Origin of the sequence: Bacillus cereus group sp. MYBK95-2 (assembly GCF_051915225.1) — a bacterium.
In the GTDB taxonomy this organism is placed as follows: Bacteria; Bacillota; Bacilli; order Bacillales; family Bacillaceae_G; genus Bacillus_A; species Bacillus_A cereus.
Genome location: NZ_JBQAEH010000001.1, coordinates 1 through 115,343, shown reverse-complemented (window position 1 = coordinate 115,343; position 115,343 = coordinate 1). Strand labels below are relative to the sequence as shown.

Sequence of the window (115,343 nt, the reverse complement as noted above, 5' to 3'; positions counted from 1 at the left end):
AATTGAAGATGAAAAGGTATTGCTAGTAAAGCAAAAAGTGGCTAATCGAAATTGGTCTTTACCTGGAGGAAGAGCAGAGAATGGCGAAACGTTAGAGGAAGCAATGATTCGAGAAATGAGAGAAGAGACAGGGTTAGAAGTTAACATTCAGAAGCTACTCTATGTTTGTGATAAACCAGATGCTCGCCCGTCTTTATTACATATAACGTTTTTGCTTAAAAGGATTGAAGGTGAAATTATGCTACCTTCTAACGAGTTTGATCATAATCCAATTCATGATGTGCAAATGGTGCCGATTAAAGATTTAAGTCATTATGGTTTTTCGGAAACTTTTATCAATCTTATAAGTGAAGGTTTTGTAAATGCAGGGAGTTATCAAGGTTTGAAACAAAATATAGGTCTGTAAATATAGGGGAAGGATAGCCGTTCGCTATCCTTCATAACATGTTTTAAACTGCTGACTGTAAAGAAGAAACAAGCTGATTTAAAAATTCATCTCCGCTCATAATTGCTTTCCCGCCACCGCGAGCACTCTTCTTATTTCCGCCACCTTTTCCTTCGAGTGTAGGAAGAGCGTCTTTTAAAAGAGCATTCATATCGAGTGATACTGATTTTCCGCAAGCGAGAATACATTGTAGTTTGTCATCATTTTCGATGACGAAATACGTAATTGCATGCTCTTGTTGTTCTGTAATAATAGCGGAAAGCTTTGCGATTTCTTGCATAGAACGATTTGTAAATACTTTAGAAATAAGTATGCCGGCATGTATTTCCGTAGGGTGTTGAAGTAGTTCATTTGCCTCTGCAAATAATAATTTTTCATTCATTGTTTGTATTGCTTTTTCGTTTTCTTTTTGAGAAGTAAGCAGTTGCGCCACTTTTGTTGGAATATCAGTTTCGCTACTGTTTAATTGTTTGGAGACATTCTTCATAATTTGTTGTTGCTGCCCTATTAATTTAAGTGTGCGCCAGCCAGCGATAAACGTTAGTCGTATGCCACCTTTATTGCGTTCCCAGCTAAGAACTTGAATAGGACCTACTTCACCAGTACGTTTCGGGTGTGTTCCGCCACAGCCGTTATAATCAAAGTTTTCGATCATAACAACGCGTATATTTTGTGTCATAGTCGGTTCTTTACGAAGGGGCAACGTTTTCGCTTCTTCTAAGTTCATCCACTGGATGCGGATTGGATGGTTTTCAAAAACAATTTTGTTTGCAATTTGTATTGCTTTTTCAACCGTTTCTGCATGAAGATTTTCTGTTTCTAAATCAATTGTTACTGTTTCTTTACCAAGATGGAATCCAATTGTAGGCATGTTAAAATGGTCCCAAAAGGCAGCAGATAAAATGTGCTGAGCCGCATGTTGCTGCATATGATCAAAACGGCGCTCCCAATTGATTTTACCTTCTACGTCTTCTGTATGTAATTGTTCTGCAATGTAATGACGAATTTCTCCGTTTATCTCTTCTACATTGATTACATTGATATCATTTAATGTACCAGTATCATATGGTTGTCCGCCACCTGTCGGATAAAATGCTGTTTCATTCAAAACAACGTATAAGTTACCGTCTTTATCATAATCTTGCTTTATAATTTTAGTAGTAAAGTCTTGCTTATAAGCGTCAGTGTAATATAATTTGTGCTCCAATTTTCTTTCTCCTCTCGCATTAACTAGTTTCATTGTAAAGCAATTGAAATTAGTTTCCTAATATTTCAGAAGAAAGAAACTATTTTTAGAATTTTCTTGCTATAATAAGAAAAAGAAAATGCGGGGGTGGAATGAATATGTTATATGAAAACGGCGTAGATAAACTGCTTAGTTTAAGTAGAAATATTTCCGAATTATATCGAGAATTAAACGAAATGACCCGGATTTTAACGGATTGTAATCGAGAAAGTGTGAAGTTTGATCGATTATATGTAAAAGAGTTACTTTGGAAGAAAGAAGATGTAATAGAGAAATATGACCAGCTACTTGTACAACTTTGTATTAACGAATGCTTTGATCTAAAAAGTGTCATTACAGGGGAATATAAGTATACATATGAAGAAGTAGAAAACATAGTTTTACAATTTAATGAAAAGTATAATGTCGCAATCTTAATTAAAGATGTGTGTAAAGAATTACAGTTCACATATGGAATTGATATGGACATAACGAGAACAACTCGGGTATCAACAGCTCAAGTATAGAAAAAGGAAAAGAAAGCAGATCCTTTGCTTTCTTTTTTTGTGAAAATAGAGAGAGTAGGTTTAACGATGAAGGGGAAGTTACAGCATATTCATCCGCTTGGAATGAGTATTATTTTAGGGACATTGTTTACTAGGTTTGCAACTTCAATGAGTATCCCTTTTTTAGCGATTTATTTAACGACTGTTAAAGGTGTATCAGCTGGAATGACTGGTGCTATTATCGGAACGAGTGCACTTGTTGGTGTTTTTGCTAGTTTTATCGGAGGGAATTTATCAGATCGATTTGGCCGGAAAACGATTATGCTCTGGTCCATGATCGTTTGGATTTTTGTGTTTATAGGTTTTTCACTTGCGGATCATGTTTTAAGTTTCTTTTTATTAAACGCTTTAAATGGATTATGTAGGTCGTTTTTTGAGCCAACATCAAGAGCATTATTATCAGATTTAACAAAGCCTGAGTATCGGTTACTCGTCTATAACTTACGATACGGTGCAATAAATGTTGGAGTTGCTATTGGACCAATTGTTGGATTACAGATTGGAAGTGCAAAATCAACAATTCCTTTTTTAGTAGCAGCTGGGGTATATATTCTATATACAGCTATATTAGCGTTCCAATTTAAGAAGTATCCAATGGAAAAAAAGAAAGTGAGTACAGAAAAACCTGTTACAATGTTAAATGCAATGCGTATATTGCGAAAAGATATAGTATTTTTAGTTGCTTTAGTCGGTATTATTTTGAGTAATTGCGGTTTTTCACATTTAACGACGACAGTATCTCAATATTTTGCAAATGCACATATATTTGAGGATGGAGTGAAGCTATTCTCATATATGCTCGCTTTAAATGCAATTGTTGTAGTGATTATCCAATACCCTGTTATTCAAATGTGCAAAAAATACACACCATTAGCATCCATTATGGTTGGAACTTTATTTGTGAGCGGAGGATTGTTTGGATTTGGAGTAGTAGAATCTATGCTAGGTGCTGCCGTCTGTACAATTATTTTTACAATTGGAGAAGTCTTAATGTTTTCAATGACGGATGTATTTATTGATGATATTGCTGTTGCGCATCTAAAAGGAACATACTTCGGTGCGATGGGTTTTTCGGGAATTGGAGCAGTAATAGGTCCGTGGTTTGGAGGAGTACTTCTCGATTACTACGGGTACCAAAATGGGTTTGCAATATTTTCAGCACTAGCTATATTTTCAACTGTGGCATTTCCTGTGCTTTTAGTTACAAAAGGTTTATCGAAAAAAAGATATGATAGAAATTCTAATATAGAAATGCATGCGAAATAACATAAGCCCCAGTAACCAACTGGGGCTTAGTGTGTATTATATTAACTCTTAATTTGAAAAAAGAACTTTCTTTTCATGCTTATCAGCAACTTCATTTTTGGAAATATGAATGGCTAAATATCCATTTTCTAAGCAGGCTAGCATCTTCTTATAAATAATATTATCGGGTAAAGGAATGATCCGCTGTAAAGAAATATTATTATGAAGTATGCAAATGGTTAGGCCTGTCTTCATCTTTTTAATGACTACATTTTGTTCAGTTACATTTGGTACATCTGTTTCCAAAATGTATTCTTGTTCCGTTTCGCAAAGGTCAATATGAATTTGATTTGGGAAACTAAAGTTACTACAAGAGTCAGAACAAAATTGATCCATCCATTCTTCGAAACCATCAACATGAAAAAGACAATCCTTCTTTTTCTTGCCCATGTAAGACACCCTCCGTGAAATCTCAATTCATACTATGTTATGCATGAATGAAGTAGGGGTGAAGAATAAATGGAAAAATATAAACATTGTATGTGGAAAAGATAGCTAGTGTGCACTTTTTGTTTTACATATCATGATGCGCATGATGTTTTTGGCGTGAATGGTTACGGTTTTTTACTTTATGAGATCCGCTTAATGGTTCAGGTTGTCCTTTTTTTTCTTTCGCTTCACGATTGTTTTTTCCCATTGTATGTGACACCTCCTCTTCCTCTTTAGAATGAGAGAAGTTTGCAAATTTATACGAGAATGTTTTTAGAAAAAAAGGTAAAGATAAATGGGACTAACTATTATGGAAAGGGGATTATATAATGCCATATCATAAAGATAAACAACAAGCGTTTCAAGCAGCTCAGCAAGGTGTTACACAAGCAGAAAATGCATTTAACAACATTGTAAAAAATGATCCAAACTACGGTCATGATTTAAAAGAATTACGCCAAGAGGTTCAGGAAGCGTATGAACAAATTCAAAATGCACTAGAAGTAGCTTCAGAAACACAACGCCCACAACTTGAGCAATACGAAAATAACCTTCAAAATATTATGCAGCATGTAGATCAATTAGAAAAGTAAATGAGGTTGTTGTGTATTCGACAACCTCATTACTTTAACGAATATTATGCTAAAACAGAAAATTTTTCTACTCGTTTTTTCTTTATTATGCGCAGTACATATATTTCAAGTTGAAAAAGTGGAAGCGAAAATGTTGCTCAGAAAAGAGCTAGAACCAACTGGCTATGTAACATGGGAAGTACCTAATAATGAAAAGATTATTGCTATTACATTTGATGATGGACCGGATCCAACTTATACACCACAAATTTTAAATTTATTACGTCAATATAAAGCAGAAGCGACATTTTTTATGATTGGATTTCGGGTTCAGCGTAATCCATATTTAGTGAAACAAGTGTTAAAAGAGGGACATGAAATTGGAAATCATACGATGAATCATTTGTATGCGAGTAATTCATCAGATGAAAAATTAGAAAATGATATTTTAGATGGAAAGAAATTTTTCGAAAAATGGGTGAAAGAACCTTTGCTATTCCGTCCACCGGGTGGATATATTAACGATGCTGTATTTAAAACAGCGAAAGAAGCTGGTTATCAAACTGTTCTATGGTCGTGGCATCAAGATCCACGTGATTGGGCAAATCCAGGGGTTGAATCCATTGTAAATCATGTAGTGAAAAATGCAAAAAGTGGTGATATTGTATTGTTACATGATGGTGGAAATAATCGTAGTCAAACAGTAGCAGCGCTAGCAAAAATTTTACCTGAACTGAAAAAGCAGGGCTATCGATTTGTAACGGTTTCGGAATTGTTACGTTATAAACATTAGAAAAAATCCCAAAAGGTGAATGCTCCTTTTGGGATTTTTCGTTACTGGTTCTTTTTGCGTTTCTTATTATTTTGTCGTTCTGCAGCAGTTAAGTTTTCATTTGCAAACTCTTCGTTATAACCAGCACCTTGTCCTTGTGCAGATGCCGCATTCATTCCTGAAATAGTATGATTTGCTTTTCTTTTACCCATTTTATTTCACCTCTATAACTTTTTTTGTAAGTTGCATGATGAGCAGTTCATAGTATGTATGAACTGTAAAGAAAGCGCTAATAGAGCACTTTACTTTATGGTAATAGTATTCATAAGGAACATGAACACTATTCAAATTTAGAAACATAAAGAAAACTTATGATAATCTATAAGTTTCTTATTATTTACTTATTTAGAAAGTTGTAATAAGATATTATCGTAAGGTATTGAAAAGTTTGTCTACATTTTATATTCAGACAACTTAGTCACGTTTAACAGGGGGGAAACATAATGGTCAAACATAATCCATTTCAATCACGCGCAACTTTTGAAGTAGATGGAAAAACGTATCATTATTATGATTTGAAAGCGCTTGAAAACGCAGGGGTTGGCAACGTATCTCAATTACCATATTCCGTGAAAGTTTTACTTGAATCAGTACTTCGTCAAGTAGACGGACGTGTAATCACAGAAGAGCATGTTACAAATTTAGCGAAATGGGGAACGAAAGATGTGCAAGATATCGATGTTCCATTTAAACCATCTCGTGTAATTTTACAAGATTTCACTGGTGTTCCAGCTGTTGTTGATTTGGCTTCGCTTCGTAAAGCAATGGCAGACATGGGTGGGGATCCTGATAAAATTAATCCGGAAATTACTGTAGACCTTGTAATCGATCACTCTGTACAGGTTGATAGAGCGGGTACGGCAGACGCGCTTGCATTCAACATGGACTTAGAGTTTAAACGTAATGAAGAACGTTATAAATTTTTAAGCTGGGCACAGAAATCATTTGATAACTACCGCGCAGTTCCACCAGCTACAGGTATTGTACACCAAGTAAACCTTGAATATTTAGCACCAGTTGTTCACGCGGTGAAAAATGCTGAAGGTGACTTAGTTGCATACCCAGATTCATTAGTTGGAACAGACTCACATACAACAATGATTAACGGTATCGGCGTTCTTGGTTGGGGCGTTGGTGGTATTGAAGCAGAAGCAGGAATGCTTGGACAGCCTTCATACTTCCCAGTACCTGAAGTAATCGGTGTAAAATTAACTGGTACACTTCCAAGTGGTACTACAGCAACTGACGTTGCATTAAAAGTAACACAAGTATTACGTCAAAAAGGTGTAGTTGGTAAATTCGTTGAGTTCTTCGGTAATGGACTAAAGAGCATGCCTTTAGCTGACCGTGCAACAATTTCAAATATGGCACCAGAATACGGCGCAACTTGTGGATTCTTCCCAATCGATGATATTTCATTAGAATACTTACGTTTAACAGGTAGAGATGAAGAACAAATTCGCGTTGTTGAAGAATACTGTAAAGCGAACGGTTTATTCTATACAGCAGACAGTAAAGATCCAATCTATACTGATCTTGTTGAAATTGATTTAAATACAATTGAATCTAACCTTTCTGGACCGAAACGCCCACAAGATTTAATTCCACTTTCAGATATGAAAGATGCGTTCCACAAAGCTGTTGTAGCACCAGTTGGAACACAAGGACTTGGATTTAATGAGCAAGAGTTCGATAAAGAAGTGAAGGTTACATTAGAAGATAAAGAAGTAACGATGAAAACAGGTGCAATTGCAATCGCAGCAATTACAAGCTGTACAAATACATCAAACCCATACGTATTAATTGGAGCAGGTCTAGTTGCGAAGAAAGCAATTGAAAAAGGACTTGTAGTACCTGAGTATGTAAAAACATCATTAGCACCAGGATCTAAAGTTGTTACAGAGTACTTAGATAAGTCTGGTTTAACAACATATTTAGATCAATTAGGTTTCCAAACAGTTGGTTACGGCTGTACGACTTGTATCGGTAACTCTGGTCCATTAGCGCCAGAATTAGAAGAAGCAATCGCAGCAAACGACTTACTAGTAACATCTGTTTTATCTGGTAACCGTAACTTTGAAGGTCGTATTCATCCACTTGTAAAAGCAAACTACTTAGCATCACCACCACTTGTTGTGGCATATGCACTTGCAGGTACTGTTGATATTGACCTGAAAAATGATGAAATCGGTAAAGATGCAAATGGCAATGCTGTTTACTTCAACGATATTTGGCCATCAGCTAAAGAAATTGAAGATGTAGTTCAAAGCGTTGTTACATCTGAACTGTTCAAGAAAGAATATGCACAAGTATTTAACAGCAATGAGCGCTGGAATGAAATCCAAACTTCAAACGAAGCTTTATATACTTGGGATAATGATTCAACATATATTCAAAACCCACCATTCTTTGAAGGTTTATCTAAAGAGCCAGGTGAAGTTGAAACATTATCAGGCCTACGCGTAGTTGGTAAATTTGGTGACTCTGTAACGACAGACCACATTTCACCAGCAGGTTCAATCGGTAAGCATACACCAGCTGGACGCTACTTATTAGAAAACGGCGTACAACCAGTTGACTTTAACTCTTACGGTTCTCGTCGTGGTAACCATGAAGTTATGATGCGTGGTACATTCGCGAACATCCGTATTAAAAACCAAATCGCACCAGGAACAGAAGGCGGATATACAACATATTGGCCAACTGGTGAAGTAACATCTATCTATGATGCTGCTATGAAATATAAGGAAGATGGAACAGGTCTTCTAGTTGTTGCTGGTAAAGATTACGGTATGGGAAGTTCTCGTGACTGGGCTGCGAAAGGTACTAACTTATTAGGTATTAAAGCAGTAATCGCAGAAAGCTTCGAACGTATTCACCGCAGTAACTTAGTGTTAATGGGTGTACTACCACTTCAATTTAAAGATGGCGAAAGTGCTGAAACGTTAGGTCTTGTTGGTAACGAGTCATTTGAAATTCAAATCGACAAAACAGTTAGACCGCGCGATCTTGTAAAAGTAGTTGCAACTGATTTAGATGGCAACGAAAAACAATTTGAAGTAGTAGCTCGTTTCGATAGTGAAGTTGAAATTGATTACTACCGTCACGGTGGTATTCTGCAAATGGTTCTTCGTGAGAAAATTGAAGAGTCAAAAGTGTCAAACTAAATAATTGAAATGAACGAGAAGGAAGCTAACAACTGTTAGCTTCCTTATTTTATGGAAAGGGATGAAACCATTTGGTTTCATCCCTTTCTTTTTACTGTGAAAAAATGGAGGAAACGTCATGAAAGAATATAAAAGAATTTTGTTACCGTTACAGAAAGAAAAAATATTAGTAATAGCAGCTGTATGTAGTGGGCTTTTTGCAGCGATTTTAAATTTATCTCGGCCACTATTCATGGGACTAATTGTAGATAATTTGATTCAACGGGAGTTGAAGGGAGCATATTTTTACATTACTTTGTTTACAGTTTGCCGCTTGTTGATGTGGGTGAACAACCTCTCATTTGATTATATAAGCTCAAAAGCGAGTCAGCGAATATTACGAGAGAAGCGTATAGATGTATTGCGCCATTTTTTCCTATTACCGTTTGAAGAGAGTGAGAAAATTAAACAAGGAGAGTTAGAGACGCTAGTTGTATCTGATATTCCGAATTGGATTAGGTTATATAGTTCTATATTAATAGAATATATACATGCCATTGCGCAATTTATAGGTGCGTTCATAGCACTACAACATATAGATATACAGTTCATATTGTGGATAACTCCGTTTTTATTTTTAAGTGCAACGGTTCCGATGTTGTTTGGGGAAAAGGTAAGAAATATCGCAAGCATTGCTCAAAAAAATCAGTCAAGTGTCGTAGAGATGGTGTCACAGTTTGTAAAAGGAGTACAAGATTTACGTAGTTTGCAAAAAGAAAAATGGGCCATTCGCTTATTTAAAGGAGTAACGGCACAATCGTATAAAACAGAAGTAAAGAAGACGATGATGCAACATTGCATTGGAGTAGTTGGAACAGTGATTGAAACAGGAGCATATATCGTTGTTCTCATTGTAGGTGCAAAAAAAATAATGAAAGGGGAAATGGAAGTTGGTTCACTTGTTGCAGTGTTAGCTACAATTGAAATGCTCTTTTTTCCAGTCCGTTATGTGGGCGATTTATTAATGATGACACAAGTTGCAGTCGCTTCGGCAAATAGAGTTTTTTCCTTTTTAGATAAAAGAGTGGCAGATAGTAATGTAGAAAGAGCGATGGGGATGATAATAACAAATGTTTCATTTCAGGAGAGTGAAGAAGAGAAATGTAGAATTAATAATATTGATTTGCAAATTAATCCTGGTGAACTCATTATGATTGTAGGAGAAAGTGGTGCAGGAAAAACAACGTTTTTAAAATTAATGACAGGCTTGTATACACCATCTAACGGTAGCATTGTTTATTATGGTAATGAGGCTCGATTGACTACAGTGTGGCAAGAACCTCAATTCTTTCGGACGACAGTAAAAGAGAATATGTATTTCGGGGAAGTGGGCTTAGAAAACGAGTTAGAAAAAAGTGCTGAACTTGTAAATGTAACGCCGATTATTAGTGAATTGCCTGAAGGGATTCAAACTGTACTACATAAAAGCGGTGAAGAGTTTTCGGGAGGGGAAAGAAAACGTCTTGTATTATTGCGAGCAATTGGTTCAAATCCGAATTTTATTATTTTAGATGAACCGACTGCGGGATTAGATCCAAGCAATCAAGAATTTGTTTGGAATATGATAGAAGGACTAGGAAGCGATGTAACGAGAATTGTGGCGACACATGATGTCGAGAGGGCGATGATAGCGGATTGGGTTGTTGTCATGAATAATGGAATTGTTGTGGAATGTAGGGATCCTAGAGAGTTATTAACATATAAATCATTTTTCAAAAAGATGTTAATAAAAAGATAAGAGCGACATAATGCTCTTATCTTTATTCATTCTTATTAAGTTGATACGTATAAGATTCAGTATCGTTAGTACTAAACTCTTTCATTAGAGTCAGTTGGTTTGTATCTGGATTATATTTGAAAATTTTGACCGTATGTTCGCTACTTAGAGATGGATTATATTCTTGAATGGCAAATGTATTTTCAGCAACCTGTGTCATATTACTGGTCGAAACATTTTCTATAGAATCGTGATTTGTAGAAATTTCAACGACTTGTTTGCCGTTAAAAAATAAAAGAACAATCACTAAAACAACTAAATATATTCGTATATATCGAAGTTCTTTGTAAATTGGATGTTCTCCCAAAACAGTCATCCTTTCTATAATTATTCTGTAGTAGTGATGGTGGTCGTCGTGAAGAAAGTAAGAACACCGAGGCCTGCTAACAGGATAAATGAAATTAAAGCGATATAGAGACAAATACGACCAACTTGTTTTTTCTCAGGGTCTTTACTGAATAGTGAGATGATCCATGTGATAATACCGATTGGGGAAAATATAAAACTAAGAATATATAGAAGTACTTTTTCAAATAAATTCATAGGAGCTCCTTTCATTGTGAAACATTACATATATTTCTAATTATATGATAAAAAGGTAAATATTTCATCTCGGTTATGAAAATTCTGATTATTTCGACTCTGAATATTTCCAAGCTTGTCCGTATAAGCTAAAATAAGGTATATAGTATTTTGATGAATGTGTTAAAAGAAGATAATACGTTAGGGTGATATAAAATGTGGCGGAAGCTTACGATTATTGTAGTGTTACTTTGTTTAGCGGGATATGCAGCTTATGAACAGTTTGGTAATAAAGAGCAGGCGGTAAAAGTGAAGCAAGAAAAAAGTGAAGCTGCGATGAAAGAGATTATCGCAAGGAATGGTATTGAAATAGGGAAGAGTGCGCCAGACTTCGAATTAACGAAGTTAGATGGAACGAATGTAAAGCTATCAGATTTAAAAGGAAAGAAAGTGATTTTAAACTTTTGGGCAACGTGGTGTGGACCTTGCCAACAAGAAATGCCGGATATGGAGGCTTTCTATAAAGAACATAAAGAAAACGTAGAAATTTTAGCAATCAACTATACGCCTTCAGAAAAAGGTGGGGGGGCAGAAAAGGTAAGCAATTTTGCTAAAGAAAAAGGAATTACTTTTCCTATTTTATTGGACAAGAACATTGATGTGACAACAGCGTATAAAGTAATTACGATTCCAACTTCGTATTTTATAGATACAAAAGGTGTCATTCAAGATAAGTTTATTGGGCCGATGACGCAAAAAGAGATGGAGAAAAGGGTTGCTAAATTAAAATAATGGTGAAAAGGTAGAGGTGGAGAGTTCCCATTTCTGCCTTTTCTTTTTCAAGTAGTAATAACTTCATGATATGATGTAAGAAATATAATCGTTTAGAGATAAAGGAGTGTATGGAGTGGGGAATGTATCCTTACCGTTAGATTATGTTGTAATTGATTTTGAAACAACAGGATTTAACCCTTATAATGATAAAATTATTCAAGTTGCAGCGGTGAAATATCGTAATCATGAACTCGTAGATCAATTTGTTTCATACGTGAATCCAGAGCGGCCAATTCCGGACCGAATAACGAGTTTAACAGGTATTACCAATTATCGCGTTTCAGATGCACCGACGATTGAAGAAGTGTTACCTTTATTTTTAGCATTTTTACATACAAATGTTATTGTGGCTCATAATGCTTCTTTTGATATGCGCTTTTTGAAAAGTAATGTAAATATGCTTGGGTTGCCTGAACCTAAAAATAAAGTAATTGATACTGTATTTTTAGCGAAGAAATACATGAAGCATGCGCCTAATCATAAACTTGAAACGTTAAAACGAATGCTTGGAATTCGTTTAAGCTCTCATAATGCATTTGACGATTGCATTACGTGTGCTGCTGTTTATCAAAAGTGTGCAGCTATTGAAGAAGAAGGGAAACGAAAAGTAAATAAGGCTATGCTTGATGAAACTGCGGTATATGAAGCGGTGAAAGAAATACTTGCATGTAATAAACGTAATGTAGAATGGCTACGTTGTATGAACGTAGGAAGTTATTTAGATATAAAAGCTTTTTATCCAGTTATGAGATTAAAGGTAAAAGGACGAAAGAAATATGTATTAACAGAGATATTAGAAGAAGATGTGAAAGAAATATGTACAAGTTTAAAATGTGAACCGGCGTTAAAAAGTGAAGTTGGTAATACGAGAATTATGCTTAATAGCTTAGAGGATGTTATGAAATTAGAAAGTTATATTTTAGAGCAGTATGATTTTGTATTACAGGCGCTTCATGATTATAAAGAAAATGAAATGAATGCAGATGAAAAGTTGAAAGAGTATTTAAATATTATGGTATAAAAAACTCCGTGTGCAATATATTGTACACGGAGTTTTTTTAGGAGTACTAAAACATAAAATTTTCTTGCAAATCTGATTAAAGAGTTTTTTGTTTGCTCATACTATGTAATAAGAAAGCGAAGGAGAGAGGGTGAACAACATGAGAAGAAGTCGCCGTAAATCGTTTGAAGAACTTGTAAATGAAAATAAACAACAATTATTAAGCGATCGTGATGCAATTGATCGCATTGAAGAGCGCATTGAAAAACGTTATGAAATGAAACTTTTTAAGCAAGCTGAATAATTCTTAACACTAGTACGATACTAGTGTTAAGGAGGCGATAGTAATGGGTAATCCGAAAAAAAATTCAAAAGACTTTGCACCAAATCATATTGGAACACAATCGAAAAAAGCTGGTGGAAATAAAGGAAAGCAAATGCAAGATCAAACAGGTAAACAACCGATTGTTGATAATGGTTAAAGAAAAGGAGAATATTACATTCTCCTTTTTTATGTATAAATTTGAGGAAAGATAGGTAATTTAAGATGGTGTGTATATACAATATTAGGAGGGAAGTACATGCCAAATCCAGATAATCGAAGTGACAACGCTGAAAAGTTACAAGAAATGGTGCAAAATACAGTTGATAACTTTAATGAAGCAAAAGAAACAGCGGAACTTTCTAATGAAAAAGATCGTGCTGCTATTGAAGCAAAAAATCAAAGACGTTTAGAAAGTATTGACTCATTAAAAAGTGAAATCAAAGATGAATCTTAACAAAATGTACAAAAAGGGCTGACTTTTGTCAGCCCTTTTTCGTAATCGTAAAATTTTCAACGAGTAAACGCCAATTTTGTGGGAATGGTAAACCGATTTTCCAGTAACTAATACCACCTATACCTTGTTCTTTCATTAAATTGAATTTACTTTGAACAGACCGTGAATCTTCAAACCAAACTTCGTGTTGCACGCCGTTTTCATCAAAATAATTAAAATGAGGAGCTTGGGCTGTGAAATCATAACGAATAGGGACATTATATTTACGAGCTAGTGCAACAGCTGCGACAGAGCTAATTGCTTTTGCGGGTGGATTTCCTTGTTTAAATGGAAGCTTCCAATCAAACCCGTATAAATTTTGCCCCATCATAATTTTTTGGGGAGGCATTTGAGATTTTGCATATTGAAGTACTTCTTTCACCGGACCGATAGGAGAAACTGCCATCGGTGGCCCGCCCTGCCATCCCCAGTCATATGTCATAATGACGACGAAATCAACAATTTGCCCTTGCGCTTTATAATCGTGAGCTTCGAAAAATTTTCCCTTTTGATTTGAACTTGTTTTCGGTACGAGAGTTGTGCTCAATGTGTACCCGCTAGGTAAGCGTGTTTTTACATTTCGTAAAAAACGATTATACGCTTCGCGGTCTTCAGGTGCTACACTCTCGAAATCGAAATGAATGTCTCGCATGCCATATTTCTCAGCTGTTTGCAAAATGTTTGTAATAAATTTGTTTTGAATCGTTGCGTCGCGTAAAATAACCGATGTTAGATCGGCACTGAAATTACCATTTTCAATATTTGTAATAACGAGCATAGGGATTGTTTTACCCTGCGTTGCAATATTAGCGATTTTAGCTGTTTCAGTAGGTTCTTTTAATGTGCCATCTCTTTTTGCCTCAAAACTAAAATAAGCTAAGTATGTTAAAAATGGATTGATGGCACGTGTAGCATTAACTAAACTCTCTTTAATCGGTATAGTGGAAGGTTGTAAATAAGCGATGGATTCTACAGCTCGTTTTGTACCTTTTGGTACGTATAATTGTTGTCCGACATGGAGAATAGATTTTAAAGATAAATTATTAACTTTAGCTAAACTAGCGAGGGGGACATTATATGTTTGAGAAATTCGATATAGGCTGTCACCAGGCTGTACATAATAATTATTCCCTTTCGTATTAACGATAAGTGCCTGACCAACCACGAGCGTTTCAGCTGGATTTAATCCATTGTCTTTTACTATTTCGTCAGGTGTTGATCCATATTTTGATGCCAAGCTATATACGCTATCACCACTACGAACAGTTACAATTTGAATCATATGCTGGCTCCTTTCAGTAAAAGATTCACTGTTTTTATTTTATTTTTGATGTTACTGTATTATGATTAAATGTATGCAAGGTAGCAGAAGTGAAAGAAGGCGAATATACATATGTTTGTAGCAGAACATGAAGTTGAAATCCGTTATGCGGAAACAGATCAAATGGGTGTTGTTTACCATTCAAACTACTTAGTGTGGCTTGAGTTAGGTCGCACGAAACTTATACAAGATTTAGGTTTTTCATATGTTGAAATGGAGAAAGAAGGAATTATTTCTCCTGTGTTAGATTTACAAATTTCATACCGTAAAGCGATGCGTTACGGAGAAAAAGCAATCGTAAAAACATGGGTAGATACTGTGAGCCCACTTCGCGTTGTATATGGATATGAAATATATAATGGTGATGGTGAACTTTGTATTACTGCAAGTACAACGAATATTTGTGCGAAAAAAGAAGGGTTCCGCCCTGTATCATTTAAAAAGTTATATCCTGAGTGGTATGCGAAATATGAGGAAATTAAGAAAAAATAAAAAAGCGTGGCAGAAGCCACGTTTTTTATTTTTCATAATTAAATTGTGGGAAGTCGTCACCTTCGTTAAGTGTAACAGATAAATTATGTCCATCGAAGAACCATTCATCATCGCCTTCAATAAAGAAGTTAATACCTTCTTCTTGAATTTGAACAGCAGGATGTGCAGGATCATCTTTACGAATACCTAAAGAAAGTCCTTTTTGCACAGTACTGCAACCACCGTATTGTACGAAAAAGCGTAGTGTTTCATTTGATTGTAAGTTTAATTCATTTTTATACCATTGTGCTGCTTCTTTTGTTACGGAAAGATTCATGTATAGTTCCTCCAAATTATGTTGCTTTTTCTTTAGTATAAAAAATAACGCAAAAAGACGCTATTAATATGCTTCACGTTTTCTTTTTGCGTTATGTGGGTTACGATCTTATTTTTGCTTTTTTGAAAAGTTTGCTTTTGGTTCAGTTTTATTTATAATTCGTCCGATATTTGCACGGTGTTTATAAATAACCATACCTGCTAATAAACACATCGCAATAATGAAGATTTTATCCCCGCTAACAATGGATGCAATAACAGCAACAACTGCTGTTACCATAGAAGAAAGTGATACGTATCTTGTTGTAAATAAAAGGGTGAAAAATACAACAGCCAATATTGCAAAAACAACTGGTGAATAGCATAATAGCACCCCAGCAGAAGTTGCAACTGCTTTACCACCGCGGAATTTCGCGAAGATTGGATAGACATGTCCAAGAACAGCCGCTAACCCGAACCATAGTGGATGAATATCTAATCCGAAAATCATTGGTAGACTTGTTGCTAATGTCCCTTTTAAAATGTCAGCAATTGTAACGGTAAAACCTGCTTTTTTCCCTAATGTGCGGAATGTGTTTGTTCCGCCTAGATTACCGCTCCCGTGCTCACGAATATCGATTCCGTAGCCGATTTTTCCAACAACTAGTGCAAATGGAATCGAGCCAAGTAAGTAGGCAACGATAAATAAAAGATATGTAGTAACCATAAGTTCAGTCTCCTTTATTCAAATGTGTTGATAAAGGGTAAAAAGAGTTTTTCCCGTATATTGTACCATACATTTGTAAAGAGCACATTTCTTTTTTGTAAATGAAAAATTCATTATTTCGTGAAAAAAATTTCACAGTAATGTTACATTTCTCACAGAAACAGTAAGACTATATGTAGTAACATTTTAATCAAAAGATAACAACATATTGGTGGAGGGTTATAAATGTTACAAAATAATACACGTGGAGAAGAAGAATTAATGAAAGTGTTTGAGACAATAGTCCACGGCAATGAACAAGATTTGATGCAAGAAAATGCAAATGTAGACGGCCGCTCTCCAATGGGCGTAATGGGAACGTTCGCATCTGAGAGTGCAAAATATTATGCTGTTGAGAATTTATTGTCAGATCAAGTGAAAAAAGCGATAAATGAAAATATATTATATCCACATGATTTAGATTTTTATGCAACAGGAACGACGACTTGTTCACAAATTCCGTTAGCGCAAATGCTTGCTAATGGTTTTCATACTGGACATGGACATATGAGACAACCGCAAGACATTAAAAGTGCATTGGCTCTTTCGTCTATTATTTTTCAAGCGAATCAAAATATGCAGCATGGTGGTCAATCGTTTGCACTCTTTGATATTGATTTAGCACCTTATGTACGAAAAACAATTGAGAGACATAAAAAACGATTACAATCATATCCGCTTACGAAAGAACAAATAGAAGAATTTTCATGGAAAGAAACGGAAAATGATACGTATCAAGCGTGTGAGGCTTTCGTTCATAATTCGAATAGTATGCATAGTAGGGGCGGAGGACAAGTACCGTTTATTTCTATTAATTATGGAACAGATACATCAAAAGAAGGAAGAATGTTAATTAAACAACTTTTAAAAGCGACACAAGCTGGACTTGGTAAAGGAGAGACACCGATTTTTCCGATTCAAATTTTCAAGATGAAAAAAGGTGTGAATTTTGAAGAAAGTGATCCGAACTACGATTTATTTGAATTAGCATTAGAGACAACCGCAGAGCGATTATTCCCTAACTTTTCATTTTTAGATGCTCCGTTTAATGCAGTGCATTATGATGGAAGACCAGAAAGTGAAGTATGTTACATGGGATGTCGTACCCGTGTTATGTCTAATATACATGGAGAAGAAACAGCGATTGGTAGAGGGAATTTATCATTTACGTCTATTAATTTAGTGAAATTAGCGTTAATTAGTGGTTCAAAAGAAGCGTTTTTTGAAGCGCTAAACTATTATTTAGATTTAGGAATTAAGCAGTTATTAGAAAGATTTGCGTATCAATGTACGAAGCGAGCAAGAGATTTTCAGTTTTTATATTCACAAGGTGTATGGCGTGGTGGAGAAACGTTGCATCCTGAAGACTCCGTAGCCTCAATTTTAAAACAAGGGACGTTAAGTATTGGTTTTATCGGTCTTGCGGAATGTTTAGTAGCTTTAACAGGAAAGCATCATGGGGAAGATGAAGAATCATGGAAACTTGGGTATGAAATTATTTCCTTTATGAGAGATAGAATGGATAAAGCGACAGAAGAACATCAACTGAATTTCTCAGTAATTGCAACTCCAGCAGAAGGATTATCAGGGAAGTTTGTGAAAAAAGATAGAAAAGAATTTGGCGTGATTAGCGGTATAACGAACCATAATTACTATACGAATTCATTCCATATTCCAGTTTATTATAACATTCAAGCGATAAATAAAATTCGTTTAGAAGGTCCGTTCCATGCTCTATGTAACGGGGGACATATTACTTATATTGAACTAGACGGAGCAGCAATGCATAACAAAAAGGCATTAAAACAAATTGTACAAGCCATGGCAGAACATGGCGTTGGATACGGTTCAATTAATCATCCTGTTGACCGTTGTAAGTGCTGTAGTTATCACGGGGTTATTGGGAATGAATGTCCAAGTTGCGGGAATGAAGATGAGGCTAATATAGAAAGAATTCGCCGTATAACAGGCTATCTTGTAGGAGATATGTCAAAGTGGAATAGTGCGAAACGTAGTGAAGAGATAGATCGGGTGAAACATAAATGAAAGTGATGAATATTATTCATGATAGTGTAGTAGATGGAGAAGGATTGCGGACAGTCGTGTTTTTTGCGGGCTGTCCGCATCGTTGCGTTGGTTGCCACAATCCGAAATCGTGGAATATTTGCAACGGAACGGAAATGACAGTAGAAGAAATTGTGAAAGAGATTGCAAGTAATCCATTAACTGATGTAACATTTTCAGGTGGAGATCCATTTTTTCAAGCTGCTGAAGTGAAAAAGGTAGCAAAAATCGTGAAAGATTTGAAAAAAAACCTATGGATGTATACAGGTTATACGTTAGAAGAGATACAGAGTTCTCAAAATAATGATATGATAGAGTTGTTACATTATGGGGATGTTTTAGTCGATGGAAGGTTTGAAATTGAGGAAAAAGATTTAACACTTCCATTTCGCGGAAGCTCCAATCAACGTATTATTCGATTGAAAGAGTAAAAAGGCGGGATAGATTATATGAACAAAACGGTATTGCTTGTTGAAGATGAAAGAAGATTACGTGAAATTGTTAGTGATTATTTTCGTAATGAAGGCTTTGAAGTAATCGAAGCAGAAGATGGAAAAAAAGCGTTAGAGTTATTTGCAGAGCATGAAATTGATTTAATTATGTTAGATATTATGTTACCGGAAATAGATGGATGGTCTGTTTGTAGAAGAATTAGAAAAGAATCAGCAGTACCAATTATTATGTTGACAGCGCGTTCGGATGAGGATGATACATTGCTAGGTTTCGAATTAGGTGCAGACGAGTATGTAACGAAACCATTTAGCCCGAAAGTATTAGTAGCTCGTGCAAAGACGTTATTGAAACGTGCGGATGGTGCGGTAGGAGTAGCGGAAGAAAATGCTATGTCTTTAGCTGGAATAGAAGTGAATCGTCTATCTAGAACTGTTTTAGTAGATGGAGAAGAAATTATATTGACACATAAAGAATTTGAACTTCTTGTGTATTTAATGGAGAACAAAGGAATTGTGTTATCACGTCAACATTTATTAGACCAGTTATGGGGATATGACTATTACGGTGATGACCGAACGGTTGATACCCATATTAAAAAACTTCGAAATAAGCTAGGAGATAAAGCGAAGCATATCGGTACTGTTATTCGAGTTGGTTATAAATTTGAAGAATAATCTAGAACGATTTGTGTAATTTAGCCTAGGGAAATGGTAATTTTATACTCTCTTTTGAAGGTAAAATGTACAAAAAATACTTTTTTTGTCTACAATGTTAGATAAGTGTATTTTTTTAATTGGATTTCACGATGAGTTCACAAGAAGGACACAAAACGTGACTATACTGAAAATACGAATTCACCAGAGAGGGGAAATAAAACATGGGATATTACGACGGACCAAATTTAAATGAAGAGCATAGTGAAACGAGAGAAGTGAGAAAATCAGGTAGTAAAAAAGGCTATTTCTTCACAGGTTTAGTGGGAGCTGTAGTCGGAGCGGTTTCGATTAGTTTTGCAGCACCATATATGCCATGGGCTCAAAATAATGGAGCGCCAGTATCATCATTTAGTTCGGATTCAAAAGTAGAAGGTACTGTAGTTCCTGTTGTAAATAAAGCGAAAAATGAAACTGATTTACCTGGTATGATTGAAGGGGCGAAAGATGTTGTTGTAGGTGTTATTAATATGCAACAAAGTGTTGATCCATTTGCAATGCAACCGACAGGTCAAGAACAACAAGCCGGTTCAGGATCAGGTGTTATTTATAAAAAAGCAGGAAATAAAGCATATATTGTAACAAACAACCACGTAGTAGATGGAGCAAATAAACTTGCTGTGAAGCTGAGCGACGGAAAGCAAGTTGATGCGAAATTAGTTGGTAAGGACCCTTGGTTAGACTTAGCGGTTGTTGAAATTGATGGATCTAATGTAAATAAAGTTGCCACTTTAGGTGATTCAAGTAAACTTCGTGCGGGTGAAAAAGCCATTGCAATCGGTAATCCACTTGGATTTGATGGAAGTGTAACGGAAGGTATAATCAGTAGTAAAGAACGCGAAATTCCGGTTGATATTGATGGGGATAAACGACCAGATTGGCAAGCACAAGTTATTCAAACGGATGCAGCGATTAATCCAGGTAATAGTGGTGGTGCATTATTTAACCAAAATGGTGAAATAATTGGGATTAATTCAAGTAAAATTGCACAACAAGAAGTTGAAGGAATTGGATTTGCTATTCCAATTAACATCGCAAAACCAGTTATTGAATCTCTTGAAAAAGATGGAGTAGTAAAACGTCCAGCTCTTGGAGTAGGTGTTGTTTCACTAGAAGATGTGCAAGCTTATGCAGTCAATCAATTGAAAGTACCGAAAGAAGTAACAAACGGCGTTGTATTAGGTAAAATTTACCCAATATCACCAGCTGAAAAAGCTGGTTTAGAGCAATATGATATTGTAGTAGCATTAGATAATCAAAAAGTAGAGAATGCTCTTCAATTCCGTAAATATTTATATGAAAAGAAAAAAGTAGGCGAGAAAGTAGAAGTTACATTCTACCGTAACGGTCAAAAAATGACGAAATCGGCTACTTTAGCAGATAATTCAGCTACAAAGAATCAATAATCGAAATAAAAGAAAGTCTCTTTCATATTGAAAGAGACTTTCTTTATCGGCTATACTAAAGGAATAGGAGGGATTAATTATGACAATTGAAAACCCAACTCGTACGGAAATTGGTGAAGTGTTAAAGAAAAGCAAAACAATTGCGGTTGTTGGATTATCAGATAAGCCAGAACGTACATCGTATATGGTTTCAAAAGCAATGCAAGATGCTGGATACCGCATTATTCCAGTTAATCCAACAGTAGATGAGGTGCTCGGAGAAAAGGCAGTTTCTTCACTAAAGGATATTAAGGAACACGTTGACATTGTAAATGTATTTCGTCGCTCAGAGTTTTTAATGGATGTTGCAAAAGAATTTGTAGAGATTGATGCAGATGTTTTTTGGGCACAATTAGGAGTACAAGATGAGGATACATATAAACTTTTAAAAGAAAAAGACTATACTGTAATAATGGATCGTTGTATTAAAGTAGAACATGCGATGACAAAATAGTATAGATTTAAAGGTAGAAAGATTGATTCAGCCCTCATTATAGATAAGTAGGGCCGATGAACGAGGTGTTCATCATGAGATTTTTTAAAGGCTGTTTTTGGGGATTGTTATTTGTAATCCCATTTTGGATCTTGATCATTTGGATCATAATAAAGGTTTGGAATGTGTAATCTTGGAATACATATCCATTTCTCGTTGACAAACGATTATTTTTCTGAAATAGTAGCCTAGAGGAATCCTTGTGAGAAAACAAGGATTTTTCTATTGAAAATGGTATATAAAAGAGATAAGATAACTTGCCAAAACGATAGTCGAGGCGTTATTCTATAATAGAAACATATGTTCTGATTTTGGATTAGGAAAGGGGCAAGGAGTTTGGCGAAGCATCAGTTCCAATATAATGAAGATGCGATTCAAGTGTTAGAAGGACTTGAAGCCGTTCGAAAACGCCCGGGTATGTATATCGGGAGCACGGACAGCCGTGGATTGCATCATTTAGTATATGAAATAGTAGATAACTCCGTTGACGAAGCGTTAGCGGGATTTGGCGACGAAATTTCAGTCGTAATACATAAAGATAATAGTATTAGCGTTATAGATAAAGGGCGAGGAATGCCTACGGGAATGCATAAACTTGGGAAACCTACACCTGAAGTTATTTTAACTGTACTTCATGCCGGTGGTAAGTTTGGTCAAGGTGGTTACAAAACGAGTGGTGGTTTACACGGTGTTGGGGCATCGGTTGTAAACGCCTTATCAGAATGGTTAGTCGTAACGATTAAGCGTGACGGAAATATTTACGAACAACGCTTTGAAAATGGCGGTGTTCCTGTAACGACGCTTGAGAAAATCGGGAAGACGAAAGAGTCTGGTACTACGATGCATTTCAAACCAGATACAACGATTTTCAGCACAACAAATTATAATTATGAAACATTATGTGAGAGATTACGTGAATCTGCATTCTTATTAAAAGGAATGAAAATCTCGATAAAAGATGAACGAAATGATTTAGAGGATGTATTTCATTATGAAACGGGAATTGAAGCTTTTGTTTCCTATTTAAACGAAGAAAAAGATTCCATTCATCCAGTTGTATATTTCACTGGTGAACAAAATGGAATTGAAGCAGAACTAGCATTTCAATTTAACGATGGCTACTCAGAAAACATTTTATCGTTTGTAAATAACGTACGTACAAAAGATGGTGGAACACACGAAGCTGGATTTAAAACAGCGATGACGCGTGTGTTTAACGAGTATGCTCGTAAAGTAGCACTATTAAAAGAAAAAGATAAAAACTTAGAAGGCACAGATATTCGTGAAGGTGTAGCGGCTATCGTTTCGGTACGTGTACCAGAAGAAGTGCTTCAGTTTGAAGGGCAAACGAAAGGGAAACTAGGTACAAGTGAAGCGCGTTCTTCAATTGATGCCATTGTATCTGAGCATTTAGCATACTTTTTAGAAGAAAACCCTGATGTAGCTACACTTCTTGTGAGAAAAGCAATTAAAGCAGCACAAGCCCGTGAAGCAGCCCGTAAAGCAAGAGAAGAAGCGCGTAGTGGTAAGAAAAAGAAAAAATCAGAAGGTACGTTAAGCGGGAAATTAACACCTGCACAATCACGTAACCCGCAAAAAAATGAACTGTACCTAGTAGAGGGTGACTCTGCCGGTGGTTCTGCGAAACAAGGACGAGACCGACGTTTCCAGGCCGTATTACCGTTACGTGGTAAAGTAATTAATACAGAAAAAGCAAAGCTTGCTGATATCTTTAAAAATGAAGAGATTAATACAATCATTTATGCGATTGGCGGCGGTGTAGGAAATGAATTTGATGTTGAAGATATTAACTACGATAAAGTTGTAATTATGACCGATGCCGATACGGATGGGGCTCATATTCAAGTATTGTTATTAACGTTCTTCTACAGATATATGAAGCCACTTATCGAAGCTGGTAAAGTATTTATCGCACTTCCTCCTTTATACAAAGTAAGTAAAGGAAAAGGTAAGAGTGAGGTAATTGAATACGCTTGGTCAGATGAGGAATTAGACGGTGTAACTAAAAAAGTTGGAAAAGGCTATATGTTACAACGTTATAAAGGACTTGGTGAAATGAATGCGGATCAATTATGGGAAACAACAATGAATCCTGAAACGCGTACATTAATTCGCGTGAAAATTGATGATGCAGCTAGGGCAGAGCGCCGCGTTACAACGTTAATGGGCGATAAAGTAGAACCGCGCCGTAAATGGATTGAACGTAATGTACAGTTTGGTATGCAAGAAGAAGGAAATATTTTAGAAAATGAAATGATTATGGAGACGGAGGTGGAATAACATGCAAGCAGAGAAGTTTCATGACCTCCCGCTTGAAGACGTGTTAGGTGATCGCTTTGCACGTTATAGTAAATATATTATTCAAGATCGTGCACTTCCAGATGCGCGTGACGGCTTAAAGCCAGTACAAAGACGTATTTTATATTCTATGTATGTAGAAGGTAATGTACATGATAAAGCGTTCCGTAAGTCAGCTAAAACAGTCGGTAACGTTATTGGTAATTATCATCCACATGGTGATTCCTCTGTATATGAGGCGATGGTACGTTTAAGCCAAACTTGGAAAGTACGTAATGTTTTAGTTGAAATGCATGGTAATAACGGTAGTGTTGACGGGGATCCAGCAGCAGCAATGCGTTATACGGAAGCTCGTTTATCACCAATTGCATCTGAGTTATTACGTGATCTTGATAAAGAAACAGTAGAATTCGTATCAAACTTTGATGATACGAGTGAAGAACCAGTTGTATTACCAGCAGCGTTCCCGAATTTATTAGTGAACGGATCTACAGGGATTTCCGCTGGTTATGCAACAGAAATTCCTCCGCATCATCTTGGAGAAGTTATTGATGCTACAATGATGCGTATTGATAAGCCAAATAGTACTGTTGATGATTTATTAACAGTTATGAAAGGACCAGATTTCCCAACAGGCGGTATTATTCAGGGGATTGATGGTATTAAAAAGGCGTATGAAACAGGTAAAGGTAAAATTATTATTCGCGGAAAAGCAGAAGTTGAAACAGTGCGTGGTGGGAAACAACAAATTGTAATCACTGAAATTCCTTACGAAGTGAATAAGGCAAACCTTGTAAAGAAAATGGATGAATTACGTCTAGATAAAAAGTTAGATGGTATTGCTGAAGTGCGTGATGAGACAGATCGTACTGGTTTACGAATTGTTGTTGAATTAAAGAAAGAAGCAAACGCCGAAGGTATTTTAAATTATTTATATAAAAATACAGATTTGCAAATTCCATATAACTTTAATATGGTAGCGATCAATAATCGTCGTCCAACACTTATGACATTACCGAAAATTTTAGATGCTTATATTGGACATCAAAAAGAGGTTATTACGAGACGTTCGCAATATGAATTAAGAAAAGCAGAAAATCGTCAACATATTGTAGAAGGTTTAAAGAAAGCATTATCGATTTTAGACCAAGTAATTGAGACAATTCGAGCTTCAAAAGATAAACGTAACGCGAAAGATAATTTAAGTGCAAAATTTGGCTTTACAGAAGCACAGGCAGAAGCAATTGTTTCCTTGCAATTATATCGCTTAACGAATACAGACATTACGGCGTTACAAGAAGAAGCAGATGAGCTTAATAAGAAAATTATTGAGCTACAGGCAATTTTACAAAGTGAAAAAAGATTGCTTCAAGTAATTAAAACTGATTTAAAGAGAGTTAAGAAAACGTATAGTGATGATCGACGCGCTATTATTGAAGATCAAATCGAGGAAATTAAAATCGATGTAGAAGTGATGATCCCACAAGAAGATGTCATCGTTACTGTAACGAAAGAAGGATATGTGAAACGTACTGGATGGCGCTCACATAATGCCTCAAACGGCAAAGACTTCGGTATGAAAGAGGGTGACATCTTACTTGAACGATTCGATACGAATACGACAGAGACAGTCCTCTTATTTACGAATAAAGGAAACTATATATATCTGCCAGTATACGAAATGCCAGATATTCGTTGGAAAGATTTAGGTCAGCACGTTGCTAATATCGTTTCACTCGACCGGGATGAAACAATCATTTGGGCAACGGTTGTACCGAACTTTGAGGAAGAAAAACGATTTATCGTATTTGTAACAAGAAATGGTATGATAAAGAAAACAGAATTAAATCAATATAAAGTTCAGCGTTATTCAAGAGCATTCGTTGCTGTAAACTTGAAAAAAGATGATGAAGTTGTCGATATATTTGCGACAGATGGAACGAGTGATATCGTTCTTGCTACACACGGTGCATATGCACTTATTTTCCATGAAGAGGAAGTAAGTCCAGTCGGTGTAAGAGCTGCTGGAGTGAAAGCAATTAATTTAAAAGAAGATGACTATGTCGCTTCTGGTAAACCGTTAAATGGTGACAAAGATCAACTTATTCTCGTAACACAGCGCGGTGCTGTAAAACGCCTAAAAGCATCAGAAATTGAGAAATCAACGAGGGCGAAGCGAGGTCTTGTTATTTTCAAAGAATTAAAACGTAATCCGTACCGCATTGTCGGTATTGAAATCGTTCGGGACGATGAATTAGTTTACATGAAGACAGAGAAAAACATTGTAGAAGAAATTGATCCGAAAGCGTATCGAAATAAAGACCGGTATAGTAATGGTAGCCTTGTGCTAGATGTTAATGATACTGGTGAAGTAGTAGAAACGTGGACGAAGAAAAGACCAGAATAAAGAGGGCATCTTGCTATGAATAGTAGCAAGATGCTTTTTTCTAGGCAATTTATTATGTAAATAATAATAATCTTGTTATAATAACTGAATGAAATCGTTCTCATAAAGTTCAACTAATCGGGCTTTAACAAGCAGTTGATTCCTCACCTAATTCCTTAGCTTTCACTGAATTTTGGGTTAGGAATCTTACTGCTCGTTAAAGCGGCACAAATGGAGGGGCAACATGAAAAAAATAGGTGTAGGGATTGTAGGATTTGGTTTTTCTAGTACGACATTTCATATCCCACTATTACAAACAATAGAAGAATATGATATTCGTGCTGTATTATCCTCAAAAGAAGAGGTAGTAAAAGACACATTACCAAACGCTAATGTTGTTAGTACAATTGATGAATTGGTGAAGCGAGCTGATGTTGACTTAGTTGTTATTACATCACCTAATACAACTCATTTTCCATATGTAAAAGAAGCAATTTTAAAAGGTAAGCATGTTGTTGTAGAAAAACCATTTGTTGTCTCAATTGAAGAAGGGGAAGAGCTTATTTCATTAGCAGAGCAGCATAATGTAATGTTAAGCGTATATCATAATCGTCGTTTTGATAATGATTTCTTAACAATTAAGAAATTGTTAGGAGAAAACAGAGTAGGGAATGTATACGCATATGAATCGAATTTTGATCGTTTCCGTCCACATGTACGTGATCGATGGAGAGAAAAAAATCTACCAGGCTCCGGTATATTATACGATTTAGGATCGCATTTAATTGACCAAGCGTTATCAATATTCGGGAAACCAGATGCGATAAGTGCAGATGTAATAAAACAACGACCAGGTGCAGAGGTGGATGATTATTTCCACATAGTACTTCATTACGGAGTTAAACGTGTCATTTTACGTAGTAGCAGTTATGTGAAAAAAGCTGGACCACATTTTATAGTGCATGGAGAGAAAGGTTCTATCGTGAAGTACGGTATGGATTCGCAGGAAGAGCAATTAAAAAATGGAATGAAGCCAGGTGATAACGGTTATGGAGTAGACGATGAAGAGAATTTTGCTACTTTAGAAACAGAAGAAAGCTTAGAGCGTATTCCAACAGAAGTCGGTTGTTATGACAATTATTATAAAGGTGTACGAGATAGTATATTAAATGGTGAGGAACTACCTGTAACAGCAAAAGAAGGTTTAGATGTTATTAAAATGATTCAATTAGCGATTGAAAGTAGTGAAAAGGGTAGAGTCATTTCTATAAAATAAAAAGACACGAAATTCGTGTCTTTTTTATTAGGAATATGTGAATATGATTAATTAATTAGTTTAGTCGTTTATCATACATTAATTGGATTTGTATGCCATAAGGATCTTCAATAATACCATATGCTTCACTAAATATATTTTTTTCTAGCGGAGAGATTATTTTCACATGCTTATCGGAAATTAAATTATTATAAAACCGTTGTATTTCTTCTAAATTAGCGCTTTGAATGCAAAGTGACATGTTATTTCCAACGTTATAACGTTCATTATGCTTCATTGTATCTTCTGCTATCATTAGCTTTGTATTCCCAATTTGTAAAACAGAGTGAGCAATATGATCTTTATTTTCACTTGTAATTTTAAAAGAACTATCTCTTTTCGCCAGTTCTTCATACGTAACAATCATTAATTTTTTGGCTTCTAAATTACGTGTATAAAAGTTAATCGCCTCCTTTGCTTGCCCGTTCATTGAAAGAAAAATAGCTATCTCTAATGTCATAAATATATAACTCCTTTATTAGTTGATAATTATAATATAGATTAAAAAGGTTTCAATACATGATACCTTTTTGGGAGGGAAATATGAAAAAAACTGAACGAATAAATGACATGCTTATTTTCTTAAATAATAAAAGATATTTTAATTTAAAAGATTTAATGGCTAGATATGCTATTTCTAAAAGTACTGCGTTGCGAGATATTCAATCATTGGAAGAAATAGGTGTACCCATATATTCTGAATTAGGTAGAAATGGAAGTTATAAAATTATAGAAAATAGTGTGTTATCGCCAATTTATTTTAGTGTGGATGAAATGTATGCGTTATACTTTTCAATTCTTACGCTAAATGGATACAAGACAAAACCATTTAATGTAGAAAGTATTGCGCTTGAAAATAAATTTAAACATGTATTACCTGATAATGTGAGTAAAAATATTTCAATTATGGAACGAACGCTTTCCTTTGAAGTAACAAATCATAGTAATTTTAGTCCGTTCTTAAAAGAAATTTTACAGGGAATTTTTGCTGAGCAAGTTTATCATTTAACATATTTAAAAAAAGGTGAGGAGCAAGCATTGGTTGCCCAATTTATTCGAGTAGAATCTAAATTTGGCCAGTGGTATGCTAAAATCTTTAATTTTGAGACAAATCATGTTCAAATAATTAGATGTGATAAAATTCTTTCTATTGTGGAAACGAGCAATATTAATCCAAAAAATCTTGAAGAATTATTAAGTTATCTTACTACCTTTCACAGAAAGTCTGATGCAATTGATTTTAGCGTCATTGTTAATCAAAAAGGAAAAGACATTTTTGATAAAGAGAATTACCCTTCCATGAGGTTGCAAAAGGAAAATGAAAATTACATTATAACAGGCTATTTTAACAAGCAAGAATCTGATTTTATTTCAAATTATTTTCTGAATTTCGGTGAAACGATTATTTCGATTCAACCTGTTATGCTAAAAGAGTTAATCTATAATAAGGTGTTATCTATAAAGCAGCATTTAACTTCTTTAAGATAAAGTTAGTTTTAGCTATTTATTTGATATGAAAAAGCCCTTGAGATTTAAATATCCAAAGGGCTTTTTGTTGATTGTATTTGTTTTTTAGAAACAATTATTTTTCTGGGACGGACAGTCCATAAAAGAACATCGTAACGATATCTTTTATATGTTTTTCCCGATCTCCTTCAAGAAGTTGTGCTCCAAATTCATCACCTAATTTTGTAAACATTTGAATGTAAAGTAACATCATTTCTTTAGTAAGGTGTGGATTAATTTCGTTTTTGCGCTGAGCTCGTTCTAATATTTCTAAATACCAGGGTAGGATTTTTTCATTTTGATAACTATAAATAAACTTACGGAGTTCTTCGTCCCTTTGCATCATTTGTAGTAACATATCAGGTTGAAATAATCCGCCAGTATTCATTTTTCTTACAATCATTTTTTGCATCATATCATGAAAAGGTAATTTTTCTTCTGCAAGCTCTTTATAATATTGAAATTCAGATATGATAAATTCTTGTATAAGCTCCCTAAATAACGCATCTTTACTTCCGAAATGATTATAAATTGTAACTTGAGAAACGTTTGCTTCTTTTGCGATATGTTCTATTTTCACTTCATTAAATCCACGTTCTGAAAATAATACGAATGCTGCTTCTTTAATGGCACGCTTTTTCTTTTCTTTTACTCTTTCAAAGCCGTTCAATGCAATCACCTCACTTAAAATATACAAGAAAAAATAATGGAAAACAATAATTTTGAAATATGGACTAATAAATATTTCAAAAAATTGTTGCGAATATGGAAGATGAGGAGTACAATAATTTTGAAATATCACATATTCAATATTTCAAAAAATGAGGTGGAATTATGATTTCAGTTCAAGATGTCACAAAACAGTTTTCGAATGGAAAAGGTTTGTTTCATATTACATTTGATGTAAAAGAGGGAGAAGTATTTGGTTATTTAGGACCGAATGGTGCCGGAAAATCAACGACGATTCGTAATTTAATGGGATTTATAAAACCGACAGCTGGTAAAGCGACAATTTTTGGATTAGATTGTTGGAATGAAGCAGCGAAAATTCAAAGGGAAGTTGGTTACTTGCCAGGTGAAATTTCTTTTATTGAAGGAATGAATGGATTAGAGTTTTTAAAATTAATGCAGGGAATGCGTGGATTAAAGGATACGAAAAGACGAGATGAACTGATAGAGCGTCTGCAATTTGATGTGAAAACACCGATTCGCAAAATGTCTAAAGGAATGAAGCAAAAAGTAGGGATAGTCGCTGCATTTATGCACGATCCAGAGGTGTTAATTTTAGATGAACCAACATCTGGACTTGATCCACTTATGCAACAAGTGTTTATAGATTTAATATTAGAGGAAAAGCAAAGAGGAAAAACAATCCTAATGTCATCACATATTTTTACTGAAATTGAGAGAACTTGTGACAGAGTAGCTATTATTAAAGATGGTCGACTCGTAACGGTTGAAAATATTCACGATTTACAAAGTATGAGAAGACAGGTGATAGATGTAACAGTATCATCACAAGAAGAGATTGAGTCCCTTACAAAGTGTAATTTGCAATTTGAAGCGGTAAAAGGTAGAGAGGCATCTATCATTGTACAAGGAAACTATCAAACTGTTTTACAAACACTTTCAAACTATAATGTAACGGCACTTCAAACGAGAGCGATGGATTTAGAACATTTATTTATGCATTATTACGATAAGAAAGAAGGGGTAACGCATGAATAAGCAATTATTTTTAGCTAGTTTGAAAGAAACACAAAAAAGTATTTTGAGTTATGCGTCTGGTGCAGCTTTATATCTGTGGTTATTAATTTGGATATTCCCGTCAATGGTATCAGCGAAAGGGCTAAATGAATTAATAGCTGCCATGCCTGATAGTGTGAAAAAAATCGTTGGTATGGAAAGCCCGATTCAAAACGTAATGGATTTTCTAGCGGGCGAATACTATAGTCTATTGTTTATTATCATTTTAACAATTTTTTGCGTAACAGTTGCGACACATTTAATTGCTCGTCATGTAGATAAAGGAGCAATGGCATACTTGCTAGCAACACCTGTATCTAGAGTGCAAATTGCGATTACACAAGCTGCTGTTCTCATATTGGGACTTCTAATTATTGTATCTGTTACGTATGTAGCTGGGTTAGTAGGTGCAGAATGGTTTTTACAAGATAACAACTTAAATAAAGAATTATTTTTGAAGATAAATGTAGTCGGAGGGCTCATATTTTTAGTCGTTAGTGCGTATTCATTTTTCTTTTCTTGTATATGTAATGACGAAAGAAAAGCACTAAGTTATTCAGCGAGTTTAACTATCTTATTTTTCGTATTGGATATGGTGGGGAAGTTAAGTGATAAGTTAGAATGGATGAAAAACCTATCATTATTTACGCTGTTTCGTCCGAAAGAAATTGCTGAAGGATCATATAATATATGGCCGATAAGTATAGGTTTAACTACTGTAGCGCTTTGTATTTTTATCGTAGCGATTGTAGTATTTAGGAAGAGGGATTTACCGTTATAGAGTAGAAAGTCCACTGAGAAAGTGGGCTTTTTTTATTTGTAAATTTAAACTAGTATGTTTATCACATAACACTTATAAAGGATATTTATCTTTTTAATTACATAAATATTCAAAAAAGTGAACCTTTTTCTAGGTTCATACGTCTAATACATGTAAAGTTAAATTGGAAGTGATGAAGTGAGGATGAAACAGGAGGAGCAATTGTGAAAGTAATCCCTTTATATAAAATGATTGTAAAAGAAGAAACGGATGTTTCTTTAGCGAAAAAAGGTGATCATGAAGCCTTTATAGCGCTTATACATACAGAAAAAGCGAAGATGTATCGAATAGCAAAGGCGATGTTACGTGATGAGACAAATATAGAGGATGCGATACAGACAACAATTTTAAAAGCCTATGAAAATATAAAAAAATTAAAAAAAGAAGAATTTTTTCAAACTTGGTTAATTCGAATACTAATAAATGAGTGTAACAATATTATTAGAGCGTATAAAAATGTAATTGTGACAGAAGAGAATGATTACAATATGAGTGCTTGTGATCAGTATGAAGATATAGATTTGTGTAATGCGATTCAATCGTTACATGAAGAATTAAGAGCTGTTACGGTGCTTTATTACTATGAAGACATGCATCAAGAGAGTATAGCAAAGCTGTTAGAAATACCGAAAGGAACAGTGAAATCAAGATTATCACGTGCGAGGGAACAACTACAAAAACGATTAAAGATGGAATAGGGGGTGTAAAGGATGGATAATGAAAAATTATTTGATGAGAAATTAAAAAAGAGAATAAAAGATGAAAATGTTATAGTACCTCCAGAGTTAAATGAAAAGATTAATAGCACGCTACATAATCTTAAGGTAAAAAAGAAGAGTTACAAAATTCATATGATGATAATTAGTGCAGCGGTTTGTATACTTTCAGTGGTATCTATGTCTGAGTTTTCTATACAAAGTTTTGCGCAAAATGGTGGAGTATTTGAATATGTAAAGAAAAAAGCGTTTTCTGATTATGAAAATGAAGAAGAAATAAAATCGAATGTACATTATCCAGATAAAGAAAAGATTCATCAAAAAATGCTAGATTCTATTGATTATTTTAAAAATATTTCAGGACAATTTGAGGAATATTCTAGCTTATCAAGAATTGCTACAACATATAAGTATGCGATTGATACGGAGAAACAAAGAGGTATCTCTTCGAAAGAAGATAAACTAGCCAAAAAACGAACAATTATATATAACGAGGGGAAGAAAAAAGAATTTGATGATGAGAAGTATACCTATAAAGAGAAAAAATGGAACCCGAAAGAAAGAAACAATGAACTATTAAAATTAAATCCTACGGAAAGGTTAGTGAGAAAATCAGATGAGAAAAAGAGATATGATGATGAATATGTAGGGCTAGCTAAATATAGTATTCAATCAGAATTCGCAGATTTATTAATTCGATATAAAGATTGGAATTATAAAGAAACGAAATATCTTGGATTAGATTGTTACAAAATTGAAGGAGTTATAAACATAGAGATGCCTGTTAGCACCTCTGAAGATTTAAGAGGGAAATTCGAAATGGTTGTGGAGAAAAATACAGGGATTATGTTGAAATTTCTTAGTTTTCAAGAAGGCTTGATTCAATATTCAGTTACGACTGAATGGATACAAATAGATAAGGGATTGAAAGAAAGTATATTTCAAAAGGATAGTGCTAAATATGAAAAAATGAAAAACATATTGGATGAATAGAAACAGGAGGAGAGTAAATGGGTAATCATTCATCTTTAAGAGAAGAGAAAAATAAGCAAAAATATAAAAAGAAAACGATAATAAGTTTACTACTGGCGGTATTACTATTTGGTGGAATTGGCTATGGAGCCTATGTATATATGAAAACTTCTAGTCTTGTACAAAAATCTAATTTGAATTTAGCACGAGGTGAAAAATCCAATTTACGTGAGAAATCTGTAAAGCCAATTGCAAATCATGTTTCACTTTTAATTATGGGAATTGATGAAAATCAAGAACGACAAAAGGAATATAATGGTGCATTTCATACAGATGCATTATTGTTAGCGACTTTTAATAAAGACGATAAAACAGTGAAATTAACGAGCATACCGCGTGATACATATACATATGTTCCAGTTGAAAAGAAAAAAGATAAAATAACCCATGCATATGGAAGTGGTTTCGTTAAAAATGGTAAAGATGGAGGACCGCAAGCTTCTGTGGAAGCAGTAGAAAAATTGTTACAGGTGCCTGTTGATTATTTTGTGAAATTTAATTTTGGTTCCTTTACTAAAATTGTTGATGGGTTAGATGGTATTGAAGTGGATGTCCCAGTTGAATTTACGGAGCAAAATAGTAAAGATGAACCTGATGCGATTCATTTGAAAAAAGGATTACAAAAATTAAATGGGGAAGAAGCACTTGCACTAGCAAGAACGCGCCATATTGATAGTGATGCAATGAGAGGACAGCGCCAACAACTTGTTATTGAAGCGATTTTAAGTAAATTAAAAAGTGTAGGATCGATTACGAAGCTAGAAAAAATAGTTGAGGCGGTTGATGGTGATTTTAAAACAAATTTAGTAATGGATGATATTTTATCTTTTTATAAATACGGTTTAAACGGTTCAGTTGAAAAAATACAATTAGCTGGTGATGATTTATTCTTACCTAATGGCCCAAACGGGCAACGTGTATATTATTATAATCCTAATAAAAAAGATCTACAGAGTTTGAGTAATACTCTTAGAACACATCTAGGATTAAGTGAAAAACAGATTGAGGAGAATTAAAGCAGATGTAATGTCTGCTTTTTTATTATGTTAAATAGTATGTCTTTTATTTATAAATATTATATACTATTTTCAAGTTTAAGATAATAGTGTAACATAAATTTATAGTTTAAGTTAAATAACAGGGGGGCTATTACATAGAATATATCATTAGCAATTATTGAAATAGTATGGGAGAAATGAAAATACAGGGGAGTATCAAAAATGAGAATTGTAAAGAATTTAACATTCCAAGTTATTGTGGCTATTATTTGTGGTATTGCAGTAGGGGCAATTTGGCCGAGTGTTGGACAACAAATGAAGCCAATTGGTGAAACATTCATCAATATGATTAAAATGGTTATTGCACCGATTATCTTTTTAACAATTGTGCTCGGTATTGCAAGTATGGGAAGTATGAAAAAGGTAGGCCGCGTTGGTGGGAAGGCACTATTATATTTTGAAATTGTTACAACAGCGGCTTTAATTATTGGTATCATCGTAGCGAATGTTGTACGTCCAGGAGATGGATTAGATCCCTCAAAACTAAAAGGCGGAGATGTTTCACAATATGTACAAAGTGGGCAAGAAATGAAATGGATGGATTTCTTTTTACATATCGTGCCGTCTAACATGTTTGAAGCATTTGCCAAAGGTGATATTTTACAAGTTCTGTTCTTCTCCATTTTATTCGGAGCAGGGTTAACGATGTTAGGAAAAAATGGACAACCGGTTATTGACTTTTTTGAAAGATTATCGAAAGTATTTTTTAACATTTTATCAATTGTAATGAAATTAGCACCAGTTGGAGCATTCGGTGGGATGGCATTTACAATTGGGAAGTATGGTTTAAGCACGCTCATACCACTTGGTAAATTAATGATTTGTGTATATGCGACAATGGCATTATTTGTTTTTATTGTTTTAAATTTTATTTGTAAATTGTATAAATTTAGTTTGTGGAAATATTTAGCGTATATTAAAGAAGAATTACTTATTGTTCTCGGGACATCATCTTCAGAATCAGTACTGCCGCGGATGATGACAAAGATGGAAGACTTCGGGTGTTCGAAGCCGGTAGTAGGTTTAGTCATTCCAACAGGTTACTCTTTTAACTTAGATGGAACAACGATTTATTTATCAATGGCAACTATATTTTTAGCGCAAGTTTTTCACGTCGATCTTTCACTAGGTCAACAATTAACTATAATAGCTATTTTGTTAGTTACATCTAAAGGAGCAGCAGCAGTAACCGGCGGGGGATTCATTGTACTAGCATCTACCCTATCTGCAATGAATGTTATCCCATTAGAAGGTTTAGCGTTATTACTTGGTGTAGATCGTTTCATGTCAGAAGCACGTGCTATCGTTAATTTAATTGGTAACGGTATTGCAACTGTAGTTGTTGCGAAAAGTGAAAATGAATTTGATGATGAGAAGTATACGAGAGTAGTAGAGGAAATGAAAAGAGAGAAAATGGTCGGGTAAAAAGTCAGCTTTGCTGACTTTTTTATTTTTGTAGAAAAGATGTTTTTAGATATATGCATTATTTATTAGCAATAATTAACAAGTATTCAAGTGGTAAATGAGATGAAAGTGATTAAAACAACGAATGTGTATGAATGCGAAATAAGGTTTGAACAAAATATGGAATTTTTATGAATATTACTGTAAAAAAATAATTTTTTAAAAATTTTCAATAATAATACTTTACAAAAATTAAAAAATTAGTAGAATAAGAATTAGTAAGAATCGTCTGATAAATATATAGAGAAAAACAGAATTATCAGAAAATTCTTTAATAGCTATCGTTAAGAATTAGGGAGGGTACAAAATGAAAAAGAAACAAATGAAAAAACTAACAGCAGTTGTAGCACCGGTTTTAGCAATGAGCATGGCGTTAACAGCATGTTCTACATCAGGTGGAGATAAGAAGACAAGCACAAATTCTAGCTCTAGTGGAGATAGTAAGTCAGGGGAAAAATTAGCAGCAAAACAAGTGTTAAATCGTACAGAAACAAATGAGATCCCAACAATGGATACTTCAAAAAATACAGATACATTAGGTTCTCAAATTTTAGGGAACACAATGGAAGGGTTATATCGATTAGATAAAGATAATAAACCAATCCCAGCTGCAGCAGAATCTAGTACGAAAAGTGAAGATGGTAAAAAATATACATTTAAACTACGTAAAGATGCAAAATGGTCAAATGGTGATCCTGTAACAGCAAAAGACTTTGCTTATGCATGGCAACGATTATTAGATCCAAAAACAACTGCAGAATATGCGTTTATCGCATTCCCAATTAAAAATGCAGAGGCGATTAATAAAGGTGAAAAACCAGTAACTGAACTAGGAGTTAAGGCGGTAGATGACTATACATTAGAAGTTGAATTAGAACAAGCGGTACCATACTTCTTAAACTTAGTAGCGTTCCCATCGTACTATCCATTAAATGAGAAGTTCGTAAAAGAAAAAGGTGATAAATACGGTTTAGAGTCTGATACAACAGTATATAACGGACCATTCGTTCTTACTGATTGGAAGCATGAGCAAGGCTGGAAACTAAAGAAAAATGATCAATATTGGGATAAAAAGACTGTAAAATTAGATGAAATCAACTATAGTGTAGTAAAAGAGATAAATACAAGGGTTAACTTATTTGATACAGGTGCAATTGATTTCGCACTTCTATCAGGTGAATTCGTTGACAAATATAGAAATAACAAAGAGGAGTTTGGCACATACTCACAAGTAAGTACATTCTTCTTACGTATGAATCAAAAACGTGGTGGACAAGATACACCATTAAAGAGTCAGAAATTACGTGAAGCAATCGCGCTTTCTATCGATAAGAAAAACTTAGCAAACGTTATTTTAAATGACGGATCTAAACCAGCAGACTTCTTAGTACCGAAAGGGTTAGCGACTGGACCAGACGGAAAAGACTTCCAAGAAACATTTAAAAATGGTATCAAACCAGATGCGAAAAAAGCTGCTGCAGCCTGGGAAGAAGCGAAAAAAGAACTCGGTAAAGACCAAGTTACAATTGAGTTATTAAACTATGATACTGGTAATGCGAAAAAAGTAGGGGAATATGTAAAAGACCAAATTGAGAAAAATTTAAAAGGTGTAACAGTTAATATTAAACTTCAGCCATTCAAACAAAAACTAAAACTAGAAACAGAGCAAGATTATGATTTATCATATGCTGGTTGGGGACCTGACTATGCTGACCCAATGACATTCTTAGATATGTTCCAGTCTAATCATTCTCATAACCAAATGAGCTTCGCTGATTCTAAGTATGATGATATGATTAAAAAAGCTGGCACTGAATTAATGGGTGACGCGAAGAAACGTTGGGAAGAGCTAGGAAAAGCTGAGAAATTACTTCTTGAGAAAGATGTAGCACTTGTACCTTTATACCAACGTGGTGATGCATATGTTCTAAAACAAAATATTAAAGGTATTGTAAAACATAATATCAGTCCGGAATATAGCTTTAAATGGGCATATGTAACTGAAAAATAATAGAGTTAAAAAAGCATTTCAAAGTAGCTAAGCTACTTTGAAATGCTTTTTTGTGAGCTTAAAATACTAATTTTTAGTATGGTTAAATAGAGGAGAATAAGGTGTATAGTATGTACATATAGTAGATGGGGGATAAATCCTACTAAAATAAAAAAGTAAGAATATTTAAAGTTAAACTATTTACAAATGTGAAAAAAAGAGTAGAATAACATTAGTTGTAATTTTCAGAAAAATTAATCTTTAGTAAGGGGTCTCTCAAGGGTTGGTAATGTACATATAATTAGGGAGGGTACAAAAATGAAGAGAAAAAAGATGAAAAAGTTAACGGCTGTTGTGGTACCAGTTTTAGCGATGAGTGTTGCATTGACAGCATGTTCTGGGTCAGGTGGGGAAAAGAAAACGACTACTACATCAAATAATGGGGAAGAAAAAAAATCTGATATTAAATATGCAGCGAAACAAGTATTAAATCGTACGGAAAACCAAGAAATTCCGACGATGGATACTTCTAAATCTACTGATACATTAGGTGCGCAAATTTTAGGGAACACGATGGAAGGCCTATATCGCCTTGATAAAGATAATAAGCCAATTCCTGCTGCGGCAGAGTCTAGTACGAAAAGTGAAGATGGTAAAAAGTATACGTTTAAACTGCGAAAAGATGCAAAATGGTCAAATGGTGATCCTGTAACAGCGAAAGATTTCGTTTTCGCATGGCAGCGCTTACTTGATAAGAATACTGCGGCAGAATATGCATTTATTGCTTACTATATTAAAAATGCAGAAGCGATTAATAAAGGGGAAAAACCTGTAACTGAATTAGGAGCGAAGGTGGTAGATGATTACACGCTAGAAGTAGAATTAGAAAAACCGGTACCGTATTTCTTAAATTTATTAGCATTCCCATCATACTATCCATTAAATGAAAAATTCGTAAAAGAAAAAGGTGATAAGTACGGTTTAGAAGCAGATACAACTGTGTATAACGGTCCATTCGTTATGTCTTCATGGAAACATGAACAAGGTTGGCAGCTGAAGAAAAATGATAAGTACTGGGATAAAAAGACTGTGAAATTAGAAGAAATTAACTATAGTGTAGTAAAAGAGGTTGCAACGAAAGTAAACTTATATGATACAGGATCAATTGATTTTACATTACTATCAGGAGAGTTTGTAGATAAATATAAATCGAACAAAGAAGAATATGGTGAGTATGCGGAATCAAGTACATTCTTCTTACGTTTAAATCAAAAACGTAACGGACAAGATACACCTTTAAAGAGCAAAAAACTACGTGAAGCAATTGCATTATCAGTTGATAAAAAAGGATTGGCAAATGTAATTTTAAATAATGGATCAAAAGCAACAGATCAATTGGTTCCAAAAGGACTTGCGACAGGGCCAGATGGTAAAGATTATCAAGATACATTTAAAAATGGTCTGAAATATAATCCGAAAAAAGGAGCAGCAGCTTGGGAAGAAGCAAAAAAAGAACTTGGAAAAGATCAAGTTACAATTGAATTGCTAAGTTATGATGATGGAACTGCGAAAAAGATTGCTGACTATGTAAAAGATCAAATTGAGAAAAATTTAAAAGGTGTAACGATTAATACGAAAATTCAGCCATTCAAACAAAAATTAAAATTAGAAACTGCGCAAGATTATGAAATTTCTTATGCAGGTTGGAGTCCAGACTATGCGGATCCAATGACATTTATTGATATGTTTGAATCGAAGAGCCCGTACAACCAAATGAGTTATTCAAATCCAAAATACGATGAAATGGTAGGAAAAGCAGGTAATGAATTAATGAGTGATGCGAAAAAACGTTGGGAAACGTTAGGGAAAGCTGAAAAATTATTCCTTGAAGAAGATGCAGGGTTAGTTCCTTTATATCAAACAGGAAGATCGTACGTAATGAAACCGAATGTAAAAGGAATTGTGAAACATAACATCAGTCCAGAATATAGCTTTAAGTGGGCGTATGTAACTGAGGATGGCGGAAAAAAATAAAGTGAAAGCATTTCAAAAGTGGCTGAGCTGCTTTTGAGATGCTTTTTAGTATGTATAAGGGAATAAATCTCGTTAGCCTATTGAGAATCGGATAGGTAATTAGGAAGGTTCTATCTGAGGAAATTAGAGAGGTCAGTAAGTGGTAAGAAAGATGAATGATAGTAAGAGACCTCATGCTAATAAGAAAAATATAGAATGTAGTAATAGAGTGGAATAAGAGAAGGGATGTTTACATATAGTAGACGGGGGATAATTCATATAGTAGTTAAAACAACAAGATACTATAATAAAAAATAAATATTTAGAAAATTTACAAAAATACTTTACAAAATTTTAAAAAACAGTAGAATATTAATTAATAAGAATTTTCTGATAACGAAAGTTAGTAGAGAATTTCTAAATGTTAATATCGTACATATAATTGGGGAGGGTACAAAAAAATGAAGAGAAAAAAGATGAAAAAATTGACAGCGGTCGTAGCACCAGTTTTAGTAATGAGTATGGCATTAACAGCTTGCTCTGGATCAGGAGATAAAGAGAAGGCAAGCACAACACCAAAAAGCGGTGAAAAAGAAGGCGGAAAGTTAGCGGCGAAGCAAGTGCTTAATTTAACAGAGTCTCAAGAGATTCCATCTATGGACTCTGCTAAAGCGACAGACCAAGTATCGTTTCTAGCTTTAAACAACGTAATGGAAGGTTTATATCGACTTGATAAAGATAATAAGGCAGCTCCAGGGGTTGCTGAATCATATAAAAAGAGTGATGATGGTAAAAAGTATACATTTACATTAAATAAAAATGCAAAATGGTCAAATGGAGACCCTGTAACAGCGAAGGATTTCGTGTTTGCTTGGAAACGTGCGGTAGATAAAAATACAGCAGCGGAATATGCATACATTATGTTTGATTTAAAGAACGCAAAAGCAATTAATGATGGGAAAGCACCACTTGATACGTTAGGTGTAAAAGCTGTAGATGATTACACATTAGAGGTAGAATTAGAAAATCCAGTTCCTTACTTTGTAGAATTAACTTCATTCGGAACATTCTATCCGTTAAATGAAAAATTCGTAAAAGAAAAAGGTGAAAAATTTGGTTTAGAAGCAGATACAACGTTATACAACGGACCATTTACATTAACAGACTGGAAACATGAAGAAGGATGGAAATTAAAGAAAAATGCACAATATTGGGATAATAAAACAGTTAAGTTAGATGAAATCAACTTTAACGTAGTAAAAGATAGCGGTACACGTGTAAACTTATATGAAAGTGGACAAATCGATCGTGCGGGACTTACATCTGAAATGGTTGACAAATATAAATCAAATCCAGACTTCTATACACAAAAAACACCATCAACGTTCTTCTTACGTTTAAACCAAAAACGTGGTGGGCAAGATACAGTATTAAAAAACAAAGATTTACGTTTAGCGATTGCAAAGGCATATGATAAAAAAGGCTTAACGAACGTTATTTTAAATGACGGATCTACACCGGCAGATTACTTAGTACCAAAAGAATTTGCGAAGAGTCCAGATGGAAAAGACTTCCGTAAAGATAACGGAGATATTTTAAAAACAGATGTGAAAAAAGCAAAAGAGCATTGGGAAAAAGCGAAAAAAGAACTTGGAAAAGAGCAAGTAACGATTGAGCTATTAAACTACGATAGCGATAATGCGAAAAAAGTAGGGGAGTTCTTAAAAGGAGAACTTGAGAAAAACTTACCAGGGTTAACAGTGAACTTGAAAAATCAACCGTTTAAACAAAAGTTAAAATTAGAATCAGATTTAGATTATGATTTATCTTACGCTGGTTGGGGCCCTGATTACTTAGATCCAATGACATTCATTGATATGTTCGTTACAAATGGTCCTCATAACCAAACTGGATATTCAAATCCAAAATATGATGAAATTGTAGAAAAAGGTAAAGGCGAGCTATTAACGAAAACGAAAGAACGTTGGGATAGCTTACTAAAAGCTGAGAAAATGTTACTTGATGATGCTGTAATTGCACCATTATATCAACGTGGTGATGCTATCGTTCAAAGACAGAAAGTAAAAGGTATTGTTCACCATCCAGTTGGTGGAGACTACAGCTATAAATGGGCATATATTACAGAGGATAAGTAAGATGAGGGGCGTACAATACGCCCTTTTTTCTATGCACTTTTCTTCCTTGCTCGAATATATAAAATAAAAAAGGGAGAATCCCATGAAGCGAAACACATACATCGATTTCCTAGCTTATTACGGAATAGGAAGCGCTCATCCTGGTGGCTTTACGTTAACAAAACAATTGTTAGCACAACTGCCTTTTAAATATGGAGCGAATGTCCTTGAGATAGGTTGCGGTACGGGGAAAACAGCGGCATATATGACAAGGGAATTTGGTTATAAAGTAACAACGGTTGAAAAGAATGAAATTATGATTCAAAAGGCAAAAGATAGATGGTTGTTTGAAGGGTTAGATATACAATTAATTGAAGGAAATGTGGAGCATTTACCGTGTTTGAATAACTCATTTGAGTTCGTACTTGGAGAATCAATCATCGCTTTTACAGACAAAGAAAGGGTTATCTCGGAATGTTATCGTGTATTACAGCAGGACGGTAAGCTTGTTGTCATTGAAATGATTATTGATAGGCACATTGATAAGGGTGAGGAAGAAAAAATCGCCCAATTATATGGTATGAAAGAATTATTAACGGAGAATGAGTGGGTAGAATTATTTCAGAAAGCAAATTTTAAAAGAATTACAATTGCTGGCGGTGGCACGATTGCAGAAACGATCTCTGGCTATGTAGAAGAGCCAGAATGGAATGTATCCTCACATATTCCGAATGAGTTATATGAGGCGTGGGTACAGCATGAAAATATACGGCTTATGTACCAACACATTTTAGGGCATCGTATTTTTATATGTGAAAAATAAAGAAAAAGAGTTGGCTAAAGGTAGCCAACTCTTTACTATGTTAAATGAAAAATAATGCAGCTAATGTAATTCCGAAGATGAAACCAAATCCGAGTTCAACACCCCAGCCACAACCGCCGCCTCCCCAGCCACCGCAACCACAACTACCACAACTACTACAACCACGACCACCACATCCGCAGCTGCTGAATCCACCACCGCATCCGAATCCACAACTATCACACCTGCTAAGGCCTCCACAAAGGTCACAACCACCGTTTGCATAAGCGTCATAGTAGCCGAATCCTGAATCAAAAGATGAGCGCTGTTGCACCGGTTCAATCCATACAGAGCTTTGTGTCACATCGATTATTTTCCCTAAATGTATACGGCCATCACGGTCTTCAATCCGAACAATTTTTCCGAAGTAACGTCGGCATGTATCATAACATTTTTGTCTATGCATGTTCTTTCCTCCTTCCGCATTACAGTAATACGATATGTAAGGGGGACAAGTGCGGCTTGTACGAATGCCCTATCTATCATAATTGTTATAGGAAAGGGGAAATATAAGAAGAGGATATATAAGGAGGAAAAGGCATGAAATCTACAGATCAGTTTCAGACATACGAAGTACCGTGGGAAGAATTTATTGAAGCGTTGCGAGAGGAAATGAAGAAGCAAGTAGGGGCAGATATTATTGATACAGTAGTTTGCAATTTAGAAGATGGTTTTGAAGTGTATACATATGTGCAGGGGGATTTAGATTTTGAATATAAGGAAGCGCTTGAGAGAAAATACGGAAGTGATGCGAAGACACCTAATGTGTTAACGATAATGTTATTAGCTAGTATTTATAATACAAGTGAAGAGAATATACGCTTGCATGCGGATCATAAAGAGAATCCGATTGTTGAAGTGTATGTAAAGCAAGGAAACACGCTGTGAAAGGCGTGTTTTTTAATTGTATGATAAAATGTTAGAAAATTAAGAAAGAAGGTGATGAATTGGGAATTAAACATCTTAATTTAACAGTTGCAGATGTAGTAGCTGCAAGAGAGTTTTTAGAAAAGTATTTTGGCTTAACTTGTAGTGGAACAAGGGGGAATGCCTTTGCAGTTATGCGTGATAATGATGGATTTATACTAACGTTAATGAAAGGAAAAGAAGTTCAGTATCCAAAAACATTTCATGTAGGATTTCCACAAGAAAGTGAAGAACAAGTAGATAAGATAAATCAAAGATTGAAGGAAGATGGATTTTTGGTCGAGCCTCCTAAGCATGCCCATGCGTATACGTTTTACGTTGAAGCACCTGGTGGATTTACAATAGAAGTGATGTGTTAAGTTAAAAATCAAACTTTTTGTCATGTGTTTTTAAAATAAAAAGTAGGAAAAGTCTGTTTTAAGCGTGGAGCTTAAACAGGCTTTTTTACTTATATAATTGGATAGAGAATGCTAGAAGGAATATTACCAAGTGTATGATCTGTTTACATAATAAAGTTATGGTGGGTTAGTTGTCCTAAAATACAAGTCATATATCTTGTTTCCTCTCATAAATTTAAACATAGGAATTTGTCTACAAAGGTGGCGAAGCCTCATCATGAAAATTCGAATTTGTGCCACATTCATGTTGTTTCTATTTATATGGTTACATCCTTTTTGGACTTTTGCAAAAGGAGAGGAGGCAAAGGAAAGGGTCGTTTCACTTGTATATGATGATTCGGGCAGCATGAGAAATAACGATCGCTGGAAATATGCCAATTATGCTTTGCAAAGTTTAGTTGCGCTATTAGATGAAAAAGATAAATTTTCTTACGTTCCAATGAGCAAGCCGAATGATCCATTAAACATTTCGTTAGCGAAGGATAAGAGACAAATGGAAATTGAGGGAATTGGAGCGTGGAAAACGTATTTAAATACTCCGTTTAGCGCAGTAGAAACGGCGATGCAATCTATAAAAAAGGAAGCAGATATAGATGGGAAGCGTGAATTTTGGCTTATTGTCTTAACTGACGGGGCATTTAATGACTTAGAGAAAGATAAGGTTGGCGGAAAAGAACAAATTACACAAAAGTTAGCACAGTTTAAGAAGGATATGGATGCAAAAAAGATATCGCTACATCCAATTTTAATTACGATGGAAGAGGATTTAGGGCAACAAGAAAAAGCACAACTAAATACGTTTAAAGAAATATGGAAGAAAGAGCTCAACGGGGTTACGATGCCATCTAGTGGAGAGGATGGAATTGTAAAAAGCGTCAATCAAGTGGCAGCATTAGTTGCAAATCGTGATCCGTTCTCTTCCGTTGAATCGATTGTAAAAACGAAAGTAGTAGGGAAGAAAGTAGAGATTACAACACCATTTCCGTTAAAACGTATGACACTTGTACGACAATCGCCTTCTTTACCCGATTATCAGGTCACACAAATTTCTAAACCATTACAATTACAATCTTCTTTTTCCATACATGCACCAGGTGAAGCGAAATTGTTCGGAAATATAGTTCATATCAGTACGGAAAATGAAGAAGTTATTAAACCAGGAACGTATACGATAGAAGTGGACCGAGATATTGAGAAAGAAGGATTACAAGTACTAGTCGAACCGGCACTTAATTATACTGTTTCTACTTATGACAAAGAGGATAAGGATAGAAAAAATGTTGAGGAAATGTATGAAGATGTGACAGCTGTTATTGAAGCAAAACCTACTGAGTTGCCAGTTCAGTCTTCTTACTTTCAGGCAGAAGTAGAAATAGACGGGAAGCAATATGCGATGAAGTGGGACGATAAAAGACATGTATTTTATTACGAAACGAAGCTTACTAAAGGATTAGTACGCGGGAAAGTTCATATGAACATAAAGGGGTTTTACAGACAGACGAAAGAATTTAAAATCGAAACAACGAAAAAGCCTAAATTATCACTTCAAACTGTCACGAAAGATTATGAAGAAAAAGTAACAAATTTAGAGAATAGTAAACCATTTATTATACAACCACAGTTAGATGATAAGCCGATGACAGAAGAGGCTGTAAAAAAACTATTAAAATCTACTGGTGTCACATCTAAACAATCAATCAACTATGAAATAAAACAGCATGGTAATCAAATTTACATTTATCCTCGACCGCATTACTCCGACACATTCAATTTTACAGATACCGGCACCGTAGAAGCTACCATCGTAGTGCAGGATTCAAAATTACCAAAAGTAAAGAAAGATATAACACTCCATATTCAAAATGCGCCGTTTTATGAAAAGTATGCGCTTATTTTTAAGTTTGTTATTCCTATCACTTTATTACTGTTAATAGTAGGAATAATCGTTTTAGGATGGATTGTCCGTCCAAGATTTCACCGGAAAGCATTATTGTATTACGAATGGGATCAAGAGGTAGCGAAAGATTGGTTATATCAATCTGAGCCAGAGTTACTCAAAAATAAATGGTGGAAACATTATTTTGGTATTCCGTATAGAGCAGAAAGAAAGACTGTGCAATCCGTTACGTTTATAGCAAAGAAAGGATCGAAATCGATATTTGTAGCGAAAGAGTCACAAGTAGTAGGAATGATTATTGATGGGATGTTTATAACAGAGGATGAGGTTGGAATGGAACATAAGACACTATATCCAAATGAACTTTTAGTAATTGATAGAGGATATGGTAAGGAGATTTACAAATACGAGTGTGAATAGTAGGTAGGGATAAGAAGGGGATGGAGTATTGATCCTCTTTCCCTTTTTTCCAACAAGCAAGAATAGGAAGGTGGTTCACATGACATTACAAGTTCCAACAATATTAATTGGTTTAGGTGGAATCGGTAGTACTGTGACGCATCAAATATATGAAAAACTGCCTGAAGAGCGCCGGAAAAAGGTAGCAATGCACGTATTTGATACAGATGTGAATACATTAAGTAAATTCGATCATATTCGAAAGTTTAAGACACAAACAAGTTCTAGTAAAACGCCTAGGGAGTATATTGCGGGAGATCCAACGATCCCAGAGTGGTTTCCGATGGATCCGACTATACTTGATAAACCATTAACAGAAGGAGCAGGACAGTTACGCGTCATTTCACGTTTAGCGTTACGTGCTGCGATGAAAGAAGATAAATTGACGTCTTTTTGGCAAGAAATCGAGAAAATCTTTCCGGTTACAAGTGATCAAACGGAATATGGTGTGCGTGTCATTATAGTAACATCACTAGCAGGCGGAACAGGTTCAGGGATGTTTCTGCAAATTGCTTTATATTTACGTGAAATGCTTCGGAAGAAATTGCAGCATCATAACATTTTAATACGCGGTGCGTTTTTAATGCCGGATGTTTTAGTAAAGACGAGAACGGTTAGCGCGAAAGAATTTGAAACGGTGCAAGCAAATGGCTATGCATCGTTAAAAGAATTACATGCTATTACGCTCGGGTCTACTGGAGAATTATCAAAACGCGGCGGTGTAACAATTGAATTAGAGTATCGCCCTGATCAAGTAGATGAAGACGGAAGAACGAATCATACAATTAAACAACATCATTTACCGTACAATTATTGTTTCTTATACGATTACGAAAACCTACATGGACACCATTTACACAATTTATCAGACTATATGGAACAGATGGCAAATACAATTTATTTACAGTTATTTAGCCCGATGTCCACAAGTCATTTTGCACAGGAAGACAATCAAATTCAGCAATTAGCAGAATCAAGCGGAAAAGGACGATATTGCGGGGCAGGAACGGCAAAACTCATTTATCCATATGAACATGTGTTAAAATATTGTGCTTTAAAATGGGCCGTGCAAGGTTTAGATGAATCGTGGCTTCATTTAGATCAACTGTTTCAAGAGAAGAAGCAAAGATACGATCAAGATGTAAAACGTGGGATGCAACGTGAAAAGCCGGAGAGAGGTAAAAGTTATTTAGAGGACTTGGAGCATCTTGCTACCCGTCCAGAGCAAGCTCATATTTTCTATAGACAAATGTACAATGAAACACGTGAAGGAGCAGAGGGTGGTAAGCTCGGAGTTGCGAAATCAAAACTGTTTTTAGAAGCTGTAGAAAGTTATGTACAACGAACGGTGCAAAAAGATGAGGAATTAAATCGTCTGCAACATGAGTGTAAAATTTCAGCTACGAAACTGAAAATGATGGAACAGATGAAGGGTGAAGTGGCAAGAGTGGATCATGCGGTGCGTTTATATGCGTATGCGATTCCGAGCCGGGTACATGAACATGTAACGACACTTTTATATGACATGATTGAATCAGACCGCTTTTCACCAAGTGGTTCTGAAGGGCAGTCCTATCAATTAAATACATGGTTTTTAAAGAAAACAGATCCCGTTCACCCAGTAGCAGCGCGTTTTATGTTATATGAAATTCGAAAGCAGTTAGTAGAAAAAATGAATCGACTACATGAAAATAATGAACAAAAGCGTAATGTAATTCAAAATTACGATAAAAAATTTAATGTGGGTAATATTGATGGAACGGTAACGGCTGTACGCCGAGTAGAAATTGCTCAACAACAAGGCTGGTTCGGAAAAATGATTAATAATCAGCAACGTTTATTCAAAAGAGAATTTGAAGACATCGTAACGCAATATGTACACAAATTAAATGAATATCGAAAAGAAATGCTATTAGAACTTGTATATCAATCGCTATATCAAGCAGTTAATAAAATGATTCAATATTGGGAAAGATTTTTTGATAATTTACATGAAACACGTGAAAATTTACTGTTTGAAATCCAAAAGCGCAGTAAGGAATTTGAAGGGAAAACAAACCCGACGAATGTATATGTATTAGCTGAGGAACAGCTGCAAGAAAAGATATGGCAAGATATGCAGCAACATTTAAATTTAGGTGTACTACCGAAAGATATATCAGCGGAAATTTACATGAGTTTGTACGGGGAATATTGTCGTGATGCGAAAACAGAAGAGATTCAGTCGAAAAAGGTAGAGGATTTCTACCGAGAACATATACTGAGCTATTGTTATGACGAACTGCAAGTACGCTATCGTGATAAATTAGAACTGAATATTATTGAAGCGTTGCGAAAAGAAGCAGATTATAAGAAACGTGATCGCGATGAATACGTTCGTGAAAAAATTGAAGACCTGTTCCATTTAGCGAGTCCATTCGTTCCGAAAGTTGCTCATCATAGGGAATTACAATATTGGGGTATACATCCTTCTTTAAAGAAAGAGTTGCAAGAGGAATTAATTCAAGAAATGTTTAAAGAAAAAGATACAGTACATGAAGCCTTTTCGCCATTTGAAGTGATCTGTTATCGAGCGCATTACGGCTTATCGCTGCAAGACTTTCCTAAATTATCATCAGGACATATTTCAAATGGATTTATGAATGATAAAGGTGACTATTTCCAATCGTATTATCGCCGTGTAAACAAATTAAATAGTAAAAAATCTAGTTTAACGCCGCATTTAGATAAGTATTGGCACTTACCAGCCTTTATGCCAGATTTAAATGCGACTCAAACAAAATTAGATTATGATAAATGTAATCGTGCATTACTATACGCATATATGTATCGCTGGATTAGTTTAGTTGCTGTTGATGGACAGTTTGTGTATCAATATAACGGTGTAGGACGTAGCTTTTTAATTCAGTCAATGGGGAAAAATATTTCAAGCGAAAGTTATAAATTACACAGAGCGTTGCTTCATAATCCGTTTATTTATGAAAACATCTTGTCACGATTTGAAGAAGAGCAAGAAAAGGCGATGATACAAGGTGGACATTTATATACACATCCGTTCGTATTAGGAGCCCAAGATGTAAGATGGCTTAGAAAAGAACATGTCCACAATCTTTTAGATATGATTTTAATGTATGATCGTGAAGCGAAGTATGATCCGACGTTAGAAGAAACATCAGATGAATTATTAAGACTATTCCTTGATGAAATCGAGTTGTATTTCCAGAACTATTACGGTACAGGTGCCGATATGGTGGCAAAGAAAGAGAAAGAAATGTTTATTAAACAATTGTGGGATCGCTCGCATGCGAAAGGATATGTAGATCCAAATAGCGCTCCGTATAAAAAATGGCAAAATTTATTAGGTGTTCAAGATGAAGAAGAAACGTCAAAAACGAATGTATAATGAATGAAAAGGGAATCCTTAAAAGTGGCAATACAACTTTAGAAAAGAGGGATTCTGATGCCGTTTTTAGGAAGTGTATATCAAATATTTGGGTTATATCCGGAACTTTATTATGGGATGATTTCAGCGGAGCTGCAAGAGGAAGCTCAGAAGGAGCATCTTGGAACTAGTAGTGCAGAAGCTGAAGCGGAAGAATAAAAAAAGTGCAGATGAAAATCTGCACTTTTTTGTTAGTATTAAAATGGTAAAATAACCTCAAATGAATTATTATTTTTAAATAATAATTCATTTGAGGTTATTATAATTTTTATTGCATTGTATGTAATGAAAATTGTATGAAAATCAATGTAATAAAATGTGTATGAATATTAAGGTGGAAAACAACAATGTTTTTGAGAAAATAATTATGTATAAAAATAACATTTGATACATAATCAACCGATTGTTTTTGATTGATTTATTATTGACAATATAATTAATTGTATGATAAATTCAATCAGCATTCTTAATGGTTTTTTGGTACGATTAATATTTTGAAAATTCAATACGGCATAAAGAGATTGATTTTTCTGTTTTTTTTGAGGTGGGTTACTAAGTCTATAGGGGAAGTGAACTATGTATATTTTTATTTTTAAAATAGAACAGTAATAAAGAATGTAACAAGTAAGAGATAAACTTGAAAAAGAGGTTTCAAAGAATGAGTCTTTTCATAAAGAAAGCAATGGATGAAGAAAAGAAAAAAGTATTGAATCAAACTTTAGGAGCGATTGATCTAACTCTTTTAGGGATTGGAGCAATTATTGGTACAGGTATTTTCGTATTAACTGGTATTGTAGCAGCGAAACATGCTGGTCCGGCGATTGTATTATCTTTTGTATTAGCGGCAATTATATGTGCATGTGTAGCTTTCTGTTATGCTGAATTTGCATCTACAGTTCCAGTTTCGGGAAGTGTATATTCATATACATATATGACACTAGGTGAGATTTTTGCATTTATAGTTGGCTGGTGTGTTATGCTGGAGTATTTATTAGCGACTTCTGCGGTTGCAGCAGGCTGGTCAGCATATTTTCAGTCATTGCTACTAGGTTTTAATATTCACATTCCTACGATTTTTGCTTCGGCACCAGGAATGGGGAAGGGTGGAATCATTGATTTACCAGCAGTTCTTATTATTTTAGTTGTTACATTTTTATTAAGCCGTGGTGCAAAAGAAAGTGCACGAATAAATAATATAATGGTTATTATTAAACTGGCTGTTATTGTAGGGTTTATTGTTGTAGGGACACAATATGTAAGACCAGAGAATTGGCAACCATTTCTACCGTTTGGTTTTCACGGTGTGGTAGGAGGCGCTGCTACTGTATTTTTTGCTTTTTTAGGATTTGATGCAGTTGCAACAGCCGCAGAAGAAGTGAAGCGTCCACAACGTAACGTGCCAATTGGGCTACTTGTTTCCTTGTTCATTTGTACGGTTCTATATGTAGGTGTTTCATTCGTGTTAACTGGAATGGTTCCGTTTACGGAATTAAATGTTGCTGATCCTGTTGCATATGCGTTGCGCACTGTAGGAGAAGATAGAATTGCTGGGTTGTTATCGGTGGGAGCGATAGCAGGGCTAACAACAGTTCTGTTAGTAGCTATGTTTGCATTTGTTCGTGTATCTTACTCGATGAGTCGAGATGGATTGTTACCAAAAAGACTTTCAAGTGTCCATAAACGTTTACAAACTCCATTTTTTAATACATGGGTTACAGGTATACTAGCAGCTTTATTAGCGGGATTAGTGGATTTGAATTTATTAGCTAATTTAGTGAATATGGGAACGATAACAGCATTTGTGTTTGTATCTATAGCTGTCATTGTATTAAGAAAGACACATCCTAATATGAAGAGGCCATTCCGTGCTCCTCTAGTACCTTTTTTACCTATCGTTTCGATATTAAGTTGTATATATTTAGCTTTGAACCTTTCTAAGCTTACTTTAATTAGTTTTGTGGCATGGATTATAATAGGTGTTTTCATATATTTTGTATATGCTAAAAAACATAGTAATGTTAGAAATAGAAATAGAAATAGAAATAGAAATAAAGTATAGTCCATTGAAATAATACTTGTAATGGAAATGAAAACACGCTACTTATTCATATAAGAACAAGTAGCGTGTTTTTTCTATTTAATAATCCCATTTTCTAAAATTTTAATAGTTGGTGCCACTTTCACATTAGCTTTTGAAAAGGCACTCGGCCAATCATCTTCGACTTGTTTCCATTCTTTATATTGAAACGCTCTCGCATAATCACCAAATCCGAATGGATCAAGTTGCTGTTTTTGAATGTTGTGGATTAAATCGTTCAAATCTTTGTTTAGTTGTTTTGTAATAAGAGAAGTTAATTTCTTTCTATCTTTGTCTATATCCATATTGAATGTAAGTTCAGAGACAGCAATTTTCAAATCCATTTTAACATGAAATTTGAAGTGGTTATCGCTATAATCTGTATGGATATCACGATTCATGCTAAGAACATTTATTGTTACGAAATCGCCGCCATCGGTATCTTTTAAATCACTATTACTTTCAACTGAAGTAGAAGGGATTTTCAATGTAAGCGAAACCGGTGTATTCGCTTTCTTTTGTAACAAAAGAAGAAGGGCGCTTTCATAACGATTTAATGACATTTTATAAATTCCGCGAGAAGTTAATAGCGCGGAACCAGTAACGATAACATCCTTTTTACCTTTTTTTATTTCTGAAATAGCAGGTGTTATACCTTTATTAAACGTTTGCCTGTGAAATTCATGGAATGTCGTAAAAACGGTCCGATTGTACAGTTTGTTCGTATTAATTAAATCTGTTAAATACTCGGGAAGGGCAGGCTTATCTTTAAAGTTATTATATATAACTGAAGAAATTGGACCGTCTACTGCAACCATGCGCATGTTTCCAGTGTTTTTAGGATCACGATACCAAACATCAAGGTAAGGCATAGCCCCTTCTTGTTTTAAAAAATTTGTGCTAAATAAAATGAGCTGTAACTTTTCTGTAGATACTAAACCGCCACTTGAGCTATTAAACGTTGCTTTTGCTTCTCGAGGTGTACGTACTTTCGCTTCATGTGTTTCGTACTTTTTTTCTACGTCTTCATTAAAAATAGGATTCACGTGGTACACAATTAATTTTCCTTTTGCTTTTGCGTCAAAGCCGTAAATTAATGAAATCGATTGTTTTTCTAAGTCGAGTCGATCTCCACAGCCTGTTAAAAAGGTTATGAGAAAGTAAAGTATAGTGAAATGAATAAAGCGCCTCATTTAAACTCTTCTCCTTTTCCAATGCTGATAAAGTGTCATGTATAAGAGAAATACGACTGGGAATAGAAAAACGATAAAATAACTAGCAGTTCCCCAAAATTCCCGCAACGCACTTATCTGATAAGAAGAAGGGATATAAAAGAATAAGATGAAAATACACCCGAATAATAAAACATAAATAGGTAATGAACTGCCTTTTTTGTTAAGAAATTGATTAATTCCATCTGAAGCAGTGAAAATATAAGGAATACAGGAATCAAAAATAATAAAGAGATAAAATGACAAAAAGATAATTTCAAATCGCTCAAGAAATGAGAAGTGAAACGGTGTAACAAGAGAAAGAGTCGGCCATAAAAACTTTGTTATACCATCTGGACTAAAATAAACAAAAGAGACAAAGGTGACTTGAAGATAAATAAATAGCGTAATCAAATTCGCAAGAACAATTCCTTTTTTTGCAGATGATTTATTACTGAGATAAGGATAAAGGACAAATGCAAACTCAAATCCGAGAAACGCAATGATAGTTGATTTTACTGTGTTTAAAACTGGTATCCAGCCTTCTTTAAGAAGAGGAAGAAGATAAATCCAATGCCCATCTTTAAGCGGAATAAACAATAGAAAAGGCATCCATAGTGTGAAAAATACAGTGAAAACAGCATAGCGACTTATAATAAGAACGCCTTTACATGCTAGCATTAACATTGGAATAGATAGTAAAATCATAATTAAAAACATTGGAGTTCTAGGTAAAATCCAAATGTGAATAACGTATAAGAGGGAAAAAATTAAGGAAATAGCTGCAAGGACAGCATATAAAATCCAAAAAATCATTCCTACTCTTCCTAGCCACTTCCCAAGATAACGAGTTAGCACATCGAGTAAAGTATATCCAGGATGCTTTTCCATAATTTTCACAATACATAAACTGACTAAAGTAGTGAGAGCACATCCAATAATAATAGACATCCAGCCATCTGTATTTGCCCCTTGTGCAACTTCACGCGGAAGTGTAAGGACACCGAATCCTACTTGAACACCACTAATCGTTAAAATGTATTGAAATAAACTAATCTCCCTCTTTGCACGTTTTGTCACTTATTATCCTCCTTTTCCTCAACATCTCTTTGCCGGTTATCTTGTTTTAATTGTAGAGATAGTGGCCGTTTCTTCATAATTTTCCATGGGAAACGTACAAGGGTATCTTTTAAATCCGAAGCAAATAACGGAGAAAAAGGACTACCATAAGGAACACCGAGAGATTCCATAGAAAGTATATGAATAATAATGATCGCCATCCCAACCATAATTCCAATGACGCCAAATAAAGAGGCGGCTATCATCATTGGGAATCGAAGAAGCCGAATTCCTGCTGACATTTCTAAGTTAGGAATAATGAAGGAGGCAACCGCAGTAATTGATACGACGATAACCATAACGTTACTAACAATCCCAGCTTGAACGGCAGCTTGTCCAATTACAATTCCTCCTACGACGCCGATTGTTTGCCCAACAGGTCCAGGAAGCCGAATCGCTGCTTCTCGGAGCATTTCGAGAACTAATTCCATTAATAAAGCTTCTAATATGGGAGGAAAAGGAATTTTGGCTCGAGATTCTCCAATCGTTAACAACAATTTGAGCGGAATCACTTCATAATGGAAGGAAATCATAGCAATATAAAGAGCAGGAGCAAATATTGCAATAAATAGCCCAGTGAAACGAAGGAGTCGTATAAAAGATGGAATCATAGGTCTGAAGCTGTAATCATCTATCGTCTGAAAAAAGGATGAAAAGGTCATAGGTCCTATTAATACGCCTGGTGAGCGATCTACAACAACGGCAATTCGCCCATCAAGAATATGATGTGCTGTTGTGTCGGGGCGTTCAGTTATTGATAATTGCGGAAAGAGAGTAAATGAATTATCTTCAACAAACCCCTCTAATTCACCAGTAGTAAGAATCGCATCAACTTTTACTGACTCGATACGGGATGCCATTTCTTTTACGACATTTTCGTTCGCAACATCTGCTAGATAAAGCAAAAAAACCTTTGAAGTAGCTCGTTCACCAACAGTGAATTCCTTCACTTTCAGTTCGCGATTTGGAATATATCGACGAATAAGTGCAAGGCTGTCGCTCGCTACTTCATTAAATCCTTCGTGTGAGCTTTTTATGGAGCTCTCTGTTGTAGGTTCTTCAATACTCCTTTTTGGTGCCGCTTGCGTATCGAGCTCTAAAGCGGATAGTTGTCCGTTTATAAATAAAATACTTTTGCCGTGTAAAAGAGATTGTTCAATGTCTGTCCACTGTTGAACTTTTTTAATATTTCCGATAGAAACAGAGGCTTTCCAAAAATCGTCTTCATTCCACTCTTTAAATAAGAGAGGACGAAGAATGTTTACGTTAATAACAGTTTTGTCTACAAGTCCTTCCATATATATGAGTGCAGCTTCCTGTCCGTTTTTTAATGGAAAAGTGCGTGTTATTAATTCTGGAATACCGCTAAACAGTTTGGACAAGTGCTTTAAATTAAGGGAAAGGGAAGAAGAGATAGATTTATTTAATGCGTAATCAGCTTGCTCTTGGGTAGAAAGAGATTTTTCACCAAGAATCCATTTATTAAAAGACCCCATTTGTTCGCTTACTCCTTGTTATGTTTTATCCCGATTGGTGAGGGCTGATAATCAGTGGGGGATGAAGAAAACCCCCCACTGATTAAAGTTTCACTTTATATGGGTTATTATGGATAGTTACAAGCTGACATATGCGTAGTTTAAATTTTATATTGTATATTTTTAACTTTAACGCTATAATTATAGTGTTAAAGATGGAATCGTGATATGACCTGTTATGACTCTATCGTTTTATTTATGAATAAATGGATTGGTATTTTAGCAAGATGTGCTAATAAACTACTCCACCATGATAATAACGTGCCGAAATGTGGTGCGTATATTTTCGTGGTGGAGTTTTTTTATTCTCAAAAAGGGGGAAAGACCATGAATAACAACATGGTTCATATTACAATTGACGGAAAAAAGTATACAGCGGAGCCCGGTTCAACGATATTGGGTGTTATTAATGAGAACGGGATTGAACATCCGCAAATTTGTTACGTGCCAGAAGTAGTTCCTATTCAAACATGTGACACTTGTATTGTAGAAGTTGACGGAAAGTTAATGCGTTCTTGTTCGACGATAGCAACGGAAGGTATGAACATTGAACGTGCTTCTGTTCGCGCAAAAGAAGCACAAACAGAGGCGATGGATCGGTTACTAGAAAATCATTTATTATACTGTACAGTATGTGACAATAACAATGGGAACTGTAAACTGCATAATACAGCAGAATTAATGGAAATTGAACATCAAAAATATCCGTATGAACCGAAAGTAGATGTAAGTGAAGTTGATATGACGCATCCGTTTTATCGCTATGATCCTAATCAATGTATTGCATGCGGTCAATGCGTTGAGGTGTGTCAAAACTTACAAGTAAATGAAACGTTATCGATAGACTGGGAAGCGGAACGCCCACGAGTTATTTGGGATGAAGGAGTAAATATTAATGATTCTTCATGCGTTAGCTGTGGTCAATGTGTAACGATTTGTCCTTGTAACGCTTTAATGGAGAAAACGATGCTCGGTGAAGCTGGATTTATGACGGGATTAAAACCAGATATTCTTGAACCGATGGTAGATTTAATTAAAGAAGTTGAGCCTGGATATAGCGGTATTTTTGCGGTATCAGAAGTGGAAGCGGCCATGCGTGATACTCGTACGAAGAAAACGAAAACAGTATGTACATTTTGTGGTGTAGGTTGTTCGTTTGAAGTGTGGACGAAGGGGCGTAAAATTCTTAAAGTACAGCCATCTTCAGATGCACCAGTTAACGCAATTTCCACTTGTGTAAAAGGGAAATTTGGTTGGGATTTCGTAAATTCTAAAGAACGAATAACAAAACCTTTAATTCGTAAAAATGGAACGTTTGTTGAATCTACATGGGAAGAAGCACTGAATGTAGTTGCAAATAAATTAGGCGCTATTAAAGAAGAGTACGGTAAAGGTTCTATCGGATTTATTTCTTCCTCTAAAATTACAAATGAAGACAATTATGTAATTCAAAAATTAGCTCGACAAGTATTTGGAACGAATAATATTGATAACTGCTCACGTTATTGCCAATCACCAGCAACGGATGGTTTGTTCCGTACAATTGGTATGGGCGGTGATGCCGGAACGATTAAAGATATTGCGCAATCTGGTCTTGTTATTATTGTAGGATGTAATCCGACAGAAGGTCATCCTGTTCTAGCTACACGTATTAAACGTGCACATAAATTACACGGACAAAAGTTAATTGTAGCTGATCTTCGTAAAACCGAAATGGCAGAGCGATCAGATGTCTTTATTAGTCCAAAACAAGGAACAGATCAAGTTTGGTTAATGGCTGTTACGAAATATATGATTGATCAAGGTTGGCATGATCAGGAATTCATTAATGAGAATGTAAACTTCTTTGAAGATTTCAAAGAAAGCCTAGAGGAATATACACTTGAATATGCAGAAGAAGTAACAGGCATTTCAAAAGAAACGCTTATTCAAATGGCTGGAATGATTCGTGATGCAGATGGTACATGTATCCTTTGGGGTATGGGGGTAACGCAAAATACAGGTGGTTCTGATACTTCCGCTGCAATTTCAAACTTACTTCTTGCAACAGGGAACTACCGTCGTCCAGGAGCAGGCGCATACCCACTTCGAGGCCACAATAACGTACAAGGTGCTTGTGATATGGGTACTTTACCAGGATGGCTTCCAGGATATCAGCACGTTACTAACGAAATGGAACGTGCGAAATTTGAAACTGCTTACGGAGTGAAAATTGATAGTGAACCAGGTCTTAATAATATCGAAATGCTTCACGCAATTGACGAAGGAAAAATGAAAGCAATGTATCTTGTCGGAGAAGATATGGCTCTTGTAGATTCTAATGCAAATCATGTACATGAAGTGTTATCGAGCCTTGATTTCTTCGTTGTGCAAGATGTTTTCCTTTCTAAAACTGCTCAATATGCAGATGTTGTATTACCAGCAGCGCCATCTCTTGAGAAAGAAGGTACTTTCACAAATACAGAGCGCCGTGTCCAAAGATTATATCAAGTTCTTCCTACGCTAGGAGATGCGAAACCAGACTGGTGGATCGTCCAGGAAGTTGCGAATAAACTAGGTGCAAACTGGAATTATAGCCACCCAAGTGAAATCTTTGCTGAGATGGCAAGTTTATCACCATTGTTCTCGCAAGCGAACTATGAAGTGCTTGAAGGATGGAACAGTTTCCATTGGGGAAGTTTTGATGGAACGAATACACCACTTCTGTTCCAAGACGGATTTAACTTCCCAGATAAAAAGGCTCGTTTTGCGATTGCTGACTGGGTACGTCCAGCTGAATTTCCAGCTGAGTTTGACCTTCACATTAACAACGGTCGTATGCTTGAGCATTTCCATGAAGGGAATATGACAAATAAATCAACAGGTATTCAAACGAAAGTACCTGGTGTTTTCGTTGAAATCTCTCCAGACCTTGCAAAAGAACGTGGCGTAAAAACAGGTTCGTTAGTTCGTCTTGTCTCTCCTTTTGGAGCATTAAAATTACGTGCACTCGTTACAGATCGTGTAAAAGCGAATGAGTTATATTTACCGATGAACTCTACAGATAACGAAACGGCAATTAATTTCTTAACAGGTCCTGCTGTGGATGTACGTACGAATACACCTGCGTATAAACAAACAAAAGTACGTATGGAAGTATTAGAAGTTGATGGCGAAAATCCGATGCCAAAAGCGAACCCACGCAATAAAAAACGTCACCCTCAAGCTGGAATTGAGGTACATCGTAAGTGGGCACGTCCAGGATATGTGCATTTAACGGATAAGTAGGAGGAGAAAACTATGGCTGCACCTATAAAAATGATTCAAAAACAAGAATTAACTGAGGAAGAAATAAAACAGCAAAAGTTAGATGATTTAAAAGAGCTTCTAACTAATAATGAAGAAGCTCTAAATCAGATGTTTAATATAGTAGGGGAATTAAATGACATTGGAATGCTAGAAGCTGCAAATTCAATGCTAAAAGCGAAAGAACCAATTGCGAAAATTGTTCTAGGTCAAGTAACTCGTGAGCCTGTTACAAATTTAATTAATAATATGATGGGCGCTGCAGGTGCGTTAACTGAACTTGACCCAGAACTTACGAAAAAGCTTATAGGTAGTTTATTAGTCGGGCTAGAAGAAGGTAATGAACATCTAGAAAGTAATAAAAAAGTAGGGGTATTCGATCTTATGAAAGTATTGAAAGACCCAGATATTAACCGTGCTATCGGGTTTGGGCTTCATTTCTTAAAAGGTATGGGGAAAGGGTTAAAAGACGAATAAACTTCATGAAGTGAACCTTTCCGCCCAAATATTTGTAGGAAATAGTTTGGGCGGAAGGCTCATTTTGGTAAAATATATAATAGAGTAAAATGAGGCTTTTGGGAGGTATAATTGTATGTCAAAAAAAGTACATGAATTTAATGATATGATACGAAAACTTCGAAAGGAACTTTTCGGAAAAGGACCAGAACGAATTCATACTGTTTTTGCGGAAAATATGGCTATAGCGACTCTTTATGGAAACTTAACACCTACTGAAAAATTTATTTCAAGTACGATGGACGGTGCGGAAATGGTTCATATGGCTAGAACGAAAATGATTCAAGAAGTGTATGCTGCGAATTCCCGTGAACATTTGGAGGAACTTGTTGGAGCGAAATTAGTGAATTTGTTTTCAGATATGAAAGTAGAAGAAGATATTGCAGTTTCTGTATTTGTTTTTGATAAAAATATAACGTGAGAGAAGGATACTGATCGTGAAACCGATACAGGTAGAAAGAGAAATCTTTCGTTATGAACAAGGAGCATTTAAACATATAGAGGACAGCATTGTAACAGAGTTTCCTGTCACCATTAAAATGAACGGACAGGAGTTTGTTACAATGGTTAGTACTCCAGAATATATAGAAGATATGGTAATAGGCTTCTTAGCGTCTGAAGGAATCATTCGGAAGTATGAAGACATTGATAGTGTATGGGTGCAGGAGAAAGAAGGATTTGTGCATGTAACAACGACAAAAGTAAATCCGTATTATGAACAAATGCAAAATAAACGCTATATTACGTCTTGTTGTGGTATGAGTAGGCAAGGGTTTGTTTTTGCAAATGATGCACTAAGTGCAAAAAAAATGAAGGGTGTCCATGTACAGGTTGCTGCCGATGATTGTTTTCGGTTAATGAAAGAAATGCAGCAATCTGCGGATACGTTTCATCGTACTGGTGGGGTTCATAATGCAGCTTTATGTGATGTTAATGGTATTATTTTAAGCCGAATGGATATTGGTAGGCATAATGCACTAGACAAAATTTACGGTTATTGTTTAAGAAACGATATTTCTATAAAAGATAAAATCATTGTTTTTAGTGGTCGTATTTCTTCGGAAATATTATTGAAAGTTGCAAAAATCGGTTGTGAAATTATACTGTCAAAATCAGCTCCAACTGAGTTAGCTTTGCAACTAGCGGAAGATTTAGGTATTACGACAATAGGATTTATTCGTAATCACTCCTTAAATGTATATACCCATCCAGAACGTGTTTTAAATATAAAATAAAAGTGAGGCAATGAAGATGAAATCAGTTACATTAGACAAGTTGCAACGTCCGTTAAAGGATTTACGTATTTCAGTTACTGATCGCTGTAATTTTCGCTGCCGATATTGTATGCCAGAAGAAATATTTGGTCCTGATTACTCGTTTTTGTCTAATGATAAAATTTTATCTTTTGATGAAATTGAAAGGATAACACGTATTTTCGTTTCTTTAGGTGTGAGAAAATTACGGATTACAGGCGGAGAACCGTTACTTCGAAGAGGGCTTCCAAAGCTTATTGAGCGCCTTAATAAAATTGATGGTGTAGAAGATATCGGTTTAACAACCAATGGATCGTTACTTAAAAAGTTTGCTCCTGATTTATATAAGGCGGGACTATCACGTGTAACAGTTAGCTTAGATTCCTTAGAAGAAGAGCGGTTTTTCTATTTAAATGGTAATAGGAGCAAAGTGCAAAGGGTTCTGGAAGGAATACAGGCTGCAGCTGAAGTTGGAATGAAAATTAAAATAAACATGGTCGTTCAAAAGGGAAAAAACGAACAGGACATTTTGCAGATGGCGCAATATTTTAAGGAAAATAAGCATATTCTTCGTTTTATTGAGTATATGGATGTTGGAAATTATAATGGTTGGGATTTAAAAGAGGTCGTCTCTAAACAAGAAATAGTAGATACGATTCATCAAGTTATGCCGTTAGAACGGATAGAAGCAAATTATTCTGGTGAAGTGGCTACTAGGTATCGTTATATAGGAAGCGATGAGGAAATAGGTATTATTTCATCAGTAACAGATTCTTTTTGCTCATCATGTACGAGAGCTCGTATTTCTGCAGAAGGAAAATTATATACTTGCTTATTTGCTTCTAAAGGAAATGATTTAAGAGAATTGCTTCGTTCTGAACATACAGATGAGGACATTACAGATGTAGTACGCGATATATGGAATAATAGGGAAGATCGTTATTCAGATGAACGCTTAAATCATACAAATAAGAAAACAATACCTAAAATTGAAATGTCACATATCGGTGGTTAATATATATAGCTAGCGTCATAGTGAAAAATGGAAAATTTACAAGAGTTGTGGATTTTCTATTTTATAGTAAAAGTGATGATTGATATCTCTGTAAAAGATGTGCAGAGAAATTAAGCAGCATTCAAAAACCTTTATTTTGAGGAGGTTTTTTGAAGCTGCTTTTTTATTTGGAGAAAATGGAGGAATGGGTAATGGCATTTCATAAGCCGGAACAAATTGCTGAGCTTGTCATTGAGGCCGGTGTTCAAAAAGTAAGACAGACATTGCCAGCGATGCTTATTCTCGGTTTTTTAGGAGGAGCGTTTATTGCGATAGGTTTTTTACTTAACATTCGAGTTTTAGGGAATTTACCTGAGCGCTGGGGAAGTCTAGTGAATGTTTTAGGAGGAGCAGTATTTCCTGTTGGACTCATGCTCGTAGTATTAGCAGGAGGAGAATTAATTACGGGAAATATGATGTCACTGTCTATGGCGCTTTATGCAAAGAAAATTACATTGATAAGTGTACTGAATAACTGGGTTTGGATTACTCTCATGAACTTTATTGGGGCAATTTTCGTTGCGTATTGTTTTGGACATCTTGGCGGATTAACAGAGGGAGAGTATTTAAATAAAACGGTAGCGATAGCGGAAGGGAAGTTACATGAATCATTTGGGAGAACTTTGATTTTAGCAATTGGTTGTAATTGGCTCGTTTGTCTTGCTCTTTGGCTCGCTTACGGGACGAGTGATTTTGTCGGGAAAATCATCGGAATTTGGATTCCAATTATGGCATTTGTAGTGATTGGATTTCAGCAAGTAGTAGCAAATATGTTTGTCATTTCCGCTGTTATTTTTGCTGGTCATCTAACGTGGATGGATCTGGCTAAAAATTTTGTTCCTGTTTTTATCGGAAATGTAATTGGAGGAGCTGGGTTTGTTGGTTTTGCTTACTTTGCTTGTTATCAGAAACAACATTCTAATATGAAATAGAGTTCTTGAGAGGAAGGGTATGTAATGGCTGATCGGTATTCACGACAACAGTTGTTCAAACCAATTGGGAGTAAAGGACAAGAAAAAATTCGAAATAAACATGTGTTAATTGTAGGGGCAGGCGCATTAGGAAGTGCAAGTGCCGAAAGTTTCGTACGTGCAGGTGTTGGTAAGTTGACGATTATCGATCGTGACTACGTTGAATGGAGTAATTTACAAAGGCAACAATTGTACTCTGAACAAGATGCGAGAGAGAAAATGCCGAAAGCAATTGCTGCAAAAAATCGGCTAGAACAAATTAATTCGGAAGTACAAATACATGCTTTCGTAATGGATGCAACTTCAGAAAATATGGAAGGTCTATTAAAAAATGTAGATGTAATCATTGATGCAACAGATAATTTTGATATTCGATTTGTAATAAATGATTTATCACAAAAACATAATATTCCGTGGGTATATGGTTCTTGCGTTGGATCATATGGTATGAGTTATATAATTATTCCGCAAGAGACACCGTGTTTACATTGTATGCTGAAAAATATCCCTGTTACAGGTGTGACGTGTGATACTGCTGGGATTATTAGCCCGACTGTTCAAATCGTCGCAGCATATCAAGTGGCAGAAGCGCTCAAAATTTTAGTGGAAGATTTCTCAGCAATTAGAAAAACATTTTTCATGTTTGATATATGGAGTAATCAAAATCATTTTATAAAATTAGGGAAAATAAAAACAGACGCTTGTCTCTCATGCGGTTTGAATCGAACTTATCCTTATTTATCATACGAAAATCAAACGAAAGCAGCTGTTTTATGCGGAAGAAATACAGTTCAAATTAGAACAGTAGACAATAGGAAATACAATTTTGATGATATAGAAAAAGTATTAAAAAAACTGGGAAAAGTAGATCGGAATCCGTATTTACTATCTTGCCAATTCGATGATTACCGCATCGTTTTTTTTCGGGATGGTCGTGTTTTTATTCATGGTACAAATGATATTTCGAAAGCGAAACAACTATATTATCGCGTATTCGGTTAATAGAGAGGGTGTCAACAATGGAAAGAAGAGTGCCAATTACGGTTGAAGAAGCTGTTCGTAAAGTGATGGGATTTGCTGATAAGGGCTTAAAGGAGCTATTACCAATTGAATTAGCTTATGGACGTATATTAGCAGAGGATTTAGTAGCTGACCATGATGTACCGTCATTTAATCGTTCGCCGTATGACGGATTTGCTATTCGAGCAGAAGATACTAATTTAGCAAGTTATGAAACGCCAGTTGTATTTGAAGTAGTGGGTGAAATTGGTGCAGGATCGCTATTCCATGAGAAAGTAGGTCCATTTCAAGCAGTTCGAATTATGACAGGAGCACAAATTCCGAATGGGTGTGATGCGGTTGTTATGTTAGAGCTGACTCGTCAATATGAGAAGAATGGCAACAATTATATGGAAGTGAAGCGATCATTCAAAACGGGCGACAATATTTCTTTTCAAGGTGAAGATGCTCGTAAAGGAACAGTTCTTGCAAAGAAGGGATTGTACATTAATCCAGGTATTTCAGCTCTTCTTGCTACATTCGGTTATAGTGAAGTACCAGTTGCGAGAAAGCCTGTAATTGGACTGTTAGCGACTGGGAGTGAATTACTGGATGTCAATGATTCATTACAGCCAGGGAAAATCCGAAACAGTAATACGTACATGATATTGTCTCAAATTCGAAGAGCGGGCGGAAGAGTAAAATATTTTGGGAAGTTTAGTGATGATTTTAATACGTGTTTTACAGCTGTGAAAGAAGCGCTTGGCCAAGTAGATATGTTAATTACAACGGGCGGTGTATCAGTAGGAGATTATGATTACTTACCAGCTATTTACGAAAAGTTAGGTGCATCTGTTCTTTTTAATAAAGTTGCAATGCGACCAGGAAGTGTTACGACTGTAGCACAATTAAATGGCAAGTTATTATTTGGTTTATCAGGGAATCCATCAGCTTGTTACGTAGGGTTTGAATTATTCGTAAGACCGTGTATTCGGACGTATATGTTTAGTGAAAAAGTACATTTAAAAAGAGAAAAAGCGTTATTAGGAGAAGATTTTCTAAAACCGAATCCATTTACAAGATTTGTACGAGCAAAATTGCAATATGATGAGGGGAAATTAATCGCTTATCCATCAGGGTTTGATAAATCTAGCTCAGTTTCTTCATTGGCAGAATCAAATGCGTTTATCGTATTGCCGGGCGGGACAAGAGGATATAAAAAAGATATGTTTGTTGATGTTCTATTATTAGAAGATAACGAAGGTAGTGAATGGCCTTGGACATTTCATAAAGTGAGAGGTGGTTCTAATGAGACAAGCGCTATTTGAGATTGTAGATAAACCGATTTTAGTTGAAGAAGTAACGAATAAAGTCGCAAGAAGGGAAGCAGGTGCGATTACAACATTTATTGGTACGGTGAGAGAATTAACAAAAGGAAAACGAACGCTACATTTAGAGTATGAAGCATATAAACCGATGGCAGTAAAACAACTTATGAGAATTGGTGAAGAAATTAGTGAAAGATGGCTGGATGCAAAAGTAGCAATTACGCACCGTGTAGGGCGGCTAGAAATAATGGATATTGCGGTAGTCATTGCAGTTTCATCACCGCATCGTAAAGTAGCTTATGAAGCGAATGAGTACGCGATTGAACGTATAAAACGAATCGTTCCAATTTGGAAAAAAGAATTTTGGGAAGATGGAACGATGTGGGTTGGAGATCAACTTGAAAACACACCTTATCCAGAAGGAAAACCAAAGAAGGAAGAATGAGAAAATGATTACAATTTTACTGTTTGCAAATTTGCGTGAGGAAGTTGGATCGGATCGATTAGTAATTTCAGAAAAGCAAGAAATGACAGTGCAGCAATTAAAAGAATGGCTCAAAGCCAGCTATTGTTTACAATCGCTGGATAAAGTGATGGTGGCTGTTAATGAAGAGTTTGTAATAAATGAAGAGATGATAAAAGCCGGAGATATAGTCGCATTAATCCCACCCGTTAGCGGGGGATAATAAGCTTTTTCACCAGATGAAGTGCCAAGAAAATGTTGTATATAAATTAGAATAAGAGAAGGGATGAGTTCTATGCTTACTCAAGAACAAATAATGAATGCATTAAAACATGTAGAGGATCCAGAGTTACACAAAAGTGTTGTAGAATTAAATATGGTTAGAAATATACAAATGAACGGAACAGAGGTTAAACTTGAAGTAGTACTAACAATCCAAGGTTGTCCGTTAAAAGCAAAAATTCAACAAGATATTGAAGAATCGCTTCACGCAATTGGTGCCTCTAAAGTGGAGGTAACATTTGGTTCTATGACACAAGAAGAACGTGCAGCTTTAACAGAGAAGTTAAAGCGAAATGCTAGAACAGAAACTGGTATGCCGAGCATGCTTCACCTGGATTCAGGAGTACGTTTTATTACTGTAACGAGCGGAAAAGGCGGAGTTGGAAAATCAACGGTGACAATTAATCTTGCAACTGCACTAGCTCGTATGGGCAAAAAAGTGGGGATATTAGATGCAGATATATATGGTTTTAGTATTCCAGCTATGATGGAAACGAATAAGAAACCAACGATGATTGATCAAACGGCAATTCCAGTCATTAGTCACGGTGTTAAAATCATGTCGATGGGATTCTTTACAGAAGGAAATAACCCAGTGATGTGGCGCGGACCGATGCTAAATAAATGGATTCAAAATTTCCTTGCGAATACGCACTGGGGAGAATTAGATTATTTATTACTTGATTTACCACCAGGTACAGGAGATGTTGCGATTGATGTTGCAGCGATGATTCCGCAAGCGAAAGAAATAATTGTTACAACTCCGCACAATATAGCTTCATTCGTTGCTTCAAGAGTTGGTGTAATGGCAAAACATACGAAGCATGAGATTTTAGGTATTGTGGAAAATATGGCTTATTATGAAGAACAAGATGGATCGAAAAATTATCTCTTCGGAAAAGGCGGCGGCGAAATGCTTGCAGAACAATTGCAAACAGAAGTAATTGCCAAAATACCTTTTGCGAAACGTGAAGAAAATAATGGTTCATCTGTATATGATGAAGATTCTCTTGTTGGAGAAGTGTTTACATCGTTAGCTGAGGATATTATTTATAGAGGATAGAGGGGGAAGTTTAGTATGGCATGTAACATTGATCATTCTATTGAAGATGTGATGAATAAGCTTGAAAGTCAAAAGAATTTTTTACCTGAAGGGATCTTTAAAGAGTTAAAGAGTTTTTTGCAAGGTATTCATTCACAGAAATTATTAAATGATGTTTTTCACCTCCTAAAAAAGTATGATTTAGTCAGTGAGGAAGAACGAGAGACGAGAAACGCACAATTGTTGTACATTTTGAATTAAGTACTCTTTGGCTTTAGAATTTTTTCAGAAGGGGTGAATGTGATGGATATGAAAAAGATGATTGAAACGATAGAAGTAACTAGAGTGACTGACGAGGAATTATCGATTTCGAATTTACATCCAAAGCTTGTGAAGTTGTATAGTCAAAAAGATAGTGCAGAGTATACGAAGCTATTAAAATATATTTTATCATTATCCGTACAGCTGAAGCTGAATCTTGTATTGAAATATTTTGGTGTACGTCACATTGTTGCTGCAGACGAGCGGGTGCAATTTCAAGAGATATTTAAATGCTTAGCTAAGAAAGATGAGAATGGGGAATGGTTTCTAAATTTTGTTTCTTTATATGTAGGGCTAATTGTAGTTCTTCGTTTTGATGAGAAAGTGATTGAGAGCAATTTTTTTGATGATATGGTAGTGGATGAATGTAATGAAATATAAGATTCTACTCATAACATTTTTCTATATTAAATGCTTTAACTGCGATTTTAGTTGGTTATGTAAATATGAAGGTAACTAATTAAGAAAAAGGAATGAAACTAGTTGGATAAAAAGAGTTCTTCAGTTGTTTCCGTCGTTTTTTCGTGTTACTATTAATCGAATTTTTCATAAGGAGAGAAAGCGATGAAATGGATTTATTTTCTTATTATTAACGTTATAGCTTTTAGCCTTATGGGGCTTGATAAACGAAAAGCAAAGAAGAAACAGTGGAGAACGCCAGAAAGTACGTTGTTTTTATCGGCGGCAGCTGGAGGAGCAGTTGGAGCTTGGATCGGCATGTATATGTTTCATCATAAAACTCATAAAAAGAAATTTGTTTTCGGCATACCGTTACTTGTTGTAATAACGGTATGTTTATTATTCGTTGTATGAGAAATGTCGAAAGAAATGCAGATTGATTATTGGTAAAGTGAGCATGTGAGACCGTATAATGGAGAAAAAATGAGAAGAGGAGAAAAAGGAAGATGGGGAGTCAATCAGCAGAGCAAAAAAAAGGGATACTATACGCGGCTGGTGCTTACACGATGTGGGGAATCCTACCGATTTATTGGAAATGGGTTGAGGAAGTTCCAGCAGATGAAATATTAGCACACCGCATCGTTTGGGCATTTGTTTTTATGTTACTCGTATTAGGTGTTACGAAGAGGTTTCGTCAGTTTATTGGGGAATTTGTGAATCTTTTTAAACGACCTAAATTATTAATGTCATTAACAATAGCTTCAGTCTTGATTAGCGGAAACTGGTTTGTTTACATATGGGCCGTTAATCATAATCATGTTATTGAAGCGAGTCTTGGCTATTATATTAATCCGCTTATTAGTATTTTACTTGGTACAGTCGTTTTAAAGGAAAAGTTAAACTTCTGGCAATATGTTGCAGTTGGTTTAGCTGGAGTGGGGGTTATCATTTTAACAGTGCGTTTCGGATCTATTCCGTGGGTTTCTCTTTCACTTGCCTTTTCATTTGGATTATACGGATTAACGAAAAAACTGTTAAACTATGATGCTACAATTGGACTTACGATGGAAACGATGTTAGTGACACCGCTTGCAATCATTTACCTTGTTATGACAGGCGCCCATGGTTTCGGCTCATTTGGATCTATTTCAATGTTATCGACATTACTATTAATAGGAGCAGGTATTGTTACAGCTCTACCACTTTTTTATTTTGCAAAAGGAGCCCAACTTATTCCGCTTTATATGGTAGGTTTTTTACAATATATTGCACCAACAATTAGCTTAATTTTAGGTGTATTCGTATTTGGTGAACATTTCACATCTACTCATATGATTGCATTTTTCTGTATATGGGTTGCATTATTTGTATTCTCGGTAGCGAAGACTAAGTTTTTAGTGCAGAAACAACCGAAATTTATAAAAAATAAATCAGCAAAAGTATCATAATGCGTAGTATTTTCTACGCATTTTTCTTTATACTTATATTATATAGAATTTCCATTATAGTCAGTAAGGAGCTGAGAACATGGAAACAATTTTACATAATGATCCGCTTATGGCAGCTGTAATTTCATGGTTTTTAGCACAATTAACGAAAGTAGTCTTCAAATTAGTTAAAACAGGTGAATTTGATTTTGCAAAGTTTTTTGCTTCAGGTGGGATGCCAAGTTCTCATGCTTCAACAGTTACAGCGCTTGCTACAGGAGTTGGAGTAGTGGAAGGTGTGGAAAGCTCGATGTTTGCGGTTGCTACAATTTTTGCCATTATTGTTATGTATGATGCTTCAGGAGTAAGGCTTGCAGTAAGTAAACAAGCAAAAATATTGAATGACTTTTTTCACGGTAGAGAAACAGAATATAAGAAGTTAAATGAACTTGTTGGGCATACACCGTATGAAGTAGTAGTCGGTGCTTTATTAGGGATTATTGTCGGAGTAGGGTATTGTTTATGAGCAGAACATTTTATATGTTCTGCTTTTCTTTGTTTTTATACATATTCAGCTACCTTTTTGAATATCGTTATACGGATTTCGAAAGGGTGGGTGAGCAACTTGTTATTATATGAAAAAGTGCATGAAGAAATAGCGAGAAGAACAACTGCACTTCAAACAATGCAACGGCAAGATGGTACGTGGCGGTTTTGTTTTGAAGGAGCGCCACTAACAGATTGTCATATGATTTTTTTATTAAAATTATTAGGTAAAGATAAAGAGATAGAACCGTTTGTAAAAAGATTAGCATCACTCCAAACAAATGAAGGAACATGGAAATTGTATGAAGATGAAGTGGGTGGTAATTTATCTGCTACAATTCAATCTTATGCTGCCTTACTTGCATCGGAAAAATATACAAAAGAAGATGTGAATATGAAGCGAGCGGAAATGTTTATAAATGAGCGCGGCGGGGTAGCGCGTGCTCATTTTATGACGAAGTTTTTATTAGCGATTCATGGAGAATATGAATATCCTTCTCTCTTTCATTTGCCAACACCAATTATGTTTCTGCAGAATGATTCCCCTCTCAGTATTTTTGAACTGAGTAGCTCAGCACGTATTCATTTAATTCCGATGATGTTGTGTTTAAATAAAAGATTTCGAGTAGGGAAAAAGTTATTGCCAAATTTAAATCACATTGCAGGCGGGGGCGGAGAATGGTTTCGGGAGGATCGGTCTCCAGTTTTTCAAACGTTAGTAAGTGACGTGAAGAAAATTATAACGTATCCACTTTCTTTGCATCATAAAGGATATGAGGAAGTAGAACGTTTTATGAAAGAGCGTATTGATGAAAATGGAACATTATATAGCTACGCAACTGCCTCGTTTTATATGATTTATGCTTTACTTGCATTAGGACATTCTATTCAATCACCAATTATTCAAAAAGCTATAACGGGAATCACATCTTATATATGGAAGATGGAGAGAGGGAGCCATTTGCAAAACTCTCCATCAACTGTATGGGATACAGCTTTACTCAGTTATGCTTTGCAAGAAGCTCAAGTTCCGAAAGCAAGTAAAGTGATTCACAATGCATCAGCATATTTACTAAGAAAACAGCAAACGAAGAAAGTAGATTGGAGTGTACATGCACCGGATCTCTTCCCGGGTGGTTGGGGCTTTTCGGATGTGAATACGACGATTCCAGATGTTGATGATACAACTGCTGCGTTAAGAGCATTGGCGCGAAGTAGAGGGAACGAAAATGTAGACACTGCTTGGAAGCGAGCGGTTAATTGGGTTAAAGGATTGCAAAATAATGATGGTGGTTGGGGGGCTTTTGAAAAAGGGGTAACGAGCCATATATTAGCAAATTTACCAATCGAAAATGCAAGTGATATGATTACAGATCCTTCTACACCAGATATTACAGGAAGAGTATTAGAATTTTTCGGAACGTATACGCAAAATGAATTGCCCGAGAAACAAAAACAAAGTGCGATAAATTGGTTAATGAATGTACAAGAGGAAAATGGATCGTGGTATGGGAAATGGGGAATTTGTTATATATATGGTACGTGGGCAGTGTTGACTGGTTTACGGTCACTAGGAATACCATCTAGCGATCCATCAGTGAAACGAGCAGCTTTATGGCTTGAACATATACAGCATGAAGATGGTGGCTGGGGAGAATCTTGCCAAAGTAGTGTGGAAAAAAGATTTGTTACTTTGCCATTTAGTACACCATCCCAAACAGCATGGGCGTTAGATGCCCTCATTTCTTACTATGATAAAGAAACGCCAGTCATTCGAAAAGGTATTTCATATTTGCTCTCCAACTCTTATATAAATGAAAAATATCCTACTGGAACAGGTTTACCAGGTGGGTTTTATATTCGTTATCATAGTTATGCTCATATATATCCATTGCTTACTTTGGCTCATTATGCAAAAAAATATAGAAAATAAACCGAGAGATCTCTCTCGGTTTATTTTGTTGGGTAGTAGGTCCCTTTTGAAAAGAATAAGGTTGTGATGTACCTTATTTTTCGGTTGATTGGCGCTTTTGACGTGCATCAGCGGCATTTGCACGTGCGTTTGCTTCTAAGTCATTGTGGTCAGCGAGTTCGCGAGAGAACTCAACATCAATGCCATCAGTTGCTTTGCTTTGTTTGAAATTCTTTTTGTTCATTCGACACAATCTCCTTGCGTTTATGCGACGTTGCAAAGTTAGTTTGACACAAATAGACTTTTTTATACAAAGAGGAATTGGAAAGCAAGGAGCCGAAATATACAGTATAAGTAATAGAAATGGGGGATAGGAATGGAGTTTTTAAATGGGAAAACAGCTGTTGTAACAGGAGCTGCACAGGGAATTGGAAAAGAGATTGCAAGGGTTTATGCAAAACTAGGGGCGAAAGTATTAATTAGCGATGTAAATGAAGAAAATCTACAAAAAACGACACGTGAGTTATCAGATGAAGGATATGAAGTGTGCTCATATCGATGTGATGTGAGTAATCAAAATGAAGCAAAGTCGTTAATTGAATATGCGGTTCAAAAATTTGGTACATTACATATTTTGGTGAATAATGCTGGAATTACAAGAGACGCAATGTTACATAAAATGGAGAAGTCTGCTTGGGAACAAGTATTACAAGTGAACTTAACTGGAGTTTTTTATTGTATGCAACCCGCGCTTCTTTACATGAGACAACAAGGGTATGGACGCATTATTAATATATCTTCAATTAGTAGAGAAGGAAACATAGGTCAAGCAAATTATGCGGCTACAAAGGCAGGAGTTGTAGGATTAACGAAAACAGCAGCGAAAGAAGTTGGAAGTTTCGGTATTACTTGTAATGCGATTTGTCCGGGGTTTATGGATACAGATATGACCAAAACGATACCAGATAAAGTGAAAGAAAAGATGGTTGGCGCTATTCCAGTTGGTAGAATTGGAACGCCAGAAGATATTGCGAACGCAGCAGCCTTTTTAGCATCAGAATACGCATCTTATATTACAGGTGAAGTATTAAATGTGAGCGGAGGACTGCAAGTTTAAAGGAATACATAATGAACAGAACCTGACCAGGTAGGTCAGGTTCTTTCTCATTAATTTAAGTTAAGCCAAACGCTCTTTACTTCTGTATAGTTATTTAATGCGTAAGATCCCATTTCACGGCCAAGACCAGATTGTTTAAATCCTCCAAATGGAGATGCTGCATCAAAGACGTTATAACAGTTTACCCATACTGTACCTGCACGTACTTTACTTGCAACATAGTGTGCTGTTTTAACATTTTCTGTCCACACACCAGCCGCTAAGCCGAATTGTGATTTATTTGCACGTTCAATTACTTCATCAATATCGTTAAATGGTATTGCAGAAATAACTGGACCGAAAATTTCTTCTTTTGCGATCGTCATTTCATCATTTACGTCAGCGAATACTGTAGGAGAAACGAAGTAGCCTTGATTGAATGGATTACTTCCTCCGCAAAGGACTTCAGCGCCTTCTTCAATCCCTTTTTCAATGTAGCCCATTACACGTTTTTGTTGTTCTTCGGAAACGAGAGGGCCAATTGTTGTTTCAGGGTTAAGACCGACACCTTGATTTAGTTTTTTAGAATAGAGGACGAGATCAGCCATGACATTATCATACATTTTCTTCGGAACAAATAAGCGTGATCCAGCAGAGCATACTTGTCCTTGGTTAAACATAACACCAGAAAGTGCACCAGGAATCGCGCGAGATAAATCAGCATCTGGCAATATGATATTTGGTGATTTACCGCCTAATTCAAGTGTAACGCGTTTTAATGTTTCGGATGCTTGTCGCATAATTTGTTTACCGACAGGAGTAGAACCGGTAAATGCAATTTTATCAACGAGTGGATGATTAACGAGAGCTTGTCCAGCTGATTCACCGAATCCAGGTACGATATTAATAACACCTTTCGGGAATCCAGCTTCTTCAATTAATTCAGCTAAGTATAGAGCAGATAGTGGAGTTTGTTCTGCAGGTTTTAAAACGATTGTACATCCTGTAGCAAGCGCTGCTCCCATTTTCCACATTGCCATAAGAAGCGGGAAGTTCCAAGGGATAATTTGACCAACGACACCAACAGCTTCATGGCGTGTATAGTTAAAGTAATCACCGGAAACAGGAATTGTTTGACCAACGATTTTCGTAGCCCATCCAGCGTAATAGCGCATATGCTCAATTGCAAGTGGTATGTCTGCTGCCATTGTTTCACGGATTGGCTTTCCGTTATCTAATGTTTCGAGCTGTGCAAGCTCTTCTTTATGTTCTTCCATTAAATCAGCTAACTTGTACATGAGACGGCTTCGCTCAGCGGTGCTCATACGAGACCAAGGACCTTCGTCAAAAGCCATACGAGCTGCGACTACAGCTTTATGAATATCTTCGCGACCAGCTTCAGAAACGACGGCAAGTGTTTCACCAGTTGCTGGGTTAGGTGTTTTAAATGTTTTACCGGAAGCGCTTTCAATGAAAGATCCATTCACATATAACTTTTTTGTACCTTGAAGAAATTTCTCTACCTTTTCATGAAGATTTACAGCTAGTTGACTCATTGTATAACCCCCTTGAAAATATAATGTAAACGCAGTACGAGACGGCGCTTATTCCGAAATCAAGGATGTGGAAACTAGATGGAAAGCCTCTAATTAAAATCATAATTAAGAAATACTGAAAATTCAAATTTCATTTGTGTTACAATTGTAAAAAATATGTAATGTAAGAGAATCTTCTATATGATTATAAAAAATCCTGCTTGTTTTTGCTTTCTAGTAGGAAAAACTAGAAGAACAATGGTACAATAATACATCGTGAGAGGAGGGGTAAAAATGAAAGATTATCATGATGATCCACGCTTTCGAATAGCCCATAGAGAAGCGTTAATTGGTCTTGGACTTGCTATTATTAATTTTATAATATGGTACGGATTTGCTTATGGGCTTGGTAGTAAAAATCCGAATGAATATACATATGTATTAGGTTTTCCCGCATGGTTTTTTTATAGCTGTATCGTTGGATTTATCGTTATGGTTATTTTACTTAGTTTAGTTGTTCGTTTTGTATTTCAAGATATTTCACTCGATGAGGAAGAAAAAAGTGAGGAATAATAGATGAATTGGTATGTAATCATTCCAATGATAATTTCGTTTATCGTTGTATTTTTAATTGGTGTATATGCTTCAAGACGTGTGCAAGCAACTGCTCATAATAAATTTTTACAAGAATATTTTCTTGGTGGGCGTGAGCTAGGCGGTTTATTATTAGCGATGACAATGATTGCTACGTACGGTAGTGCAAGTAGCTTTATTGGTGGCCCTGGTATTGCTTACAATATGGGTCTTGGATGGGTACTGTTATCTGCGATTCAAGTTGTAACAGGCTATATCGTTTTAACGGTTATCGGTAAAAAGTTTGCAATTATCGCTAGGAAGATGGAAGCAATTACTCTTATCGATTATTTAAAAGGGAGATACAATAATAAAGCAGTTGTTATACTTTCTGCGTTATGTATTATTATCTTTTTATTTTCAGCGACAGTAGCCCAGTGGGTCGGTGGTGGACGATTAATCGAGTCACTAACTGGTCTATCGTATACAACAGCACTATTTTTATTTACTTTTTCTGTACTTGTGTACGTATTAATTGGTGGATTTCGTGCAGTTGCTCTATCAGATACATTATTAGGAATCATTATGTTAGTTGGAACGACAATCATTTTAATTGCTACTGTCATTGCTGGTGGTGGAATTGAAAAGATTATGCAGGAACTTGTTCAAATTAATCCAAAGTTAATTACACCATTCGGAGCAGATGGCAGTTTAACGAAATCATATGTTACATCATTTTGGATTTTAATTGGAATTGGCGTTGTCGGCTTACCGCAAATTAGCGTGCGTGCCATGTCTTATAAAAATTCAAAAGCGATGCATCAAGCTTTAATAATTGGAACCGTTGTCGTTGGCACAATTATGATCGGTATGCATTTAACTGGTGTATTTGCAAGAGTAGTACTTCCAGGTATAACGGTACCAGATAAAGTAATGCCGCTACTTGCGATGGAAGTGTTACCTCCTTGGTTAGCTGGAGTTTTCTTAGCTGCACCGATGGCAGCGATTATGTCTACAGTAAACTCTTTATTATTACTTGTAAGCTCGTCAATTATTAAAGATATATATGTAAATTACATAAATAAAGATGCAGCAGACAGTACGATAAAAAAAGGAAGTTTGTGGATTACTGGTATTGTAGGACTACTCGTTTATGCAGCGGCGATTAAACCACCAGATTTTTTAATATGGCTAAATTTATTTTCTTTCGGTGGATTAGAAGCAGCATTCATTTGGCCAATCGTATTAGGGTTATATTGGAGGAAAGGAAATGCTACAGGAGCGCTTGCGTCTATTTTAGTTGGGGTAGGCTCATATATGTGTATTCATCTTTTCTATCCAAATCCGTTCGGTATACATACAGTTGTCTTCCCGATTTGTTTTGCGTTTATCGCTTATGTTATTGGAAGTATGAGTGCTGTAAAAAAAACAGTATAGGTTAGCTGAAGAACGTAGTCCTTATAAGACTGCGTTTTTTCGTATGAATTTGTTCTTTTTTATTCTGTATATCCACGGTTATTCATAAATTAATAACAACTGAGGGGATGGAGTTGAGGTCGATGAAAAAAGTGTTATTTTTAGGAGACCCAGGAATTGATGACTCTTTAGCAATTATGTATGGATTGTTGCATCCTGATATTGATATTGTTGGTGTAGTAACGGGATATGGAAATGTAACACAAGAAAAGGCGACAAGTAATGCCGCATATTTATTGCAAATGGCAGGACGGGAAGATATACCTGTTATTAATGGTGCGAAAATTCCTTTATCCGGAGATATTACGACGTATTATCCAGAAATTCATGGGACAGACGGTTTAGGGCCAATTAAACCTCCAAAAACTTTTTCACCAAATATAAAGCCTTTTTGTACATTTTTTGATCTTCTTGAAAAATATAAAGGAGAATTAATAATAGTCGATGCTGGTAGATCAACAACATTAGCGACAGCATTTATTTTAGAAAAGCCGATGATGAAGTATGTGAAAGAATATTATATAATGGGCGGTGCTTTCTTAATGCCTGGCAATGTAACACCAGTCGCAGAGGCGAATTTTCATGGTGATCCCATTGCGTCACAATTAGTTATGCAAAATGCCAAAAATGTGACATTAGTGCCACTTAACGTTACATCTGAAGCAATTATTACACCGGAAATGGTAAAATATATTACGAAACACTCTAAAACGAGTTTTAATAAGTTAATCGAGCCGATATTTACGTACTATTATAAAGCTTATAGAAAGTTAAATCCGAAAATAAAAGGAAGTCCAGTACATGACGTCGTTACAATGATGGTTGCGGCAAATCCATCCCTTTTAGATTATGTATATCGTCGTGTCGATGTAGATACAGCTGGAATTGCAAAAGGAGAGAGTATTGCTGATTTTCGGCCTCAACCTGATGCAAAAGCATTAAAAAATTGGGTGCGAATTGGTTGGTCGTTACATTATAAAAAGTTTCTTGAGGATTTTGTGAAATTTATGACGTAGACATAATAGGAGCATACAAGTTAAAATAATGGAGATGGTTATGTAAATGACCATCTCCATTATTTTGTTTTTAAATGATAAATAGAGAAGAGTTACACAATAGGAGAGGAATTTTACTTGAAAAAAACTATAGTATGCGCAGTAATTGTGGGTATTTTTGTTTTGCTAATATCGGGTAACTTTTTAGTGAAAAAAGTGTGGAGTTCAAATAATGATGATGCACAGTATATTGCATCTTTTATTGAAGAACATAAAGATGAAAAAAATAGTGCGCTTCTAGTAAAGAGAAATGATAAAGTTGTTTATTCTGTAAACCCAAATGTTGTATTGCCAGTTGCTAGTACGATGAAATTAATTGTGGCGCTTGAATATACGAAACAAGTTACTGAAGGGAAAATTGATTCTTCTAGTTTCGTGTCGATTAATGATGTGAATCGCTATTATGTGCCGAATACAGATGGTGGTGCACAAGATAGATGGCAAAAGTATTTGGAGAAAACGGGCAAGATAACTGAAGGAGCGGTTTCTTTAGAAGAAGTGGCAAAAGGAATGGTTAAGTTTAGTTCGAATGCAAATGCTGAATACTTAATGGAATTGTTAGGATTAGATAACATCAATCGAAATTTACAAAGTTTATCACTTCCTGCACATCAACCACTATTTCCAATCGTTTCATCTTTGTATATCCCGGGATATTTGCATAAAGAATTACATGTTCCAAAATATAAAATAGAGAAAAAGTTAAAAGAAATGTCTCAAGAGCAATATCGTGAATATGCGATGATTATTCATGAACGCTTAAAGAAGAAGGGACCATTATTACAGAAGGAAATTCCGCTTTATTTAGAGGAACGTTACGACAAAATTTGGTCAGATAGATTACCAGCAGCTTCTGCAAATGATTATATGGTATTACTTCAAAAGGCAAACCATAAAGGTGGCTTGACAGAAGCTGAAGAAAAAGTGTGGGCAAATATCGTTGAAACAGACATGAGTGCCAAGAAATACCGTAAAACATTTAGACATGCTGGGCAAAAGAATGGTTATACACCATGGACGGTTACAAAAGCAGTTTACGCTATGGATAAACGTGGAAACTGTACGGAGATTGTGTTTTTGGCGAATAATTTAAATGAAGACGATAGTGCAGAAATACGGAAACATTTAGCAAACTTACATTTCCAAGTGTTGCAAAGTGATAAGTATGATGCGACTTTTATTAAATAAACTCGGTGCAGAGAGCACCGAGTTTATTTTGATGTACAGGCACTTTTTTTCTATCAATGGGTATGATGGGTAGTAATACTTAGGTGAGAGGGGAAAAGGTGATGAAACAGAGTAAGGAAGAGTTTATAAAGAGTGAAGGCGCTGATTTCCCTGGAAAAACATATGTGGATTGTGTATTACAACATGTATTTGATTTTCAACGAAATTACTTATTGAAAGATATGTTTCAAGTGCATAAAGCACATATTACGATGCTGACTGAAGAAAGTTTAATAAAAATAGAAGAAGCTAAAGTTATATTAAACGCACTTAGAAAAGTAGAGCGAATACCAAAAGATAAATTGGTATATACAGAGCAGCATGAAGACCTCTTTTTTTTAATCGAACATTTAATTTCTCAAGAAGCGAAATGCGATTTTGTAAGTAATATGCATATTGGTAGAAGTAGAAATGATATGGGTGTAACGATGTATCGCATGAGTTTAAGGCGGTATATATTACGATTAATGGAACATTATTTGCTATTGCAAGAAAGTGTACTGCAACTTGCTGATGATCATAAGGAAACGATCATGCCAGCTTATACACATACACAACCGGCACAGCCAACAACATTTGGTCATTATACTTTAGCAATTTATGATACGATGCAAAGAGATTTAGAACGAATGAAAAAAACGTACCAGCTTTTAAATCAGTCTCCAATGGGGGCGGCTGCACTCTCTACAACAAGTTTCCCGATTAAACGAGAACGAGTTGCTCATCTACTTGGATTTACAACTGTAATTGAGAACTCATATGATGCTGTTGCCGGAGCGGATTATTTATTAGAAGTTAGCTCGCTACTTATGGTAATGATGACGAATACGAGTAGATGGATTCATGACTTTTTGTTGTTAGCAACGAAAGAATATGACGGTATTACTGTTGCAAAGCCATATGTACAAATTAGTAGTATTATGCCGCAAAAACGAAATCCGGTTTCAATTGAACACGCTCGTGCAATTACGAGTAGTGCTTTAGGAGAAGCATTTACAGTATTTCAAATGATTCATAATACACCATTTGGTGATATTGTCGATACGGAAGATGACTTGCAGCCATATTTATATAAAGGGATTGAAAAGGCGATTCGTGTTTTTTGTATGATGAATGCAGTGATCCTAACGATGAAAGTAGAAGAAGAAACGTTAAAAAGTCGTTCCTATAAACATGCAATAACGATAACGGATTTCGCTGATGTTTTAACGAAAAATTATGAAATTCCATTTCGGCATGCTCATCATGCAGCAAGTGCTATTGCAAATATGTCATTGGAGCAGAAAAAAGAACTACATGAATTACACTTCAAAGATGTAAATATGTATTTGCAAGAACATTTTAAAATAAATTTATTAGAAAAAGAGTGGAAAGAAATTATATCGCCAGAAGCTTTTATTCAAAAAAGAAATGTATACGGTGGACCGAGTAAAAAAGAAATGAAGCGTATGATTAAAAATCGAAAAGAGTCCTTTCGAAAAGAAGAAGATGTATTTGAAAAGGAAAAACAGAGAATTTTACAAGCTGAAAATGCCTTGAATACATTAGCTTTGAATATTATTGAATCGTAAAAGAGGGATTTAATGAATTAATCGCCAATACTTAATTAAAATATAAATAGAGAGAAGAGATTGTCGATGATTCAATTACATGTATATGAAGAGATTTTTCATTTTAAAGAAGATGTTACACCATTTCTAGAAAAGAATGAGCAGGAAAACAATCTCATATTAGGTGTATTACAAATGGTTCAAGAACCGATATTTATGGGGATAGCGAAACAAGGAGAAGACATTGCGGTTGTATTTCTGCAAACAGAAGAGAAGAAACAAATCATTGTTGCAACTTCTGAAATTTTGGGAGTAGCTATTGAGGAACTTGCAAAAGAGTTAACGAAAGTATATCCGGATATTCCTGGATTGATCGGTAATAAGAAAATTGTACAGAAATTAGCGGAAGAGATTGCGGTATTAGAAAATAAGAAAATGAATGTTGCAATGGAGCAAGGTGTGTATGAGTTGAACAGAGTAAAGAAGAAGTGTAATGCGAATGGACTTTTTCGAGCGGTAAATAATGATGAATTACCATTAATAGAACAGTGGATATATCAATTTTGTGAAGATGTAAAGCTTCCTACTACGAAAGAAGAAGCAAAACAAACTGCATATACATTAATAACTACAAATCGACTGTTTGGTTTGGAAGTGGATGGGAAACTCGTTTCTGTAGCTGCAAAAACGAGACCAACTAAAAATAATATAACAGTTAATTTTGTATATACGCCGAAAGAAGCAAGGAAAAAGGGATACGCATCTAAGTGTGTAGCGGCACTTAGTCAACGTATGTTAGATGAAGGGTACAAGACGACTACGTTATATACTGATTTAGCGAATCCGACATCGAATAAAATTTATCAAGAAATTGGTTATGAGCAAATTGCGGAGTCTGTGCTTATATTTTTAGAGAAGTAGAACAAAAAGGCGTGCTATTTTAGCACGCCTTTTTGTTATTCATCGATTCTAATAACCTCGCCTTGAGGGAAGTCCTCAGTTTCTAGTAAGTTACGAATAGCTTTCGCAACATATTCAGGTGATAATAGTTTTCCTTCTTCTTTTAATGCAATGAAGCGGTCCAAATTTATGAAATCTTCTTTATTTGTTTCGCGAATTTGTGATTGCATATTTGTATCAACAACGCCAGGTGCAAAAGCGACGATTTTTACTGGATATTCTTTTTCCACTTCTTCAGTTGCTACGCACTGTGTAAACATATTTACACCAGCTTTCGTTGTACAATAAGCGCCCCAGCCAAAGTAAGGGTTTTTTCCTGCACCAGATGAAATGTTAATAACGCGTTTATCTACTTTCCAGTCTTTCGTATGTTTCATAAATGTAGATGTAAGAATCATAGGTGCAAGTAAATTAATGTGAACGTTCGTAATGAATTGTTCACTTTCAGCTTTTTCAATTGGCTTCATAGGTGCAACTGTACCCGCATTATTAATTAAATGAATAGAGGATACATTGTCTTTTTTAATAGATGAAATGATCTCTTTAAAGTTAGTTTCTAAGTTATGTACATCTTGAAGATCTAGGGAATGAAAAATGCAATTGCTGTTATATTGCTCTGCAAGTTTTGTAAGCTCTTGATTTTCTCTTCTAGAAATAGAGATGACAGTTGTATTTTTTTCTAATAATTGCGTAGCGATTGCCTCACCTAAACCTTGTGAAGTTCCTGTTATGATAACGTAGCGCATAGTTTTATAAACCCCTCTCATATGTGCGGAATTTTGTTGGACAACGTACATTGTATAGTTTGTCTACATTTTATAGTATAGAGCACTTTTTACTATAATTGAAATGAGATGATTGTGTGCCTTTTATAAATAGGTTTACGACAACAGTACCTGGTGCCGTCACGTTTACTGGGAATACGCTGGGACTTAGCCCTACATCACCTGCACCAGGTAATATTTTTGGTACACTTGCTGTGTTTACGACAGTAAATACAGCATTGCAAGTACCAGGGTTCCCAGCAGGGACAACAGATGAATGGCAATTGAATTCTTCAAGTGCAATTTTAAATCTTCCAGCGGGAAGCAGTGTATTATATGCAGAATTAGTTTGGGCTGGTACTTTCCGGACTGATACGGAAGATGTGTTACCATTTTTAAATGATAACATTACATTTACAACGCCAGCAGGGACGTTTTCTGTTACGCCAGATCCTGCTACCGCGCAGCAAGGTTCAGTAGGAAATCAGTTTTATTATGCTCGCTCTGCCAATGTAACAAATCTTGTTAGTGCAGGTGGAGCAGGCACATATACAACGGGTGCTGTGCCAGCTGCAAGAACTTCAGCCGACCCGACAATCAGTCGTTCAGCTGGATGGACGCTTGAGGTTGTGTATCAAAATGCAAGTTTACCACTTCGAAATTTGTCAGTATATGCAGGTCAAGAAATTATCGATGCTTCATCCCCGCCAGTTGATGCTACAATTTCAGGTTTTGCTACGCCGGCAACAGGAGCTGTTACAGGAAGAGTGCTCGTAACTGCTCAAGAAGGTGATTCTAACATTGTTGGAGATCAACTTCGCTTTGGGCCGAATGCAAATGCTACAGTTGCATTATTCGGACCGAGAAATCCTGCGAATAATTTCTTTCAGTCACAAATTTGTAATGATAGTGGAAATTTAGATACGAGCGGCACGTTTGGAGATTTGAATCAGCCGTTAGGGGTAGCTTTGGCCGTCCGAAGACAAGGGTGGGATATTACGAATGTAGATGCCTCCTCATCTTTAGTAAACAGTCAAACATCAGCAACGGTTCGATTTGTTACAAATGGAGATGGATACGCAGCAGCTGGTTTTGGTGTTCAAATTGATGCAACAGGTCCAATTATTAATCCTGTTAAATCAGTTAATAGAACAGTCGCAGGGGTAGGGGATACCCTCACTTATACGATTACGGTCCCAAATACAGGAACAGGAAGTGCAGAAAACGTTGTATTACGTGATAGTATTCCGAACGGAACGACGTTTGTTGCAGGTAGTGTTACGGTAGGGGGAGTAACACAGCCGAATGCAAACCCTTCTAATGGAATTAATTTAGGTACAATCCCAAATAACACGCAAAGAATTGTTACATTTCAAGTTCGAATAATATCATTCCCGAATCCCAATCCTATTTTAAATCGTGCAATGGTGTCATATCAATTTCGTCCTTTCGTTGGTAGTCCTCCTATTACAAGTACGTCTTCTTCAAACACAGTACAAACGACAGTGAATCAAGCAACTATAAGTATGCAGAAATCTGTAGATTTACAGACGGCAACGCTTAATGATGTATTAACGTACACAGTTAATATCACAAATAATGGAAATGTCACTGCGAGCAATGTTATTTTTGTTGATAGTATCCCTGCTGGAACAACATTTGTCGCAAATAGCGTTACGGTAAATGGAGTAGCGCGTCCAGGAGCGAATCCAGCAAGTAGTATTAATCTAGGAAGTATTAATGCTTCGCAAACGACTGTAGTGCGCTTTCAAGTTCGAGTAACATCGAACCCTCTTGTCAATCCAATTCCAAACCGTGCAAGTGCAACATTTACCTTTACTCCAGTGCCTGGTCAACAACCAGTTTCAGGGCAAGCGACAAGTAATACTGTAGTTACGACAATTAATATAGCTGATATAACAACGAGAAAAACAGTGGATAGAGCTTTTGCAACGGTTAACGATGTTCTTACGTACACGGTAACAATTCAAAATACAGGAAATGTACTTGCAACGAACGTTATTTTTCAAGATCCAATACCAATTGGAACGACATTTATAGCAAATAGTGTGACTGTGGATGGGGTTTCACAACCTGGGGTAAATCCAGCGACTGGGTTTACAGTAGCAAATATATCTCCCGGCGGAAGTAGGACAGTGACTTTTCAAGTACGAGTGACATCAACGCCATCAGGAGGCACAATTGCGAATCGCGGAAATGTAACTGCTAATTTCGTCGTTATTCCAAATCAGCCACCAATAACGATTAATAGACAAACGAATACAGTTGTGACACAAGTTAATACAGGTGGTTTAAATGTAATAAAAGAAGTGAATACAACGCAAGCGGCAGTAGGAGACACTTTAACATACACAATTGCCGTTCAAAATACAGGGAATGTTCCGTTAACAAATGTATTTTTCCAAGACCCTATTTCTTCTGCTGTTTCATTTGTTGCAAATTCTGTAACAATTAATGGAGTACAGCAAAGTGGACTAAATCCGAATACAGGATTCTCTCTTCCGAATATTCCTGCGGCTCAAACGGTTGTAGTCACATTTGACGTAGTAATTGTACAGAATCCAGAAAATGAAGATATTTTAAATCAAGCAAATGTAACAGCAAGCTTTCAAGTGAATCCGAATGAACCACCAGTAACAATCAATGTACCGAGTAATGTTGTGAATACGACAGTACAATCAGGAAACTTTGAAGTTGTGAAAGCAGTCAATACGGATGTTGCAACAGTAGGGGATATTTTAGTATATACAATAGAAGTCATAAATGCAGGTAGTGTACCAGCTACGAATGTATTTTTCCAAGATTCAATTCCCCAAGGGACATTATTTATTGAAAATAGTGTAGTTGTGAATGGTGTTTTACAAGAAGGGGCAGATCCAGAACTTGGATTCCCATTAAATAATTTGCCTACTGGCGCCAGTGTTATTGTTACATTTGAAGTATTAATTGATGAAATTCCCCAAGGAAATAATGTTGTAAATAATGCGAATGTAACTGGAGATTTCCTTGTAAATCCAACAGAGCCGCCGATTACTGTAACAGTACCAAGTAATACTGTTATGACGATCGTGAATTCTTCAGGGTTAAATGTAATGAAAAGTGTAAGTGCTACTGAAGCCGGTGTAGGAGATACGTTAACGTATACAGTTCGTATACAAAATAGTGGAACGGTGACAGCGACAAATGTATCATTCCTTGATCCGATTCCAGTTGGAACCACTTTTGTAGCGAATAGTGTAACAATAAACGGGACGCCTCAACCAGGTTTAAACCCGACAACTGGATTTCCACTTGCTAATATTCCAGTAGGAGGAATGGTGACGGTCACTTTTCAAGTGACAATCACGAGTGTACCACCAAATAGAGTTCTTCCGAATAATGCGAATGTCACTGCTGATTTCCAAGTAAGTCCTCTCCAGCCACCAATTACAATTGTAACGATTAGTAATATTGTTGTGACGCGAGTGAATGTAGGATCACTTAATGTAATGAAGAGTGTAAATACACTACAAGCCGGTGTAGGAGATACGTTAACGTATACGATTCTTATTCAAAATACAGGAACTGTTCCTGCAACGAATATTGTTTTTCAAGATCCAATTCCGTCTGGTACTGCCTTTGTAGCAAATAGTGTGACGATAAATGGAGTCGTACAGCAAGGCGCGGATCCTATGCTAGGTTTCCCGGTACCAAATATTCCGGTCGGGCAAACGGCTACGATTACGTTTCAAGTTACAGTGACGAGTGTTCCGAGCGGTGGAAATATAAGAAACCAATCGAACGTTACTGCAAGTTTTCTTATAAATCCAGCAAACCCTCCAATAACGACTGTTACAAATAGTAATTTTGTAGTGACGCAAGTAAACACAGCACAGTTAAATATACAAAAATCTTCATCTGTACAACAAGCAGCACTTGGAGAAACTTACACGTATTCTGTTGTCATTCGAAATAACGGTACAGTAACAGCAACGAATGTCTCTTTCCTTGATCCAATTGCTTTAGAAACAACTTTTGTAGCAAATAGTGTAACGATAAATGGAACGCCACAACCTGGATTTGACCCAAATGTTGGTTTCCCGCTTCCTAATATTGCAGCTGGAACATCATTGACAGTAACGTTCCAAGTTACGGTAGTTGCACCGTCTACACGTGGAGCGGTATTAAATACAGCATCTGCTACAGCCACTTTCTTATTAAATCCTTTACAGCCACCTGTAACAACAACGAATTCAAGTAATACAACGGTAGTTACAATACCGTTACCTCCTCCTGGTGAAGTAACTGCAACAAAAACAGTTGATGTTGCAACTGGGGCCGTTGGGGATGTATTAACGTATACTGTGCTCATTTCAAACGTAGGAATTATCCCTGTTACAGATGTGTTCTTCCAAGATGTCATACCAGAAGGAACGACGTTTGTTGACAATAGTGTAACGATAGGTGGAGTGCAGCAACTTGGTTTAAATCCAGAAATAGGATTTACAGTTACTCCATTATTAATCGCTGGTGGAAGTATTGAGGTCACATTCCAAGTGACGATTACAGAAATTCCAGATAATGAAGTCATATTAAATGATGCAGATGTTACATTTACTTCACAACCAAATCCGCAGGAACCACCGATTACGGAAACGATATTAACAAATTTAGTCGTTACGACAATTAATATAGCCTTTATTTTTCCATTGAAACTAGTAGATAAAGAAGTAGCGACGGTAGGAGAAATATTAACGTATGATGTATTGATTTTTAATTTCGGAACAGTGCCAGCGACGAATGTTCAATTTATCGATACTACTTCCGCGGGTGTAGCATTTGTACCAGGAAGTGTGAGCATAAACGGGGTACCAGCACCAGGATTAGATCCTTTCATTGGTTTTACAGTTCCAGATATACCTGTCGATGATTTTGTACTTGTCACATATCAGGAAGTGGTTACAAGCATACCAGAAGGTGGAACGATTGTTAATTTTGTAGACGTTACAGCTACATTTGCTGTAAGTGAAACAGAACCGCCTATTACGGAAACAACGACAAGTAATACGACATTAACAGAAATCAATGAGCCTGGTTTGAATGTTTTAAAATCAGTGAGTCAGCCGGTTGTTGCAGTAGGCGATACAATCACATATACAACAGTAGTTCAAAATACAGGAACAGTGCCAGCAACGAATGTTCAATATAGTGATGTATTACCTTCCTCTATAGCATTCGTGCCGAACACTGTAACGATAGACGGTGTGTTACAACCTGGATTCAATCCGAATAATGGATTCCCGCTTCCAGATATAAACCCAGGTGAAAGTGTAGAAGTCATCTTCCAAGTAACCGTTGTTAGTGCGCCATCAAACGGAACAATTGCCAATACGGCAAATGTAACTGGAAGTTTTGTATTAGTACCAGGAGAACCACCAGTTATAGTAACAGAGCCGAGCAATACAACACTTACAACTGTAAATAGAGGGCAATTTAATGTTATTAAACAAGTAAATAGGGTTGCTACTCTCGTTGGAGATATATTAACGTATACGGTTCAAATAACAAATACTGGAACAGTAACAGCTAATGCTGTTCAGTTTGTTGATACCATTTCAGCAGGGGCGTCATTTGTACCAAATAGTGTAACGATAAATGGAGCCTCGCAACCAAACTTAAATCCGATTACTGGATTTGGAGTTGGAGATATCCCAGTTGGTGAAACAGTTATAGTGACGTTTCAAGCGACAGTTACAAACATCCCGTCATCAGGAACAATTACGAACGTTGCAAATATAACAGGAAGCTTTACTTTAGTGCCAGGAGAACCACCAGTTGTAGTAACAGAGCCGAGTAATACGACGATAACTAGAGTGAATAGAGGACGATTCAGCGTTATAAAATCTGTAAATAAAGAAGCGACACGATTAGGAGATACGTTAACGTATAGTGTGCAAGTTACAAATACGGGAACGGTAACAGCAACGAATGTTCAGTTTATCGATGTTCCATCACCTAGTTTAGAATTCGTTCCTGGAAGTGTACAAATAAATGGGATTCCGCAAGTAGGTTTAGATCCATTTGTAGGCTTTGCATTGCCTGATCTTGCAGTAGGGGATAGTGTATTAATTACATTTGAAGTAAATGTAATCGCAGTTCCGCCTTCTAGTAGCATTATGAATACAGCAAGAGTAACGGGTGATTTCGAATTGATTCCAGGAGAACCTCCGTCTACAATTACAAATTCAAGTAATACGACGGTTACGCCGGTAAATAGAGGTAGCTTAGATATGCTAAAAGAAGTAGACCATTCAGTTGTTGGTGTAGGAGAAACGGTAACGTATACTGTTCGTATATTAAATACTGGTACTGCTGATGCAATGAATGTTCAATTTATCGATGTGCTATCTCAGGAAGCTGATTTCGTTCCAAATAGTGTAACGATAAATGGGGTTCCGCAACCGGGGGTAAATCCGCAGATTGGATTTACGATACCTGATATACCAGTTGGTGAGACGGCACTTGTAACATATGAAGCTACGATTACAAGTTTTCCGGATGGTGGTACAGTAGTGAACGTTGCTGGGGCGTTAGCAGAATATATTTTAGTACCAGGGGAGCCGCCAGTTACAGTGATGGATACAAGCAATACAGTTATAGTGACGGTAAATACTGCAATCTTATTTGTTGCAAAAGGAGCAAACTTTGAAGTAGCAATGATAGGGGATGTTGTCACTTACGGAATCGCTGTTATAAATGATAGTACAGTTCCTGTGACCAATATTGTGTTAACAGATATCATTGATCCGAATACGCTATTTATAAATGGTACGGTAACGGTAAATGATGTACCTCTTCCATTTGCTAATCCGAATACTGGTATTCCGTTAGGTGATTTTCAGCCAAATGATGCAGCAATTATTAATTTCCAAGTTGTAATAATAGGAGGGCAAGTAAATAATTTAGTTACAAATACTGCTACAGCGAATGGGCTTGCAACTGTAAATCCGAATGAGCCGCCAGTAGTAGTTGAAGGTGATAGTAATACAGTTGTTATCCCGTTTATTCCTCAAAATGTCTCAACGACAGTCGTAAAAACGGCAGATTTACAGGTAGCAACAATTGGAGATGTCATTACGTTTACGACAGTCATCACAAATACGGGTGATACTGTAATGCAAAATATTCGTTTTCAAGATATGTTAGATAGTAGTGTTCGATTTGTTCCTGGAAGTGTAACGGTTGATAATACGCCAGTGCCGAATGTAAGCCCGGCAGTAGGGTTTCTTATCGGAAGTTTAAATCCTGGTGAAGCAAGGACAGTTTCGTTCCAAGTAGCAGTACAGAGCGCGCCAAATGGTTCAGGAAATTATATAAATCAAGCGAGTATTCGTTTTGAACATCAAGTAGGCACAGTATTGCCACCTGTTACACAAATAGTAGAAAGTAACATAGTTGTCATTCCATTTGTTCCAACGATTGAACAAATTTGCGAAACGAATCTTAATTGCTTAGGGAAAATTCCTTTTCAATGTTCTCCGTGTGATCATTTGCAAATAAAGAAAAAATAAATGAAGAAAGAGCATCCTGTAAGAGAAGGATGCTCTTTCTTCATTAATCATGTAGATTCTTTTTCGGGCGAGGTGAAAAATTCGTCGATTTTGTCGGAAAGTAGTAATGGAATAGCTCCTTTTATAACAGAAATGTCCCAGTCCCACCATGCAAGATTCTCTAGTTTGTCAATTGTTTCTTGCGGGAAACGATATCGAATAAATTTTGCTGGATTACCAGCCACAATTGCATATGGAGGGACGTCCTTTGTAACAACACTTTTTGCACCAATAATGGCACCGTTACCAATTGTAACACCAGATAAAATGCAGGATTGATAACCAATCCATACATCATTGCCAACTACGATATCACCTTTTGAAGAAGGGTGACCAGTAATATGTGCTCCTTCATCAAAAAGTGCATTAAATGGATAAGTCGTTATCCAGTCTGCGCGATGTTCACCGCCAAGTATGAAAACGACTTCTTCTGCTAATGAACAAAACTTACCTATTTTCAATTTTGTTTCATCGTTCCAAGAAAAAATGGTTGGCCCTACTTTACTATAAGTATAATCACCAATATCATATTTATTATATTCAGGTTTTTGATTTAAATATAACATGCTTCTTCAGCCTCCTTTCTCAATTAAGCGATACGTATGGAATATTATATGCAAGATGTAGTAATGTGAACTGTATTAATAGGTGAAATGAACAAAAGGGAGTGGGATGTATGCGATACGAAATGGGTTTATATAATAAACCGTTTCAGTCAATTCAATCAGGGAAAAAAGTATATGAAGTACGCCTATACGATAAAAAACGTCAACTAATAAACAAAGACGATGAAATCGTATTTACGAATCTTACGACAACAGAAATGATGACGGTAAAAGTAACGGAAATAAAGCGATACGAGAGCTTTAAAGCTATATATGAACAAATCGATAAAAAATTATTGGATTGTGAAAATGATAGTTTAGAGGAAATGTTAGAAAGTACATACAAAATATATACGAAAGAACAAGAAAAAGAGTGGGGAACAGTTGCGATTCGTATTGAGGTAATAAAATGATAAGAAATCGCGGAGCCGCTATCATTGTACAGGAAGGAAAAATCGCTCTTATAAAACGTATTCGAGAAGAGGAAAGATATTATGTTTTTCCTGGCGGAGGGATTGAGGAAGGTGAAACGCCTGAAGAGGCAACGAAAAGAGAGGTATACGAAGAATTAGGGGTACATATACAAGTGGAGCACCTTATTGCAAAGGTAAAATATAAAGGAAATGAATATTATTATGCTGCCTATATTACAGGCGGAGTGTTCGGAAGCGGAACAGCTGAGGAATTTCAGCTGGAAGGTAGGGGAAATTATATTCCGTTATGGCTACCGATAAACGAGTTGGAAAAAGTGAATATAAAACCTTATGAAGTGGTCAGAAATATATTTAATCATTATAAAATATAACGTCTGACAACATACAAAAAAAACCATTGACATAGTCTTCTGATTTAAGTATTGTATTCGAGTATGTTTATAATCAGGAGGTTTATATGAGCAATCAAACTACTACACATCATGTGAAAATGACAACAGCGGATCCATCTGGAATTGGTCTATTTGGATTAGCGATGGTAACACTTGTAGCATCATCTCAAAAGTTAGGCTTAACAGATGGCGTTTCACTTGTATTACCGTGGGCAATCTTTTTAGGAGGATTTGCACAAATCTTTGCTTGCATTCATGATGCAAAGCATAACAATACATTCGGTACAACAGCATTCGGTGCGTACGGTCTATTTTGGCTAGGTGTTGGAATGACTTGGTTAATTCAACTTGGAGTATTTGGCGAAAAATTAGCACAAGCTGCAGATTCAAAACAGCTTGGTGTAGCCTTTATCGGATATTTGATTTTCACAATCTTTATGACAATTGGTGCAATGGAAACACATAAAGTATTATTTATGATTTTCGTCCTTATTGATTTCTTATTTATCGGTCTTTCATTAAGTACTTTAGGTGTTATGCCGCATGCAATGCATAATTTAGCAGCATATTCTGAACTTCTTATTTCATTATTATCTTTCTACGGTTCAGCAGCAGCAGTGTTAAATACACACTTCGGAAAAGGTGTTTTACCAGTAGGAAAGCCTTTTGGTATTTTTAAAAAATAATAAAAAAGCACAGATGATTGTATAGTCATCTGTGCTTTTTTATTTATTCCGCTCTTTGTGGGTTGTCTGAAAAAGCCTGATTGGTGAGGACTCATTAAACTTTCACTTTATCCCGCTATTTACCGGGCAGTAAGCCCCCCCCCGCCTCAAAATTCAGCGGAAACAAAGAAGTTAGGTGGGGGATGAATACCCTCACTGATTAAAGTTTCACCTTATTTGAAATAAGTAATGTGAAATGTAAATAAAAGTAGAAAAAATCAATTGAAATTGATTCTCATTATTAATATAATGAGAATGAGAATCATTTATTGTTAGAGGGGGATGCCAAAGTGGCAAAAATTTTAATAGCTTATGCAAGTATGTCAGGAAATACAGAGAGTATTGCTGATTTAATTAAAGTTAGTTTAGATGCTTTTGATCATGAAGTAGTATTGCAAGAAATGGAAGGCATGGACGCTGAAGAATTATTAGCTTATGATGGAATCATTTTAGGATCTTATACGTGGGGCGATGGTGAATTACCATTTGAAGCGGAAGATTTTCATGATGACTTAGAAAATATAGATTTAGCTGGGAAAAAGGTAGCGGTATTCGGATCGGGTGATACGGCGTATGAACTGTTTTGTGAAGCGGTAACGATATTTGAAGAACGTCTTGTGGAACGCGGTGCAGAGCTTGTACAAGAAGGGCTGAAAATTGAATTAGCTCCAGAAGATGAAGAGGATGTTGAAAAATGCAGTAATTTTGCAATTGCATTTGCTGAGAAGTTCTAAGAATGGGAGTGTCAACGTGGAGACAATGTTAAGTGCAACTGCTATTACAAAGTTAAGAGATGGAAAACTGTTGTTAGCTACTACATATAATGGCTTATTTGTTGAACAAGACGGAGAATGGAAACGAATTTTAAATGGTTTTCAAAAACGAATTAGGGATTTACATAGCGAAGATAATGTAGTTTATGGTGTAGGTGACGAAGGGATTTTTATTCGCAGTATGAATGGTGGAGAGAACTGGACAATTCAGCGTTTTCCAACAAAAGCAACGAGTTGGAATGTATGTAGCAATGTACAAGGAACTGTTGTTGCTCATGGAGAAAAAACGCTGTATCTTTCTAATAATTTCGGTTTGACATGGGAAACTATTCATCCGTTTCTTGAGTATGGCAGTGCGGCACCGTCTATTCGATCATTATTTTTATATAAACATTACTTATTTATTGGTACGAAAATACATGCTAAATATGGTGGTGTTTGGCTCTTTGATTTGAAGACACGTAAATTAAAGAGGATTAAAATTGCGATGAATCAAATGATCTCCGCGTTGACTTTACACAATTCTTATTTAGTAGCGGCAAGTGGATCGTGCAAGGGAGTTAGCGGAAATATTTCTTATTGTAAAATAGATGAAAGTATTGCAAGTGAAAAAATATATTGGCATACATGTCAAAGTGAGCAGAAAGCAAGTAGTTATTTAGACTTAAGTGTAGATCAACATGTTTTATATACAACTTCAACGCAAAATAAGGCGGGGATTAGTAGTGTGTGCCGTGTGCTTCTTGAAGAAGGTATTGTTACAGTATGTGATTCAGTTAAAGGGCACGGATGGCGCATTGTTAATCAAAAAGATGGTTATGTAGTAGCCGGATCAGGTGAATTAAAAGCAATGCAGTGGGAACAAAAAATAATTTAAGAAAAAAACTTTACTTTTATTATATTGATATGATATAGTATATTTAAACCATTTTACTTTTAATAATATAGAGATTTAAATGAGCTGTAACTTCCGAGGAGGATAGCAATGTTAAATCTCCTCAGGGGTTGCAGTTTTTTAATATCTGGCTTATTATTGTAAGGTGGTTGAAAATGAATATGTACATATAGGTACATTGTAGGAGGATTTTTTTCATGCAAAACGGTAAAGTAAAATGGTTTAACTCAGAAAAAGGTTTCGGTTTCATCGAAGTTGAAGGCGGAGAAGACGTATTCGTTCATTTCTCAGCTATCCAAGGCGAAGGCTTCAAAACTTTAGAAGAAGGTCAAGAAGTTACTTTCGAAGTAGAACAAGGTAACCGTGGACCTCAAGCTACTAACGTAAACAAGAAGTAATTTTTGAAAAAAGAAGGGCTCGCCCTTCTTTTTTTTGCATTTTTATAGATGTCCTCCTACTTACATATCATAACAAGACTGAATTTTCATTTATTTATTCGGAGTATTTTTGTATAAAGTACATGAATAAATAAATACTGAAAATAAAGTGTTTGTGTGAAAAGGAATTTAGAAAGAGGTAAATAAATTGAAAAACGCTACACATTTCATTGTGTTTGATATTGAAAGGAATTTCAGACCGTATAAATCAGAAGATCCATCAGAAATAGTTGATATCGGAGCTGTAAAAATAGAAATAGGTACAATGAAGATAATTGAAGAATTTTCGGAGTTAGTAAAACCAAGTGCACGATTAACTCGTCATACAACAAAATTAACCGGTATTACGAAAAAAGATTTAATGGGTGTAGAAAAATTCCCTCAAATTATAGAGAAATTTATTCAGTTCATCGGCGAAGGTTCTATATTTGTTTCATGGGGAAAAGAAGATTATCGCTTTCTATCTCATGATTGTACATTATATGGTGTTGAATGCCCAAGTATAGAAAAAGAAAATAGAATTGATTTGCAAAAATTTGTTTTCCAAGCATATGAGGAATTGTTTGAACATACGCCAAGTTTACACTTTGCGGTAGAACAGCTCGCTTTAACGTGGGAAGGAAAACAGCACCGTGCTTTAGCAGATGCTGAAAATACAGCAAATATACTTCTTAAAGTATATAGCGAGAGAGATATTAATAAGCGATACAAAAGACATGGTGAACTTGAACTTGTAAAAAACGGAAAACTAACAGAAAAAGCAAAAAAAAAGATGCGAAAATGGGTATTTAAAGAACTAAAGAAAAATACAGAACGCCCTTTTGAATGGAGTACATTTGAAAGTAGTGACACGTGGGAAAGTATAACGGAAAGATATTATATAAGTGAAAATACAGTAGAACTCCTGAAAAAACATTTTCGTACAGCAGTGAGAAAAGCGGAACGGCAGATTAGGTATTTGGCTGAGATGGAGGAGAATACAGAGGTTAAATGAATTTCTCCTCCGCCTCTAACTACATACATGTAATAACAGCGTATTGATATTAAATAGGCATCAACTTGTTGTTGTGATTGTGCATTATAATTGCTTTGGGAGTGTTAAGACGTAATAAGAGCTTTAAACCGTATTAATAAAATAAATATATATATAAAGAAAAGATTGTAGTTTAATGGAAACAATCTTTAACATTTTAACTGTTTTAGTTTTTGGGATAATATTTACCACACAATTAGCATTAACTACACTTTCTTTCATAGTAAAGAAGAATTGGAAAAAACTTAATATCTCTTTAAGTTGTGGTGTATTAAAGTTTAAAATAGAAGAGTAAGATTGAGCTTTGTACAAGGGAGGTGTGATAGTGGTAGACTTGGATATTAAAGATGTCACAGTAAAGATGGAATTAAACGGTGTCTTTTGGAATGAGGATCGGATTGCTGAAATGAAGGTGACTACAAAAGAAGAGCATTCTGTTATTCTTCGTCTAGTAGTTGATTTAGAAAGTAAAACTATTAGGGCGACGAGTGCGGAAATAGTGAATGGATTCTGCCCTCTGTGCAAACAGAAAAGGGACGAATGTAGTGAACTTAATGACTTGCAAAACAAAATGGAAATTTTAGAAGAAGCCTACGATTGGGTGAGAGAACATCCGGAATATCGTTTTCAATTATCTTTTTACGAGTACAATAAATTTGAGGTAGTAAAGTGAAATTTGCATCTTAACAACTTATAGAAGGACTTGGTCAAATAGAAATATTGAAGTAGATATTTCTAATGGAAATAAGCTTGTATAACAAGGAAGGGATGTATTTGATTCTGCAACAAATGTCATCTTGCATCAAAAAAATTTGAAAATAAACATGTTTTATTATAAAGCAGAAAAATCGATTCTTAGTAGAATCGGTTTTTAATATAAACAAAAGAGCGCTTATTATAAGCGCCCAGTAACAACAGTTATATGGAAGTATTTATCCCGTAAAAGCCCGATTGGTGAGGGTTAATAATTAGTGGGGGATGAACAAAACCCCACTGATTAAAGTTTCACTTTATTCAATACCGCTCGGATCAAACGAATACTGCTGCTTATTCTCAATCCGCTCAATCACATCTTGCAGCTCATCTGGCTTCAGAAACTCAATAGGAGAGAAGCCTTTTTCAAATGTAAGTGTGTCTGCTTCAATCATAAGTACATATCGATCATTTACCTTCGCAATATGTATTTGATCCCCGAAATCAGCAAGCAGGGCCTTCACAGAGATATGATCTGCTTTTAGTTTTAATTCGACTTCAGGAGCATGCTCGACGATTTGAGCAGTTGCTTCCATTACTTCTTCGGTTGAAAATTGTTCCATAATTTCGCGTTTCGGACTGGCAGCCCATACTTCCATCGCTTGGTCGAATTGTTCGCGTTCTTCCGTACCTTCTTCAAATACATCTTCAATTTGGTCGTATACCATGTCCATTACTTGTGTTTTCATAATTTCAGGCATAGAGCGTTCGTATTCGACGAATTTTAAGAAGTCTTCAAAGTAGCGGGCATGTGATGCTTGGTGTATTTTTAGTTCGCCTACTTCAACCATACCTTCTTCAGGCATGTACGGATATTGGATAGATTTCATATTCTTTGTTGTGATGGCCATTTCAACGTTACGAATCAGTGTTGATTCATCAGAAATAGAAGCAACCTTTGGTTCAAAGTCGCATTTCATTACGAATACGAATGGATCATCAAAGTATTTGCGTAGTTTTGCCTGAGCAATTAAAAATACACCACCACGTACAGCGCTTGTGTCAAGATATGTATAAACGAGAGGTTCGCTCATATCTTTAAAGTTTTCTTTTGTTTCTGCAAAGCGAATACGATTAAAAAGGTTGTAATGAGGGTTTGAATCAAGTTCGTGCCCTTCTTCTACAATAAAGCGACCAATTTTTGTTGGGGCTTGTTCTGTTTTTGCATGACGTTCTACTTTTCGCTTCGATATTTTTAATAACTCACCATTCAAAAATTCTTTTAAGGAACTATCTTCATATTCTTCAGCGTCTAAAGTTTGAAAATGTTTGTAGCGTTTATCAACTGCTTCACCTTTTCCTTCTACTTGTACAACATAAAAGGAAAGATAATTTATTTCAAAATCCATATTTATCACCTTGTTTCATTTCATTAACTCTTATCAGTATAGAGATGGAAAAAACTTTCGTCAATTTATATAAGGAAGGGGAAGCCCCTTCCTTTATATAATCTTTATTTTCTCGATTAAAATCCGTCTTCTAATGCTGCGAATGGAATGTTTAGTCTGTTTTCTACTGTGCGTAAACGTTGGTTTAAGCGGTTTAGTCTACGTGTATGGCGCTCAACTGTATTTTCTAGTTGACGAACTCTTTGTTCAAGCTCATTTACGCGTCTTTCTAATTGACGATTTCCAGTGCCAGGAAAAGAGATTGGAAGTTGGAATTGTCTATTTTGGTCATATGGATTCGTGTGCTCTGCTTGATCTATATAAGATTGATATTGTGTTTGTAAGTCATACTGTGGTTGTTGGTACGCATATTGATTATATGGATCATATGGATTGTAGGGATACATAATAACATCCTCCATTTCTTTAAAATAGGTTGAATTCACCATAATGTATGTGCAAAAGCGGAGTGGTGGCACGGCAAATACCTATTTATGTTGACGGGATTTCTCTTTATCCCGCTATTTGCTGGGCAATAAGACCCCCATGTCAAAATTCAGCAGAAACAAAGAAGGTCGGGATGCCCGTAAAACCCCCACTGATTACAGTTTCACTTTATAAAAAATAGCTTGAGGGTTTTTGATTTGTATTTCTTTTGCTTAATGGTATATACTGGATAAAAGAGAGAGTTTACATAAAAGTTACAATTCTATCAAACTCAAACTTTTATGTAAATATGTATAGACATTTATAAAAGAAAAGAGTAATTTATATAGAGTGAAAAATAACTTGTAACATTTTATAAACATATTGTAAAATGATTGTAACAAAACATACATGAAAATGAAATAAATACATAATAGTGATGTTGGGGAAAGGGAGAGAGTATATTGTTCCGTAAAGTAAAGGGTATATTGGTTGGGGTGTTATGTGTAGCTATAATGAGTGGCTGTGGTGCAAAAGTAAGTGATGTTGCATTGGTAAGTGATATTGGTGGGCATACTGTAGAGGCTAAAGCAGAAGTGCAGGATACTATTAGTTTAGTTGATGGTCGAACTGGTACTGAAGTGAAAAAATTAGATTTATCTAGTTTAGGCTATTTTGAAGATGACGCGAAATTTAAAAAGTCTGTAACAAAGGTTGTTGGTGAGGTTGGAAAAAGCGTCGACAAAAAAATGGTTCCTTCACGTATAGCACCTGATGGAAGTTGGCAAGAAGGAAAACCTTCTTATGAATTAATGGAAAAAGAATTAGTAGATAAATTGTTAAATGTTGGTATGTGGGATGCTACGTATCAGTTGCCGATCGTGGAGAAAAAACCAGTCGCAACATTAAGTGATGCGCAAGGAAATGGTACGGTAATTGGTAGATATGAAACGAACTTAGGTGGTTCAACAGGTGGCCGTATTGAGAATATTCGTTTGTCGGCAGCGAGCATAAATGGAGTTGTGTTAGCAAAAGGAGACCGTTTCTCTTTTAATTCATTAATCGGTGATACAACACCAGATAAAGGATATCAATTAGGGAAAGAAATAGTTGATGGTAAATTAGTAGATGGATATGGCGGTGGTGTTTGTCAAACATCTTCAACTTTATACAATGCAGCAGATCAAGCTGGTCTGAAAATGGTGGAGAGAACTACACATTCTAAAACGGTAGGTTATGTTCCACAAGGAAGAGATGCTACAATTGCATATCCATACTTAGATTTAGTATTTGAAAATACGAATGATGCACCTGTGAAGCTTTATATGGGCATTCAGGGTGGAAAGCTAGTTGCTGAAGTACATAAAATGAGATAAGAGTTAAAAAGCCACCTTTTCTAAAAGTTAGAAAAGGTGGCTTTTTATTATGAAAATAAAAATGTATGTAAATTCTGACTTTTCTTATTTACATAGGATGATTTTAGTTGTATCCTTCATAGTAACGGTTATATGTAATGGGAAAATATAGGGATAAGGAGATGAAGTTATTCATGGTAAAAATTCATCCGAAAACACGTATTGGTCATGTTGAATTTAAAGTGAAAGATTTAGAGCGTCAAATTGCTTTTTATGAGAATGTTGTAGGATTAGAGGTAATTAAGCAAGAGGGGAATAAAGCATATTTATCTGGAAAAGGTGGAAAGAATGCGTTACTTGTTCTTGAAAAGTTAGAGGACGGGGTACTGCAAGAACCGCGTACGACTGGTATATATCATGTAGCCTTTTTAGTTCCGACTCGTGAAGCTTTTGCTTCTGCGCTATTTGGGGTTCTTCGTAATAAGAATGTAATTGACAGCCCGGCTGAGCAAGAAGGGCGTTATACATATTCAAATGAAATTTTACCAATTTCAAGGTTTAATAGTGCAAGTGATCATACATATAGCGAAGCTTTTTATTTGCAAGATTTAGAGGGGAATGGTATTGAAATTTATGTAGACCGTCCGCGCGATCGATGGGGAGAAGGGCCAGGAGGAAGTACACCACTTGATTTAAAAGAATTGGCAACATTCGTTGATTATGAGTTTGATGGTTTGCCTGCTAATACTGTCGTTGGGCACGTACATTTACGAATAGCTGATGTAGAGAAATCACATGAATTTTATGTGGAAACAGTAGGTTTTGAAGTACAACAGCGTGAAGAGGATTGCTTATTTATTTCAGCAGGGGGATATCATCACCATATTGGTGCAAATACGTGGAACGGAGTAAACAATCCACACCCACCAGTACATGCAACTGGGCTAAAGGTGTATACGATTGTACTACCTTATAAAGAAGCGTTAGATGAAGTGAAAGAAAGATTAATAGAAAAACAACATGAAATAAATGAAACTACAAATGGGTTTGTGGTGGTAGATCCAAGTGGTATTACAGTGCAGTTTGAAATAGAAGCAGTGTAAAATAAGCGAGAAAGTGTATAATCACTTTCTCGCTTATTTGTGATCATTCATAGCTCAATCCAATATCTTCTTACTACATTCCCATCTTCCTCAGTGAAATCATCATCACGAAGCCCGCCGTTATGTAAAATCGTTTTTTCAGAAGCGGTATTCACTGCGTCGCAAACGACAAGTACTTTCGTGATGTCTAATTCCTTCGTTTTTTCTAATGATAATGCTAGTAACTTCGTAGCATAACCTTTTCTTCTTTCAGAAGGGCGAATGCCATAACCAATATGACCGCCAGCGTTAAATAAATGTTCGGTTAAACTATGACGTATATTAACAGCTCCCACAATTTTATTTTCATCTGTAACAAGCCAATATGTAGAGTCTGGTACCCAAGTTTCAGGGATATTTATTCCGTTATGCGCATCGAGAAGTTCTTGAACCATAGCTGGGAAGTTGGCAGGATTTTTTGAGATAACCCACGGGATCATTGTTTCACCGCTATCTTTCCATTCGTTATAGAAATCTAAGTATTCTTCTTGTAAATCAGTAGTAGGTGTAAGTAACGAGACGTTCATTGTTAGTAAGCTCCTTTATTTATGTATTTTTTATAAAAAATTATGAAACAAAATGAAAGCGTTTTCTAAAATTTCTCAACCTAATTTCATGCAATCCACCTTTGGTTTTTTAGAAAATTAGTGAAGGTTTAAAATCAGGAGTTATTTATTTTATGTTAATATTTAAAATATTAACATAAAACAGTCGGAGTATTAAGTGTATTTTAGTGGTATTCTTTCATGGTGATAAATGGATGTTTGTGATAATTTTTGTTTTATCTATCTATAATGAATGAAAGGGGGAAGTGCCCGTGAGTGTAGATTTTGATTTTATTATACGAATCGGTGTTGCTGGCTTGTTAGGAGCAATGATTGGTATTGAAAGAGAAATTCGATCGAAAGAAGCTGGATTAAAGACTCATTTCCTCGTAGCGGTAGGAAGTGCGTTAATAATGGTTGTTTCGAAATATGCCTTTTCAGATATTGTGTATGAAGAGCATACGTCTCTAGACCCAAGTCGGATTGCAGCACAAGTCGTTAGTGGAGTTGGTTTTTTAGGTGCAGGCACAATTATTATTCAAAAGCAGGCGGTGAAAGGATTAACGACCGCGGCTGGTTTATGGGCTACTGCCGGTATAGGATTAGCAATTGGAGCGGGAATGTATGTAGTAGGCATTGGAGCGACGATTCTCGTTTTAATTGGTTTAGAAATTGTAAGTCGTATTTTTAAGGTGCAATTTCTATTTCCACAAAATATAACAGTGCAAATGTTTGTAAATAAACATGAAGCGATACAACAAATATTAGAAACACTACAAGTGAAAGGCATCCCAATACTCTCATATGAGGTGGAAGCTTCACAGCAAGGTACAGAAACTGTTTATAAGGTAGGAATGCAGCTGAAAAATATATCGTCAGAAGAAAAGAATGAGTTTATTCAGCATATGCAAACATTACCGGAAGTTACGTTTATAAAGTTAAAATCATAGTGTTGAAAACGAGGATAGATGTAGCAGAAATTTTGCTATTATCTATCTTTTTTTGATCTAAAATGCACGGAAAGTCAAGCGTTAATTTTACATGAAATGAATATATGTGTGAACGTTACCTTATTTTTTCTCAATACAGGACAAAAAGTAAAAATAGTAAAATAATGGAGCGGGACACTAAAAATGTAAGGTAGGGGAGAGCATGAAAAGCTATTCAAAGAAAATGTTAGTAGGGGTAAGTTTTGCTAGTTTAATGTTAGGGAGTTTTCAAGGGGGCAGTTTGGCAGAAGATACTAAGGGAGAGCAAGTTTCTTATCGAAATGTGCTCAAAATGGAGCCAGTCGGTGTACAACTACCAGTACAAGAATTAGCTCATTCATCGAAAGTGCTCGAAAGCAAGTCTTTTGAGAAAAGGCTACAATTTGCCGATTTATCACAAAGACCACCTGAGGTGAAAAAAGAAAGTAAGCAATTAGCTGTAGCGAAAACTTATACAATTGCTGAATTAAATCAATTAAGCAATCAGCAGTTAGTAGATTTACTTGTAACAATTGATTGGGAGCAAATTACGGGGCTATTTCAGTTTAATACAGACAGTCTAGCATTCTATCAAAATGATAGTAGGATGCAGGCGATTATTGATAAATTGAAGCAGCAAGGACAAGCCTATACGAACGATGATTCAAAAGGGATTGAGACATTAGTGGAGGTATTGCGTTCAGGATTTTATTTAGGATTTTATAATTCGGAACTTAGTAAATTAAATGAACGGAGTTATCATGATAAATGCTTACCTGCATTAAAAGCGATAGCTAACAATTCAAATTTCAAGCTGGGTACATTAGAGCAAAATAGAGTGGTATCATCATACGGAAAGTTAATAGGAAACGCTTCGAGTGATGTGGAAACGATAACATCAGCTGCAAAGATTTTTAAACAATATAATGATAATTTTTCTACATTAGTAGATAATCTTTCAGCTGGAAATGCTATTTACGATATTATGCAAGGTGTTGATTACGACATTCAATCGTATTTGTACGATACGAGGAAAGCACCGAAAGATACAGTATGGTATCAGAAAATAGATAGTTATATTAATGAACTAAGTCGTTTTGCATTAATGGGAACGATTACAGCAAAAAACGGTTGGCTTATTAATAATGGCATTTATTATACAGGTAGACTCGGTACATTCCATAGTACAGGAACGAAAGGGTTACAAGTTGTAACAGATGCGATGAAAATTTATCCGTATTTAGGGGAGCAATATTTCGTAGCTGCTGAGCAAATCGCAACGAATTATGGCGGAAAAGATGCAAATGGTAAAGTGGTGAATTTAGATCAAATAAGAGAAGATGGAAAGAAAAAATATTTGCCAAAAACGTATACGTTTGATGATGGGGCAATTGTTTTAAAAGCTGGAGATAAAGTGACAGAAGAAAAAGTAAAACGTTTATATTGGGCGGCAAAAGAAGTGAAGGCACAATTCCATCGTACGGTTGAAAGTGATCAACCTTTAGAAAAAGGAAATCCTGATGATGTACTAACGATGGTTATTTATAATAGCCCAGCAGAATATCAATTTAATCGTCAATTGTACGGTTATGAAACGAATAACGGTGGTCTTTATATAGAAGGAACAGGTACGTTCTTTACTTATGAGCGTACGCCAGAAGAAAGTATTTATAGTTTAGAAGAATTATTCAGACACGAGTTCACGCATTATTTACAAGGTAGATATGAAGTACCAGGGTTATGGGGACAAGGGAAAATATATGAAAATGAAAGATTATCTTGGTTTGAAGAAGGGAATGCTGAATTTTTTGCAGGGGCAACGAGAACGGATAATGTTGTACCGAGAAAGAGTATTATAGGAGGATTATCTTCAAATCCAGCAGAGCGTTATACGGCAGAGCGAACGTTAAATGCAAAGTATGGAACGTGGGATTTCTATAATTATTCCTTTGCTTTACAATCGTATATGTACAATAAGAGATATGATATGTTCGATAAAATACATGATCTTATTAGGAAAAATGATGTAACAGCATATGATGCATATCGCTCTACATTAAGTAAAGATGCGAATTTAAATAAAGAATATCAAGACTATATGCAAATGCTAGTTGATAATCGTGAGAAGTATAATGTGCCATTAGTATCAGACGATTATTTAGCGAATCATGCATCGAAGCCAGTTTCAGATATTGCAGCAGAAATAACAGCGGAAGCAAAATTGAAAAATGTATCAGTGAAGAAAAATAAATCACAGTTCTTTAATACATTCACACTACAAGGAACATATACAGGAACTGCAGCAAAAGGAGAATATGAAGATTGGAAAACAATTACACAAAACGTTAATGATACGTTAAAACGTTTAAGTGTAAAGGAATGGACAGGCTATAAAACAGTAACAGCATACTTCGTAAATTATCGCGTGAATGCATCAGGACAATTTGAATATGATGTTGTGTTCCATGGTATTGATACGGAAGAAGGGGCAGAGAATAAAGCACCAGTTGCGGTTATAAACGGTCCGTATAGTGGAAATGTAAATGAAGCAATTTCATTTACAAGCAACGGATCAAAAGATGAAGATGGGAAAATTATTTCATATAAATGGGAGTTTGGTGATGGAGCAGTAAGTAATGAGCAAAATCCAACTCACGTATATACAAAAGAAGGAGCGTATACGGCTAAATTAACAGTAACAGACGATAAAGGAGCAACTAATACTGCTACAGCGACTGTAACTGTTCAAAAGAAAGAAGATAACAGTGTAGAAAAAGAACCGAATAACTCATTCCAAACAGCAAACAAACTGCAGTTAAATCAAGTTTTACGTGCTAGTTTAGGAAATGGCGATACAAGTGACTTCTTTGAAATTAATGTGGAGAATGCTAAAAACCTTCAAATTAACGTAACGAATGAAAATAATATCGGAATGAACTGGGTACTTTATTCTGAAGCAGATTTAAATAATTATGTTACGTATGCTCAGCAACAAGGGAATAAACTAGTAGGTAGTTACTACACGTATCCAGGGAAGTATTATTTACATGTGTATCAGTATGGTGGTGGAACAGGGAATTATACGGTGGAAGTGAAGTAGTAAAAAGGGAGTTGTCTTTTTCAATGAATGGCACAAGGTCTGTACTTTAATGAAAAAACAACTGCAGGAAATGTCCCTAATGATAATAACAAATTAAGTATCGCGAGATATTATATTTACATTAAACAAATCTAATCAGTAAATGAGATAAAATCGATGAACTAGTATTTCATCACGATGTAAGAAAAGTTATAAATATTAAGTGTTTTTAATTGAATTAAACTAAAGGATCAGAGTATATCTGTAACAATAGATAAGATCTGATCCTTTTATGTAATTAACTAAATAGAAAATTGTTATCACGTTAGCAAGGGATACTAATAGAAAAACGTGTCCCTTTACCTAATTCACTCTCTATCTCTATATCTCCGTTTAATTCTCTAATAATACTATAAGCAATCATAGTACCAAGCCCAGTTCCTTTTTCTGTTGTTGAATAGAATGGCAAAGCAATTCGTTTTATTTGTTGAGATGACATCCCAATTCCTGAATCAATAATATCAATTATGATATTTTCTTTTACTTTTTGTATATTTATTTGTAATAATCCACCATTTTTCATAGCCTCAATTCCGTTTTGGATGATGTTGTTTAGACAGAGTTTGAATTTTTCGGGGTCCCCATTTATATAAAAGGAATCTGTACTATTTTGTTTGATTTCAACTTTGTATGACAGAGCGAGTGGTGAAATAGTATCTTTCACCTGATTTAAAATGTGATTAATATCTATTTTCTCTTTTAGGGTGTTCTGTGGTTTGGTTAAAGATAAATAGTTATTAATAGTAGATTGTATTTGCTGCATTTCAATTAACATGATTTCTAAGTATTGCTCCTGAGATAGCTTAGAGGCATGTTTTTCATTTAATAATTGAGTGAATCCATGTACCGTGGTTAGTGGGTTGTGGATTTCGTGTGCAATTGACGCTGCTAGTTCGCTAGCTATATAAAATTTTTCAGCCCGTTGCAGTTTTTCTTTCATTTTATATTTCTCAATCATTTCCTCTATAAAATAAACTGATAATAATACTGTGAAAATATTAATGACTATATAATTTAATAAAAATTCTATGAGAGTAGAGTCTATTTTACCTCCTGTATTTATTTGAGTTACAATACCGCAAATAGAAAGTGAAGCTGTACATACTAAAATAAGAAGTAAGCTTAATAATATCTTTTTTTCTTTAAAATACATAGGTAATAAGTAACGAAAGAGCATTGTTATACCCAAAATAATAGTGAAGATAATAAATGATGGAAGAACGCCATTTCCTCCTAAGTAAAACCGGTAAGAAAGATATAAAATTCCTATAAAAACAATGTTTTTTGTATTTCCATATAGAAAAACTAATATAATAGGAATAAAACGTAAATCATAAATAAATCCCACATGTAAATGAAAAGGAAAAGTCATACAAAAAATAATAGCAATGGAGGAAAGGATAGAAAATAACATATTATTACATGTTATTTTTTCTTTAAACTCTAGCCAGAGTACGTGATAGCTAAGGATACAAATTATTATAATAAAGGTATTTAATAAAAGAGTAGAAATTCCCATAGTTTTGCATCTCCGATAGTTTGTAAGTAGAATTATGTATGAGTTGGACAAAGATGTTTAGTATTAGTAGACTTTTTATCTAAAAAGGAAGGGTACTTGAAAAGTGCTGTTATATTACTCGTATTAAAATCGATAAGGAAAATAGAAAAAATAATAGATAAAAAATCTATTTAAATTCATGTGCATATGAAATTATAAACTAACTTTTGTATAGGTAAAATTGGGATTGAGTTACTGATAAAATAAGGTTCTTTAAGTATGAATATTCTGTGAAAATGATATGTGTGGTGACTCCTGTTTTGTAGCCTTCGTTATATTAACATGGAATATATCAAATTACAAAGTGAAATTTTAGAAAAATTTTATTAGTACATTTTATCTGAAATAGAAATGCTATTTATTTGAGTATTTTGGTACTTCCTCGTATAAAACTTTGTTAGAAAAAGATTTTAAAATTTATAAGTTTTTTATGAAGTGTAATATTGTAGCTTTATCTATGTGGCTTTCTCAATAACTATTAAGGCGGAAAGTTAAAATATATAGGTTTGTAGATATGAATTATTACATAAAAACGCACTTAAAAAAGGATGTATGATGGTAATAGAATACAAACATCAAGGGGGAACTTAAAATGAAGTTAAATAAACTAGTGCTTAGTTGTGGAGTAGTTTCAGCATTAACACTTGGTGTGTTAGGGAATAATACTTATGCTGAAGAAGTACACAAAACGAATGATCCAATTCATGTAGTTGAACATGTTTCTGCAGACTTATTATTAACCCAAACAATGGATTATAGTGGCGAGGCTGTAACTTCTTTCGTATATGATGGGAGTACTGACTTAAGCTTTTCTATGAAAAATAATGGTCAAAATACAATGGGATATAGTGTAAAAGGTCCAAATACAGAGCTAATTGTTGGTGGTTATATAAAACCTGGAGAACAACAAATTAATGTTACAAATGTACGGAATGCTTTATCTCCATTGCCGAATGGAACATATAAAATTTACGTTTCAAATGATGATGGTTCTAAGGGGCAATTCCAAGTTTCAGTAAGATCTATGAATTAAATTTAAAACGCTTTGTTTTTAAGTTAATTTAATCTTTACTTATTGGAAAGAAGCTAAAGTGAATTGAGAATTACCGATAAAAATGAAAACGAGCACCTTATCTAATTGTGAGAGGGTGTTCGTTTTTTGCTATTAAACAGAAAATAATTATAAATATATTTTGATATTCCCATTGCTAACCTACTAGATTGTGTCAACTAGAGAATGTCTACTATAAAACATATTAAAATAAAGATGATGTAACATTCCGCTAAATTATATGGGGAGATAGAAAAACCACCCTTATATGAGTGGTTTTAGTAATTATTTTTAGGTTATACATTTAAAATTAGGCTAAGTTATAGAAATAATAAACATTTAATCCGTTGTTATTATTTTGGTTCTGGATAATGATTGTAGTATGAGATTCTAATAAATTCTTGGTAGACATTTGTTAATTTTGCATCTCTAAGAGCATCGTTGAATTTTTGCATACGTACACTCCCTTGAGCGTAGCCTCCACCTGGAGTATAAGGGTTTCTTGCTTCAAAGTCATCCAAAAATACTTTTAATTTTTTATAGTCTTGAGATTGATAGAAAGCCACGGCCTCTTCAGGAGTGACATCAAAGTAAGAGGATGACGTTGAGTTATAAGAAGCTGCTTGAGCAGTAGGTGCCTCTAGCATAGTTGCAGCTCCACCGAACATAGTAAGCGCCATAGAAGATACAATAATTTTTTTAAACATAATAAAACCTCCATGTAGAATATTGGATTAATAGTAACCCTGTAATCATTATAGTTACAGTGAAAATGATTATCAAATGCAATATTGCATAATATATTCCGCTATTTTGGGGCAGTAAGACTCCCGCCCAAAAATTCAATGAAAGCAAGGAAGTTAGATGGGAATCGGGAGGATTAAAGTTTCACTTTATTCTTTGAACGAGAAGTCACCTTTATATTTAAATGGAGGAGTGTAATAGATTAGAAGAGGTGTATAAGTTACTCAGGTTAACAAGAAAATGAAGAAGATATTTTTAATAGGGGAAAGCTTAATAACTGGAGTAAAGGAATTGCTATTTATATATTTAACATACATATTTGTCTTTTAAATTGTAGGCGTGTTTTAGAATTTGTATATAGTAAATTCGTTAAAAAACTTGATAAATAATAAAATGTGTAAATTTTTTGACTATTTTATTAAAATTATTTAATATTTGTAATTTATTGTTTTATAATGATAAATGGGTCGATCGTGAATGTTTTAGATATTGCGATATATACTCGGATTAATTTATTCTAGGGAGGTTACAAAATTGGGTAAGAAAGTCATTATAAGAGTTTTTACATTATTATCAGTACTGGCATTATTCCTTAATGTATTTTTACCTAGGGCTAGTGCAGAGGTTATGACGCATGAGAAATATTCAATGGACTGGAGTTATAGTAATAGTCTAGGTAAGTACATTCGCACTGAAGTGATTAAAAATTCAAGTGGTCAAATTGCTTATTGCTTAACCCTTGGATTAAAATCACCAAATGGTGAAGATCTTCCTGAAATGGGGAAAACAGATAATGTAGTATATAGAGTCTTATTAAATGGTTTCCCGCAAAAAAGTGCTGAACAGCTGGGAGTAGCTAATAAAAATGAAGCGCATTATGCAACGCAACTTGCGGTTTGGAATGCATTAGGTCAACTCGATGTAAATGAATTAAAACATGAGAATAAAAATGTTGAAAAAGCAGCTAAGGCTATTATTAGTAATGCTAATAATAGTGAAGAGACTCAAGATGTTTTTATGAATGTGATTCCTGCTGAAAAGCAAAAAGCAGAATTAAAGGGTGAATTCTTCGAAACAAATCTATATTCAGTACAAACAAATGCTAAGAGTGGTTCTTATAAGGTAGTAGCGAAAAATGCACCTAATGGAGTTAGAATTGTAAGTGAAAATGGAGAAGTGAAAGATCAGCTTTCAGTTGGAGAAAAATTTCGTATCCAAATTCCTAAGAATACAAAAACGGGTGAATTTAATTTAAGTGTTGCTGCTAATTTAACTAAAGTTCAAGCAATTGCTTACCGTGGTACGGATACTGTTCAGAATGCTACAGTACTATTAGAGAGAAATGAAGAAAAGCTTAGTAGTGATCTTGCAGTAAATTGGGAAGCAGCTGGTTCTTTAAAAATTAAAAAGGTTGGAGAAAATGGAGAAGTTTTAGCTGGTGCAGTATTTGAGGTCTTTAATGTAAATAATGAATCAGTCGGAAAAATCACGACTGGTGCTGATGGTATGGCAGAATTAAACAACTTACCAATTGGTACTTACACATTAAAAGAAATTAAAGCACCAACAGGCTATGTTTCAGATGATAAACCACAAACTATTGAAGTTAAGACAGGAGAAACAGGAGCTGCCCAAATAGTAAATAACAAAGTAAAAGGTAGCATCGAAATTAAAAAGCTTAGTGATTCAGGAAAGATTTTACCAAATGTTGAATTCACAGTCTTCACTGAAGATGGAAAAGAAGTGAAAAAAGTAGTAACAAAAGAAAATGGAATTGCAAACGTTGAAGGTCTTACGTATGGTAAATATTATTTCTTAGAGACAAAAACACCTAATGGATATATTGGAAATAAAACAAAGTATCCTTTTGAAATTAAAGAGCACAATAAAACACTTACTTTTACAGTGGAAAATACCGAAGTGAAAGGTAGTGTAAAATTACTAAAAGTAGATAATGAAGATATTAGTAAAAAATTAGAAGGTGCAGCATTCGAGCTAAAAGATGCAAGTGGAAAAGTAGTTGGGGAATATAAGACAGATAAAAATGGTGAGATTAACGTCAAAGATTTAGCGTATGGTAAATATTCATTTGTAGAAAAGGCTTCTCCAAATGGTTACGTTCTTGTTAAAGAACCGATTATGTTCGAAATAAAGGAACATGGAAAGATTATTGAGCTATTGGCAGTTAATCATCTTATCAAAGGTGATCTAGAAATTACAAAGGTAGATGTAGCTGATGGAAATAACAAGCTTCCAAATGCAGAATTTACGATTTATAACGAAGCAGGAAAAGAAGTAGTAAAAGGAAAAACAGACGATAAAGGAATCGCTAAATTTGAAAAGTTACCATTTGGAAAATACACATATAAAGAAACTGTTGCACCAAAAGGTTATGTATTAAATGAAGAAACGTTCTCTTTTGAAATTAAAGAGAATGGTCAAATCATTAAACACATTGTCAAAGATGAAAAGATTCCTTCAATAGAAACAAAAGCTACTGATAAAACAGATGGTACAAAAGAAATGCACACGTCTAAGTCTGTAACAATCCAAGATAAAGTGGAATACAAAGACCTACAAGTAGGCAAAGAGTATACTTTAAAAGGTAAATTAATGAATAAAGAGACTAATAAACCATTAGTTGTAAATGGTAAAGAAGTAACTGCTGAAACGAAGTTTACACCAAAAGAAGCAAATGGTTCTATTACACTAGATTTCACTTTTGATGCAACTGGTTTAGAAGAAAAAGAAGTAGTAGTATTCGAAGAGTTATTGAAAGACGGAAAAGTTGTTACGACACATGCTGATATCAATGATAAAGGTCAAACAGTTAAGTTCGTTAAGCCATCAGTAAAAACGACAGCAACAAACAAAGCTGATGGTTCTAAAGAGTTAGATATTTCTAAATCTGTAACAATCCAAGATAAAGTGGAATACAAAGACTTAATCGCGGGCAAAGAGTATGTTGTAAAAGGTAAACTAATGGATAAAGCAACAAACAAGCCATTATTAGTTGATGGTAAAGAAGTAACAGTAGAATCAAAGTTTACTGCTAAAGAGAAGAATGGTTCTATCACACTAGATTTCACATTTAATGCTTCTGCATTACAAGGTAAAGAAGTAGTCGTGTTTGAAGAACTGTATCAAGATAATATATTAGTAGCTATTCACGCTGAAATTGAAGATAAGGGACAAACAGTGAAATTTAAAGAGGTAAAGCCGGAACAACCTAAACCAGAACAGCAAAATTCAGATAAAAATACTCCAACACCAGAGCAGCCTAACGAGCAAGTAAAAGAACAACCACAACCTAAGCAAGAAATTCAATCTAAAATTGGATGGTTACCGCAAACAGGTACTAATCTTACAAGTTGGATCTCTATGGTTGCAGGCGCATTACTGTTAATTGTTGGTGGAGTTATTTTCTTGAAACGTAAAAATGCATAGAAATTAAAAAATAAGCACATCTGTTTTTTAACAGGATGTGCTTATTTTTATCATTTTAGCCAAGAAGACTCCTATATTTAAGCGTGAATGGCATTTAAAATAGCAACCATATTTTATAGGTAATTTTGAACAGTTAAAAGAAATATTACAGGAGGGTGAAAAGCAAGGAGTTTTTCATTTCTTCTCCATAAATCATACAATACATTGGATCACTTCTATTGTTTTATTTCCAAAGTTTAAAAAGTTTATTGATTTTTTAGGACCAAATGAAACGAATGATACAAATCATGAATGGATGCCAGAAAACTTAGTGGACAGGATTGTTACTGCATTAACAGATAAACCTAATGTGTAAATTATTCAGTGTTTATGAATTCTATTATTACTATTTAAAGCCTAATTTCTCAATGTATTGTAGAGAAATTAGGCTTTTTTTATCAATTCATTAAAGTTTTTATAATTCAAGGACTCAAGTTAATGATTATATTTTCAAGTATTCGTTTTGAGCTATATAGATATAGTTTTCGTTGCAACTGTTTGTTGAAATATTTTATCATGCTCAACAATAACCATTGTGGGATTAAATTGTTGAATAAGTTCTTCAATCTGCATGCGGGAATAGATATCTATAAAATTTAGTGGTTCGTCCCATATATATGAGCTTTTTCACATAAACTTTTAGCGATAAGCAGTTTTTTCTTTTGTCCACCAGAATAATGAGATATATCTTTTTCAAATTGAATTCGGTCAAAGTCCATCTTACTTAGGATGGACTTAAATAAGGTTTCATCAATCTTGTGCTCTTCAATAAAGCCTGATAGCGATCCCTTCAAATGAGAAGTATCTTGTTGGACATAGGAAATGATGAGTCCTGTACCTAAAGTAACTAAGCCTGTATGCTGTATCGGATGTCCTAGAATTAGTTTTAGGATACTACTTTTTCCGCTCCCATTCGTTCCATCAAGTACAATTCGGTCACCTTGTTCAACTATAAAGCTAATCGGCTCATTCACAATTTGATTATTGTACTTAACGGACACGTCAACTAAAGTAACCAATTCATTTGATTTAAATTGCAATTGTTCCAATTTTAATGACTCAGTTTTTTCCACATTTTTTAGTAATTTTGATTTTTCCTCAATAGCTTTTTGTTGCCTTGATTCAAGGTTTTTTGCTCTTTTCATCATCTTGGCTGCTTTATGTCCTACAAACCCCTTATCCAACTTAGAGCCTGAATTCCTCGTTCCATTTTTTGAAGCTTCCACGTCATTAGACCAACTTGCTGAACGTTTGGAAGACTGTTTTAATCGCCCTATGTCTTTTTGTAGACGCTCATTTGTAGCCTTCTCGTGTTCTTGCTGTCTATCAAAATTTAACTTCCAAGAAGAATAGTTACCACTTTGAACTTCAATATTTGCTCTATTAATAGATAGGATATGGTCAACGCACCCATCTAAAAAGATTCTGTCATGTGAAATTAAAATAAATCCTTTTTTCTTCCTTAGATAATCGGAGACTATCTTTCGTGCATCTGTATCTAAGTGATTTGTTGGTTCATCAATTAATAGAAATTGACCCGCATTTAAAAACAGTGCAGCAAGCAACACTTTTGTTTGTTCCCCATTTGATAATGTTTTAAATGGTCTGTACATGACCTCAGCATCAACATTTAAATAGGATATCTCACGTAGAAGTTCCCAATCTGCGGCTTGGGGACAAATTTCTTCAAGGATTTCATGAGTGAATTTGTTCTTATCTGAAACAGAGTAGGGGAAGTAATTGAATTCTACTGAAGCAAGGATTTTCCCGCTATACTCATAATTCCCTAACAATAAATTAAAGAATGTCGTTTTACCTCGTCCGTTTCTACCAATAAATCCTAGCTTCCAATCCGTATCTATTTGGAAGTTTACACTTTCAAAAATATTATCAAAGCTACCTGGGTATGAAAAAGTTAAGTCTTGGACCTTTATCATTGACATAATAATTCCTCCTTTATATATCGAAACGTTTCATATAAAGTCGGAACATCCATCCATTTTTTAATTCCTCTATATAAGTTTGATGGATATTAACGACTTATATAGAGCATTACATGTGTAACAATAGTATCTGAAGTACTCATTTTTCTCGCTCCTTTATTTGTGAAGTACATTTAACAATTAGTAAGTTTCAACTAAGACAAACGGGAATAAAAAAATCCCCCAATTTGTAATCGGAAGGATTAGTCTTTCGTCTATACTTAATAAGTACTTATTAATCATTTGAATCATGACAAATAAAGTATGAACTGAATTTTAAAAATGGATAGACTAACCCTATATTTTGTAGTTTGAAGTTATAAAATTCAACTTAAAATATAAATTAGTTAATCATTATTCATCCATCATTCCTTTCATAATTCTATTTTTAGAGTAACATTCTTTTTAGGGAGATGCAATATTGGCTTCAATTTCATCTAATTCTAAATCATTTATAATTCTTTGAGTAAGGAGATAAAACTTTACCGCCCTTTTTATAAACATCACATTTTTGTTCAATAGGGCATGTCTTTTGTCCGTTAAAAAGGGAGGATATGAAATTGACATCAACTTTTTGTGTAACTATAATAGTTACAGTTGGTTTCGTAAACTAATTTGAATTTCTATTTTAATGATAGTATATTTTCATTCCTTTTTAAGTGTGACAGATAGCAACTATAATCCAATAGAGGAGTAGATTCTATCTCATATGTAAAGAGTAGATAAGTTGTACCCGCCAAATTTACGATGCTCAAATACTTAAAAAATTACATTTTTCAGCTTATCCTTTTTAGAATCCTCAGTATTGATAATTGTAAACATCTACAAAAAGTTAATAAGATTGTTGTATGTAGAAAGAAATCTTTTAAAAAGGTCATAATATGGATAATAGGTAGCACACATTTTAATTAGTAGGACTTGTGCCACCATCAAGTCATTTTTTAATAAAAGTATAGAAAAATCAAGAAGGTGAATCCATTGCGTAAACATGTATATGTGCAATTTTATGTATTGATATTGGCTTTAATAACTTATATAAGCTTTTGCTTTATATTTTTATTTGTTTTTCCGAATCATTATTTCGTATCAGATTTTAATATCCGACTATCATCTTTAGTCGTTGAAACTACTGTATTTATCTCATTACTGTATTCTATATTATCCCAAAAAATTAAGTTAGGAGTATTCTGGGTTTGCATTACTATTGCAATAGGGTGTTTTTTGATAGGGAATTTCATATCCGCTTTTCAAGTACTTAATGTAGAATTACCAATACAAAATTTTAATATTTCTGATGTATTTCTACTGTTTTTCTTATTTTTCTTTCTCTTTGCGTTCTTTTATAAAATCATGATGGAATGTAACAAATGGGAGAAAGCATATTTACTTTGTGATTTATGTATTGTTGTTACTGCTATTTTTACATTAGAGTGGTACCTATTTAATAAACCATCTGCAAATATCTTATTCTTATCAATTGGAGATGTTTTTCTCTCATTTATTTTTCCAATTATAGATTTATTACTTCTATTACTTGGAGTTACACTAATCTTTCGACCTGCTATTTTCAATGCAAAAAGTAAATTGTTTATTTTTATCCTAGTATTAACTGGATTGGCTATTACGGACTACTTGTATTTCTACTTACAGGATGATTTGTCAGAGCGTTCAGTTATATTTTTAAGGTGTTTGTATAGAGTTTTCCTATTATTTATCGCTATTGCTGCTACAATCCCAAAGAATACTTCTTCTAAAAGGAATTATTTTATTATTAATCCGACATTTGGAGAGAAACTTCTTGGTATATTCCCTTATCTTGCAGTTGCAGTCTTAATTGGCTTTACTTTGAAAGAGCAAACTTCTTCAGCT

At 35.2% G+C, this 115,343-nt stretch carries 100 protein-coding genes and 4 pseudogenes (1 of these 104 running past the window's edge); 79 read left to right on the top strand and 25 right to left on the bottom strand.

Features of this window, described 5'->3' with window-relative positions; all coding sequences use genetic code 11:
- Positions 1-406, top strand: partial view of an NUDIX hydrolase gene (locus ACTFN4_RS00520; RefSeq protein WP_000432568.1) — the 3' portion only. The gene continues 38 nt to the left of window position 1, outside the view; the window shows 406 of its 444 coding nt (coding positions 39-444); the start codon falls outside the window, past its left edge; it ends in the stop codon at positions 404-406.
- 43 nt (positions 407-449) lie between these two features.
- On the opposite strand, the gene ACTFN4_RS00515 is transcribed toward ACTFN4_RS00520, so the two are convergent.
- Complete coding sequence (locus ACTFN4_RS00515) at positions 450-1,652, bottom strand: alanyl-tRNA editing protein (RefSeq protein WP_439962022.1); 1,203 nt, start codon at positions 1,650-1,652, stop codon at positions 450-452.
- A gap of 137 nt (positions 1,653-1,789) precedes the next feature.
- Between ACTFN4_RS00515 and ACTFN4_RS00510 the strand changes: the two genes are divergently transcribed.
- Positions 1,790-2,197, top strand: coding sequence for a hypothetical protein (locus ACTFN4_RS00510; RefSeq protein WP_000965149.1), 408 nt, complete (start codon positions 1,790-1,792; stop codon positions 2,195-2,197).
- Positions 2,198-2,263: 66 nt separating this feature from the next.
- Positions 2,264-3,502: an MDR family MFS transporter gene (locus ACTFN4_RS00505; RefSeq protein ID WP_439962021.1), complete on the top strand. Its 1,239-nt coding sequence runs from the start codon at positions 2,264-2,266 to the stop codon at positions 3,500-3,502.
- Positions 3,503-3,550: 48 nt separating this feature from the next.
- Here the strand turns inward: ACTFN4_RS00505 and ACTFN4_RS00500 are convergent, their stop codons facing one another.
- Complete coding sequence (locus tag ACTFN4_RS00500; RefSeq protein ID WP_000516748.1) at positions 3,551-3,931, bottom strand: Hsp20 family protein; 381 nt, start codon at positions 3,929-3,931, stop codon at positions 3,551-3,553.
- Positions 3,932-4,055: 124 nt separating this feature from the next.
- Positions 4,056-4,178, bottom strand: coding sequence for a small acid-soluble spore protein P (locus ACTFN4_RS00495; RefSeq protein WP_000517649.1), 123 nt, complete (start codon positions 4,176-4,178; stop codon positions 4,056-4,058).
- Between the two features lie 121 nt (positions 4,179-4,299).
- On the opposite strand from ACTFN4_RS00495, the gene ACTFN4_RS00490 reads away from it, so the two are divergent.
- Positions 4,300-4,563, top strand: coding sequence for a hypothetical protein (locus ACTFN4_RS00490; RefSeq protein WP_001146294.1), 264 nt, complete (start codon positions 4,300-4,302; stop codon positions 4,561-4,563).
- 46 nt (positions 4,564-4,609) lie between these two features.
- On the top strand, positions 4,610-5,335 hold the full coding sequence (gene pdaB / locus ACTFN4_RS00485; RefSeq protein ID WP_002041622.1) for a polysaccharide deacetylase family sporulation protein PdaB: 726 nt from the start codon (positions 4,610-4,612) through the stop codon (positions 5,333-5,335).
- Between the two features lie 41 nt (positions 5,336-5,376).
- Here the strand turns inward: pdaB and sspO are convergent, their stop codons facing one another.
- Positions 5,377-5,526, bottom strand: a complete 150-nt coding sequence (gene sspO, locus ACTFN4_RS00480) for an acid-soluble spore protein SspO (RefSeq protein WP_000518051.1) — start codon at positions 5,524-5,526, stop codon at positions 5,377-5,379.
- A 291-nt stretch (positions 5,527-5,817) separates the two neighbouring features.
- On the opposite strand from sspO, the gene acnA reads away from it, so the two are divergent.
- On the top strand, positions 5,818-8,541 hold the full coding sequence (gene acnA, locus ACTFN4_RS00475; RefSeq protein WP_000238566.1) for an aconitate hydratase AcnA: 2,724 nt from the start codon (positions 5,818-5,820) through the stop codon (positions 8,539-8,541).
- A 51-nt stretch (positions 8,542-8,592) separates the two neighbouring features.
- Positions 8,593-10,318 (top strand): annotated as a pseudogene (locus ACTFN4_RS00470) (ABC transporter ATP-binding protein).
- Between the two features lie 22 nt (positions 10,319-10,340).
- Here ACTFN4_RS00470 and ACTFN4_RS00465 read toward each other — a convergent pair.
- The gene (locus ACTFN4_RS00465) at positions 10,341-10,673 is read right to left on the bottom strand and encodes a YmzC family protein (protein ID WP_439962020.1); all 333 of its coding nucleotides are present in this window, start codon (positions 10,671-10,673) and stop codon (positions 10,341-10,343) included.
- Between the two features lie 11 nt (positions 10,674-10,684).
- Entirely contained in the window at positions 10,685-10,900 is a 216-nt protein-coding gene (locus ACTFN4_RS00460; protein ID WP_016125104.1) for a hypothetical protein, read from the bottom strand.
- A gap of 195 nt (positions 10,901-11,095) precedes the next feature.
- Here ACTFN4_RS00460 and ACTFN4_RS00455 point away from each other — a divergent pair, with 195 nt between their 5' ends.
- The 5 genes from ACTFN4_RS00455 to tlp all read left to right on the top strand — a co-directional run bounded on the left by ACTFN4_RS00455 (position 11,096) and on the right by tlp (position 13,492).
- Complete coding sequence (locus ACTFN4_RS00455) at positions 11,096-11,671, top strand: redoxin domain-containing protein (RefSeq protein ID WP_000269082.1); 576 nt, start codon at positions 11,096-11,098, stop codon at positions 11,669-11,671.
- 115 nt (positions 11,672-11,786) lie between these two features.
- On the top strand, positions 11,787-12,734 hold the full coding sequence (locus ACTFN4_RS00450) for a 3'-5' exonuclease (protein WP_000528755.1): 948 nt from the start codon (positions 11,787-11,789) through the stop codon (positions 12,732-12,734).
- 139 nt (positions 12,735-12,873) lie between these two features.
- On the top strand, positions 12,874-13,017 hold the full coding sequence (locus ACTFN4_RS00445) for an FbpB family small basic protein (RefSeq protein WP_001254699.1): 144 nt from the start codon (positions 12,874-12,876) through the stop codon (positions 13,015-13,017).
- A 43-nt stretch (positions 13,018-13,060) separates the two neighbouring features.
- On the top strand, positions 13,061-13,195 hold the full coding sequence (sspN, locus tag ACTFN4_RS00440) for an acid-soluble spore protein SspN (protein ID WP_000527987.1): 135 nt from the start codon (positions 13,061-13,063) through the stop codon (positions 13,193-13,195).
- Positions 13,196-13,294: 99 nt separating this feature from the next.
- A complete protein-coding gene (tlp, locus tag ACTFN4_RS00435) occupies positions 13,295-13,492 on the top strand; it encodes a small acid-soluble spore protein Tlp (protein WP_001133511.1) in 198 nt (65 codons plus the stop codon).
- 28 nt (positions 13,493-13,520) lie between these two features.
- On the opposite strand, the gene ACTFN4_RS00430 is transcribed toward tlp, so the two are convergent.
- Positions 13,521-14,813, bottom strand: a complete 1,293-nt coding sequence (locus ACTFN4_RS00430) for a glycosyl hydrolase family 18 protein (protein ID WP_439962019.1) — start codon at positions 14,811-14,813, stop codon at positions 13,521-13,523.
- A gap of 111 nt (positions 14,814-14,924) precedes the next feature.
- On the opposite strand from ACTFN4_RS00430, the gene ACTFN4_RS00425 reads away from it, so the two are divergent.
- Entirely contained in the window at positions 14,925-15,344 is a 420-nt protein-coding gene (locus ACTFN4_RS00425) for an acyl-CoA thioesterase (protein ID WP_000495812.1), read from the top strand.
- 25 nt (positions 15,345-15,369) lie between these two features.
- Here ACTFN4_RS00425 and ACTFN4_RS00420 read toward each other — a convergent pair whose 3' ends face one another.
- Together ACTFN4_RS00420 and plsY are read right to left on the bottom strand one after the other, a co-directional pair.
- On the bottom strand, positions 15,370-15,660 hold the full coding sequence (locus ACTFN4_RS00420) for a HesB/YadR/YfhF family protein (RefSeq protein ID WP_001054453.1): 291 nt from the start codon (positions 15,658-15,660) through the stop codon (positions 15,370-15,372).
- Positions 15,661-15,768: 108 nt separating this feature from the next.
- Positions 15,769-16,365: a glycerol-3-phosphate 1-O-acyltransferase PlsY gene (plsY, locus tag ACTFN4_RS00415; RefSeq protein WP_000258974.1), complete on the bottom strand. Its 597-nt coding sequence runs from the start codon at positions 16,363-16,365 to the stop codon at positions 15,769-15,771.
- 225 nt (positions 16,366-16,590) lie between these two features.
- Between plsY and ACTFN4_RS00410 the strand changes: the two genes are divergently transcribed.
- The 8 genes from ACTFN4_RS00410 (at position 16,591) to ACTFN4_RS00375 (ending at position 27,553) form a co-directional block, all read left to right on the top strand.
- A complete protein-coding gene (locus ACTFN4_RS00410) occupies positions 16,591-18,450 on the top strand; it encodes an anaerobic ribonucleoside triphosphate reductase (RefSeq protein WP_000940076.1) in 1,860 nt (619 codons plus the stop codon).
- Positions 18,447-18,899: an anaerobic ribonucleoside-triphosphate reductase activating protein gene (nrdG, locus tag ACTFN4_RS00405; protein ID WP_000867076.1), complete on the top strand. Its 453-nt coding sequence runs from the start codon at positions 18,447-18,449 to the stop codon at positions 18,897-18,899. The genes ACTFN4_RS00410 and nrdG overlap by 4 nt, the downstream gene beginning before the upstream one ends.
- An 18-nt stretch (positions 18,900-18,917) precedes the next feature.
- Positions 18,918-19,595, top strand: a complete 678-nt coding sequence (locus tag ACTFN4_RS00400) for a response regulator transcription factor (protein WP_001044679.1) — start codon at positions 18,918-18,920, stop codon at positions 19,593-19,595.
- 203 nt (positions 19,596-19,798) lie between these two features.
- Positions 19,799-21,040 (top strand): S1C family serine protease, encoded by a 1,242-nt coding sequence (locus ACTFN4_RS00395; protein WP_000542646.1) that lies wholly within the window; start codon positions 19,799-19,801, stop codon positions 21,038-21,040.
- 79 nt (positions 21,041-21,119) lie between these two features.
- Positions 21,120-21,533: a CoA-binding protein gene (locus ACTFN4_RS00390; RefSeq protein WP_000151390.1), complete on the top strand. Its 414-nt coding sequence runs from the start codon at positions 21,120-21,122 to the stop codon at positions 21,531-21,533.
- Positions 21,534-21,908: 375 nt separating this feature from the next.
- The gene (gene parE / locus ACTFN4_RS00385; protein WP_001062202.1) at positions 21,909-23,873 is read left to right on the top strand and encodes a DNA topoisomerase IV subunit B; all 1,965 of its coding nucleotides are present in this window, start codon (positions 21,909-21,911) and stop codon (positions 23,871-23,873) included.
- A 1-nt stretch (position 23,874) separates the two neighbouring features.
- Positions 23,875-26,298 carry a DNA topoisomerase IV subunit A gene (parC, locus tag ACTFN4_RS00380; protein ID WP_001147464.1) on the top strand — a complete coding sequence of 808 codons (2,424 nt, stop codon included), beginning with the start codon at positions 23,875-23,877 and terminating at the stop codon, positions 26,296-26,298.
- 223 nt (positions 26,299-26,521) lie between these two features.
- A complete protein-coding gene (locus tag ACTFN4_RS00375; RefSeq protein WP_000719747.1) occupies positions 26,522-27,553 on the top strand; it encodes an oxidoreductase in 1,032 nt (343 codons plus the stop codon).
- Positions 27,554-27,608: 55 nt separating this feature from the next.
- Here the strand turns inward: ACTFN4_RS00375 and ACTFN4_RS00370 are convergent, their stop codons facing one another.
- Positions 27,609-28,052: a VOC family protein gene (locus ACTFN4_RS00370; RefSeq protein WP_000171342.1), complete on the bottom strand. Its 444-nt coding sequence runs from the start codon at positions 28,050-28,052 to the stop codon at positions 27,609-27,611.
- Between the two features lie 59 nt (positions 28,053-28,111).
- Here ACTFN4_RS00370 and ACTFN4_RS00365 point away from each other — a divergent pair, with 59 nt between their 5' ends.
- The gene (locus ACTFN4_RS00365; RefSeq protein ID WP_075678014.1) at positions 28,112-29,080 is read left to right on the top strand and encodes a helix-turn-helix transcriptional regulator; all 969 of its coding nucleotides are present in this window, start codon (positions 28,112-28,114) and stop codon (positions 29,078-29,080) included.
- A 94-nt stretch (positions 29,081-29,174) separates the two neighbouring features.
- Here ACTFN4_RS00365 and ACTFN4_RS00360 read toward each other — a convergent pair whose 3' ends face one another.
- Complete coding sequence (locus ACTFN4_RS00360; RefSeq protein ID WP_139310388.1) at positions 29,175-29,777, bottom strand: TetR/AcrR family transcriptional regulator; 603 nt, start codon at positions 29,775-29,777, stop codon at positions 29,175-29,177.
- A 155-nt stretch (positions 29,778-29,932) separates the two neighbouring features.
- Between ACTFN4_RS00360 and ACTFN4_RS00355 the strand changes: the two genes are divergently transcribed.
- From ACTFN4_RS00355 to ACTFN4_RS00310, 10 genes are all read left to right on the top strand, one after another.
- Positions 29,933-30,826 carry an ABC transporter ATP-binding protein gene (locus tag ACTFN4_RS00355; RefSeq protein WP_000626569.1) on the top strand — a complete coding sequence of 298 codons (894 nt, stop codon included), beginning with the start codon at positions 29,933-29,935 and terminating at the stop codon, positions 30,824-30,826.
- Complete coding sequence (locus ACTFN4_RS00350) at positions 30,819-31,625, top strand: ABC transporter permease subunit (protein ID WP_001041430.1); 807 nt, start codon at positions 30,819-30,821, stop codon at positions 31,623-31,625. Before ACTFN4_RS00355 ends, ACTFN4_RS00350 begins: the two co-directional genes overlap by 8 nt.
- A gap of 203 nt (positions 31,626-31,828) precedes the next feature.
- The gene (locus ACTFN4_RS00345) at positions 31,829-32,362 is read left to right on the top strand and encodes a sigma-70 family RNA polymerase sigma factor (RefSeq protein WP_000864731.1); all 534 of its coding nucleotides are present in this window, start codon (positions 31,829-31,831) and stop codon (positions 32,360-32,362) included.
- 12 nt (positions 32,363-32,374) lie between these two features.
- A complete protein-coding gene (locus tag ACTFN4_RS00340) occupies positions 32,375-33,373 on the top strand; it encodes an anti-sigma factor (RefSeq protein ID WP_410989214.1) in 999 nt (332 codons plus the stop codon).
- Positions 33,374-33,390: 17 nt separating this feature from the next.
- Positions 33,391-34,428, top strand: coding sequence for an LCP family protein (locus ACTFN4_RS00335; RefSeq protein ID WP_439962018.1), 1,038 nt, complete (start codon positions 33,391-33,393; stop codon positions 34,426-34,428).
- 204 nt (positions 34,429-34,632) lie between these two features.
- The gene (locus ACTFN4_RS00330) at positions 34,633-35,895 is read left to right on the top strand and encodes a dicarboxylate/amino acid:cation symporter (protein ID WP_001223629.1); all 1,263 of its coding nucleotides are present in this window, start codon (positions 34,633-34,635) and stop codon (positions 35,893-35,895) included.
- A gap of 346 nt (positions 35,896-36,241) precedes the next feature.
- A complete protein-coding gene (locus ACTFN4_RS00325) occupies positions 36,242-37,945 on the top strand; it encodes a peptide ABC transporter substrate-binding protein (protein WP_000730163.1) in 1,704 nt (567 codons plus the stop codon).
- Positions 37,946-38,242: 297 nt separating this feature from the next.
- Positions 38,243-39,958 (top strand): peptide ABC transporter substrate-binding protein, encoded by a 1,716-nt coding sequence (locus ACTFN4_RS00320; protein WP_322357016.1) that lies wholly within the window; start codon positions 38,243-38,245, stop codon positions 39,956-39,958.
- 440 nt (positions 39,959-40,398) lie between these two features.
- Positions 40,399-42,093, top strand: a complete 1,695-nt coding sequence (locus ACTFN4_RS00315; RefSeq protein WP_000823441.1) for a peptide ABC transporter substrate-binding protein — start codon at positions 40,399-40,401, stop codon at positions 42,091-42,093.
- Between the two features lie 82 nt (positions 42,094-42,175).
- Positions 42,176-42,895: a class I SAM-dependent methyltransferase gene (locus tag ACTFN4_RS00310; protein ID WP_439962017.1), complete on the top strand. Its 720-nt coding sequence runs from the start codon at positions 42,176-42,178 to the stop codon at positions 42,893-42,895.
- Positions 42,896-42,935: 40 nt separating this feature from the next.
- Here the strand turns inward: ACTFN4_RS00310 and ACTFN4_RS00305 are convergent, their stop codons facing one another.
- Positions 42,936-43,340, bottom strand: a complete 405-nt coding sequence (locus ACTFN4_RS00305) for a hypothetical protein (RefSeq protein ID WP_439962016.1) — start codon at positions 43,338-43,340, stop codon at positions 42,936-42,938.
- A 134-nt stretch (positions 43,341-43,474) separates the two neighbouring features.
- Between ACTFN4_RS00305 and ACTFN4_RS00300 the strand changes: the two genes are divergently transcribed.
- From ACTFN4_RS00300 to ACTFN4_RS00275, 6 genes are all read left to right on the top strand, one after another.
- Positions 43,475-43,822: a hypothetical protein gene (locus ACTFN4_RS00300; protein ID WP_000842902.1), complete on the top strand. Its 348-nt coding sequence runs from the start codon at positions 43,475-43,477 to the stop codon at positions 43,820-43,822.
- A 59-nt stretch (positions 43,823-43,881) separates the two neighbouring features.
- Positions 43,882-44,220 carry a VOC family protein gene (locus ACTFN4_RS00295; protein WP_000511515.1) on the top strand — a complete coding sequence of 113 codons (339 nt, stop codon included), beginning with the start codon at positions 43,882-43,884 and terminating at the stop codon, positions 44,218-44,220.
- Positions 44,221-44,476: 256 nt separating this feature from the next.
- On the top strand, positions 44,477-46,576 hold the full coding sequence (locus ACTFN4_RS00290) for a vWA domain-containing protein (protein WP_048538095.1): 2,100 nt from the start codon (positions 44,477-44,479) through the stop codon (positions 46,574-46,576).
- Between the two features lie 79 nt (positions 46,577-46,655).
- The gene (locus tag ACTFN4_RS00285) at positions 46,656-50,018 is read left to right on the top strand and encodes a tubulin-like doman-containing protein (RefSeq protein WP_000175124.1); all 3,363 of its coding nucleotides are present in this window, start codon (positions 46,656-46,658) and stop codon (positions 50,016-50,018) included.
- 57 nt (positions 50,019-50,075) lie between these two features.
- On the top strand, positions 50,076-50,216 hold the full coding sequence (locus tag ACTFN4_RS00280; RefSeq protein WP_439962015.1) for a phosphonate ABC transporter permease: 141 nt from the start codon (positions 50,076-50,078) through the stop codon (positions 50,214-50,216).
- A 499-nt stretch (positions 50,217-50,715) separates the two neighbouring features.
- Positions 50,716-52,116, top strand: coding sequence for an APC family permease (locus tag ACTFN4_RS00275; RefSeq protein ID WP_439962014.1), 1,401 nt, complete (start codon positions 50,716-50,718; stop codon positions 52,114-52,116).
- 74 nt (positions 52,117-52,190) lie between these two features.
- Here the strand turns inward: ACTFN4_RS00275 and gerSC are convergent, their stop codons facing one another.
- From gerSC to ACTFN4_RS00260, 3 genes are read right to left on the bottom strand one after another with little or no spacing between them, the layout of a single operon-like run.
- Positions 52,191-53,327, bottom strand: a complete 1,137-nt coding sequence (gene gerSC / locus ACTFN4_RS00270) for a spore germination protein GerSC (protein ID WP_001252213.1) — start codon at positions 53,325-53,327, stop codon at positions 52,191-52,193.
- The gene (locus ACTFN4_RS00265) at positions 53,328-54,425 is read right to left on the bottom strand and encodes an endospore germination permease (RefSeq protein WP_000166517.1); all 1,098 of its coding nucleotides are present in this window, start codon (positions 54,423-54,425) and stop codon (positions 53,328-53,330) included.
- Positions 54,422-55,960, bottom strand: coding sequence for a spore germination protein (locus tag ACTFN4_RS00260; protein WP_439962013.1), 1,539 nt, complete (start codon positions 55,958-55,960; stop codon positions 54,422-54,424). The genes ACTFN4_RS00265 and ACTFN4_RS00260 overlap by 4 nt, the downstream gene beginning before the upstream one ends.
- A 366-nt stretch (positions 55,961-56,326) precedes the next feature.
- Between ACTFN4_RS00260 and fdhF the strand changes: the two genes are divergently transcribed.
- The 17 genes from fdhF (at position 56,327) to ACTFN4_RS00175 (ending at position 71,818) form a co-directional block, all read left to right on the top strand.
- Positions 56,327-59,266, top strand: a complete 2,940-nt coding sequence (gene fdhF, locus ACTFN4_RS00255; RefSeq protein WP_439962012.1) for a formate dehydrogenase subunit alpha — start codon at positions 56,327-56,329, stop codon at positions 59,264-59,266.
- Between the two features lie 12 nt (positions 59,267-59,278).
- Complete coding sequence (locus ACTFN4_RS00250) at positions 59,279-59,761, top strand: DUF1641 domain-containing protein (protein WP_000729897.1); 483 nt, start codon at positions 59,279-59,281, stop codon at positions 59,759-59,761.
- Positions 59,762-59,876: 115 nt separating this feature from the next.
- Positions 59,877-60,221: a DUF2294 domain-containing protein gene (locus ACTFN4_RS00245; protein ID WP_000039582.1), complete on the top strand. Its 345-nt coding sequence runs from the start codon at positions 59,877-59,879 to the stop codon at positions 60,219-60,221.
- A gap of 16 nt (positions 60,222-60,237) precedes the next feature.
- Positions 60,238-61,035: a formate dehydrogenase accessory sulfurtransferase FdhD gene (fdhD, locus tag ACTFN4_RS00240; protein WP_000802688.1), complete on the top strand. Its 798-nt coding sequence runs from the start codon at positions 60,238-60,240 to the stop codon at positions 61,033-61,035.
- 16 nt (positions 61,036-61,051) lie between these two features.
- Positions 61,052-62,068 carry a GTP 3',8-cyclase MoaA gene (moaA, locus tag ACTFN4_RS00235; protein WP_000844124.1) on the top strand — a complete coding sequence of 339 codons (1,017 nt, stop codon included), beginning with the start codon at positions 61,052-61,054 and terminating at the stop codon, positions 62,066-62,068.
- A 191-nt stretch (positions 62,069-62,259) separates the two neighbouring features.
- The gene (locus ACTFN4_RS00230; protein WP_000863998.1) at positions 62,260-63,039 is read left to right on the top strand and encodes a formate/nitrite transporter family protein; all 780 of its coding nucleotides are present in this window, start codon (positions 62,260-62,262) and stop codon (positions 63,037-63,039) included.
- 24 nt (positions 63,040-63,063) lie between these two features.
- Complete coding sequence (locus tag ACTFN4_RS00225) at positions 63,064-64,080, top strand: molybdopterin-synthase adenylyltransferase MoeB (protein ID WP_000785259.1); 1,017 nt, start codon at positions 63,064-63,066, stop codon at positions 64,078-64,080.
- A gap of 17 nt (positions 64,081-64,097) precedes the next feature.
- Positions 64,098-65,405, top strand: coding sequence for a molybdopterin molybdotransferase MoeA (locus tag ACTFN4_RS00220; protein ID WP_439962011.1), 1,308 nt, complete (start codon positions 64,098-64,100; stop codon positions 65,403-65,405).
- Positions 65,386-65,850 carry a molybdenum cofactor biosynthesis protein MoaE gene (locus ACTFN4_RS00215; protein ID WP_016123212.1) on the top strand — a complete coding sequence of 155 codons (465 nt, stop codon included), beginning with the start codon at positions 65,386-65,388 and terminating at the stop codon, positions 65,848-65,850. The genes ACTFN4_RS00220 and ACTFN4_RS00215 overlap by 20 nt, the downstream gene beginning before the upstream one ends.
- Positions 65,851-65,854: 4 nt before the next feature.
- Positions 65,855-66,091, top strand: coding sequence for a molybdopterin converting factor subunit 1 (moaD, locus tag ACTFN4_RS00210; RefSeq protein WP_000628499.1), 237 nt, complete (start codon positions 65,855-65,857; stop codon positions 66,089-66,091).
- 72 nt (positions 66,092-66,163) lie between these two features.
- Entirely contained in the window at positions 66,164-67,213 is a 1,050-nt protein-coding gene (locus tag ACTFN4_RS00205; RefSeq protein ID WP_439962010.1) for a P-loop NTPase, read from the top strand.
- 15 nt (positions 67,214-67,228) lie between these two features.
- Entirely contained in the window at positions 67,229-67,453 is a 225-nt protein-coding gene (locus tag ACTFN4_RS00200; protein WP_000752375.1) for a hypothetical protein, read from the top strand.
- 42 nt (positions 67,454-67,495) lie between these two features.
- On the top strand, positions 67,496-67,894 hold the full coding sequence (locus ACTFN4_RS00195; RefSeq protein WP_000367296.1) for a hypothetical protein: 399 nt from the start codon (positions 67,496-67,498) through the stop codon (positions 67,892-67,894).
- 183 nt (positions 67,895-68,077) lie between these two features.
- Complete coding sequence (locus ACTFN4_RS00190) at positions 68,078-68,326, top strand: DUF1294 domain-containing protein (protein ID WP_000871349.1); 249 nt, start codon at positions 68,078-68,080, stop codon at positions 68,324-68,326.
- A 92-nt stretch (positions 68,327-68,418) separates the two neighbouring features.
- Entirely contained in the window at positions 68,419-69,360 is a 942-nt protein-coding gene (gene rarD / locus ACTFN4_RS00185; protein ID WP_000535539.1) for an EamA family transporter RarD, read from the top strand.
- Positions 69,361-69,439: 79 nt separating this feature from the next.
- Positions 69,440-69,865, top strand: coding sequence for a divergent PAP2 family protein (locus ACTFN4_RS00180; protein ID WP_000447820.1), 426 nt, complete (start codon positions 69,440-69,442; stop codon positions 69,863-69,865).
- Positions 69,866-69,964: 99 nt separating this feature from the next.
- Positions 69,965-71,818 carry a terpene cyclase/mutase family protein gene (locus ACTFN4_RS00175; RefSeq protein ID WP_000928146.1) on the top strand — a complete coding sequence of 618 codons (1,854 nt, stop codon included), beginning with the start codon at positions 69,965-69,967 and terminating at the stop codon, positions 71,816-71,818.
- A gap of 73 nt (positions 71,819-71,891) precedes the next feature.
- On the opposite strand, the gene ACTFN4_RS00170 is transcribed toward ACTFN4_RS00175, so the two are convergent.
- Entirely contained in the window at positions 71,892-72,041 is a 150-nt protein-coding gene (locus ACTFN4_RS00170) for a YfhD family protein (RefSeq protein ID WP_001035815.1), read from the bottom strand.
- A gap of 132 nt (positions 72,042-72,173) precedes the next feature.
- On the opposite strand from ACTFN4_RS00170, the gene fabG reads away from it, so the two are divergent.
- The gene (gene fabG, locus ACTFN4_RS00165) at positions 72,174-72,914 is read left to right on the top strand and encodes a 3-oxoacyl-ACP reductase FabG (RefSeq protein WP_000395038.1); all 741 of its coding nucleotides are present in this window, start codon (positions 72,174-72,176) and stop codon (positions 72,912-72,914) included.
- A gap of 50 nt (positions 72,915-72,964) precedes the next feature.
- Here the strand turns inward: fabG and dhaS are convergent, their stop codons facing one another.
- Positions 72,965-74,449: an aldehyde dehydrogenase DhaS gene (dhaS, locus tag ACTFN4_RS00160; protein ID WP_000080282.1), complete on the bottom strand. Its 1,485-nt coding sequence runs from the start codon at positions 74,447-74,449 to the stop codon at positions 72,965-72,967.
- Between the two features lie 273 nt (positions 74,450-74,722).
- Between dhaS and ACTFN4_RS00155 the strand changes: the two genes are divergently transcribed.
- From ACTFN4_RS00155 to ACTFN4_RS00130, 6 genes are all read left to right on the top strand, one after another.
- Entirely contained in the window at positions 74,723-75,001 is a 279-nt protein-coding gene (locus tag ACTFN4_RS00155) for a YhdT family protein (protein ID WP_000656239.1), read from the top strand.
- A gap of 3 nt (positions 75,002-75,004) precedes the next feature.
- Positions 75,005-76,438 carry a sodium/pantothenate symporter gene (gene panF, locus ACTFN4_RS00150; RefSeq protein WP_001104820.1) on the top strand — a complete coding sequence of 478 codons (1,434 nt, stop codon included), beginning with the start codon at positions 75,005-75,007 and terminating at the stop codon, positions 76,436-76,438.
- A gap of 122 nt (positions 76,439-76,560) precedes the next feature.
- Positions 76,561-77,493 (top strand): nucleoside hydrolase, encoded by a 933-nt coding sequence (locus tag ACTFN4_RS00145; RefSeq protein WP_000756458.1) that lies wholly within the window; start codon positions 76,561-76,563, stop codon positions 77,491-77,493.
- A gap of 117 nt (positions 77,494-77,610) precedes the next feature.
- Positions 77,611-78,720 (top strand): serine hydrolase, encoded by a 1,110-nt coding sequence (locus ACTFN4_RS00140; protein ID WP_000751366.1) that lies wholly within the window; start codon positions 77,611-77,613, stop codon positions 78,718-78,720.
- Positions 78,721-78,821: 101 nt separating this feature from the next.
- Positions 78,822-80,330: an argininosuccinate lyase gene (gene argH / locus ACTFN4_RS00135; protein WP_025687003.1), complete on the top strand. Its 1,509-nt coding sequence runs from the start codon at positions 78,822-78,824 to the stop codon at positions 80,328-80,330.
- A gap of 66 nt (positions 80,331-80,396) precedes the next feature.
- A complete protein-coding gene (locus ACTFN4_RS00130; RefSeq protein ID WP_439962009.1) occupies positions 80,397-81,230 on the top strand; it encodes a GNAT family N-acetyltransferase in 834 nt (277 codons plus the stop codon).
- Positions 81,231-81,265: 35 nt separating this feature from the next.
- Here the strand turns inward: ACTFN4_RS00130 and ACTFN4_RS00125 are convergent, their stop codons facing one another.
- Positions 81,266-82,015 carry a (S)-benzoin forming benzil reductase gene (locus ACTFN4_RS00125; RefSeq protein WP_001271070.1) on the bottom strand — a complete coding sequence of 250 codons (750 nt, stop codon included), beginning with the start codon at positions 82,013-82,015 and terminating at the stop codon, positions 81,266-81,268.
- 116 nt (positions 82,016-82,131) lie between these two features.
- Here ACTFN4_RS00125 and ACTFN4_RS00120 point away from each other — a divergent pair, with 116 nt between their 5' ends.
- A complete protein-coding gene (locus ACTFN4_RS00120) occupies positions 82,132-89,604 on the top strand; it encodes a DUF7507 domain-containing protein (RefSeq protein WP_410986433.1) in 7,473 nt (2,490 codons plus the stop codon).
- Between the two features lie 47 nt (positions 89,605-89,651).
- Here the strand turns inward: ACTFN4_RS00120 and ACTFN4_RS00115 are convergent, their stop codons facing one another.
- Positions 89,652-90,209 (bottom strand): CatB-related O-acetyltransferase, encoded by a 558-nt coding sequence (locus ACTFN4_RS00115; protein WP_000966302.1) that lies wholly within the window; start codon positions 90,207-90,209, stop codon positions 89,652-89,654.
- 110 nt (positions 90,210-90,319) lie between these two features.
- Here ACTFN4_RS00115 and ACTFN4_RS00110 point away from each other — a divergent pair, with 110 nt between their 5' ends.
- From ACTFN4_RS00110 to ACTFN4_RS00075, 8 genes are all read left to right on the top strand, one after another.
- A complete protein-coding gene (locus ACTFN4_RS00110; RefSeq protein WP_074555052.1) occupies positions 90,320-90,661 on the top strand; it encodes an ASCH domain-containing protein in 342 nt (113 codons plus the stop codon).
- Entirely contained in the window at positions 90,658-91,053 is a 396-nt protein-coding gene (locus ACTFN4_RS00105; protein ID WP_000620822.1) for an NUDIX hydrolase, read from the top strand. Before ACTFN4_RS00110 ends, ACTFN4_RS00105 begins: the two co-directional genes overlap by 4 nt.
- Before the next feature lie 86 nt (positions 91,054-91,139).
- The gene (locus ACTFN4_RS00100) at positions 91,140-91,760 is read left to right on the top strand and encodes an acetate uptake transporter (RefSeq protein WP_439962008.1); all 621 of its coding nucleotides are present in this window, start codon (positions 91,140-91,142) and stop codon (positions 91,758-91,760) included.
- Positions 91,761-92,089: 329 nt separating this feature from the next.
- Complete coding sequence (locus ACTFN4_RS00095; RefSeq protein WP_001062752.1) at positions 92,090-92,533, top strand: flavodoxin; 444 nt, start codon at positions 92,090-92,092, stop codon at positions 92,531-92,533.
- A 16-nt stretch (positions 92,534-92,549) separates the two neighbouring features.
- On the top strand, positions 92,550-93,449 hold the full coding sequence (locus ACTFN4_RS00090; RefSeq protein ID WP_000449496.1) for a WD40/YVTN/BNR-like repeat-containing protein: 900 nt from the start codon (positions 92,550-92,552) through the stop codon (positions 93,447-93,449).
- A 215-nt stretch (positions 93,450-93,664) separates the two neighbouring features.
- Positions 93,665-93,865, top strand: coding sequence for a cold shock-like protein CspB (cspB, locus tag ACTFN4_RS00085; RefSeq protein WP_001179150.1), 201 nt, complete (start codon positions 93,665-93,667; stop codon positions 93,863-93,865).
- Between the two features lie 187 nt (positions 93,866-94,052).
- On the top strand, positions 94,053-94,898 hold the full coding sequence (locus ACTFN4_RS00080; RefSeq protein WP_000786414.1) for an exonuclease: 846 nt from the start codon (positions 94,053-94,055) through the stop codon (positions 94,896-94,898).
- A 364-nt stretch (positions 94,899-95,262) separates the two neighbouring features.
- Complete coding sequence (locus tag ACTFN4_RS00075; protein WP_000227983.1) at positions 95,263-95,610, top strand: hypothetical protein; 348 nt, start codon at positions 95,263-95,265, stop codon at positions 95,608-95,610.
- Positions 95,611-95,947: 337 nt separating this feature from the next.
- Here ACTFN4_RS00075 and ACTFN4_RS00070 read toward each other — a convergent pair whose 3' ends face one another.
- On the bottom strand, positions 95,948-97,039 hold the full coding sequence (locus tag ACTFN4_RS00070) for a DUF3900 domain-containing protein (protein WP_000345046.1): 1,092 nt from the start codon (positions 97,037-97,039) through the stop codon (positions 95,948-95,950).
- 116 nt (positions 97,040-97,155) lie between these two features.
- Entirely contained in the window at positions 97,156-97,485 is a 330-nt protein-coding gene (locus ACTFN4_RS00065) for a hypothetical protein (RefSeq protein ID WP_000283715.1), read from the bottom strand.
- Positions 97,486-97,968: 483 nt separating this feature from the next.
- On the opposite strand from ACTFN4_RS00065, the gene ACTFN4_RS00060 reads away from it, so the two are divergent.
- Positions 97,969-98,880, top strand: a complete 912-nt coding sequence (locus ACTFN4_RS00060) for a VanW family protein (protein WP_227899771.1) — start codon at positions 97,969-97,971, stop codon at positions 98,878-98,880.
- Between the two features lie 137 nt (positions 98,881-99,017).
- The gene (locus ACTFN4_RS00055; protein WP_130055527.1) at positions 99,018-99,962 is read left to right on the top strand and encodes a VOC family protein; all 945 of its coding nucleotides are present in this window, start codon (positions 99,018-99,020) and stop codon (positions 99,960-99,962) included.
- Positions 99,963-100,009: 47 nt separating this feature from the next.
- Here the strand turns inward: ACTFN4_RS00055 and ACTFN4_RS00050 are convergent, their stop codons facing one another.
- Positions 100,010-100,528, bottom strand: coding sequence for a GNAT family N-acetyltransferase (locus ACTFN4_RS00050; protein ID WP_001103118.1), 519 nt, complete (start codon positions 100,526-100,528; stop codon positions 100,010-100,012).
- Between the two features lie 290 nt (positions 100,529-100,818).
- Between ACTFN4_RS00050 and ACTFN4_RS00045 the strand changes: the two genes are divergently transcribed.
- Both ACTFN4_RS00045 and colA read left to right on the top strand, forming a co-directional pair.
- The gene (locus ACTFN4_RS00045) at positions 100,819-101,496 is read left to right on the top strand and encodes an MgtC/SapB family protein (RefSeq protein WP_000109728.1); all 678 of its coding nucleotides are present in this window, start codon (positions 100,819-100,821) and stop codon (positions 101,494-101,496) included.
- Between the two features lie 202 nt (positions 101,497-101,698).
- Positions 101,699-104,614, top strand: a complete 2,916-nt coding sequence (gene colA / locus ACTFN4_RS00040) for a collagenase ColA (protein WP_439962007.1) — start codon at positions 101,699-101,701, stop codon at positions 104,612-104,614.
- 304 nt (positions 104,615-104,918) lie between these two features.
- On the opposite strand, the gene ACTFN4_RS00035 is transcribed toward colA, so the two are convergent.
- Positions 104,919-106,172: a sensor histidine kinase gene (locus ACTFN4_RS00035; protein ID WP_000513034.1), complete on the bottom strand. Its 1,254-nt coding sequence runs from the start codon at positions 106,170-106,172 to the stop codon at positions 104,919-104,921.
- 631 nt (positions 106,173-106,803) lie between these two features.
- On the opposite strand from ACTFN4_RS00035, the gene ACTFN4_RS00030 reads away from it, so the two are divergent.
- On the top strand, positions 106,804-107,244 hold the full coding sequence (locus ACTFN4_RS00030) for a hypothetical protein (protein ID WP_000773522.1): 441 nt from the start codon (positions 106,804-106,806) through the stop codon (positions 107,242-107,244).
- A 371-nt stretch (positions 107,245-107,615) separates the two neighbouring features.
- On the opposite strand, the gene ACTFN4_RS00025 is transcribed toward ACTFN4_RS00030, so the two are convergent.
- Positions 107,616-107,969: a hypothetical protein gene (locus ACTFN4_RS00025; protein WP_000473483.1), complete on the bottom strand. Its 354-nt coding sequence runs from the start codon at positions 107,967-107,969 to the stop codon at positions 107,616-107,618.
- Positions 107,970-108,540: 571 nt separating this feature from the next.
- Between ACTFN4_RS00025 and ACTFN4_RS00020 the strand changes: the two genes are divergently transcribed.
- A complete protein-coding gene (locus ACTFN4_RS00020; RefSeq protein ID WP_439962006.1) occupies positions 108,541-111,453 on the top strand; it encodes a SpaA isopeptide-forming pilin-related protein in 2,913 nt (970 codons plus the stop codon).
- Between the two features lie 103 nt (positions 111,454-111,556).
- A pseudogene (locus ACTFN4_RS00015) lies at positions 111,557-111,808 on the top strand (TetR/AcrR family transcriptional regulator); the annotation flags it as partial.
- A 152-nt stretch (positions 111,809-111,960) separates the two neighbouring features.
- Here ACTFN4_RS00015 and ACTFN4_RS00010 read toward each other — a convergent pair.
- A pseudogene (locus tag ACTFN4_RS00010) lies at positions 111,961-113,435 on the bottom strand (Lsa family ABC-F type ribosomal protection protein).
- A gap of 1,017 nt (positions 113,436-114,452) precedes the next feature.
- Here ACTFN4_RS00010 and ACTFN4_RS00005 point away from each other — a divergent pair.
- Positions 114,453-115,343 (top strand): annotated as a pseudogene (locus ACTFN4_RS00005) (GGDEF domain-containing protein); the annotation flags it as partial.

Coding starts and splice junctions, on each gene's coding strand:
- ACTFN4_RS00495 (WP_000517649.1), bottom strand. CDS start 4,178: ATGGGAAAAAACAATCGTGAAGCGAAAGAAAAAAAAGGACAACCTGAA.
- parC (WP_001147464.1), top strand. CDS start 23,875: ATGCAAGCAGAGAAGTTTCATGACCTCCCGCTTGAAGACGTGTTAGGT.
- ACTFN4_RS00280 (WP_439962015.1), top strand. CDS start 50,076: ATGCCGTTTTTAGGAAGTGTATATCAAATATTTGGGTTATATCCGGAA.
- ACTFN4_RS00290 (WP_048538095.1), top strand. CDS start 44,477: ATGAAAATTCGAATTTGTGCCACATTCATGTTGTTTCTATTTATATGG.
- ACTFN4_RS00110 (WP_074555052.1), top strand. CDS start 90,320: ATGCGATACGAAATGGGTTTATATAATAAACCGTTTCAGTCAATTCAA.
- acnA (WP_000238566.1), top strand. CDS start 5,818: ATGGTCAAACATAATCCATTTCAATCACGCGCAACTTTTGAAGTAGAT.
- ACTFN4_RS00455 (WP_000269082.1), top strand. CDS start 11,096: ATGTGGCGGAAGCTTACGATTATTGTAGTGTTACTTTGTTTAGCGGGA.
- ACTFN4_RS00190 (WP_000871349.1), top strand. CDS start 68,078: ATGAAATGGATTTATTTTCTTATTATTAACGTTATAGCTTTTAGCCTT.
- ACTFN4_RS00460 (WP_016125104.1), bottom strand. CDS start 10,900: ATGAATTTATTTGAAAAAGTACTTCTATATATTCTTAGTTTTATATTT.
- gerSC (WP_001252213.1), bottom strand. CDS start 53,327: ATGAGGCGCTTTATTCATTTCACTATACTTTACTTTCTCATAACCTTT.
- ACTFN4_RS00365 (WP_075678014.1), top strand. CDS start 28,112: ATGATACCTTTTTGGGAGGGAAATATGAAAAAAACTGAACGAATAAAT.
- ACTFN4_RS00510 (WP_000965149.1), top strand. CDS start 1,790: ATGTTATATGAAAACGGCGTAGATAAACTGCTTAGTTTAAGTAGAAAT.
- ACTFN4_RS00245 (WP_000039582.1), top strand. CDS start 59,877: ATGTCAAAAAAAGTACATGAATTTAATGATATGATACGAAAACTTCGA.
- ACTFN4_RS00195 (WP_000367296.1), top strand. CDS start 67,496: ATGGATATGAAAAAGATGATTGAAACGATAGAAGTAACTAGAGTGACT.
- tlp (WP_001133511.1), top strand. CDS start 13,295: ATGCCAAATCCAGATAATCGAAGTGACAACGCTGAAAAGTTACAAGAA.
- ACTFN4_RS00215 (WP_016123212.1), top strand. CDS start 65,386: ATGAGACAAGCGCTATTTGAGATTGTAGATAAACCGATTTTAGTTGAA.
- ACTFN4_RS00340 (WP_410989214.1), top strand. CDS start 32,375: ATGGATAATGAAAAATTATTTGATGAGAAATTAAAAAAGAGAATAAAA.
- ACTFN4_RS00395 (WP_000542646.1), top strand. CDS start 19,799: ATGGGATATTACGACGGACCAAATTTAAATGAAGAGCATAGTGAAACG.
- cspB (WP_001179150.1), top strand. CDS start 93,665: ATGCAAAACGGTAAAGTAAAATGGTTTAACTCAGAAAAAGGTTTCGGT.
- ACTFN4_RS00375 (WP_000719747.1), top strand. CDS start 26,522: ATGAAAAAAATAGGTGTAGGGATTGTAGGATTTGGTTTTTCTAGTACG.
- ACTFN4_RS00025 (WP_000473483.1), bottom strand. CDS start 107,969: ATGTTTAAAAAAATTATTGTATCTTCTATGGCGCTTACTATGTTCGGT.
- ACTFN4_RS00155 (WP_000656239.1), top strand. CDS start 74,723: ATGAAAGATTATCATGATGATCCACGCTTTCGAATAGCCCATAGAGAA.
- ACTFN4_RS00200 (WP_000752375.1), top strand. CDS start 67,229: ATGGCATGTAACATTGATCATTCTATTGAAGATGTGATGAATAAGCTT.
- ACTFN4_RS00050 (WP_001103118.1), bottom strand. CDS start 100,528: ATGAACGTCTCGTTACTTACACCTACTACTGATTTACAAGAAGAATAC.
- ACTFN4_RS00490 (WP_001146294.1), top strand. CDS start 4,300: ATGCCATATCATAAAGATAAACAACAAGCGTTTCAAGCAGCTCAGCAA.
- ACTFN4_RS00505 (WP_439962021.1), top strand. CDS start 2,264: ATGAAGGGGAAGTTACAGCATATTCATCCGCTTGGAATGAGTATTATT.
- ACTFN4_RS00145 (WP_000756458.1), top strand. CDS start 76,561: ATGAAAAAAGTGTTATTTTTAGGAGACCCAGGAATTGATGACTCTTTA.
- ACTFN4_RS00370 (WP_000171342.1), bottom strand. CDS start 28,052: ATGACATTAGAGATAGCTATTTTTCTTTCAATGAACGGGCAAGCAAAG.
- ACTFN4_RS00055 (WP_130055527.1), top strand. CDS start 99,018: ATGGGAAAATATAGGGATAAGGAGATGAAGTTATTCATGGTAAAAATT.
- ACTFN4_RS00465 (WP_439962020.1), bottom strand. CDS start 10,673: ATGACTGTTTTGGGAGAACATCCAATTTACAAAGAACTTCGATATATA.
- ACTFN4_RS00500 (WP_000516748.1), bottom strand. CDS start 3,931: ATGGGCAAGAAAAAGAAGGATTGTCTTTTTCATGTTGATGGTTTCGAA.
- moaA (WP_000844124.1), top strand. CDS start 61,052: ATGAAATCAGTTACATTAGACAAGTTGCAACGTCCGTTAAAGGATTTA.
- ACTFN4_RS00105 (WP_000620822.1), top strand. CDS start 90,658: ATGATAAGAAATCGCGGAGCCGCTATCATTGTACAGGAAGGAAAAATC.
- ACTFN4_RS00330 (WP_001223629.1), top strand. CDS start 34,633: ATGAGAATTGTAAAGAATTTAACATTCCAAGTTATTGTGGCTATTATT.
- ACTFN4_RS00355 (WP_000626569.1), top strand. CDS start 29,933: ATGATTTCAGTTCAAGATGTCACAAAACAGTTTTCGAATGGAAAAGGT.
- pdaB (WP_002041622.1), top strand. CDS start 4,610: ATGCTAAAACAGAAAATTTTTCTACTCGTTTTTTCTTTATTATGCGCA.
- ACTFN4_RS00220 (WP_439962011.1), top strand. CDS start 64,098: ATGGAAAGAAGAGTGCCAATTACGGTTGAAGAAGCTGTTCGTAAAGTG.
- ACTFN4_RS00335 (WP_439962018.1), top strand. CDS start 33,391: ATGGGTAATCATTCATCTTTAAGAGAAGAGAAAAATAAGCAAAAATAT.
- rarD (WP_000535539.1), top strand. CDS start 68,419: ATGGGGAGTCAATCAGCAGAGCAAAAAAAAGGGATACTATACGCGGCT.
- ACTFN4_RS00320 (WP_322357016.1), top strand. CDS start 38,243: ATGAAGAGAAAAAAGATGAAAAAGTTAACGGCTGTTGTGGTACCAGTT.
- ACTFN4_RS00065 (WP_000283715.1), bottom strand. CDS start 97,485: ATGTATCCCTACAATCCATATGATCCATATAATCAATATGCGTACCAA.
- moaD (WP_000628499.1), top strand. CDS start 65,855: ATGATTACAATTTTACTGTTTGCAAATTTGCGTGAGGAAGTTGGATCG.
- ACTFN4_RS00310 (WP_439962017.1), top strand. CDS start 42,176: ATGAAGCGAAACACATACATCGATTTCCTAGCTTATTACGGAATAGGA.
- ACTFN4_RS00260 (WP_439962013.1), bottom strand. CDS start 55,960: ATGGGGTCTTTTAATAAATGGATTCTTGGTGAAAAATCTCTTTCTACC.
- sspO (WP_000518051.1), bottom strand. CDS start 5,526: ATGGGTAAAAGAAAAGCAAATCATACTATTTCAGGAATGAATGCGGCA.
- ACTFN4_RS00170 (WP_001035815.1), bottom strand. CDS start 72,041: ATGAACAAAAAGAATTTCAAACAAAGCAAAGCAACTGATGGCATTGAT.
- ACTFN4_RS00315 (WP_000823441.1), top strand. CDS start 40,399: ATGAAGAGAAAAAAGATGAAAAAATTGACAGCGGTCGTAGCACCAGTT.
- ACTFN4_RS00035 (WP_000513034.1), bottom strand. CDS start 106,172: ATGGGAATTTCTACTCTTTTATTAAATACCTTTATTATAATAATTTGT.
- ACTFN4_RS00325 (WP_000730163.1), top strand. CDS start 36,242: ATGAAAAAGAAACAAATGAAAAAACTAACAGCAGTTGTAGCACCGGTT.
- fabG (WP_000395038.1), top strand. CDS start 72,174: ATGGAGTTTTTAAATGGGAAAACAGCTGTTGTAACAGGAGCTGCACAG.
- ACTFN4_RS00410 (WP_000940076.1), top strand. CDS start 16,591: ATGTTACAAAATAATACACGTGGAGAAGAAGAATTAATGAAAGTGTTT.
- ACTFN4_RS00350 (WP_001041430.1), top strand. CDS start 30,819: ATGAATAAGCAATTATTTTTAGCTAGTTTGAAAGAAACACAAAAAAGT.
- ACTFN4_RS00250 (WP_000729897.1), top strand. CDS start 59,279: ATGGCTGCACCTATAAAAATGATTCAAAAACAAGAATTAACTGAGGAA.
- ACTFN4_RS00180 (WP_000447820.1), top strand. CDS start 69,440: ATGGAAACAATTTTACATAATGATCCGCTTATGGCAGCTGTAATTTCA.
- ACTFN4_RS00225 (WP_000785259.1), top strand. CDS start 63,064: ATGGCTGATCGGTATTCACGACAACAGTTGTTCAAACCAATTGGGAGT.
- ACTFN4_RS00390 (WP_000151390.1), top strand. CDS start 21,120: ATGACAATTGAAAACCCAACTCGTACGGAAATTGGTGAAGTGTTAAAG.
- ACTFN4_RS00100 (WP_439962008.1), top strand. CDS start 91,140: ATGAGCAATCAAACTACTACACATCATGTGAAAATGACAACAGCGGAT.
- ACTFN4_RS00205 (WP_439962010.1), top strand. CDS start 66,164: ATGCTTACTCAAGAACAAATAATGAATGCATTAAAACATGTAGAGGAT.
- ACTFN4_RS00130 (WP_439962009.1), top strand. CDS start 80,397: ATGATTCAATTACATGTATATGAAGAGATTTTTCATTTTAAAGAAGAT.
- panF (WP_001104820.1), top strand. CDS start 75,005: ATGAATTGGTATGTAATCATTCCAATGATAATTTCGTTTATCGTTGTA.
- ACTFN4_RS00030 (WP_000773522.1), top strand. CDS start 106,804: ATGAAGTTAAATAAACTAGTGCTTAGTTGTGGAGTAGTTTCAGCATTA.
- ACTFN4_RS00125 (WP_001271070.1), bottom strand. CDS start 82,015: ATGCGCTACGTTATCATAACAGGAACTTCACAAGGTTTAGGTGAGGCA.
- colA (WP_439962007.1), top strand. CDS start 101,699: ATGAAAAGCTATTCAAAGAAAATGTTAGTAGGGGTAAGTTTTGCTAGT.
- ACTFN4_RS00275 (WP_439962014.1), top strand. CDS start 50,716: ATGAGTCTTTTCATAAAGAAAGCAATGGATGAAGAAAAGAAAAAAGTA.
- ACTFN4_RS00400 (WP_001044679.1), top strand. CDS start 18,918: ATGAACAAAACGGTATTGCTTGTTGAAGATGAAAGAAGATTACGTGAA.
- ACTFN4_RS00445 (WP_001254699.1), top strand. CDS start 12,874: ATGAGAAGAAGTCGCCGTAAATCGTTTGAAGAACTTGTAAATGAAAAT.
- fdhF (WP_439962012.1), top strand. CDS start 56,327: ATGAATAACAACATGGTTCATATTACAATTGACGGAAAAAAGTATACA.
- nrdG (WP_000867076.1), top strand. CDS start 18,447: ATGAAAGTGATGAATATTATTCATGATAGTGTAGTAGATGGAGAAGGA.
- ACTFN4_RS00230 (WP_000863998.1), top strand. CDS start 62,260: ATGGCATTTCATAAGCCGGAACAAATTGCTGAGCTTGTCATTGAGGCC.
- ACTFN4_RS00070 (WP_000345046.1), bottom strand. CDS start 97,039: ATGGATTTTGAAATAAATTATCTTTCCTTTTATGTTGTACAAGTAGAA.
- ACTFN4_RS00285 (WP_000175124.1), top strand. CDS start 46,656: ATGACATTACAAGTTCCAACAATATTAATTGGTTTAGGTGGAATCGGT.
- plsY (WP_000258974.1), bottom strand. CDS start 16,365: ATGGTTACTACATATCTTTTATTTATCGTTGCCTACTTACTTGGCTCG.
- argH (WP_025687003.1), top strand. CDS start 78,822: ATGAAACAGAGTAAGGAAGAGTTTATAAAGAGTGAAGGCGCTGATTTC.
- ACTFN4_RS00115 (WP_000966302.1), bottom strand. CDS start 90,209: ATGTTATATTTAAATCAAAAACCTGAATATAATAAATATGATATTGGT.
- dhaS (WP_000080282.1), bottom strand. CDS start 74,449: ATGAGTCAACTAGCTGTAAATCTTCATGAAAAGGTAGAGAAATTTCTT.
- ACTFN4_RS00420 (WP_001054453.1), bottom strand. CDS start 15,660: ATGAATCTTTCCGTAACAAAAGAAGCAGCACAATGGTATAAAAATGAA.
- sspN (WP_000527987.1), top strand. CDS start 13,061: ATGGGTAATCCGAAAAAAAATTCAAAAGACTTTGCACCAAATCATATT.
- ACTFN4_RS00430 (WP_439962019.1), bottom strand. CDS start 14,813: ATGATTCAAATTGTAACTGTTCGTAGTGGTGATAGCGTATATAGCTTG.
- ACTFN4_RS00300 (WP_000842902.1), top strand. CDS start 43,475: ATGAAATCTACAGATCAGTTTCAGACATACGAAGTACCGTGGGAAGAA.
- ACTFN4_RS00425 (WP_000495812.1), top strand. CDS start 14,925: ATGTTTGTAGCAGAACATGAAGTTGAAATCCGTTATGCGGAAACAGAT.
- ACTFN4_RS00305 (WP_439962016.1), bottom strand. CDS start 43,340: ATGCATAGACAAAAATGTTATGATACATGCCGACGTTACTTCGGAAAA.